Origin of the sequence: Enterobacter sp. BNK-34, from assembly GCF_048684445.1 — a bacterium.
Lineage (GTDB): Bacteria > Pseudomonadota > Gammaproteobacteria > Enterobacterales > Enterobacteriaceae > Enterobacter > Enterobacter pseudoroggenkampii.
The window spans coordinates 2,051,620-2,166,021 of the sequence record NZ_JBLQUA010000001.1; the positions used below are offsets into that span (position 1 = coordinate 2,051,620).

The 114,402-nt window shown below is 54.4% G+C and carries 104 protein-coding genes, 5 tRNA genes, 3 rRNA genes and 1 pseudogene (2 of these 113 cut by a window edge); 76 read left to right on the plus strand and 37 right to left on the minus strand.

Annotated features, from left to right (window positions below):
• The 13 genes from rseP to tilS form a co-directional block, all read left to right on the plus strand.
• On the plus strand, positions 1-703 hold the 3' portion of the coding sequence (gene rseP, locus ACMGG5_RS09900) for a sigma E protease regulator RseP (protein ID WP_024907524.1). Its footprint begins 650 nt before the window's first position; only the last 703 of its 1,353 coding nucleotides appear in the window; its start codon lies beyond the left edge, outside the window; its stop codon occupies positions 701-703.
• A 29-nt stretch (positions 704-732) separates the two neighbouring features.
• Positions 733-3,150: an outer membrane protein assembly factor BamA gene (bamA, locus tag ACMGG5_RS09905; protein ID WP_024907525.1), complete on the plus strand. Its 2,418-nt coding sequence runs from the start codon at positions 733-735 to the stop codon at positions 3,148-3,150.
• Between the two features lie 122 nt (positions 3,151-3,272).
• Positions 3,273-3,767, plus strand: a complete 495-nt coding sequence (gene skp, locus ACMGG5_RS09910; RefSeq protein ID WP_008501902.1) for a molecular chaperone Skp — start codon at positions 3,273-3,275, stop codon at positions 3,765-3,767.
• 3 nt (positions 3,768-3,770) lie between these two features.
• Complete coding sequence (gene lpxD / locus ACMGG5_RS09915) at positions 3,771-4,796, plus strand: UDP-3-O-(3-hydroxymyristoyl)glucosamine N-acyltransferase (protein ID WP_023345460.1); 1,026 nt, start codon at positions 3,771-3,773, stop codon at positions 4,794-4,796.
• A gap of 102 nt (positions 4,797-4,898) precedes the next feature.
• The gene (gene fabZ, locus ACMGG5_RS09920) at positions 4,899-5,354 is read left to right on the plus strand and encodes a 3-hydroxyacyl-ACP dehydratase FabZ (protein WP_010426706.1); all 456 of its coding nucleotides are present in this window, start codon (positions 4,899-4,901) and stop codon (positions 5,352-5,354) included.
• 3 nt (positions 5,355-5,357) lie between these two features.
• Positions 5,358-6,146: an acyl-ACP--UDP-N-acetylglucosamine O-acyltransferase gene (gene lpxA / locus ACMGG5_RS09925; RefSeq protein ID WP_023310462.1), complete on the plus strand. Its 789-nt coding sequence runs from the start codon at positions 5,358-5,360 to the stop codon at positions 6,144-6,146.
• The gene (lpxB, locus tag ACMGG5_RS09930; protein WP_024907527.1) at positions 6,146-7,294 is read left to right on the plus strand and encodes a lipid-A-disaccharide synthase; all 1,149 of its coding nucleotides are present in this window, start codon (positions 6,146-6,148) and stop codon (positions 7,292-7,294) included. Before lpxA ends, lpxB begins: the two co-directional genes overlap by 1 nt.
• On the plus strand, positions 7,291-7,887 hold the full coding sequence (gene rnhB, locus ACMGG5_RS09935) for a ribonuclease HII (RefSeq protein ID WP_420277805.1): 597 nt from the start codon (positions 7,291-7,293) through the stop codon (positions 7,885-7,887). The genes lpxB and rnhB overlap by 4 nt, the downstream gene beginning before the upstream one ends.
• A gap of 38 nt (positions 7,888-7,925) precedes the next feature.
• Positions 7,926-11,408 carry a DNA polymerase III subunit alpha gene (gene dnaE, locus ACMGG5_RS09940; RefSeq protein ID WP_024907529.1) on the plus strand — a complete coding sequence of 1,161 codons (3,483 nt, stop codon included), beginning with the start codon at positions 7,926-7,928 and terminating at the stop codon, positions 11,406-11,408.
• Between the two features lie 12 nt (positions 11,409-11,420).
• Complete coding sequence (gene accA / locus ACMGG5_RS09945) at positions 11,421-12,380, plus strand: acetyl-CoA carboxylase carboxyl transferase subunit alpha (protein ID WP_008501895.1); 960 nt, start codon at positions 11,421-11,423, stop codon at positions 12,378-12,380.
• Between the two features lie 100 nt (positions 12,381-12,480).
• Positions 12,481-14,613, plus strand: coding sequence for a lysine decarboxylase LdcC (locus ACMGG5_RS09950; RefSeq protein WP_290095292.1), 2,133 nt, complete (start codon positions 12,481-12,483; stop codon positions 14,611-14,613).
• 65 nt (positions 14,614-14,678) lie between these two features.
• Positions 14,679-15,068, plus strand: coding sequence for a VOC family protein (locus ACMGG5_RS09955; RefSeq protein ID WP_023334583.1), 390 nt, complete (start codon positions 14,679-14,681; stop codon positions 15,066-15,068).
• Between the two features lie 58 nt (positions 15,069-15,126).
• Positions 15,127-16,416, plus strand: coding sequence for a tRNA lysidine(34) synthetase TilS (gene tilS / locus ACMGG5_RS09960; RefSeq protein WP_061715940.1), 1,290 nt, complete (start codon positions 15,127-15,129; stop codon positions 16,414-16,416).
• 28 nt (positions 16,417-16,444) lie between these two features.
• Here the strand turns inward: tilS and rof are convergent, their stop codons facing one another.
• Positions 16,445-16,705, minus strand: coding sequence for a Rho-binding antiterminator (gene rof, locus ACMGG5_RS09965; RefSeq protein ID WP_024907532.1), 261 nt, complete (start codon positions 16,703-16,705; stop codon positions 16,445-16,447).
• The gene (locus ACMGG5_RS09970; protein ID WP_008501889.1) at positions 16,692-16,892 is read right to left on the minus strand and encodes a YaeP family protein; all 201 of its coding nucleotides are present in this window, start codon (positions 16,890-16,892) and stop codon (positions 16,692-16,694) included. The genes rof and ACMGG5_RS09970 overlap by 14 nt, the downstream gene beginning before the upstream one ends.
• Before the next feature lie 196 nt (positions 16,893-17,088).
• Between ACMGG5_RS09970 and ACMGG5_RS09975 the strand changes: the two genes are divergently transcribed.
• The 3 genes from ACMGG5_RS09975 to nlpE are packed head-to-tail and all read left to right on the plus strand — an operon-like array spanning position 17,089 to position 18,786.
• On the plus strand, positions 17,089-17,634 hold the full coding sequence (locus tag ACMGG5_RS09975) for a YaeQ family protein (protein WP_061715939.1): 546 nt from the start codon (positions 17,089-17,091) through the stop codon (positions 17,632-17,634).
• Positions 17,631-18,053: an alternative ribosome rescue aminoacyl-tRNA hydrolase ArfB gene (arfB, locus tag ACMGG5_RS09980; RefSeq protein WP_032649720.1), complete on the plus strand. Its 423-nt coding sequence runs from the start codon at positions 17,631-17,633 to the stop codon at positions 18,051-18,053. Before ACMGG5_RS09975 ends, arfB begins: the two co-directional genes overlap by 4 nt.
• Before the next feature lie 34 nt (positions 18,054-18,087).
• Positions 18,088-18,786, plus strand: a complete 699-nt coding sequence (nlpE, locus tag ACMGG5_RS09985) for an envelope stress response activation lipoprotein NlpE (protein ID WP_032649717.1) — start codon at positions 18,088-18,090, stop codon at positions 18,784-18,786.
• A gap of 47 nt (positions 18,787-18,833) precedes the next feature.
• Here nlpE and proS read toward each other — a convergent pair whose 3' ends face one another.
• The 6 genes from proS to metN form a co-directional block, all read right to left on the minus strand.
• Positions 18,834-20,552 carry a proline--tRNA ligase gene (gene proS / locus ACMGG5_RS09990; protein WP_090418973.1) on the minus strand — a complete coding sequence of 573 codons (1,719 nt, stop codon included), beginning with the start codon at positions 20,550-20,552 and terminating at the stop codon, positions 18,834-18,836.
• 112 nt (positions 20,553-20,664) lie between these two features.
• Complete coding sequence (tsaA, locus tag ACMGG5_RS09995) at positions 20,665-21,372, minus strand: tRNA (N6-threonylcarbamoyladenosine(37)-N6)-methyltransferase TrmO (protein ID WP_420277806.1); 708 nt, start codon at positions 21,370-21,372, stop codon at positions 20,665-20,667.
• The gene (rcsF, locus tag ACMGG5_RS10000; protein WP_157188634.1) at positions 21,369-21,773 is read right to left on the minus strand and encodes an Rcs stress response system protein RcsF; all 405 of its coding nucleotides are present in this window, start codon (positions 21,771-21,773) and stop codon (positions 21,369-21,371) included. The genes tsaA and rcsF overlap by 4 nt, the downstream gene beginning before the upstream one ends.
• 106 nt (positions 21,774-21,879) lie before the next feature.
• Positions 21,880-22,695, minus strand: coding sequence for a methionine ABC transporter substrate-binding lipoprotein MetQ (gene metQ, locus ACMGG5_RS10005; protein ID WP_014168729.1), 816 nt, complete (start codon positions 22,693-22,695; stop codon positions 21,880-21,882).
• 40 nt (positions 22,696-22,735) lie between these two features.
• Positions 22,736-23,389, minus strand: a complete 654-nt coding sequence (locus tag ACMGG5_RS10010) for a methionine ABC transporter permease MetI (RefSeq protein WP_014168730.1) — start codon at positions 23,387-23,389, stop codon at positions 22,736-22,738.
• The gene (gene metN, locus ACMGG5_RS10015; RefSeq protein ID WP_023334590.1) at positions 23,382-24,413 is read right to left on the minus strand and encodes a methionine ABC transporter ATP-binding protein MetN; all 1,032 of its coding nucleotides are present in this window, start codon (positions 24,411-24,413) and stop codon (positions 23,382-23,384) included. The genes ACMGG5_RS10010 and metN overlap by 8 nt, the downstream gene beginning before the upstream one ends.
• 188 nt (positions 24,414-24,601) lie before the next feature.
• Here metN and gmhB point away from each other — a divergent pair, with 188 nt between their 5' ends.
• The 8 genes from gmhB (at position 24,602) to dkgB (ending at position 31,703) form a co-directional block, all read left to right on the plus strand.
• Positions 24,602-25,168: a D-glycero-beta-D-manno-heptose 1,7-bisphosphate 7-phosphatase gene (gene gmhB, locus ACMGG5_RS10020; protein WP_090418968.1), complete on the plus strand. Its 567-nt coding sequence runs from the start codon at positions 24,602-24,604 to the stop codon at positions 25,166-25,168.
• Between the two features lie 368 nt (positions 25,169-25,536).
• Positions 25,537-27,076 (plus strand): 16S ribosomal RNA (locus tag ACMGG5_RS10025).
• Positions 27,077-27,145: 69 nt separating this feature from the next.
• Positions 27,146-27,222 (plus strand) — tRNA-Ile (locus ACMGG5_RS10030).
• Between the two features lie 43 nt (positions 27,223-27,265).
• Positions 27,266-27,341 (plus strand) — tRNA-Ala (locus ACMGG5_RS10035).
• Between the two features lie 172 nt (positions 27,342-27,513).
• Positions 27,514-30,417, plus strand: a 23S ribosomal RNA gene (locus tag ACMGG5_RS10040).
• 73 nt (positions 30,418-30,490) lie between these two features.
• A 5S ribosomal RNA gene (rrf, locus tag ACMGG5_RS10045) occupies positions 30,491-30,606 on the plus strand.
• The 16S, 23S and 5S rRNA genes sit together here with 3 tRNA genes alongside, the layout of an rRNA operon.
• Positions 30,607-30,662: 56 nt before the next feature.
• A tRNA-Asp gene (locus ACMGG5_RS10050) sits at positions 30,663-30,739 on the plus strand.
• A gap of 160 nt (positions 30,740-30,899) precedes the next feature.
• A complete protein-coding gene (gene dkgB / locus ACMGG5_RS10055; protein WP_032646936.1) occupies positions 30,900-31,703 on the plus strand; it encodes a 2,5-didehydrogluconate reductase DkgB in 804 nt (267 codons plus the stop codon).
• 28 nt (positions 31,704-31,731) lie between these two features.
• Here dkgB and yafC read toward each other — a convergent pair whose 3' ends face one another.
• Complete coding sequence (gene yafC, locus ACMGG5_RS10060) at positions 31,732-32,637, minus strand: DNA-binding transcriptional regulator YafC (protein ID WP_032646938.1); 906 nt, start codon at positions 32,635-32,637, stop codon at positions 31,732-31,734.
• Between the two features lie 104 nt (positions 32,638-32,741).
• Between yafC and ACMGG5_RS10065 the strand changes: the two genes are divergently transcribed.
• From ACMGG5_RS10065 to ACMGG5_RS10075, 3 genes are all read left to right on the plus strand, one after another.
• A complete protein-coding gene (locus tag ACMGG5_RS10065; protein WP_420277807.1) occupies positions 32,742-33,917 on the plus strand; it encodes an MFS transporter in 1,176 nt (391 codons plus the stop codon).
• Between the two features lie 136 nt (positions 33,918-34,053).
• Positions 34,054-34,854: an endonuclease/exonuclease/phosphatase family protein gene (locus ACMGG5_RS10070; protein ID WP_024909448.1), complete on the plus strand. Its 801-nt coding sequence runs from the start codon at positions 34,054-34,056 to the stop codon at positions 34,852-34,854.
• 75 nt (positions 34,855-34,929) lie between these two features.
• Positions 34,930-35,703 (plus strand): class I SAM-dependent methyltransferase, encoded by a 774-nt coding sequence (locus ACMGG5_RS10075; protein WP_420277808.1) that lies wholly within the window; start codon positions 34,930-34,932, stop codon positions 35,701-35,703.
• A gap of 52 nt (positions 35,704-35,755) precedes the next feature.
• On the opposite strand, the gene mltD is transcribed toward ACMGG5_RS10075, so the two are convergent.
• Both mltD and gloB read right to left on the minus strand, forming a co-directional pair.
• Positions 35,756-37,120, minus strand: coding sequence for a murein transglycosylase D (gene mltD, locus ACMGG5_RS10080; protein WP_032645479.1), 1,365 nt, complete (start codon positions 37,118-37,120; stop codon positions 35,756-35,758).
• A gap of 68 nt (positions 37,121-37,188) precedes the next feature.
• Positions 37,189-37,947 carry a hydroxyacylglutathione hydrolase gene (gene gloB, locus ACMGG5_RS10085; protein WP_024909451.1) on the minus strand — a complete coding sequence of 253 codons (759 nt, stop codon included), beginning with the start codon at positions 37,945-37,947 and terminating at the stop codon, positions 37,189-37,191.
• Positions 37,948-37,979: 32 nt separating this feature from the next.
• On the opposite strand from gloB, the gene ACMGG5_RS10090 reads away from it, so the two are divergent.
• On the plus strand, positions 37,980-38,699 hold the full coding sequence (locus tag ACMGG5_RS10090) for a class I SAM-dependent methyltransferase (protein WP_420277809.1): 720 nt from the start codon (positions 37,980-37,982) through the stop codon (positions 38,697-38,699).
• Here the strand turns inward: ACMGG5_RS10090 and rnhA are convergent.
• A complete protein-coding gene (rnhA, locus tag ACMGG5_RS10095) occupies positions 38,696-39,274 on the minus strand; it encodes a ribonuclease HI (protein ID WP_175557791.1) in 579 nt (192 codons plus the stop codon). The genes ACMGG5_RS10090 and rnhA overlap by 4 nt on opposite strands.
• Here rnhA and dnaQ point away from each other — a divergent pair.
• From dnaQ to ACMGG5_RS10140, 9 genes are all read left to right on the plus strand, one after another.
• Positions 39,228-39,959 (plus strand): DNA polymerase III subunit epsilon, encoded by a 732-nt coding sequence (gene dnaQ, locus ACMGG5_RS10100; RefSeq protein WP_055726119.1) that lies wholly within the window; start codon positions 39,228-39,230, stop codon positions 39,957-39,959. The genes rnhA and dnaQ overlap by 47 nt on opposite strands.
• 132 nt (positions 39,960-40,091) lie before the next feature.
• Positions 40,092-40,168 (plus strand) — tRNA-Asp (locus ACMGG5_RS10105).
• Between the two features lie 379 nt (positions 40,169-40,547).
• Positions 40,548-41,267, plus strand: a complete 720-nt coding sequence (locus ACMGG5_RS10110; RefSeq protein WP_024909454.1) for a FadR/GntR family transcriptional regulator — start codon at positions 40,548-40,550, stop codon at positions 41,265-41,267.
• Positions 41,264-42,277, plus strand: coding sequence for an ABC transporter ATP-binding protein (locus ACMGG5_RS10115; RefSeq protein WP_420277810.1), 1,014 nt, complete (start codon positions 41,264-41,266; stop codon positions 42,275-42,277). The genes ACMGG5_RS10110 and ACMGG5_RS10115 overlap by 4 nt, the downstream gene beginning before the upstream one ends.
• The gene (locus ACMGG5_RS10120; protein WP_032646950.1) at positions 42,274-43,356 is read left to right on the plus strand and encodes an ABC transporter ATP-binding protein; all 1,083 of its coding nucleotides are present in this window, start codon (positions 42,274-42,276) and stop codon (positions 43,354-43,356) included. Before ACMGG5_RS10115 ends, ACMGG5_RS10120 begins: the two co-directional genes overlap by 4 nt.
• 2 nt (positions 43,357-43,358) lie before the next feature.
• Positions 43,359-44,873, plus strand: a complete 1,515-nt coding sequence (locus tag ACMGG5_RS10125; RefSeq protein ID WP_024909457.1) for an ABC transporter substrate-binding protein — start codon at positions 43,359-43,361, stop codon at positions 44,871-44,873.
• Positions 44,874-44,891: 18 nt separating this feature from the next.
• A complete protein-coding gene (locus ACMGG5_RS10130; RefSeq protein ID WP_015571382.1) occupies positions 44,892-45,833 on the plus strand; it encodes an ABC transporter permease in 942 nt (313 codons plus the stop codon).
• Between the two features lie 2 nt (positions 45,834-45,835).
• A complete protein-coding gene (locus ACMGG5_RS10135) occupies positions 45,836-46,711 on the plus strand; it encodes an ABC transporter permease (protein ID WP_024909458.1) in 876 nt (291 codons plus the stop codon).
• A gap of 9 nt (positions 46,712-46,720) precedes the next feature.
• Positions 46,721-48,322, plus strand: coding sequence for a gamma-glutamyltransferase family protein (locus ACMGG5_RS10140; protein WP_420278615.1), 1,602 nt, complete (start codon positions 46,721-46,723; stop codon positions 48,320-48,322).
• Between the two features lie 475 nt (positions 48,323-48,797).
• On the opposite strand, the gene ACMGG5_RS10145 is transcribed toward ACMGG5_RS10140, so the two are convergent.
• Both ACMGG5_RS10145 and fadE read right to left on the minus strand, forming a co-directional pair.
• Positions 48,798-49,568 (minus strand): amidohydrolase, encoded by a 771-nt coding sequence (locus ACMGG5_RS10145; RefSeq protein ID WP_061771816.1) that lies wholly within the window; start codon positions 49,566-49,568, stop codon positions 48,798-48,800.
• Between the two features lie 108 nt (positions 49,569-49,676).
• On the minus strand, positions 49,677-52,121 hold the full coding sequence (gene fadE / locus ACMGG5_RS10150; RefSeq protein WP_248163438.1) for an acyl-CoA dehydrogenase FadE: 2,445 nt from the start codon (positions 52,119-52,121) through the stop codon (positions 49,677-49,679).
• A 239-nt stretch (positions 52,122-52,360) separates the two neighbouring features.
• Between fadE and lpcA the strand changes: the two genes are divergently transcribed.
• Positions 52,361-52,939, plus strand: a complete 579-nt coding sequence (lpcA, locus tag ACMGG5_RS10155; RefSeq protein ID WP_010427884.1) for a D-sedoheptulose 7-phosphate isomerase — start codon at positions 52,361-52,363, stop codon at positions 52,937-52,939.
• Positions 52,940-52,985: 46 nt separating this feature from the next.
• Positions 52,986-53,753 carry a class II glutamine amidotransferase gene (locus ACMGG5_RS10160; protein ID WP_008500262.1) on the plus strand — a complete coding sequence of 256 codons (768 nt, stop codon included), beginning with the start codon at positions 52,986-52,988 and terminating at the stop codon, positions 53,751-53,753.
• Here ACMGG5_RS10160 and dpaA read toward each other — a convergent pair.
• Positions 53,724-54,464, minus strand: coding sequence for a peptidoglycan meso-diaminopimelic acid protein amidase (gene dpaA / locus ACMGG5_RS10165; RefSeq protein WP_024909462.1), 741 nt, complete (start codon positions 54,462-54,464; stop codon positions 53,724-53,726). The two genes, ACMGG5_RS10160 and dpaA, sit on opposite strands and share 30 nt — an antisense overlap.
• 298 nt (positions 54,465-54,762) lie before the next feature.
• Between dpaA and ACMGG5_RS10170 the strand changes: the two genes are divergently transcribed.
• The 8 genes from ACMGG5_RS10170 to dinB all read left to right on the plus strand — a co-directional run bounded on the left by ACMGG5_RS10170 (position 54,763) and on the right by dinB (position 61,970).
• Positions 54,763-56,106: a Na(+)-translocating NADH-quinone reductase subunit A gene (locus ACMGG5_RS10170; protein WP_420277811.1), complete on the plus strand. Its 1,344-nt coding sequence runs from the start codon at positions 54,763-54,765 to the stop codon at positions 56,104-56,106.
• Between the two features lie 3 nt (positions 56,107-56,109).
• Positions 56,110-57,345 carry an NADH:ubiquinone reductase (Na(+)-transporting) subunit B gene (locus ACMGG5_RS10175; RefSeq protein WP_407859470.1) on the plus strand — a complete coding sequence of 412 codons (1,236 nt, stop codon included), beginning with the start codon at positions 56,110-56,112 and terminating at the stop codon, positions 57,343-57,345.
• A complete protein-coding gene (locus ACMGG5_RS10180) occupies positions 57,338-58,132 on the plus strand; it encodes a Na(+)-translocating NADH-quinone reductase subunit C (RefSeq protein ID WP_024909465.1) in 795 nt (264 codons plus the stop codon). The genes ACMGG5_RS10175 and ACMGG5_RS10180 overlap by 8 nt, the downstream gene beginning before the upstream one ends.
• Complete coding sequence (locus ACMGG5_RS10185; RefSeq protein ID WP_024909466.1) at positions 58,125-58,763, plus strand: NADH:ubiquinone reductase (Na(+)-transporting) subunit D; 639 nt, start codon at positions 58,125-58,127, stop codon at positions 58,761-58,763. The genes ACMGG5_RS10180 and ACMGG5_RS10185 overlap by 8 nt, the downstream gene beginning before the upstream one ends.
• A gap of 6 nt (positions 58,764-58,769) precedes the next feature.
• A complete protein-coding gene (gene nqrE, locus ACMGG5_RS10190) occupies positions 58,770-59,366 on the plus strand; it encodes an NADH:ubiquinone reductase (Na(+)-transporting) subunit E (protein WP_023334613.1) in 597 nt (198 codons plus the stop codon).
• Between the two features lie 10 nt (positions 59,367-59,376).
• Positions 59,377-60,600 (plus strand): NADH:ubiquinone reductase (Na(+)-transporting) subunit F, encoded by a 1,224-nt coding sequence (nqrF, locus tag ACMGG5_RS10195; RefSeq protein WP_420277812.1) that lies wholly within the window; start codon positions 59,377-59,379, stop codon positions 60,598-60,600.
• On the plus strand, positions 60,600-60,803 hold the full coding sequence (nqrM, locus tag ACMGG5_RS10200; protein WP_023615899.1) for a (Na+)-NQR maturation NqrM: 204 nt from the start codon (positions 60,600-60,602) through the stop codon (positions 60,801-60,803). Before nqrF ends, nqrM begins: the two co-directional genes overlap by 1 nt.
• Positions 60,804-60,911: 108 nt before the next feature.
• Positions 60,912-61,970 (plus strand): DNA polymerase IV, encoded by a 1,059-nt coding sequence (gene dinB / locus ACMGG5_RS10205; RefSeq protein WP_008500252.1) that lies wholly within the window; start codon positions 60,912-60,914, stop codon positions 61,968-61,970.
• A gap of 76 nt (positions 61,971-62,046) precedes the next feature.
• On the opposite strand, the gene pepD is transcribed toward dinB, so the two are convergent.
• Entirely contained in the window at positions 62,047-63,504 is a 1,458-nt protein-coding gene (gene pepD, locus ACMGG5_RS10210; RefSeq protein WP_148769532.1) for a cytosol nonspecific dipeptidase, read from the minus strand.
• Between the two features lie 260 nt (positions 63,505-63,764).
• Here pepD and gpt point away from each other — a divergent pair, with 260 nt between their 5' ends.
• The 3 genes from gpt (at position 63,765) to crl (ending at position 66,031) form a co-directional block, all read left to right on the plus strand.
• The gene (gpt, locus tag ACMGG5_RS10215) at positions 63,765-64,223 is read left to right on the plus strand and encodes a xanthine phosphoribosyltransferase (RefSeq protein ID WP_010427903.1); all 459 of its coding nucleotides are present in this window, start codon (positions 63,765-63,767) and stop codon (positions 64,221-64,223) included.
• 104 nt (positions 64,224-64,327) lie between these two features.
• Positions 64,328-65,572 (plus strand): esterase FrsA, encoded by a 1,245-nt coding sequence (gene frsA / locus ACMGG5_RS10220; RefSeq protein ID WP_157188646.1) that lies wholly within the window; start codon positions 64,328-64,330, stop codon positions 65,570-65,572.
• 57 nt (positions 65,573-65,629) lie between these two features.
• Positions 65,630-66,031, plus strand: a complete 402-nt coding sequence (crl, locus tag ACMGG5_RS10225; protein WP_024909470.1) for a sigma factor-binding protein Crl — start codon at positions 65,630-65,632, stop codon at positions 66,029-66,031.
• Positions 66,032-66,191: 160 nt separating this feature from the next.
• Here crl and phoE read toward each other — a convergent pair whose 3' ends face one another.
• A complete protein-coding gene (gene phoE / locus ACMGG5_RS10230) occupies positions 66,192-67,244 on the minus strand; it encodes a phosphoporin PhoE (RefSeq protein ID WP_032646978.1) in 1,053 nt (350 codons plus the stop codon).
• 304 nt (positions 67,245-67,548) lie between these two features.
• Between phoE and proB the strand changes: the two genes are divergently transcribed.
• From proB to ACMGG5_RS10255, 5 genes are all read left to right on the plus strand, one after another.
• Positions 67,549-68,652: a glutamate 5-kinase gene (gene proB, locus ACMGG5_RS10235; RefSeq protein WP_008501877.1), complete on the plus strand. Its 1,104-nt coding sequence runs from the start codon at positions 67,549-67,551 to the stop codon at positions 68,650-68,652.
• 11 nt (positions 68,653-68,663) lie between these two features.
• Positions 68,664-69,917, plus strand: a complete 1,254-nt coding sequence (proA, locus tag ACMGG5_RS10240; protein WP_032646979.1) for a glutamate-5-semialdehyde dehydrogenase — start codon at positions 68,664-68,666, stop codon at positions 69,915-69,917.
• A 111-nt stretch (positions 69,918-70,028) separates the two neighbouring features.
• Positions 70,029-70,104 (plus strand) — tRNA-Thr (locus ACMGG5_RS10245).
• Positions 70,105-70,665: 561 nt separating this feature from the next.
• Complete coding sequence (locus ACMGG5_RS10250) at positions 70,666-70,824, plus strand: hypothetical protein (protein ID WP_198313987.1); 159 nt, start codon at positions 70,666-70,668, stop codon at positions 70,822-70,824.
• Between the two features lie 234 nt (positions 70,825-71,058).
• The gene (locus tag ACMGG5_RS10255; protein WP_032678921.1) at positions 71,059-71,373 is read left to right on the plus strand and encodes a hypothetical protein; all 315 of its coding nucleotides are present in this window, start codon (positions 71,059-71,061) and stop codon (positions 71,371-71,373) included.
• On the opposite strand, the gene ACMGG5_RS10260 is transcribed toward ACMGG5_RS10255, so the two are convergent.
• The 3 genes and pseudogenes from ACMGG5_RS10260 to ACMGG5_RS10270 all read right to left on the minus strand — a co-directional run bounded on the left by ACMGG5_RS10260 (position 71,370) and on the right by ACMGG5_RS10270 (position 72,951).
• A complete protein-coding gene (locus ACMGG5_RS10260; protein WP_157188651.1) occupies positions 71,370-72,176 on the minus strand; it encodes a DUF4225 domain-containing protein in 807 nt (268 codons plus the stop codon). The two genes, ACMGG5_RS10255 and ACMGG5_RS10260, sit on opposite strands and share 4 nt — an antisense overlap.
• A 135-nt stretch (positions 72,177-72,311) precedes the next feature.
• Positions 72,312-72,518, minus strand: a pseudogene (locus ACMGG5_RS10265) (hypothetical protein).
• 217 nt (positions 72,519-72,735) lie between these two features.
• Complete coding sequence (locus ACMGG5_RS10270; RefSeq protein ID WP_232473038.1) at positions 72,736-72,951, minus strand: hypothetical protein; 216 nt, start codon at positions 72,949-72,951, stop codon at positions 72,736-72,738.
• A 69-nt stretch (positions 72,952-73,020) separates the two neighbouring features.
• Here ACMGG5_RS10270 and ACMGG5_RS10275 point away from each other — a divergent pair, with 69 nt between their 5' ends.
• The 4 genes from ACMGG5_RS10275 to ACMGG5_RS10290 all read left to right on the plus strand — a co-directional run bounded on the left by ACMGG5_RS10275 (position 73,021) and on the right by ACMGG5_RS10290 (position 76,022).
• On the plus strand, positions 73,021-73,614 hold the full coding sequence (locus ACMGG5_RS10275) for a hypothetical protein (protein WP_232473039.1): 594 nt from the start codon (positions 73,021-73,023) through the stop codon (positions 73,612-73,614).
• A 197-nt stretch (positions 73,615-73,811) separates the two neighbouring features.
• Positions 73,812-74,138 (plus strand): hypothetical protein, encoded by a 327-nt coding sequence (locus tag ACMGG5_RS10280; protein ID WP_157188653.1) that lies wholly within the window; start codon positions 73,812-73,814, stop codon positions 74,136-74,138.
• Between the two features lie 636 nt (positions 74,139-74,774).
• Entirely contained in the window at positions 74,775-75,326 is a 552-nt protein-coding gene (locus ACMGG5_RS10285) for a biosynthetic peptidoglycan transglycosylase (RefSeq protein WP_157188654.1), read from the plus strand.
• Positions 75,327-75,365: 39 nt separating this feature from the next.
• On the plus strand, positions 75,366-76,022 hold the full coding sequence (locus ACMGG5_RS10290) for a hypothetical protein (protein WP_198313989.1): 657 nt from the start codon (positions 75,366-75,368) through the stop codon (positions 76,020-76,022).
• A 608-nt stretch (positions 76,023-76,630) separates the two neighbouring features.
• Here the strand turns inward: ACMGG5_RS10290 and ACMGG5_RS10295 are convergent.
• The 9 genes from ACMGG5_RS10295 to ACMGG5_RS10335 form a co-directional block, all read right to left on the minus strand.
• Positions 76,631-76,978 carry a hypothetical protein gene (locus tag ACMGG5_RS10295; protein ID WP_157188655.1) on the minus strand — a complete coding sequence of 116 codons (348 nt, stop codon included), beginning with the start codon at positions 76,976-76,978 and terminating at the stop codon, positions 76,631-76,633.
• Between the two features lie 362 nt (positions 76,979-77,340).
• Entirely contained in the window at positions 77,341-78,018 is a 678-nt protein-coding gene (gene catA / locus ACMGG5_RS10300; protein ID WP_420277813.1) for a type A chloramphenicol O-acetyltransferase, read from the minus strand.
• Between the two features lie 63 nt (positions 78,019-78,081).
• Positions 78,082-80,013, minus strand: coding sequence for a putative bifunctional diguanylate cyclase/phosphodiesterase (locus tag ACMGG5_RS10305; protein ID WP_032646104.1), 1,932 nt, complete (start codon positions 80,011-80,013; stop codon positions 78,082-78,084).
• Between the two features lie 17 nt (positions 80,014-80,030).
• A complete protein-coding gene (locus ACMGG5_RS10310) occupies positions 80,031-80,525 on the minus strand; it encodes a molybdopterin-dependent oxidoreductase (protein WP_024909477.1) in 495 nt (164 codons plus the stop codon).
• Positions 80,526-80,922: 397 nt separating this feature from the next.
• Positions 80,923-81,510, minus strand: a complete 588-nt coding sequence (locus ACMGG5_RS10315; protein WP_420277814.1) for a cytochrome b — start codon at positions 81,508-81,510, stop codon at positions 80,923-80,925.
• Positions 81,507-82,580 carry a catalase family peroxidase gene (locus ACMGG5_RS10320; protein ID WP_420277815.1) on the minus strand — a complete coding sequence of 358 codons (1,074 nt, stop codon included), beginning with the start codon at positions 82,578-82,580 and terminating at the stop codon, positions 81,507-81,509. Before ACMGG5_RS10320 ends, ACMGG5_RS10315 begins: the two co-directional genes overlap by 4 nt.
• A 489-nt stretch (positions 82,581-83,069) precedes the next feature.
• Positions 83,070-84,614 carry a DHA2 family efflux MFS transporter permease subunit gene (locus tag ACMGG5_RS10325; RefSeq protein ID WP_420277816.1) on the minus strand — a complete coding sequence of 515 codons (1,545 nt, stop codon included), beginning with the start codon at positions 84,612-84,614 and terminating at the stop codon, positions 83,070-83,072.
• A 13-nt stretch (positions 84,615-84,627) separates the two neighbouring features.
• Entirely contained in the window at positions 84,628-85,770 is a 1,143-nt protein-coding gene (locus ACMGG5_RS10330; protein ID WP_032646109.1) for an HlyD family efflux transporter periplasmic adaptor subunit, read from the minus strand.
• A gap of 48 nt (positions 85,771-85,818) precedes the next feature.
• Positions 85,819-87,315 (minus strand): efflux transporter outer membrane subunit, encoded by a 1,497-nt coding sequence (locus ACMGG5_RS10335; RefSeq protein ID WP_157188659.1) that lies wholly within the window; start codon positions 87,313-87,315, stop codon positions 85,819-85,821.
• A gap of 179 nt (positions 87,316-87,494) precedes the next feature.
• Between ACMGG5_RS10335 and ACMGG5_RS10340 the strand changes: the two genes are divergently transcribed.
• On the plus strand, positions 87,495-88,139 hold the full coding sequence (locus ACMGG5_RS10340) for a TetR/AcrR family transcriptional regulator (RefSeq protein ID WP_157188660.1): 645 nt from the start codon (positions 87,495-87,497) through the stop codon (positions 88,137-88,139).
• Between the two features lie 123 nt (positions 88,140-88,262).
• Positions 88,263-88,667, plus strand: coding sequence for a helix-turn-helix domain-containing protein (locus tag ACMGG5_RS10345; RefSeq protein WP_048990412.1), 405 nt, complete (start codon positions 88,263-88,265; stop codon positions 88,665-88,667).
• On the opposite strand, the gene ACMGG5_RS10350 is transcribed toward ACMGG5_RS10345, so the two are convergent.
• Positions 88,664-89,869, minus strand: a complete 1,206-nt coding sequence (locus ACMGG5_RS10350; protein ID WP_420277817.1) for an L-dopachrome tautomerase-related protein — start codon at positions 89,867-89,869, stop codon at positions 88,664-88,666. The genes ACMGG5_RS10345 and ACMGG5_RS10350 overlap by 4 nt on opposite strands.
• Positions 89,870-89,978: 109 nt before the next feature.
• On the opposite strand from ACMGG5_RS10350, the gene ACMGG5_RS10355 reads away from it, so the two are divergent.
• Together ACMGG5_RS10355 and ACMGG5_RS10360 are read left to right on the plus strand one after the other, a co-directional pair.
• The gene (locus ACMGG5_RS10355; RefSeq protein ID WP_370884091.1) at positions 89,979-90,878 is read left to right on the plus strand and encodes a LysR family transcriptional regulator; all 900 of its coding nucleotides are present in this window, start codon (positions 89,979-89,981) and stop codon (positions 90,876-90,878) included.
• 16 nt (positions 90,879-90,894) lie between these two features.
• Positions 90,895-91,404, plus strand: a complete 510-nt coding sequence (locus ACMGG5_RS10360; protein ID WP_024906765.1) for a hypothetical protein — start codon at positions 90,895-90,897, stop codon at positions 91,402-91,404.
• A gap of 31 nt (positions 91,405-91,435) precedes the next feature.
• On the opposite strand, the gene ACMGG5_RS10365 is transcribed toward ACMGG5_RS10360, so the two are convergent.
• Together ACMGG5_RS10365 and ACMGG5_RS10370 are read right to left on the minus strand one after the other, a co-directional pair.
• On the minus strand, positions 91,436-93,220 hold the full coding sequence (locus tag ACMGG5_RS10365; RefSeq protein WP_290094513.1) for a diguanylate cyclase: 1,785 nt from the start codon (positions 93,218-93,220) through the stop codon (positions 91,436-91,438).
• 119 nt (positions 93,221-93,339) lie between these two features.
• Positions 93,340-94,449 (minus strand): AI-2E family transporter, encoded by a 1,110-nt coding sequence (locus ACMGG5_RS10370; RefSeq protein WP_024906767.1) that lies wholly within the window; start codon positions 94,447-94,449, stop codon positions 93,340-93,342.
• Between the two features lie 352 nt (positions 94,450-94,801).
• On the opposite strand from ACMGG5_RS10370, the gene mmuP reads away from it, so the two are divergent.
• The 6 genes from mmuP to tauD all read left to right on the plus strand — a co-directional run bounded on the left by mmuP (position 94,802) and on the right by tauD (position 100,742).
• A complete protein-coding gene (gene mmuP / locus ACMGG5_RS10375; protein WP_008503244.1) occupies positions 94,802-96,202 on the plus strand; it encodes an S-methylmethionine permease in 1,401 nt (466 codons plus the stop codon).
• Entirely contained in the window at positions 96,189-97,121 is a 933-nt protein-coding gene (gene mmuM, locus ACMGG5_RS10380; protein WP_420277818.1) for a homocysteine S-methyltransferase, read from the plus strand. The genes mmuP and mmuM overlap by 14 nt, the downstream gene beginning before the upstream one ends.
• A gap of 211 nt (positions 97,122-97,332) precedes the next feature.
• Positions 97,333-98,295 carry a taurine ABC transporter substrate-binding protein gene (tauA, locus tag ACMGG5_RS10385; RefSeq protein WP_023293188.1) on the plus strand — a complete coding sequence of 321 codons (963 nt, stop codon included), beginning with the start codon at positions 97,333-97,335 and terminating at the stop codon, positions 98,293-98,295.
• A 10-nt stretch (positions 98,296-98,305) separates the two neighbouring features.
• Positions 98,306-99,073: a taurine ABC transporter ATP-binding subunit gene (gene tauB / locus ACMGG5_RS10390; RefSeq protein WP_032646117.1), complete on the plus strand. Its 768-nt coding sequence runs from the start codon at positions 98,306-98,308 to the stop codon at positions 99,071-99,073.
• Positions 99,070-99,897, plus strand: coding sequence for a taurine ABC transporter permease TauC (gene tauC, locus ACMGG5_RS10395; protein ID WP_048225831.1), 828 nt, complete (start codon positions 99,070-99,072; stop codon positions 99,895-99,897). Before tauB ends, tauC begins: the two co-directional genes overlap by 4 nt.
• Positions 99,894-100,742: a taurine dioxygenase gene (gene tauD / locus ACMGG5_RS10400; protein WP_090418087.1), complete on the plus strand. Its 849-nt coding sequence runs from the start codon at positions 99,894-99,896 to the stop codon at positions 100,740-100,742. Before tauC ends, tauD begins: the two co-directional genes overlap by 4 nt.
• 105 nt (positions 100,743-100,847) lie before the next feature.
• On the opposite strand, the gene ACMGG5_RS10405 is transcribed toward tauD, so the two are convergent.
• Both ACMGG5_RS10405 and hemB read right to left on the minus strand, forming a co-directional pair.
• Positions 100,848-102,548, minus strand: coding sequence for a lysophospholipid acyltransferase family protein (locus ACMGG5_RS10405; protein WP_420277819.1), 1,701 nt, complete (start codon positions 102,546-102,548; stop codon positions 100,848-100,850).
• Between the two features lie 72 nt (positions 102,549-102,620).
• Positions 102,621-103,595, minus strand: a complete 975-nt coding sequence (hemB, locus tag ACMGG5_RS10410; protein ID WP_024906774.1) for a porphobilinogen synthase — start codon at positions 103,593-103,595, stop codon at positions 102,621-102,623.
• Positions 103,596-104,046: 451 nt separating this feature from the next.
• Between hemB and ACMGG5_RS10415 the strand changes: the two genes are divergently transcribed.
• Both ACMGG5_RS10415 and ACMGG5_RS10420 read left to right on the plus strand, forming a co-directional pair.
• Positions 104,047-106,821, plus strand: a complete 2,775-nt coding sequence (locus ACMGG5_RS10415; RefSeq protein ID WP_420277820.1) for an autotransporter outer membrane beta-barrel domain-containing protein — start codon at positions 104,047-104,049, stop codon at positions 106,819-106,821.
• 94 nt (positions 106,822-106,915) lie between these two features.
• The gene (locus ACMGG5_RS10420; RefSeq protein WP_024906777.1) at positions 106,916-107,539 is read left to right on the plus strand and encodes a helix-turn-helix domain-containing protein; all 624 of its coding nucleotides are present in this window, start codon (positions 106,916-106,918) and stop codon (positions 107,537-107,539) included.
• 2 nt (positions 107,540-107,541) lie between these two features.
• Here ACMGG5_RS10420 and ampH read toward each other — a convergent pair whose 3' ends face one another.
• A complete protein-coding gene (gene ampH, locus ACMGG5_RS10425; RefSeq protein ID WP_024906778.1) occupies positions 107,542-108,702 on the minus strand; it encodes a D-alanyl-D-alanine-carboxypeptidase/endopeptidase AmpH in 1,161 nt (386 codons plus the stop codon).
• 204 nt (positions 108,703-108,906) lie between these two features.
• On the opposite strand from ampH, the gene ACMGG5_RS10430 reads away from it, so the two are divergent.
• The 3 genes from ACMGG5_RS10430 to ACMGG5_RS10440 all read left to right on the plus strand — a co-directional run bounded on the left by ACMGG5_RS10430 (position 108,907) and on the right by ACMGG5_RS10440 (position 111,887).
• A complete protein-coding gene (locus ACMGG5_RS10430; RefSeq protein ID WP_048990428.1) occupies positions 108,907-109,440 on the plus strand; it encodes an isochorismatase family protein in 534 nt (177 codons plus the stop codon).
• Between the two features lie 114 nt (positions 109,441-109,554).
• Entirely contained in the window at positions 109,555-110,775 is a 1,221-nt protein-coding gene (sbmA, locus tag ACMGG5_RS10435; RefSeq protein WP_148768968.1) for a peptide antibiotic transporter SbmA, read from the plus strand.
• Positions 110,776-110,789: 14 nt separating this feature from the next.
• Positions 110,790-111,887, plus strand: coding sequence for a DUF1615 domain-containing protein (locus ACMGG5_RS10440; protein ID WP_032674238.1), 1,098 nt, complete (start codon positions 110,790-110,792; stop codon positions 111,885-111,887).
• On the opposite strand, the gene ACMGG5_RS10445 is transcribed toward ACMGG5_RS10440, so the two are convergent.
• Positions 111,884-112,183, minus strand: coding sequence for a DUF2755 family protein (locus ACMGG5_RS10445; protein ID WP_024906782.1), 300 nt, complete (start codon positions 112,181-112,183; stop codon positions 111,884-111,886). The genes ACMGG5_RS10440 and ACMGG5_RS10445 overlap by 4 nt on opposite strands.
• A gap of 247 nt (positions 112,184-112,430) precedes the next feature.
• On the opposite strand from ACMGG5_RS10445, the gene ACMGG5_RS10450 reads away from it, so the two are divergent.
• Positions 112,431-112,667: a DUF2754 domain-containing protein gene (locus ACMGG5_RS10450; protein WP_023334666.1), complete on the plus strand. Its 237-nt coding sequence runs from the start codon at positions 112,431-112,433 to the stop codon at positions 112,665-112,667.
• Here ACMGG5_RS10450 and ddlA read toward each other — a convergent pair.
• Positions 112,664-113,764 carry a D-alanine--D-alanine ligase gene (gene ddlA / locus ACMGG5_RS10455; RefSeq protein WP_420277821.1) on the minus strand — a complete coding sequence of 367 codons (1,101 nt, stop codon included), beginning with the start codon at positions 113,762-113,764 and terminating at the stop codon, positions 112,664-112,666. The genes ACMGG5_RS10450 and ddlA overlap by 4 nt on opposite strands.
• A 103-nt stretch (positions 113,765-113,867) precedes the next feature.
• Between ddlA and ACMGG5_RS10460 the strand changes: the two genes are divergently transcribed.
• A protein-coding gene (locus ACMGG5_RS10460) for an extensin family protein (protein WP_148768967.1) crosses the window boundary here: on the plus strand, positions 113,868-114,402 show its 5' portion. 149 nt of this gene lie beyond the right edge of the window; only the first 535 of its 684 coding nucleotides appear in the window; it begins with the start codon at positions 113,868-113,870; its stop codon lies beyond the right edge, outside the window.

Here is a 114,402-nt window from a genome sequence, read left to right on the forward strand (position 1 = left end):
ACGCGGTGCGCAGATCGAGCCGGTATTAGCCGAAGTACAGGCAAATTCGGCGGCGAGCAAAGCGGGTTTGCAAGCGGGCGACAGGATCGTTAAAGTCGATGGTCAACCATTAACAGAGTGGATGACCTTTGTTACTCTGGTGCGCGATAATCCGGGAACGTCTCTCGCGCTGGAAGTTGAAAGGCAGGGCAGTCCACTTTCGCTGACGCTGATCCCGGATACGAAGTCGGTCGGCAAAAAGGCAGAAGGGTTTGCAGGCGTTGTGCCAAAAGTGATCCCGCTGCCAGATGAGTACAAGACAATACGCCAGTATGGGCCGTTCAGCGCCATCCTTGAAGCCACGGATAAAACATGGCAACTGATGAAGCTGACGGTCAACATGTTGGGGAAATTGATAACCGGTGATGTGAAACTGAACAACCTCAGTGGGCCAATTTCGATTGCCCAGGGGGCTGGGATGTCAGCGGAGTTCGGGGTGATTTACTATCTCATGTTCCTCGCGCTCATTAGCGTGAACCTTGGGATAATCAACCTGTTCCCGCTTCCCGTTTTAGACGGGGGTCATCTGCTGTTTTTAGCGATTGAAAAGCTAAAAGGCGGACCGGTATCCGAGCGAGTTCAAGACTTTAGTTATCGCATTGGCTCGATTTTGCTGGTGCTGTTAATGGGGCTTGCACTTTTCAATGATTTCTCTCGGTTGTAAGAGAGTGTTAGGAAGAACGCATAATAACGATGGCGATGAAAAAGTTGCTCATAGCGTCGCTGCTGTTTAGCAGCGCCACCGTATACGGTGCTGACGGGTTCGTAGTGAAAGACATTCATTTCGAAGGCCTCCAGCGTGTCGCCGTTGGTGCGGCCCTCCTCAGTATGCCTGTACGCCCCGGCGATACGGTTAATGATGATGATATCAGTAACACCATCCGTGCTCTGTTTGCCACCGGCAACTTTGAGGATGTCCGCGTCCTGCGCGATGGTGATACGCTGCTGGTACAGGTAAAAGAACGTCCAACGATCGCCAGTATCACTTTCTCCGGTAACAAGTCGGTGAAAGATGACATGCTCAAGCAAAACCTTGAAGCATCCGGTGTTCGTGTGGGTGAATCCCTGGACCGCACAACCCTTTCAGACATTGAAAAAGGTCTGGAAGACTTCTACTACAGCGTCGGTAAATACAGTGCCAGCGTGAAAGCGGTTGTCACTCCGCTGCCGCGTAACCGTGTTGACCTGAAGCTGGTCTTCCAGGAAGGTGTTTCTGCGAAGATCCAGCAGATCAACATTGTCGGCAACCACGCGTTCAGCACCGACGAACTGATCTCCACCTTCCAGCTGCGCGATGAAGTGCCATGGTGGAACGTGGTAGGCGATCGCAAATACCAGAAACAGAAACTGGCGGGCGACCTTGAAACTCTGCGCAGCTACTATCTCGATCGTGGCTATGCGCGTTTCAACATCGACTCGACTCAGGTAAGCCTGACGCCGGACAAGAAAGGGATCTACATCACGGTCAACATCACTGAAGGCGAGCAGTACAAGCTTTCGGGTGTTGAGGTGAGTGGTAACCTGGCCGGGCATTCTGCTGAAATCGAATCGCTGACCAAAATTCAGCCAGGCGACCTGTATAGCGGTTCCAAGGTAACCAAAATGGAAGACAGCATTAAGAAGCTGCTCGGCCGCTATGGTTATGCCTATCCGCGCGTACAGACTCAGCCTGAAATCAATGACGCGGATAAAACCGTTAAGCTGCACGTGAATGTTGACGCGGGCAACCGTTTCTACGTGCGTAAGATCCGCTTCGTCGGTAACGACACCTCCAAAGATTCTGTTCTGCGTCGCGAAATGCGTCAGATGGAAGGCGCATGGTTGGGTAGCGACCTCGTTGATCAGGGTAAAGAGCGTCTGAACCGTCTGGGCTATTTTGAAACGGTGGATACCGATACCCAGCGCGTACCGGGCAGCCCGGATCAGGTTGATGTCGTTTATAAAGTGAAAGAGCGCAACACCGGTAGCTTCAACTTCGGTGTGGGCTACGGTACCGAGAGCGGCGTCAGCTTCCAGGTCGGCGTGCAGCAGGATAACTGGCTGGGTACGGGTTACTCTGTCGGGATTAACGGCACCAAAAACGACTACCAGACCTACTCTGAGTTCTCTGTAACGAACCCATACTTCACCGTTGACGGTGTGAGCCTGGGCGGTCGTATCTTCTATAACGACTTTAAAGCAGACGATGCGGATCTGTCTTCTTACACCAACAAGAGTTACGGTGTGGACGGTACGCTTGGCTTCCCGGTTAACGAATACAACACCCTGCGTGCGGGCTTAGGTTACGTGCATAACGACCTGTCCAATATGCAACCGCAGGTGGCGATGTGGCGTTACCTGGACTCCATTGGTCAGTCAACCAGCAAAACTGGTCATGACAATGGCTTCGCTGCGGATGACTTCACCTTTAACTACGGCTGGACCTACAACCGTCTTGACCGTGGTTACTTCCCAACGGAAGGTTCTCGCGTCAACCTGAACGGTAAAGTGACCGTGCCGGGCTCCGATAACGAGTTCTATAAGGTCACGCTGGATACCGCGTCCTACTTCCCGATCGATGACGATCATAAGTGGGTGGTTCTGGGTCGTACCCGCTGGGGCTACGGCGACGGTTTAGGCGGCAAAGAACTGCCGTTCTATGAAAACTTCTATGCCGGTGGTTCCAGTACCGTTCGTGGCTTCCAGTCCAACAACATTGGTCCGAAAGCGGTTTACTACGGCGGGAACGACAAAGATAACTGTGATAAGTCTTCCTCTTCGGAAGTCTGTAGCTCTAATGATGCGGTGGGCGGTAACGCCATGGCCGTTGCCAGCCTGGAGTTCATCACGCCAACGCCGTTTATCAGCGATAAATATGCGAACTCGGTCCGTACGTCCTTCTTCTGGGATGCCGGTACCGTATGGGATACCAACTGGCAGAATACTGCCCAGATGCGCGCAGAAGGCATTCCTGACTACAGCGATCCGAGCAATATTCGCATGTCTGCCGGTATCGCATTACAATGGATGTCACCGCTGGGACCGTTGGTCTTCTCTTACGCCCAGCCGTTTAAGAAATATGATGGAGATAAGTCGGAGCAATTCCAGTTTAACATTGGTAAAACCTGGTAATAATCCGCTGCAAAGGAATGCGTTGGCAGTGTAGCGCTGACAACTGGCGATCGGTAACACGGTCGCCTTGCCACGCAAAGAACGGTACCTTCTGGTGCCAATGGGATGGTAAGGAGTTAATTGTGAAAAAGTGGTTATTAGCTGCAGGTCTCGGTTTAGCGATGGCAACTTCTGCTCAGGCAGCAGACAAAATTGCAATCGTCAACATGGGTAATTTGTTCCAGCAGGTTGCACAGAAAACAGGTGTTTCTGCGACTCTGGAAAACGAATTCAAAGGCCGTGCAAGCGAACTGCAGGGTATGGAAAACGATCTTCAGTCCAAAATGCAGCGTCTGCAGCGTGATGGTTCTACCATGAAGGCAAGCGACCGCAGCAAGCTGGAAAAAGACGTAATGGCTCAGCGCCAGGCGTTCTCTCAGAAAGCGCAGGCTTTCGAGCAGGATCGTCAGCGTCGTTCTAACGAAGAACGCGGCAAGCTGGTGACTCGCATTCAGACCGCTGTTAAAGCAGTGGCTGCCGATCAGAGCATCGATCTGGTTGTTGATGCGAACGCCGTCGCTTTCAACAGCAAAGATGTTAAAGACATCACTGCTGATGTTCTGAAACAGGTTAAATAAGTAATGCCTTCAATTCGACTGGCTGATTTAGCTCAGCAGTTGGATGCAGAATTACACGGTGATGGCGATATCGTCATCACCGCTGTTGCGTCCATGCAATCTGCTAAAGCTGGCACGATTACCTTCATGGTAAGCCCTAAGTACCGTGAGCAACTGGCTCAATGCCAGGCGTCAGCTGTTGTACTGACGCAGGACGACCTTCCATTTGCCACTGTAAGCGCGCTGGTAGTGAAAAACCCCTACCTGACGTATGCACGCATGGCTCAAATTCTTGATACCACGCCGCAACCGGCCCAGAACATTGCTGCCAGCGCAGCGATTGATGAGACGGCCAGACTGGGTAACAACGTCGCCGTTGGGGCGAATGCGGTTATCGAATCCGGCGTTGTGCTGGGCGATAACGTCGTCATTGGCCCAGGCTGCTTCGTTGGGAAAAATACGAAAATCGGCGCAGGGACCCGTTTGTGGGCCAATGTGTCCGTTTATCATGACGTTGAAATTGGCGAAAACTGCCTCGTCCAGTCCAGCACCGTGATTGGTTCTGATGGCTTTGGTTACGCTAACGATCGCGGTAACTGGGTGAAGATCCCACAGCTTGGTCGCGTTATTATTGGCGATCGCGTGGAGATCGGCGCCTGTACCACCATTGACCGTGGCGCGCTTGACGACACGATCATTGGCAATGGTGTTATCATCGATAACCAGTGCCAGATTGCGCATAACGTTGTGATTGGCGACAATACCGCGGTTGCGGGTGGCGTCATCATGGCGGGCAGCCTGAAAATTGGCCGTTATTGCATGATTGGCGGTGCGAGCGTGATTAATGGCCATATGGAAATCTGCGACAAGGTGACCGTGACGGGAATGGGCATGGTAATGCGTCCTATCACTGAACCTGGCGTTTATTCCTCAGGCATTCCGCTACAGCCCAACAAGGTATGGCGTAAAACAGCAGCTCTGGTGATGAACATTGATGATATGAGCAAGCGCCTCAAGTCTCTTGAGCGTAAGATCGATCAACAAGACTAAGCGTCATCCGTTTAACGCTATTTTTCCCGGCCTGTCGGCTTTCTAATAAACCGGCAGGCCGTGTTATTATTGTTATCAGTACATTTTGACAGGAAGAGTATTTTGACTACTGACACTCATACTCTGCATATTGAAGAGATTTTAGAACTTCTGCCGCACCGCTACCCGTTTCTGCTGGTAGACCGCGTGCTGGATTTTGAAGAAGGTCGTTTTCTGCGCGCAGTGAAAAATGTTTCCGTGAACGAGCCGTTCTTCCAGGGGCACTTCCCTGGTAAGCCTATCTTCCCGGGTGTGTTGATTCTGGAAGCGATGGCTCAGGCTACCGGTATTCTGGCGTTTAAAAGCGTCGGTAAACTGGAGCCAGGTGAGCTGTATTACTTCGCGGGTATTGATGAAGCGCGCTTTAAGCGCCCTGTCGTGCCTGGTGATCAGATGATCATGGAAGTCACTTTTGAAAAAACGCGTCGCGGCCTGACTCGCTTCAAAGGCGTAGCACTGGTTGACGGCAAAGTTGTTTGCGAAGCGACGATGATGTGTGCTCGTAGCCGGGAGTCCTGATACGTGATTGATAAATCCGCCTTTATTCATCCTACCGCGATTGTGGAAACCGGTGCCATCATTGGTGCTAACGTCCACATTGGCCCGTTTTGTATTGTTGGACCCCATGTCGAAATTGGTGAGGGTACAGTACTGAAATCTCACGTTGTCGTGAATGGTCATACGACCATTGGCTGCAATAACGAGATCTATCAGTTCGCCTCCATCGGCGAAGTTAACCAGGATCTGAAATATGCTGGTGAGTCGACCCGTCTGGAAATTGGCGATCGTAACCGTATTCGCGAAAGCGTCACCATTCATCGTGGAACAGTACAGGGTGGTGGGTTGACGAAGGTGGGCAGCGATAACCTGTTTATGGTTAATGCGCATATCGCGCACGACTGTACCGTGGGTGACCGCTGTATTCTTGCCAACAATGCAACGCTGGCAGGACACGTATCGGTTGACGACTTCGCGATTATTGGCGGTATGACCGCAGTCCATCAGTTCTGCATCATTGGTGCGCACGTGATGGTTGGCGGCTGCTCCGGTGTGGCGCAGGACGTCCCACCGTATGTGATTGCGCAGGGCAACCATGCCACGCCGTTTGGCGTGAACATCGAAGGCCTCAAGCGTCGTGGTTTTAGCCGCGAAGCGATTACTGCCATCCGCAACGCGTACAAACTGCTGTACCGTAGCGGTAAAACGCTGGAAGAGGCGAAGCCGGAAATTGCCGAGCTGGCGAATAAGCACCCGGAAGTGAACGCGTTCATGGAATTCTTTGACCGTTCAACAAGGGGTCTGATTCGTTAATGGTCGACAGTCGTCCGCTTACGATAGCCCTGGTCGCCGGAGAAACCTCCGGCGATATTCTTGGTGCAGGTCTCATCCGCGCGCTTAAGGCGCGTGTACCCAACGCTCGCTTTGTCGGTGTTGCTGGCCCGCTGATGCAGGCCGAAGGCTGTGAAGCCTGGTATGAAATGGAAGAGCTGGCCGTGATGGGCATCGTTGAGGTGCTGGGACGGCTCCGCCGTTTGCTGCACATTCGTGCCGATCTCACCCGCCGTTTTACCGAACTCAAACCCGATGTGTTTGTCGGTATCGATGCACCTGATTTCAACATTACCCTCGAAGGGAATCTGAAAAAGCAGGGCATAAAAACCATTCACTACGTCAGTCCGTCCGTCTGGGCGTGGCGACAGAAACGCGTTTTCAAAATTGGACGGTCCACCAACCTGGTGCTGGCTTTTCTGCCTTTCGAAAAAGCGTTTTACGACAGATTTAATGTTCCGTGCCGTTTTATCGGTCATACCATGGCGGATGCGATGCCATTGGATCCGGATAAAAACGCGGCGCGCGACGTGCTGGGCATCCCCCATGATGTGCATTGTCTGGCACTGCTGCCAGGCAGCCGTGGTGCAGAAGTTGAGATGCTGAGCGCCGATTTCCTCAAAACAGCGCAAATTCTTCGCCAGAGCTATCCCGACCTTGAAGTGGTTGTTCCGCTGGTGAATGCCAAACGCCGCGAGCAGTTTGAGCGCATCAAAGCGGAAGTCGCCCCGGATCTCCACGTCCGTCTTCTGGACGGCAAAGGGCGAGAAGCGATGTATGCGAGCGATGCCGCACTGCTGGCTTCCGGCACGGCGGCCCTGGAATGTATGCTGGCGAAATGCCCGATGGTGGTCGGTTACCGCATGAAGCCGTTCACCTTCTGGCTGGCAAAACGTCTGGTGAAAACGGATTATGTCTCCCTGCCAAACCTGCTTGCCGGGCGCGAGCTGGTGAAAGAGCTATTGCAGGATGAGTGCCAGCCGCAGGCGCTCGCGGATGCACTGCTGCCGCTGCTGGCAAACGGCAAGACCAGCCACCAGATGCACGACACCTTCCGCGAACTGCATCAACTGATCCGCTGTAATGCTGATGAGCAAGCGGCTGATGCGGTGCTGGAGCTAGCAAAATGATGGAATTTGTTTATCCTCACACTCGCCTTGTGGCGGGCGTGGACGAAGTGGGTCGTGGTCCGTTAGTGGGGGCTGTGGTGACCGCCGCGGTGATCCTCGATCCGGCTCGCCCGATTATCGGGCTGAACGACTCAAAAAAATTGTCTGAAAAGCGCCGGCTGGCGCTGTTTAGTGAGATTCAGGAGAAGGCGCTGGCCTGGAGCCTGGGGCGCGCTGAACCGCATGAAATAGACGAACTGAATATTTTGCATGCCACGATGCTGGCGATGCAGCGTGCGGTAGCGGGTTTGAAAATTTCCCCGGAATATGTCCTGATTGACGGCAACCGCTGTCCCGCATTGCCCATGCCTGCAATGGCGGTTGTCAAAGGCGATAGCCGGGTCGCAGAAATCAGCGCAGCTTCTATTATTGCCAAAGTGACGCGCGACGCTGAAATGGCCGCGCTGGACCTCACTTACCCTCAGTATGGTTTCGCCCAGCATAAGGGGTATCCCACACCTTTCCATCTGGAAAGGCTGGCTGAACATGGCGCAACCGAACATCACCGGCGCAGCTTTGGCCCGGTGAAACGCGCGCTGGGACGGGTGTCCTGAATCAATACGCAAGCAATTAAGTAACGCGGAATCTGAAGATGGCTGAACCACGTTTCGTACACCTGCGGGTGCATAGCGACTACTCCATGATCGATGGGCTGGCGAAGACCGGGCCGCTGGTAAAAAAGGCGGCCTCCCTTGGCATGCCCGCGCTGGCGATCACCGATTTTACCAACCTGTGTGGCCTGGTGAAGTTCTACGGAACGGCGCATGGCGCGGGGATGAAGCCTATCGTTGGCGCAGATTTTCATGTGCAGAGCGATCTTATCGGCGATGAAATGACGCAAATCTCCGTGCTGGCGATGAACAACACGGGCTATCAAAACCTCACTCTGCTTATTTCAAAAGCCTACCAGCGCGGATACGGTGCGCTGGGGCCGTGGATCGACCGTGACTGGCTGGCTGAGCTGAACGAAGGGCTGCTGCTGATCTCCGGTGGCCGTATGGGCGATGTCGGCAAATGCCTGCTGCGCGGCAATAGCGCGCTGGTGGATCAATGCCTCTCGTTCTATGAAGAGTATTTCCCGGATCGTTATTATCTGGAGCTGATCCGCACCGGCCGTCAGGACGAAGAGAACTATCTTCATGCCGCTGTGGCACTTGCAGAAGAGCGTGGGTTGCCCGTGGTGGCTACCAACGATGTGCGGTTCCTTGAGCCGGGAGATTTTGACGCGCACGAAATTCGCGTGGCGATCCACGATGGCTTCACGCTGGACGATCCTAAACGACCGCGCAACTACTCATCGCAGCAGTACATGCGCAGCGAAGAGGAGATGTGTGAGCTCTTCTCCGATATCCCGGAAGCGCTGGAAAACAGCGTAGAGATTGCCAAGCGCTGTAACGTTACCGTCCGCCTTGGCGAGTACTTCCTGCCACAGTTCCCGACAGGAGACATGACCACGGAAGATTTCCTGGTCGCAAAATCAAAAGAAGGTCTGGAAGAGCGTCTGGAGTTCCTGTTCCCGGATGAGGCCGTTCGCAAAGAGAAGCGGCCGCCGTACGATGAACGCCTGGATATTGAGCTCCAGGTGATCAACCAGATGGGCTTCCCGGGCTACTTCCTGATCGTCATGGAGTTTATCCAGTGGTCGAAGGATAATGGCGTTCCGGTCGGACCGGGGCGAGGCTCCGGTGCAGGGTCGCTTGTGGCCTATGCGCTTAAAATTACCGATCTCGATCCGCTGGAATTCGACCTGCTGTTCGAACGTTTCCTTAACCCGGAACGTGTTTCCATGCCCGACTTTGACGTCGACTTCTGCATGGAGAAACGTGACCAGGTGATCGAGCACGTCGCCGATATGTACGGCCGTGATGCGGTATCGCAGATTATTACGTTCGGTACGATGGCGGCGAAAGCGGTTATCCGTGACGTCGGCCGCGTGCTGGGCCACCCGTACGGGTTTGTCGATCGCATCTCAAAACTGGTACCGCCCGATCCGGGCATGACGCTGGCAAAAGCCTTTGAGGCCGAACCGCAGCTGCCGGAAATCTACGAAGCGGACGAAGAAGTCAAAGCGCTGATCGACATGGCGCGCAAGCTGGAAGGCGTCACGCGTAACGCCGGTAAGCATGCGGGTGGCGTAGTTATCGCTCCGACCAAAATTACCGACTTTGCGCCGCTCTACTGCGACGAAGCGGGCCAGCACCCGGTTACCCAGTTCGATAAGAACGACGTAGAATACGCCGGGCTGGTGAAGTTCGACTTCCTTGGTCTGCGTACGTTGACCATCATTAACTGGGCGCTGGAGATGATCAACGCCCGCCGCGAGAAGAACGGCGAGCCGCCGTTGGATATCGCGGCCATCCCGCTGGATGACAAGAAAAGTTTCGACATGCTGCAGCGCTCGGAGACCACCGCCGTCTTCCAGCTTGAATCGCGCGGCATGAAAGATCTGATTAAGCGCCTGCAGCCCGACTGCTTCGAAGATATGATCGCGCTGGTAGCCCTGTTCCGTCCGGGCCCGCTGCAGTCAGGGATGGTAGATAACTTTATCGACCGTAAGCACGGGCGCGAAGAGATTTCCTACCCGGACGTTCAGTGGCAGCATGAAAGCCTGAAGCCGGTGCTGGAGCCCACCTACGGCATCATCCTGTACCAGGAACAGGTTATGCAGATTGCCCAGGTGCTTTCCGGCTATACCCTCGGCGGCGCTGACATGCTGCGTCGTGCGATGGGTAAGAAAAAGCCGGAAGAGATGGCCAAGCAGCGAGGCACTTTCGAAGAAGGCGCGAGAAAAAACGGCGTTGATGGTGAACTGGCGATTAAGATCTTTGACCTGGTGGAGAAATTCGCTGGGTACGGATTTAACAAATCCCACTCCGCCGCCTATGCTTTGGTGTCGTACCAAACGCTGTGGCTGAAAGCGCACTATCCTGCTGAATTTATGGCGGCGGTAATGACGGCCGATATGGACAACACCGAGAAGGTGGTGGGCCTGGTGGACGAGTGCTGGCGCATGGGGCTTAAGATCCTGCCGCCGGACATTAACTCGGGTCTCTACCACTTCCACGTCAACGACGACGGAGAGATCGTTTACGGGATCGGCGCAATCAAAGGCGTGGGTGAAGGTCCGATCGAGGCGATCATCGAAGCGCGTAACAACGGCGGGTATTTCCGCGAGCTGTTCGATCTTTGCGCCCGCACCGATACCAAAAAACTGAACCGTCGCGTGCTGGAAAAACTGATCATGTCCGGCGCGTTTGACCGGCTGGGGCCGCACCGCGCCGCGCTGATGAATTCCCTCGGCGATGCGCTGAAAGCGGCGGATCAGCATGCAAAAGCGGAAGCCATTGGTCAGGCGGATATGTTCGGGGTGCTGGCGGAAGAGCCGGAGCAGATCGAGCAATCTTACTCCAACTGCCAGCCGTGGCCAGAACAGGTGGTACTGGATGGCGAGCGTGAGACGTTAGGCTTGTACCTGACGGGGCACCCGATCAACCAGTACATCAAAGAAATTGAGCGCTATGTCGGCGGCCACAGGCTTAAAGACATGCATCCGACAGAACGTGGTAAAATCACCACGGCTGCGGGGCTCGTGATTGCTGCAAGGGTTATGGTCACCAAGCGCGGCAATCGTATCGGCATCTGTACGTTGGATGACCGTTCCGGGCGTCTGGAGGTGATGTTGTTCACCGACGCGCTGGATAAATACCAGCAATTGCTGGAAAAAGACCGCATACTTATCGTCAGCGGACAGGTCAGCTTTGATGACTTCAGTGGGGGGCTTAAAATGACCGCCCGCGAAGTGATGGACATTGACGAAGCCCGGGAAAAATATGCTCGCGGGCTTGCTATCTCGCTGACGGACAGGCAAATTGATGACCAGCTTTTAAACCGACTCCGTCAGTCTCTGGAACCCCACCGCTCGGGGACAATTCCAGTACATCTCTACTATCAGAGGGCGGATGCACGCGCGCGGTTGCGCTTTGGTGCAACGTGGCGTGTCTCTCCGAGCGATCGTTTACTGAACGATCTCCGTGGCCTCATTGGTTCGGAGCAGGTGGAACTGGAGTTTGACTAATACAGGAATACTATGAGTCTGAATTTCCTTGATTTCGAACAGCCGATTGCTGAGCTGGAAGCGAAAATCGATTCTCTGACAGCGGTAAGCCGTCAGGATGAAAAACTGGATATTAACATCGACGAAGAAGTGCATCGTCTGCGCGAGAAAAGCGTAGAGCTGACGCGCAAAATCTTTGCCGATCTCGGCGCATGGCAGGTGGCCCAGCTGGCTCGCCATCCACAGCGTCCGTACACCCTGGATTATGTCCGCCTGGCGTTTGACGAATTTGACGAACTGGCAGGCGATCGCGCATACGCTGACGATAAAGCTATCGTTGGCGGTATCGCGCGTCTGGACGGACGCCCGGTGATGATCATTGGTCATCAGAAAGGCCGTGAAACCAAAGAGAAAATCCGTCGTAACTTTGGTATGCCAGCACCAGAAGGCTACCGTAAAGCCCTGCGTCTGATGGAGATGGCTGAGCGTTTCAACATGCCAATCATCACCTTCATCGATACCCCGGGTGCATACCCTGGCGTGGGCGCGGAAGAGCGCGGTCAGTCTGAAGCCATCGCGCGCAACCTGCGCGAGATGTCTCGTCTGAAGGTGCCGGTCATCTGTACCGTTATTGGCGAGGGTGGTTCCGGCGGTGCGCTGGCGATTGGCGTGGGCGATAAAGTGAATATGCTGCAGTACAGCACCTATTCCGTTATCTCCCCTGAAGGCTGCGCGTCCATTCTGTGGAAAAGCGCCGACAAAGCGCCGCTGGCTGCAGAAGCAATGGGTATCATTGCGCCACGCCTGAAAGAGCTTAAGCTGATCGATTCCATCATCCCGGAACCGCTGGGTGGTGCACATCGTAAGCCGGAAGTGATGGCGGCTTCTCTGAAAGCGCAGCTGCTGGCTGACCTGGCGGATCTGGACGTGCTGAGCAAAGAGGATCTGCTCAACCGCCGTTACCAGCGTCTGATGACCTACGGTTACGCGTAAGCTTCACAATTATCTGAAAAGCCGCACACTGTTGCGGCTTTTTTTATACCTGCGGTTTAGCCGGACTATGCTTAGCTAATGTTTTTTAAGGAGGAAGCCCATGAATATCATTGCCATTATGGGGCCGCACGGCGTCTTTTATAAAGATGAGCCGATTAAGGAGCTGGAGCAATCCCTGCAGTCGCGCGGGTATCAGCTAATCTGGCCGCACAACAGCGCCGACCTGCTGAAGTTCATCGAGCATAACCCGCGTATCTGCGGCGTGATCTTCGACTGGGATGAATATGATCTCGAACTGTGCAGCGACATCAACAAGCTGAACGAATACCTCCCGCTGTATGCGTTTATTAATACCCACTCCACCATGGACGTCAGCGCCAATGATATGCGTATGGCGCTGTGGTTCTTTGAATATTCCCTCGGCGTGGCGGACGATATTGCGACCCGCATTCAACAATACACGAATGAATATCTCGATAACATTACGCCACCGTTTACCCGGGCGCTTTTCACCTACGTAAAGGAGGGGAAATATACCTTCTGTACGCCGGGTCATATGGCGGGTACGGCTTATCAAAAAAGCCCGGTGGGCTGCCTGTTCTATGATTTCTTTGGTGGCAACACGCTGAAAGCGGACGTGTCGATTTCAGTCACCGAATTAGGCTCTCTGCTGGATCACACCGGCCCGCATCTGGAAGCCGAAGAGTATATCGCCCGCACCTTTGGCGCAGAGCAGAGCTATATGGTGACCAACGGCACCTCGACCTCGAACAAAATCGTCGGTATGTACGCCGCGCCGGCGGGGAGCACCCTGCTGATTGACCGTAACTGCCATAAATCGCTGGCTCACCTGCTGATGATGAGCGACGTCGTACCGCTTTGGCTATCACCCACGCGTAACGCGCTCGGTATACTTGGCGGTATTCCGCGCCGGGAGTTCACCCATGAAGCCATTGAAAGCAAGATCGCGGCACTGCCAGGCGCAAGCTGGCCTGTCCATGCGGTGATCACCAACTCGACCTATGACGGTCTGCTGTACAATACAGACTGGATCAAAAAGGCGCTGGACGTGCCGTCTATCCACTTTGATTCCGCATGGGTACCGTACACCAACTTCCACCCGATATACGCGGGTAAAAGCGGCATGAGTGGTGAACGCGTGCCGGGTAAAGTATTCTTTGAAACGCAGTCGACGCACAAAATGCTGGCAGCATTTTCCCAGGCTTCGCTTATCCACATCAAAGGTGAGTACGACGAAGACACGTTCAACGAAGCCTTTATGATGCACACTACCACTTCACCGAGCTATCCGCTGGTGGCCTCTATTGAAACGGCCGCGGCGATGCTGCGCGGCAACCCGGGCAAACGTCTCATCAACCGTTCGGTGGAGCGCGCGCTGCATTTCCGCAAAGAGGTTCAGCGGCTGAAAGATGAAGCCGACGGCTGGTTCTTTGATATCTGGCAGCCTGAAGAGATTGATGAGGCGGAGTGCTGGCCCGTCTCGCCCGGCGAAGACTGGCATGGTTTCCGGGATGCCGATAGCGACCATATGTTTCTCGACCCGGTAAAAGTAACAATCCTGACGCCGGGCATGGATGAGCAGGGCAAGATGAGTGAAGAAGGTATTCCGGCCGCGCTGGTGGCGAAATTCCTTGATGAACGGGGTGTGGTGGTGGAAAAAACCGGCCCCTATAACCTGCTGTTCCTGTTCAGTATTGGTATTGATAAAACGCGGGCGATGGGGTTGTTGCGCGGTCTGATGGAGTTTAAGCGCGCCTACGATCTTAACCTGCGGGTGAAGAACATGCTGCCGGATCTCTACGCGGAGGATCCTGACTTCTATCGCAATATGCGTATTCAGGATCTGGCCCAGGGGATCCACAGATTGATCCGCCAGCACGATCTGCCGCGTCTGATGCTTCAGGCGTTCGATGTCTTACCGGAGATGAAATTAACCCCGCACAAGGCTTGGCAGCGCCAGGTGAAAGGGGAGGTCGAAACCGTTGAGCTGGAAAATCTGGTCGGGCGCGTATCGGCCAACATGATCCTGCCTTACCCGCCGGGCGTTCCGCTCCTGATGCCAGGAGAGATGATTACCGAGGAGAGTCGGGCCGTGCTCGATTTCCTGCTGATGCTCTGTTCGGTAGGGCGTCACTATCCCGGTTTTGAGACGGATATTCACGGTGCGAAGCGCGATGAGAACGGCGTTTACTGGGTGCGAGTCCTAAAATAAGGGTGACCGCTTGCAAGGTGCGGGTTTTCGGTTGTAACGTTCAGGCATCATAAAAAGGAGAAGCTATGCTGGGTTTAAAAGCTGTTCATCATATTGCGATCATTGCGACCGATTACGCGAAAAGTAAGGCCTTCTACTGCGACATCCTGGGCTTTACGCTCATGAGCGAGGCCTACCGCGAAGAGCGCGACTCCTGGAAGGGCGATCTGGCGTTAAACGGGCAATATGTGATTGAACTGTTCTCTTTCCCTTTTCCGCCTGCGCGTCCGTCCCGCCCGGAAGCCTGTGGCCTGCGCCATCTTGCCTTCAGCGTCGATGATCTGGATAGCGCAGTAAAACACCTGGAAGCGCACGGCGTGACGTGTGAAGCGATCCGCGTCGATCCGTTCACCGACAAGCGCTTTACCTTTTTCAACGACCCGGACGGCCTGCCGCTGGAGCTTTATCAGCAGTAATCTTTGTCCTGTGTGATAATGCCCGCTCAGTTCGGGCATTTTTTATGTGTAATTCCCTATGACCTTACCCGCTATCGCACACGCCGTTTCACCGTACCGCCAGCTGCTGGTGGGGTTTAGCGGTGGCCTGGATTCCACCGTTCTGCTCCATCGTCTTAAACGCTGGCGCGATCGGGAGCCTGACGTCCAGCTTCGGGCGATGCATATTCACCACGGATTAAGTCCTCACGCAGAGGAGTGGGTGGCGCACTGTGAAGCCTTGTGTGCGGCGTGGGCGATCCCGCTCATCGTCGAGCGCGTCACGCTTGCGGAGGAAGGGCTGGGCATCGAGGCGCAGGCGCGTAAAGCCCGCTATGCCGCGTTTGCCGGGGCATTACGTCCTGGAGAAGCGCTGGTCACGGCTCAGCATCTGGACGATCAGTGTGAAACCTTTCTGCTGGCGCTTAAGCGGGGCAGCGGACCGGCGGGGCTGTCAGCCATGCCGGCGCGTTCTGCATTTGCCGGCACAACGTTACTGCGTCCGCTGCTTGGCGAGACGCGCGCCTCGCTTGAAGCCTGGGCGCGAGAACATCAGCTGAGCTGGATCGAAGATGAGAGTAACCAGGAGGACGGCTATGATCGTAACTTTCTGCGTCTGCGCGTCCTCCCGCTATTGAGCGAGCGCTGGCCGCATTTTGCCGACGCGACGGCAAGAAGCGCTATGCTGTGCGCCGAACAGGAATCGCTGCTGGACGAGCTATTGAGTGACGAGCTGGCTGAACTGATTTCTGAGGACGGTGCGCTGGCCATTGCACCGCTGACAGCGATGAGCCCGGTACGTCGCGCCGCGCTGCTACGACGCTGGCTGGCCTCTCATCACGCTGCGATGCCGTCGCGGGCGATGCTGAGCCGTATCTGGGACGAGGTTGCCCTGGCGCGGGATGATGCTTCCCCGCGCGTCCATCTGAACGGGTTTGACGTAAGACGCTATAAAGGGGAACTCTGGTGGATAAAATCCATGCCCTCACTGACCGATGTGGTGCTCGACTGGCTTTCACCTGACGCACCGCTGGTATTGCCCTGTGAGGCAGGACGCGTCTCTCTCCTGCCGTCTGGTCATGTGAGGTTGCCGAAGCCCGGTGAACCGGTCACCGTGCGCTTTAAGGCTGGTGGCATGCTGCACATCGTCGGGCGCAACGGGGGGCGGAAGCTGAAGAAAATATGGCAGGAGTGTAACGTGCCGCCGTGGCTGCGCGACACCACGCCACTGCTGTTCTACGGTGAAACGCTTATCGCTGCGGCAGGAGTTTTCATCACGGAAGAGGGGTGGTCAGAAGAGGGTGCCAGGTTTGAGTGGCAGAAAGCGTAACGGGCAGCCTGGCTGCCCGTTAATGTCATCAGGATTCGCTCACCACGACGGTGCCGATTTGCGGGTGGCTGAAGCTGGCTATTTTATCCAGACGCAGCTCACGCGTCGCACCGGCATCTTCCACTATCAGGTATTCCACGTTCTTACGTGAAACCAGATCGTTGGCTTTCGCCTTCAACACTTCGCCATCTTTTAGCTCCAGCGTCAGTAATAAATGATGCTGGCAGGCGAGTTCGAGGTTGTCATAGTCATCACAATTGATGGGTTGATAAGTATCATTCATCGACATAATCGCTCACCAGTAAATTCGCCGCAGCATACGCTGCTTTTTCCCTGACCGACTCCGAAAGGCTCTCATCAGAGGCCACTTCATTAAGCACTTTCAATACACAGCCCAACGCGTCCGGGACATACCCCAGATCTCCGCTGGCGATTTCCGCATACCGTTTGCGAATTAACTCACAATAATTATTCACATCCCCTCCCGCCAGCGCACTGACTTACTGTGAGATATCATTAAGCCTACGAAGATAAACTCGGTTTAGCAAGGTGACTATACCATACTCATTTAAGCAATATCAGCGCCTTGATAGCGGTGTATTTATTACCCCGTAACAGCCTTTTGCCGCGGTTTTCGCTACAATGGGCGCCTGATTCGAATGGAGTTCTCTCATGGCGCTGAAAGCGACAATTTATAAAGCAGTGGTCAATGTGGCCGATCTGGATCGCAACCAGTTCCTGGACGCCTCGCTGACGCTGGCACGCCACCCCTCCGAAACCCAGGAGCGTATGATGCTGCGCCTGCTGGCGTGGATGAAGTATGCCGACGAGCGTCTGCAGTTTACCCGTGGGTTAAGCGCAGAAGACGAGCCTGAAGCCTGGCTGCGCAACGATCATCTGGGTATCGATTTGTGGATCGAACTCGGACTGCCGGACGAGCGCCGAATTAAGAAGGCCTGCACCCAGTCCGCTGAAGTGGCCTTATTCGCGTATAATCAGCGCGCTGCGGAGATCTGGTGGCAGCAAAACAAGAGCAAGTGCGGACAGTTTAAAAATCTTACGGTCTGGTATCTGGATGATGAGCAGCTGGCGCAGCTGAGCGAGTTTGCCAGCCGGACCATGGTATTGCAGGCGACGATTCAGGACGGTGCAATCTGGCTTTCTGATTCTCAGAATAATCTGGAAATTCATTTGACGGCGTGGCAACCGGCCTCATGATCGTCTTGTCCCGAAACGTCAGCATTCCGGACAACGAGCTGGAGATCACCGCTATCCGTGCACAGGGGGCCGGTGGGCAGCACGTGAACAAGGCGTCGACGGCTATCCATTTGCGTTTTGACATTCGGGCCTCAAGCCTGCCAGAGTATTATAAAGAAAGTCTGCTTGCCGCCAGCCACCACCTGATCACCAGCGATGGTGTGATTGTGATTAAAGCCCAGGAGTACCGTAGCCAGGAGCTCAACCGGGAAGCGGCGATAGCCAGGCTGGTGGCGGTCATCAAAGAGTTAACGGCAGTACAAAAAAGCCGCCGGGCAACGCGGCCAACCCGCGCATCGAAAGAGCGTCGTTTGTCCTCGAAGGCCCAAAAATCCACAGTGAAAGCACTACGCGGTAAAGTTCGTCGCCCGACAGAGTGACGAAAGGGAACACACTTTTCATAAGGAATTCATTGTGAAAAAAGCATTATGGTCAGCGCTGGCAGTGAGTACGCTGTTTGCGCTTTTCGGGTGTAACAACCGCTCCGAAACGCAGGTTTTACAACCCACGCAAACGGAAGAATTAAAACCGATGCAGCAGAGCTGGCGTGGCGTATTGCCTTGCGCGGACTGTGAAGGCATTGAAACGTCCCTGTTCCTGCAAAAAGACGGCACCTGGGTAATGAACCAGCGCTATCAGGGTGCGAAAGAACCTTCTTCTTTTGCGACTTATGGAACATGGGCACGTACGGCGGAGAAGCTGGTCCTGACCGATACCACCGGTGAGAAAACCTGGTTCCGCCCTAAAGGTGACAGCATGGAGATGCTCGACCGCGAAGGTAACCCAATTCAATCCCAGTTAAACTACACGCTGGCCCCGGTGAAAGCGGCTCTGCCCGCGACGCCGATGGCAATGCGCGGGATGTACTTCTATATGGCGGATGCGGCGATCTTTACCGACTGCGCAACCGGCAAGAAGGTCAGCGTGGCAAACAATGCGCAGCTTGAACGCGATTACGCTGTGGCGCGCGGCAATGACAGCAAACCGGTATTGCTGACGGTGGACGGTCACTTTACGCTGGAGCCAAACCCGGATAGCGGAGAGATGGTGAAAACGCTGGTGGCGGATAAAGACGCGAAGTTTATTGCGGGCAAAGACTGTAACAGCAAGTAAGCTGACGTAGCGCCATTAAAAAACCCCGCCTGAGCGGGGTTTTTTGTTTAGCCTTTGATGGCCTTCACCAGGTAATCAAGAATGTCGCCGGTCTTGATCATCTGTTTTTCGCCGCTGCGACGGTATTTGTATTCAATCTCGTCGCTGTCGAGGTTACGGTCGCCGATAACGACGGTGTGTGGGATGCCGATCAGTTCCATATCGGCAAACATCACGCCCGGACGCTCTTTACGGTCATCCATCAGCACTTCGATACCCTGAGCGCGCAGCTCGGCATACAGCTTCTCGGCCAGCTCCTGCACGCGGTAAGACTTGTGCATGTTCATTGGCAGAATAGCGACCTGGAACGGCGCGATATTGTCCGGCCAGACGATGCCGCGCTCGTCGTAGTTCTGCTCAATGGCGGCAGCTACCACGCGCGTCACTCCGATACCGTAGCAACCCATGGTCAGGATCTGGTTACGGCCATCTTCACCCTGAACGGCGGCGTTCAGCGCGCGCGAGTATTTATCGCCCAGCTGGAAGATGTGACCCACTTCGATACCGCGCTTGATCATCAGGGTACCCTGGCCGTCCGGGCTTGGGTCGCCTGCGACCACGTTACGGATGTCAGCTACTTCCGGCGTCGCCACATCGCGATCCCAGTTGATGCCGAAGTAGTGTTTACCGTCGATGTTCGCACCGGCGGAGAAGTCGCTCATCGCGGCTACCGTACGGTCAATAACAACCGGAACCGGCAGATTGACTGGACCCAGTGAACCTGGACCCGCATTCACCACGGCGCGGATTTCCGCTTCCGTTGCGAACGTCAGCGGGCTGGCGACCTGCGGCAGCTTCTCGGCTTTCACTTCGTTCAGCTCGTGATCGCCACGCACCAGCAGGGCAACCAGCGGGTAAGCGCTCCCTTCGGTGGATTTCACCAGCAGGGTCTTAACGGTTTTTTCAACTGGCAGGTTGAACTGCTCAACCAGCTCGGCGATGGTTTTCGCGTTTGGCGTATCAACCAGCGTCATCTCTTGCGTTGCAGCAGCACGTGGTTCTTTTGGTGCCAGCGCTTCTGCAAATTCGATGTTCGCCGCGTAGTCTGAAGAGTCAGAGAAGATCACATCGTCTTCACCGCTCTGCGCCAGTACCTGGAACTCATGGGATGCGCTACCGCCGATGGAGCCGGTATCAGCCTGCACAGCACGGAAATCCAGACCCATGCGGGAGAAGATTTTGCTGTATGCCGCGTACATTGCGTCGTACGTCTCTTGCAGGGATTCCTGAGAGGTATGGAAAGAGTAGGCATCTTTCATCAGGAATTCGCGAGAGCGCATGACGCCGAAGCGTGGGCGAACTTCGTCACGGAACTTGGTCTGGATCTGGAAGAAGTTCAGTGGCAGCTGTTTGTAAGAGCTCAGCTCATTACGAATCAGGTCGGTAATGACTTCTTCATGCGTTGGGCCGAGAACGAACGGACGCTCGCCGCGATCGACGAAGCGCAGCAGTTCAGGGCCATATTGTTCCCAACGGCCACTCTCCTGCCACAGGTCAGCGGGCTGAACCACAGGCATGGACACCTCGATAGCACCGGCGTTGTTCATCTCTTCACGCACGATGTTTTCGACTTTTTTCAGGACGCGCACGCCGGTCGGCAGCCAGGTGTATAACCCGGAGGCCAGCTTGCGGATCATCCCGGCGCGCAGCATCAGCTGATGGCTGATCACTTCGGCGTCGGCAGGCGTCTCCTTCAGAGTGGAGAGCAGATATTGGCTAGTACGCATGTTGTTACGGTTCCATTTCGACGATTGGAACAGGCTGAAACACCAGCCTGACACAAAAAAAGTGGTTTAGTTTACCAGTGTGGCAAAGATGCCAAAAGAGAGGAGAACAAAATTACCTGGGTTCAAGGGCAAACACTTCAAAACCTGCCCCGGTGGCGCGCCAGCGAACGTTAAAATCAAGCAGCCAGACGGCGTATGATTTTCCTGCTTCCTCTTCTTTACGGTAGGCCGGCCGCGGGTCCTGTGCCAGAACTTCGGTGATGAAATCCCGTAAGCGAGGATAGCGTTTCTCCAGTTGACCGAGCTGCGCGGTTATCTCAGGCGTAAAATAAACAGGCATGTCCGCCTGCGGTGCGTCCTGAGCATAACTTGCACGCGCGTCCGGGAGGGCTTCGGCGAAGGGCAAATAGGGTTTGATGTCGATAACCGGCGTGCCGTCGACCAGATCCAGGCTACCTAACTCCAGTATCACCCGATCTTTCTGGCAGCGTATGCCTTTCAGTTCAACCAGCGACATGCCAACCGGATTTGGGCGGAAGGTCGAGCGCGTTGCAAACACGCCCATTCTCGCATTTCCACCAAGACGAGGAGGGCGCACGGTAGGACGCCAGCCGCCTTCCATCGTCTGGTGAAACACGAATACCACCCATAAATGGCTGAAAGCCTCGAGCCCGCGTACCGCATCGGCCTGATTGTAAGGCGCAATCAGGTGAAGCTCACCGCGTCCGCTGGTGACAAGACCGGGCTGGCGGGGGACGGCGAACTTCTCTTTATAGGGAGAGTGGATAACGCCTATCTGCTCGAACTGAAATGCACTCATTTCGCCGTGATGTTCAACGCAGAACCGATGCAAACCGCCTGACGGTAGCAACCCGGAGTGCCGCTGGTGACTTCGCAGCTGTGCAGCAGGACCGCGTTAGCTTTCATTTTTGCGGCATTGATCTGCATGCGTTTACGCGCTGTCGGAATATTCGGTGGTGAGTCCTGATTGGACGCCTGACAGGAATCGCCGCTTACTTCGCCCAGTTCACGGAACGGTTTACCGACGAGTTCGTCCGCTTTCGTGATAATGCGAACTGGCGCAGGGCGAAGCACTTTTGGTTTCGCAGGCTCTGTTTTTGGCGGGGTTGCCGTGCTTTGAACGGGTTCAACGGGAGATCTGCTTAGCATTGAACAGCCGCTCAGCATGAGTGCTAAAAGACAGATCGGTAAAGCACGCATAATATTTCCTCAATGGATAATCAAAACGTCAGATATTGAATCAGTTGACTGCACAAATGACAAGACGGGCATAAGCCCGTCCTGATGATATTACACTGAGGTGAGATTACCAGCCTTTAACAGCGCCACCGTTAAACACTTTGTTGGCTTCCTGGTAAACTTCATCAGACTGATAAGCCTGAACGAATTTCTTCACGTTTTCCGCGTCTTTATTGTCTTCGCGAGTCACGATCAGGTTAACGTACGGGGAATCTTTATCTTCAACGAAGATACCGTCTTTGGCTGGCGTCAGGCCAATCTGGCTGGCGTAAGTGGTGTTGATAACGGCCAGGGCAATTTGGGCATCGTCCAGAGAACGTGGCAGCTGAGGCGCTTCCAGTTCAACAATTTTCAGATTTTTCGGGTTCTCGGTGACATCCAGAACGGTTGGCAGCAGGCCAACACCGTCTTTCAGTTTGATCAGACCCACTTTCTGCAGCAGCAGCAGGGAACGACCAAGGTTGGTTGGGTCGTTAGGCACGGCTACCTGAGAGCCCGGTTGCAGTTCGTCCAGCGATTTAATTTTCTTAGAGTAACCGGCAATTGGATAAACGAAGGTGTTACCGACACCCACCAGTTTATAGCCACGATCTTTGATCTGCTGGTCCAGGTATGGCTTATGCTGGAAGGCGTTCGCGTCGATATCGCCTTTGCTCAGCGCTTCGTTCGGCAGAACGTAATCGTTGAAGGTCACCAGCTCAACGTCCAGGCCATACTTCTCTTTTGCCACTTTCTGAGCAACTTCCGCAACCTGCTGTTCTGCACCCACGATAACACCCACTTTAATGTGGTTTGGATCCTTTTCGTCCTGACCGCAACCCACCAGTGCCAGAGAGCCGATCAGCGCGCCTACTGCTGCAAAGGTCTTTAATTTAAACGCCATGTTTTATCCTTAACTCGTAGAGTTTGTGTTGTGTGTAACGTTATTTGTGAGTAACGGTCCGGACGATGCGATCGCCAGAGAACTGGATTAAGTAAACCAGAACAACCAGCAATACCAGAACGGTATTCATCACGGTAGCGTTATATCCAATATAGCCGTACTGGTAACCAATCTGACCTAAACCGCCCGCGCCAACTGCACCACCCATTGCCGAATAACCGACCAGGGTGATGAGCGTGATGGTTGCCGCATTCACCAGGCCTGGCAGTGCTTCCGGGAGCAGGACTTTGCGCACGATCTGCATCGGTGTTGCGCCCATCGCGCGGGAAGCTTCGATCAAACCGGTTGGAATTTCCAGCAGGGCGTTTTCCACCATACGGGCGATAAACGGCGCAGCCCCCACGGTCAGCGGAACGATCGCTGCCTGCAGACCGATAGACGTTCCGACGATCACGCGGGTAAACGGAATCATCCACACCAGCAGAATAATGAAGGGGATAGAACGGAAGATGTTCACCAGCGCAGAGAGCGTACGGTACAGTTTCGCGTTCTCAATGATTTGACCCGGACGCGTTACGTACAGCAATACGCCGACCGGCAGGCCAATCACAAAACCAAAGAAGCCAGAGACAAAGGTCATTGCCAGCGTTTCCCAAACGCCGCGAACCAGCAGCCACATCATCGGCTCAGACATAACCCAGTACCTCTACTTTTACATGGTGTTCTTGCAGCCAGGCAATCGCGGCCTGGGTTTCTTCTTGTGTGCCGTGCATTTCTGTCAGCATGATGCCGAACTTCACGCCACCGGCGTAATCCATCTGCGCGCTGATGATGTTGTTGTTCACGTTAAAGCGACGCGCGGTTTCGGAAAGCAGGGGGGCATCAACGGACTGACCGGTGAACTCCATGCGCAGCATCGGGACGCTGTCTGCGGTGGGTTCGGTTTTCAAACGCTCCAGATAGTCTTCCGGAATATCCAGATGCAGGGTGGACTGGATGAACTGCTGTGCCAGCGGCGTCTTCGGATGCGAGAACACTTCACTTACCGTGTCCTGCTCGATCAGTTCACCGTTGCTGATGACCGCCACGCAGTCGCAGATGCGTTTCACCACGTCCATCTCGTGCGTAATAAGGAGGATCGTCAGGCCCAGGCGACGGTTAATGTCTTTCAGCAGTTCCAGAATCGAACGCGTGGTGGCCGGATCCAGTGCGCTGGTGGCTTCATCACACAGCAGTACCTTAGGATTGCTTGCCAGCGCGCGGGCAATGGCCACACGCTGTTTTTGCCCACCGGACAGATTTGCCGGGTAGCTATCATGTTTATCGCCCAGACCCACGAGGTCGAGCAGCTCGGTGACGCGACGCTTCACTTCTTCTTTCGGCGTGTTATCCAGCTCAAGCGGTAAGGCAACGTTGCCGAACACGGTGCGGGAGGCCAGCAGGTTAAAGTGCTGGAAAATCATGCCAATCTGACGACGCGCTTTGGTGAGTTCTTTTTCTGAAAGGGCGGTAAGTTCCTGGCCGCCAACTTCTACGCTGCCCTGGGTTGGGCGCTCAAGCAGGTTAACACAACGGATCAGCGTGCTTTTACCTGCACCCGATGCGCCAATGACGCCATAAATTTGACCAGCAGGAACATGCAGACTGACGTTGTTCAGCGCCTGAATGGTTCGGTTCCCCTGCTGGAACACTTTGGTGATATTGGAAAGTTTAATCATTAGATTATTTTTATCGTATGTAAGTTAGCCGTGGCATTTTCTTCTGCCAGATACGGGTGATGACCGTAAACAAAACGGATGTTAAGGCATCCAGACGTCTAAATCAATCCAACTCTGTACGATGAGCACTTTATTGCGCTGCGATTCATGAGATACTAGTCGAACATGCCTTTTTCAGGAGCAAACCGGTGGCAAAATCAGTACCCGCAATTTTTCTCGATCGTGACGGCACTATTAATGTGGATCACGGTTATGTCCATGAGATTGATGAGTTCGAGTTTATCGAGGGCGTAATAGATGCCATGCGCCAGCTGAAAGAGATGGGCTATGCGCTGGTAGTTGTAACGAACCAGTCCGGTATTGCACGCGGTAAATTCACCGAAGCGCAGTTCGAGACGCTGACGGAATGGATGGACTGGTCGCTGGCCGACCGCGGCGTGGATCTCGACGGCATCTATTATTGTCCGCACCACCCGCAGGGAACGGTAGAAGCGTATCGACAGACCTGCGACTGCCGTAAGCCGCATCCGGGGATGTTCATCTCTGCGCAGGAGTTCCTGCACATTGATATGTCTGCTTCTTATATGGTGGGCGATAAACTGGAAGATATGCAGGCAGCAGCAGCAGCAGGTGTAGGGACCAAAATATTAGTCCGCACCGGTAAGCCAGTAACGCCAGAAGCAGAAAATGCAGCGGATTGGGTGATTAATAGTCTGGCCGATCTGCCAAAAGAGATTAAAAAGCACCATAAATAGCCTTTTTGGCGAAAAGATGAGCGGTTGAAATAAAAATGCATTTTTCCGCTTGTCATTCCTCGGCGGCCCCCTATAATGCGCCTCCATCGACACGGCGGATGTGAATCACTTCACAAACAACCCGGTCGGTTGAAGAGAAAAAATCCTGAAATAACGGGTTGACTCTGAAAGAGGAAAGCGTAATATACGCCACCTCGCAACGGTGAGCGAAAGCCGCGTTGCACTGCTCTTTAACAATTTATCAGACAATCTGTGTGGGCACTCAAAGTGACATGGATTCTTAATGTCTTCGGACAATAAATGAATACCAAGTCTCTGAGTGAACATACGTAATTCATTACGAAGTTTAATTCACGAGCATCAAACTTAAATTGAAGAGTTTGATCATGGCTCAGATTGAACGCTGGCGGCAGGCCTAACACATGCAAGTCGAGCGGTAGCACAGAGAGCTTGCTCTCGGGTGACGAGCGGCGGACGGGTGAGTAATGTCTGGGAAACTGCCTGATGGAGGGGGATAACTACTGGAAACGGTAGCTAATACCGCATAACGTCGCAAGACCAAAGAGGGGGACCTTCGGGCCTCTTGCCATCAGATGTGCCCAGATGGGATTAGCTAGTAGGTGGGGTAACGGCTCACCTAGGCGACGATCCCTAGCTGGTCTGAGAGGATGACCAGCCACACTGGAACTGAGACACGGTCCAGACTCCTACGGGAGGCAGCAGTGGGGAATATTGCACAATGGGCGCAAGCCTGATGCAGCCATGCCGCGTGTATGAAGAAGGCCTTCGGGTTGTAAAGTACTTTCAGCGGGGAGGAAGGCGGTGAGGTTAATAACCTCATCGATTGACGTTACCCGCAGAAGAAGCACCGGCTAACTCCGTGCCAGCAGCCGCGGTAATACGGAGGGTGCAAGCGTTAATCGGAATTACTGGGCGTAAAGCGCACGCAGGCGGTCTGTCAAGTCGGATGTGAAATCCCCGGGCTCAACCTGGGAACTGCATTCGAAACTGGCAGGCTAGAGTCTTGTAGAGGGGGGTAGAATTCCAGGTGTAGCGGTGAAATGCGTAGAGATCTGGAGGAATACCGGTGGCGAAGGCGGCCCCCTGGACAAAGACTGACGCTCAGGTGCGAAAGCGTGGGGAGCAAACAGGATTAGATACCCTGGTAGTCCACGCCGTAAACGATGTCGACTTGGAGGTTGTGCCCTTGAGGCGTGGCTTCCGGAGCTAACGCGTTAAGTCGACCGCCTGGGGAGTACGGCCGCAAGGTTAAAACTCAAATGAATTGACGGGGGCCCGCACAAGCGGTGGAGCATGTGGTTTAATTCGATGCAACGCGAAGAACCTTACCTACTCTTGACATCCAGAGAACTTTCCAGAGATGGATTGGTGCCTTCGGGAACTCTGAGACAGGTGCTGCATGGCTGTCGTCAGCTCGTGTTGTGAAATGTTGGGTTAAGTCCCGCAACGAGCGCAACCCTTATCCTTTGTTGCCAGCGGTTCGGCCGGGAACTCAAAGGAGACTGCCAGTGATAAACTGGAGGAAGGTGGGGATGACGTCAAGTCATCATGGCCCTTACGAGTAGGGCTACACACGTGCTACAATGGCGCATACAAAGAGAAGCGACCTCGCGAGAGCAAGCGGACCTCATAAAGTGCGTCGTAGTCCGGATTGGAGTCTGCAACTCGACTCCATGAAGTCGGAATCGCTAGTAATCGTAGATCAGAATGCTACGGTGAATACGTTCCCGGGCCTTGTACACACCGCCCGTCACACCATGGGAGTGGGTTGCAAAAGAAGTAGGTAGCTTAACCTTCGGGAGGGCGCTTACCACTTTGTGATTCATGACTGGGGTGAAGTCGTAACAAGGTAACCGTAGGGGAACCTGCGGTTGGATCACCTCCTTACCTTAAAGAACCTGCCTTTGCAGTGCTCACACAGATTGTCTGATGAAAAACAGCAGTAAAAATCTCTGCAGGCTTGTAGCTCAGGTGGTTAGAGCGCACCCCTGATAAGGGTGAGGTCGGTGGTTCAAGTCCACTCAGGCCTACCAAACTCCTTTTAAAGGATGAGCGGTACAGAGATTGCAAAACGATGGGGCTATAGCTCAGCTGGGAGAGCGCCTGCTTTGCACGCAGGAGGTCTGCGGTTCGATCCCGCATAGCTCCACCATCTTTTACTGCGAACACAAGAAAACTTCAGAGTGAACCTGAAAAGGTGCACTGCGAAGTTTTGCTCTTTAAAAATCTGGATCAAGCTGAAAATTGAAACGACACATCTTAAATGGTGTGTTCGAGTCTCTCAAATTTTCGCAATCATGAAGTGAAACATCTTCGGGTTGTGAGGTTAAGCGACTAAGCGTACACGGTGGATGCCCTGGCAGTCAGAGGCGATGAAGGACGTGCTAATCTGCGAAAAGCGCCGGCGAGGTGATATGAACCTTTGACCCGGCGATGTCCGAATGGGGAAACCCAGTGCAATTCGTTGCACTATCGTTAACTGAATACATAGGTTAACGAGGCGAACCGGGGGAACTGAAACATCTAAGTACCCCGAGGAAAAGAAATCAACCGAGATTCCCCCAGTAGCGGCGAGCGAACGGGGAGCAGCCCAGAGTCTGAATCAGCTTGTGTGTTAGTGGAAGCGTCTGGAAAGTCGCAGGGTACAGGGTGATACTCCCGTACACGAAAATGCACAGGTTGTGAACTCGAAGAGTAGGGCGGGACACGTGGTATCCTGTCTGAATATGGGGGGACCATCCTCCAAGGCTAAATACTCCTGACTGACCGATAGTGAACCAGTACCGTGAGGGAAAGGCGAAAAGAACCCCGGCGAGGGGAGTGAAAAAGAACCTGAAACCGTGTACGTACAAGCAGTGGGAGCACCTTCGTGGTGTGACTGCGTACCTTTTGTATAATGGGTCAGCGACTTATATTCTGTAGCAAGGTTAACCGTATAGGGGAGCCGAAGGGAAACCGAGTCTTAACTGGGCGTTAAGTTGCAGGGTATAGACCCGAAACCCGGTGATCTAGCCATGGGCAGGTTGAAGGTTGGGTAACACTAACTGGAGGACCGAACCGACTAATGTTGAAAAATTAGCGGATGACTTGTGGCTGGGGGTGAAAGGCCAATCAAACCGGGAGATAGCTGGTTCTCCCCGAAAGCTATTTAGGTAGCGCCTCGTGAACTCATCTTCGGGGGTAGAGCACTGTTTCGGCTAGGGGGCCATCCCGGCTTACCAACCCGATGCAAACTACGAATACCGAAGAATGTTATCACGGGAGACACACGGCGGGTGCTAACGTCCGTCGTGAAGAGGGAAACAACCCAGACCGCCAGCTAAGGTCCCAAAGTCATGGTTAAGTGGGAAACGATGTGGGAAGGCACAGACAGCCAGGATGTTGGCTTAGAAGCAGCCATCATTTAAAGAAAGCGTAATAGCTCACTGGTCGAGTCGGCCTGCGCGGAAGATGTAACGGGGCTAAACCATGCACCGAAGCTGCGGCAGCGACACTATGTGTTGTTGGGTAGGGGAGCGTTCTGTAAGCCGTTGAAGGTGTGCTGTGAGGCATGCTGGAGGTATCAGAAGTGCGAATGCTGACATAAGTAACGATAAAGCGGGTGAAAAGCCCGCTCGCCGGAAGACCAAGGGTTCCTGTCCAACGTTAATCGGGGCAGGGTGAGTCGACCCCTAAGGCGAGGCCGAAAGGCGTAGTCGATGGGAAACAGGTTAATATTCCTGTACTTGGTGTTACTGCGAAGGGGGGACGGAGAAGGCTATGTTAGCCGGGCGACGGTTGTCCCGGTTTAAGCATGTAGGCGGAGGTTCCAGGTAAATCCGGTACCTTTTAACGCTGAGGTGTGATGACGAGGCACTACGGTGCTGAAGTAACAAATGCCCTGCTTCCAGGAAAAGCCTCTAAGCATCAGGTAACATCAAATCGTACCCCAAACCGACACAGGTGGTCAGGTAGAGAATACCAAGGCGCTTGAGAGAACTCGGGTGAAGGAACTAGGCAAAATGGTGCCGTAACTTCGGGAGAAGGCACGCTGATATGTAGGTGAAGCCCCTGCGGGTGGAGCTGAAATCAGTCGAAGATACCAGCTGGCTGCAACTGTTTATTAAAAACACAGCACTGTGCAAACACGAAAGTGGACGTATACGGTGTGACGCCTGCCCGGTGCCGGAAGGTTAATTGATGGGGTTAGCGGCAACGCGAAGCTCTTGATCGAAGCCCCGGTAAACGGCGGCCGTAACTATAACGGTCCTAAGGTAGCGAAATTCCTTGTCGGGTAAGTTCCGACCTGCACGAATGGCGTAATGATGGCCAGGCTGTCTCCACCCGAGACTCAGTGAAATTGAACTCGCTGTGAAGATGCAGTGTACCCGCGGCAAGACGGAAAGACCCCGTGAACCTTTACTATAGCTTGACACTGAACACTGGTCCTTGATGTGTAGGATAGGTGGGAGGCTTTGAAGCGTGGACGCCAGTCTGCGTGGAGCCATCCTTGAAATACCACCCTTTAATGGCTGGTGTTCTAACGTAGACCCGTGATCCGGGTTGCGGACAGTGTCTGGTGGGTAGTTTGACTGGGGCGGTCTCCTCCCAAAGAGTAACGGAGGAGCACGAAGGTTAGCTAATCCTGGTCGGACATCAGGAGGTTAGTGCAATGGCATAAGCTAGCTTGACTGCGAGAGTGACGGCTCGAGCAGGTGCGAAAGCAGGTCATAGTGATCCGGTGGTTCTGAATGGAAGGGCCATCGCTCAACGGATAAAAGGTACTCCGGGGATAACAGGCTGATACCGCCCAAGAGTTCATATCGACGGCGGTGTTTGGCACCTCGATGTCGGCTCATCACATCCTGGGGCTGAAGTAGGTCCCAAGGGTATGGCTGTTCGCCATTTAAAGTGGTACGCGAGCTGGGTTTAGAACGTCGTGAGACAGTTCGGTCCCTATCTGCCGTGGGCGCTGGAGAATTGAGGGGGGCTGCTCCTAGTACGAGAGGACCGGAGTGGACGCATCACTGGTGTTCGGGTTGTCATGCCAATGGCACTGCCCGGTAGCTAAATGCGGAAAAGATAAGTGCTGAAAGCATCTAAGCACGAAACTTGCCCCGAGATGAGTTCTCCCTGACTCCCTGAGAGTCCTGAAGGAACGTTGAAGACGACGACGTTGATAGGTCGGGTGTGTAAGCGCAGCGATGCGTTGAGCTAACCGATACTAATGAACCGTGAGGCTTAACCTTACAACGCCGAAGATGTTTTGGCGAAGAGACGAAAAATCAAAATTCAGCCTTGATACAGATTAAACAGAATTTGCCTGGCGGCTTTAGCGCGGTGGTCCCACCTGACCCCATGCCGAACTCAGAAGTGAAACGCCGTAGCGCCGATGGTAGTGTGGGGTCTCCCCATGTGAGAGTAGGGAACTGCCAGGCATCAAATTAAGTAGTAAGCCGGTGCATAAATCCGGTGGTTACAAGCAGTCTTCGGTGGAGCGGTAGTTCAGTCGGTTAGAATACCTGCCTGTCACGCAGGGGGTCGCGGGTTCGAGTCCCGTCCGTTCCGCCACTTATTAAAAGCCCTGAGCTAACGCTCAGGGCTTTTTTCTTATCTGACGCTTAATTATTGCGAAATTAGCAAAAATCCTCTGCGTTTTGCGATCTTTTTCTCTATAACACCGCCAGCGATAATCGTCCTCAGTTTACGAACATAACGATTGAGGAATATTATGACTCTCCCTGCATTTGGTCTGGGCACTTTCCGCCTGAAAGACGACGTTGTTATCGCATCAGTTAAAACCGCACTCGAACTGGGCTATCGCGCAGTTGATACGGCGCAGATTTATGAAAACGAAGCTGCCGTTGGACAAGCTCTCGAAGAGAGCGGTGTACCGCGTAATGAGTTGTTTATTACCACGAAAATCTGGATTGAGAATCTCAGCAAAGACAAGCTTATCCCTAGCCTGAAAGAGAGCCTGAAAAAACTGCGTACTGACTACGTCGATCTGACGCTGATCCACTGGCCATCACCAAACGATGCCGTCTCCGTAGAAGAATTCATGCAGGCGCTGCTGGAAGCGAAAAAGCAGGGCTTAACCCGCGAAATTGGGATCTCCAACTTCACCATTCCGCTGATGGAAAAAGCCATTGCTGCTGTTGGTGCAGAAAATATTGCGACCAACCAGATTGAACTGTCTCCATACCTGCAGAACCGCAAAGTCGTAGACTGGGCAAAACAGCACGGGATCCACATCACCTCATACATGACGCTGGCCTACGGTAAAGCGCTGAAAGATGAAGTGATTACGCGTATCGCTGAGAAACATAACGCGACTGCTGCGCAGGTGATTCTGGCATGGGCAATGGGGGAAGGTTATGCCGTGATCCCATCATCAACTAAGCGTGAAAACCTGGCCAGCAACCTGTTAGCAACGGATCTTCAGCTGGATGCTGACGATAAAAAAGCGATCGCAGCCCTGGAGTGCAACGATCGTCTGGTTAGCCCGGAAGGCTTAGCGCCTGACTGGGACTGATATTAACCCCCCTCTGTACTCTAAACCCTCACACAGCTCCTCCGGGAGCTGTTTTTATATGTTCACTCAGGAAGTCAATAAAGGCCCGTATGCGCGTGCTTACCGCTCTGTCACTGTAATACACCGCGCTAAAAGGCATCTCTACCGGCAGACGCTTATCGGCCATTAACTCCACAAGTTCACCGCGCGCAATTTCTTTATCAATCATGTAATCCGATAAACAGGCGATGCCATTCCCGGTAAGGCACAGCTGCTTCAACGTTTCCCCGCTGTTTGAGGATAATCCGCAGGTAATTTCATGAAGTTGACCATCATGACAGGCGACAGGCCAGGTGTTCAGCGACACCGGCTCCGTAAAGCCCAGGCACAGATGCTGCTTCAGTTCTTCAACCGTCTCCGGTTTACCATGTTCAGCAATATACTCTGGTGATGCGATAATTTTGCGGTAGCTGGCAAACAGAGGGCGGGCACGCAAGCTTGAATCGGTCAGGGTTCCTGCCCGGATAGCCACATCCACTTTACGCTCGATGAGGTTGATAAACGTCTCTGAGGAGACCAGCGAGAGCGTCATCTCCGGATAACGTTCGCGGAAAGGTTTAATCAGCGGCATCAGAAAGTGAAGCACCACCGGCGTGGCCGCATCAATGCGCAGTAACCCACGCGGCGTGCTGCGGGTCTCCATAATCTCCGTCTCCGCTGCAGCCATCTCCTGCAGTACCGACTGCACGCGGCGAAAATAACGCTCTCCTTCTTCCGTCAGGCTCAGCTGCCGCGTCGTTCGATTGAGCAGACTCACCCCAAGCTTCATCTCCAGCTTTTTTACCGAGCGGCTGATGGCTGAGTTAGCCTGTCCCAGCTGTTCGGCCGCGCGGCTAAAGCTGCCGCTTTCAACGACGGCGACAAAAATTGTCAGCTCTTCTGACGTTGCTTTCATTGTTGCACCACCCGCAAAATTCTATTGATATTTTGACCATTTTTGTTATTTAAGCACTGGCGCATACTGCCTGTCATCTTAATCCTGATGATACGGAGTATTTTATGCCACTGGCGCTTCTTGCCCTGACGATCAGTGCCTTTGCAATTGGCACGACCGAATTTGTTATCGTGGGGCTGGTTCCCACCATTGCTAACCAGCTTGCGATCTCGTTGCCTTCCGCCGGGCTGCTGGTGTCCATCTATGCCCTGGGCGTCGCCGTCGGTGCACCCGTGCTGACGGCCCTGACAGGACGTTTTCCGCTTAAGCAGCTGTTAGTCGCGCTGATGGTGCTGTTCACCGCTGGCAACGTGTTGGCCTGGCAGGCACCGGACTACACCACGCTGGTCATCGCTCGTCTGTTGACCGGCCTTGCACACGGGGTGTTCTTCTCGATTGGTTCCACTATTGCAACCAGCCTGGTACCCAAGGAGAAAGCGGCGTCTGCCATTGCGATCATGTTCGGTGGGCTGACCGTCGCTCTTGTTACGGGCGTACCGCTGGGCACGTTTATCGGACAGCACTTCGGCTGGCGTGAAACGTTCCTGGCCGTCTCCTTACTGGGCGTCATTGCCCTGGTGACCAGCCTGCTGCTGGTACCGTCGAATATTCCTGGCCGGGCCAGCGCCAGTCTGCGCGATCAGCTGAAGGTGCTCACGCATCCGCGTTTGCTGATCATCTACGCGGTCACGGCACTGGGCTATGGCGGCGTATTCACCGCCTTCACCTTCCTTGCACCGATGATGCAGGACCTGGCAGGATTCTCCCCCAATGCCGTGAGCTGGATTTTGCTGGGATACGGTATTTCCGTTGCGATTGGCAATATTTGGGGCGGCAAGCTTGCGGATAAGCATGGTGCGGTACCGGCGCTGAAATTCATCTTCGCCGCCCTGGTTGTCCTGCTGATGATTTTCCAGTTCGCGGCTTCGCTACACTACGCCGCGCTGGTCACGGTGCTGGTCATGGGGATCTTTGCCTTTGGTAATGTGCCCGGGCTTCAGGTTTACGTTGTCCAGAAAGCCGAGCTCTATACGCCCAATGCGGTGGATGTGGCATCGGGTCTGAACATTGCCGCATTTAATATCGGCATCGCGCTGGGCTCTATCATTGGCGGACAAACCGTAGCGCATGTTGGATTAACCCAGACCCCGTGGATTGGTGCGGTGATTGTCCTGGTCGCCTTCCTGTTGATTGGCCAGAGTGGACGTCTTGATAAACCCGCTCGTGTCGCGCTGGGATAAAATCAGTAAGTGCTTGCTTACAAAACTGGAAAGCGGTTTCTCAGAAATTGCGTTGAAAGTATGACCTAAAGTCCCTATAACATTAGAACCAGTCCGTTTTCCGGGCTGGTTCATGTTACAGAGGCTGTTTCCAAAAGTGCGAAAAAATACCTATGCCATGCGTTATGTTGCCGGAATGCCCGCGGAGAGGATCTTGCCTCCGGGGTCATTTGCGAGCATAAGCCAGGCATTACCCGCCGGCACTCCGTTAAGCAGCGATGAAAAAATCCGTGTACTGGTGTGGAATATCTTTAAGCAGCAGCGTGCAGAGTGGTTATCGGTCCTCAAGAATTTTGGCAAAGATGCCCATCTGGTTCTGCTCCAGGAGGCGCAAACCACCCCTGAGCTGGTCCGGTTTGCCACCACGAACTATCTTGCCGCCGACCAGGTGCCTGCATTTGTTCTGCCACAACACCCCTCAGGCGTGATGACGCTTTCAGCAGCACATCCCGTCTATTGCTGTCCTCTGCGCGAACGTGAACCTATTCTGCGTCTGGCAAAATCGGCGCTGGTGACGGTCTATCCGCTGCCGGATACCCGTATGTTGATGGTCGTGAATATCCACGCGGTAAACTTCAGCCTGGGCGTGGATGTCTACAGTAAGCAGTTACTTCCCATTGGCGATCAGATAGCGCATCACAGCGGACCCATTATTATGGCAGGCGATTTCAATGCCTGGAGCCGTCCACGCATGAATGCGCTGTATCGCTTTGCGCGCGAAATGTCGCTGCGTGAAGTTCGTTTTAGCGATGACCAGCGCAAAAAAGCCTTTGGTCGTCCTCTCGACTTTGTCTTCTATCGTGGTTTGAGCGTGCATGACGCCTCTGTTCTGGTGACGCGCGCCTCGGATCATAACCCTCTACTAGTCGAATTCAGTCCCGGCAAACCTGATAAATAATGGTGTGTCAGGTCTGCCGTGGGGCAGGCCTGCGCGGGTGCTGCCCTTTATTTTTCACTCACAAAGGACAGTACGATGACAACAACACACTCCCAACATGACAACGTAGAAAAACAGTTTGGTTCTCAGGCAAGTGCCTATCTGAGCAGCGCCGTACATGCTTCTGGCCGCGATCTGGTGCGTCTCGGTGAACGTCTGGCGGCATTCCCGCAGGCCCACGTGCTGGATTTAGGCTGCGGGGCAGGGCATGCCAGCTTTACGGCTGCACAGCATGTCGCGCACGTTACCGCGTATGACTTATCCAGCCAGATGCTGGACGTCGTTGCCGAGGCGGCGAAAGCGAAGGGGCTGGACAACATTGATACGCGCCAGGGCTATGCCGAATCCTTACCTTTCGATGATGCGTCGTTTGAGGTGGTTATCAGCCGTTACTCCGCGCACCACTGGCATGATGTCGGCCAGGCATTACGCGAAGTCAAACGTGTTCTGAAGCCGGGTGGCATCTTCATTATTATGGATGTGATGTCCCCTGGACATCCGGTGCGCAATATCTGGCTGCAGACGGTCGAAGCGCTGCGCGATACCTCGCACGTGCAAAACTACGCCGGCGGAGAGTGGTTGTCATTCATCACTGAAGCGGGACTGATCGCGCGTGCGTTGATTACAGACCGCTTACCGCTTGAGTTCAGCTCGTGGATCGCGCGTATGCGCACCCCGGAAGCATTAAGCCAGGCAATCAGGCTGTATCAGGAGAGTGCGTCCGCAGAGGTAAAGGCATACTTTGAACTGCAGGACGATGGCTCGTTTACCAGCGATACCATCATGGCTGAAGCGCAAAAAGCGGGATAAACAAAAAAGGCACCGAGGGGAATCGGTGCCTTTTTATCTTTCGATCGTGCTATCAGGAGTCTGGCGTCGCGCTGTTCTTCACAAACAGCGTCAGCTGGTCGCCAGGTTTCAGATTGTCAGTATCATTGTTCCAGCGCATCACATCCTTGATGTTCACGCCGTGTCGTTTTGCGATACTGGACAGTGAATCGCCCTTGCGCACGCGATAGGTAATGCTATCGCTGTTGCTGGCGAGACGCTGTGCGCTGCTACCTGCACCTACCGTCAGAGTCTGACCCACTTTCAGGCCGGAGCTGCGCAGGTTATTCCACTGCTGCAGATCTTTCGCATTCACGCCAAGACGTGACGCAATGCCCGAAAGCGTATCACCTGAACGAACCTTATAACTGCGGCTGTTAACTGATGAGACATCCGCGATCAGCGTTGACTGAACGGCGGCGATTTCACCCGAAGCTAAAGACTCACGTAACTGCTCAGCATGTTTCTGCGGAACCATTACATACTGCGGGCCACTTGCCCCCAGGGTTGAGCCTTTAACGCCAGCATTAAAGGTTTTCAATTTACTTACCGACATACCCGTCATATCAGCAACCTGTTGAATATCAACCGGATTGCTGAGGCGAACACGCGCCAGTGCACGACTTTCGTCTGGTGTTGGCAGTTGTACACCGTAACGCTTGCTGTTCTTGAGAATATCGCTCAATGCCAGCATTTTCGGTACGTAAATCTTTGTTTCCTGTGGCAGTGAGAGCGACCAAAAATCGGTGGATTTACCCCGTGCTTTATTCGCTTTCATTGCCTTCAGTACACGACCTTCGCCACTATTGTACGCTGCGACCGTTAACAGCCAGTCACCGTCAAACATCTTGTTCAGACGTTGCATCATGTCGAGAGCGGCTGTCGTTGAAGCGACAACATCGCGACGCGCATCATAGTTGCGGGTCTGTTTCAGACCATAGTTTCGCCCGGTGCTCGGAATGATCTGCCAAATGCCTGCGGCATTGGCGCCAGACGTCGCGTGTGGGTCAAAAGCGCTCTCCACTATGGGTAGGAGTACCAGCTCCATAGGCATGTTACGTTTCTTAACTTGCCCGGCTATCCAGTACATATACGGCTCTGCCCGTAACGTTACATCGTGGAGATAGCTCTTATTACTTAAATACTTCTGTTTCTGTTCGCGAATCCGGGTATTTTCCGGAATTCCCATCTTTAGCTCGTCGCCAATAGAGGTCCACAAGTCTTGATCCTGCGCGAAAGATGTTCCATCGTCCATCCAGCGCGCCGAACTTGCAAACTTCCCTGCTTCCCCTTGACCAGCTGCAGAAAGGCTCTGTGCGTGCTGTTGTACGTTGCTGCCGTTCTGCGACTGGCAACCTACAAGCAGGACAGAGGCGAGTAATATCGCTTTTGCCTTCATGTGTGTGTCAATAGTTGCTTAAAAGACGAGCGATAATAACGGCGAAATTTTGAAAAGGCAACCCGCAATTATCTGAAGTTATCTTTCTTTGACCTTAACCATGCAAATCGCTGTTCTGGTTGTTGCAAATTTGTTTCTTGGTTAATTTTATTAATTAAATCAATATCATCTGTTCGTAAAAATAAATTAATTTGGCGCTCATTTTTCAGAATTACGGGTAGTGTTTTTTGGTCTTTTGCACGTAACTCCTTCACTTTGTGATAATAATCCTGAATCGCCCGATCCTCGGGTAAGAGGCTCACGGCAAACTTCATATTTCCTAATGTATACTCATGGGCGCAACAAATAATGGTGTCATCGGGTAACGCATTAATCTTCTGTAAAGACTGGTGCATTTGAGCTGGCGTGCCTTCAAACAGTCTTCCGCAGCCTCCGGAGAACAACGTGTCGCCGCAAAAAAGATAAGGTTTACTGTAGAAACACAGATGTCCCAAAGTGTGACCTGGTGTAGCAAATACGGAAAACTCCCACTCGCGTATGAGGATAGTTTCGCCTTCTTCGACTACTTGCGTGACGCCCTTATCTTGTGCCTCCGCCGGTCCGTAAACCACCAGATGCGGAAAATGAGCGCGCAGTTCAGGCACGCCGCCAGTATGATCGTGATGGTGATGCGTCAACAGAATGGCTTCCGGCTGCCAGCCGTTCTCTTTTATTGCGCGCAGAACGGGGGCGGATTCTCCGGGATCGACAATGACGCATCGGCGATCGTCGTCAACCAAAACCCAGATGTAATTGTCCTCAAAGGCTGGAATACTGATAAGATTCATACATTACCTCTTATAGCGTGGCGGGTGTTTTGATGAAACCGGCAAGGATACCTCAGACTGTCGCAGCACCGGAACGTTGGGCGGAATTGCCCTGGGGTGAATACTATCGCGAAGCGTTAGAACAACAGCTGAAGCCCTGGCTGGCGAAAATGTATGGCTTTCACCTGCTTAAGATTGGCAATCTCAGCGCGGAAATCAATACCGAAAGCTGCGCTATCTCGCATCAGGTCAACGTCTCTCTCGGCGGAGCGCCGGTTCAGGTGAAAGCAGACCCGTTGCATCTGCCGTTTGCGGAAAAATCCGTTGATGCCTGTTTGCTCGCCCACATGCTGCCCTGGTGCAGCGATCCGCATCGTCTGCTTCGCGAAGCCGATCGCGTGCTGATTGATGACGGCTGGCTGGTACTGAGCGGGTTTAATCCGCTAAGCCTGATGGGCCTGCGTAAGCTGGTACCGGTACTACGCCGGGCCCCACCTTACAACAGCCGGATGTTCACCATGATGCGCCAGCTCGACTGGCTTTCGCTGCTGAACTTTGAAGTGCTCTGCTACGGTGGTTTTCAGGTGCTGCCCTGGGCGCGGCAGGGGGGCGTTGTACTGAGTACCCACCTCCCCGCGTTGGGCTGTTTGCAGTTTATCGTCGCGCGTAAGCGAACCATTCCCCTTACGCTTAACCCCATGAAGCAGAGCAAGTCGAAAACGCCCATCCGCCAGACTGTCGGCGCTACGCGGCAGTACAAAAAAACCGATTAAACGTCGGGCTGATAGCCCGCATCTTCATGAGCGGGATTGGATGCCGCAGCACGCGCCAGTTCGTCGCAGCGTTCGTTTTCCGGGTGGCCTGCGTGGCCTTTAACCCACTCCCACTTAATCTGGTGCTGGCCCAGCGCAGCATCCAGACGTTTCCAGAGATCGACGTTCTTGACCGGTTTCTTATCGGCGGTTTTCCAGCCGCGTTTTTTCCAGTTGTGGATCCACTGGGTAATCCCCTGGCGCACGTACTGACTGTCGGTGCTTAACACCACGTCACAATGTTCTTTTAACGCCTCCAGCGCCACGATGGCCGCCATCAACTCCATCCGGTTGTTGGTGGTCAGAAAATAGCCTTCGCTAAAAGTTTTTTCGTGCTGGCGATATCGCATAATCGCGCCGTAACCGCCGGGTCCTGGGTTACCGAGACAAGATCCATCGGTGAAAATTTCTACCTGTTTACGCATCTCTGGTAGACTTCCTGTATTCGAAACGTTCAGTAAAACGATAAGTCTGACATAAATGACCGCTATGAGCACTGCAATTACTCGCCAGATTGTCCTCGATACCGAAACCACCGGTATGAACCAGATCGGCGCGCACTACGAAGGGCATAAGATCATCGAGATCGGCGCCGTTGAAGTGGTGAACCGTCGTCTTACGGGGAACAACTTCCACGTCTACCTCAAACCCGATCGGCTGGTGGATCCGGAAGCGTTCGGCGTTCACGGGATTGCCGATGAGTTCTTGCTGGATAAGCCGACGTTTGCGGATGTCGCTGACGAGTTCCTGGAATATATCAAGGGTGCCGAGCTTGTCATCCATAACGCCTCATTCGATATCGGCTTTATGGATTATGAATTCAGCAAGCTTAATCGTGATATCCCTAAGACGAACACCTTCTGTAAGGTGACGGACAGCCTGGCGCTGGCAAGGAAGATGTTTCCCGGCAAGCGTAACAGCCTGGATGCGCTCTGCTCGCGCTACGAGATAGACAATACCAAACGAACGCTCCACGGGGCGTTGCTCGATGCCCAGATCCTGGCGGATGTCTATCTGACGATGACCGGCGGGCAGACCTCAATGAAGTTCAGTATGGAAAATGAATCCCAGCAGACGCAAGGCGAAGCGGGCATTCAGCGTGTTGTCCGTCAGGCAAGTCGGTTGCGGGTTGTTTTAGCCAGTGATGAAGAGCTTCATAACCACGAATCCCGGCTTGATCTGGTCCAGAAGAAGGGCGGTAGCTGTATGTGGCGCGCCTGAAAAAACGCCGGAATGCCTGTAAAATCATCGTTTGGGCGATTTTTGCAGCAAACGATTCAAAACGCGAGAAAAAGCGTTGACGAGATCGGAGGCGCACCGTAATATGCGCCTCGTTCCCCAAACGGGAACAGTGGAGCGGTAGTTCAGTCGGTTAGAATACCTGCCTGTCACGCAGGGGGTCGCGGGTTCGAGTCCCGTCCGTTCCGCCACTATTCAGAAGGCCTGAATCAGAAATGATTCAGGCCTTCGTCGTTTCAGCATTCTGTAATCTCATCCCCTCAATTATCGTTAACAAAAAGTTAATATATATGGTGCAATTAATTAACAATTGCACAAATATAGTGCGTTATCTGCACTGGTATTGTGCATTTAACCACCGAACCTCCTTTCAGACCTCAGTCAGAATGTGTCTTTCTGTAAAAATAATTCACGCAGAATCATTTGGTTATCTCCCGCTTTCCAAAAAATAACCGAACCAATTGCGTATTGGTTTGGTTATTGCTTAATCATTAGCACGATAAGCTTCATTCCATATCAATAACTTATCGTTAATAAAAATAAAATTATGATGAAAGCGAGCGAACCAATATGGAAAAACCGTCACGGTTTCTGGCCAATTCCAGCACCGCGCTTGAGCAGCTGCGCGGGCTAATCAACCAGCATGAGTCAACACCAGGCATACCGCTGCCCACGGAACGTGAGCTGTCGGACACTCTCGGCGTAGGGCGACGTGAAGTGCGTCGTGCGCTGGACGTGCTGGAAGAAGAGGGGCGCATCTGGCGTAAGCAGGGCAAAGGGACCTTTATTGGTCCGGCGGCACCTGTTGAACCGCTGGCCCTTCAGGGATTGGTTCAGCAGACCAACCTTCTGGAAGTGATGGAAGCTCGTCTACAGCTCGAACCCGGCTTAGCCCGGCTTGCGGCACTGCGTGCCACCAGGGAAAACCTCGCGCTCATGCAGCGCATGCTGGAACGCATCGATAAGGTCAGCCCGGATGACCGCGATCTCAACGAACTGTGGGATAGCGCCTTTCACCGGGCGATTGCCGAGGCGGCGGGCAACCGCCTGATGCTCGGCCTGTTTGATGCCATTGATGCCGTGCGGCGTGAACCGGGCTGGCAGCATCTGCGCGAACTGGCACGCACCCCCGAACGTGTCGACAGCTATAACGACCACCACCATAAGATCATGGCTGCGATTATCCATCGCCAGCCTAATGAAGCCGCGGCCGCCATGCGCGAACACCTGCTCAGCCTGCAAACCGCCCTGATTCAGGCGATCCACCTCGAGGACGACTTCACGCCATGACGACAATACCCTTTAAGGACGCCACGCCCGTATTGCGAGTGCAAAATCTCAACGTTACGTTTGCTGGCTCGCCGGTTAGCGTGCTTGATGGTATTTCTCTGACCGTCAGGGCGGGCGAAACGCTGGCGCTGGTGGGGGAGTCCGGCTGCGGAAAAAGTATCACCTCACTGGCGCTGATGGGGTTACTGCCCGCCAGCGCGCGGATCGTCAGCGGGGAGATGCAGTTTCGCCGCCACGACCTGCTAAAGCTCTCACCGCGCGAATATGCCGATCTGCGCGGCAGCGAGTTGGCGATGATTTTTCAGGAGCCGATGACCTCGCTCAATCCGGCGTTTACGCTGGGCGATCAGCTTAGCGAAGCGGTTATGCGCCACCAGAACGTCTCGCGCGCAGAGGCGATGAAGGTCGCGCTGCAGATCCTCGAGAAGGTACAGATCCCGGCGGCAGAGATGCGTCTCAAGGCTTACCCTCACCAGCTTTCCGGCGGCATGCGCCAGCGCGTGATGATTGCGATGGCGCTGATTAACCATCCCAAACTGCTGATTGCTGACGAGCCCACCACCGCGCTCGACGTCACCATCCAGGCGCAAATCCTTGCCTTGCTCAACGCCTTAAAAGAGGAAACCGGCACGGCGGTGCTGATGATCACCCACGATTTAGGCGTGGTGGCAGAAGTCGCCCAGCAGGTCGCCGTGATGTATGCCGGGCAGGTGGTGGAGCAGGGGAGCGCGGAGGCGATATTTGCCGATCCGCAGCACCCGTACACCATCGGCCTGATGGGCTCGATCCCCTCGCTGGGCGCACGCAAGGGCCAACTCTCCACCATTCCCGGCGCGGTCCCGCTCCCGGAATCCATGCCGAAAGGCTGCCGCTTTGCCACCCGCTGCCCGTTTGCGCAGTCCCGCTGCCATGATGAAAAACCGCAGCTCGCCACGCTCGGCGCGGGCCATCAGGTCGCCTGCTTCCGCGTGCCGCTCGAACAGCACATTGCCCTGGGAGAAATCGCATGACCACGCCCATTCTTGAAGCCCGTGACCTCAGCAAGCTTTTCCCTGGCCCCAAAAAGCTCTTTACTCCGGCACGGTTTGTCACGGCGGTCGATCGCGTTTCGCTTGCCGTGATGCCGGGCGAAACGTTGGCGATCGTCGGCGAATCCGGCTCCGGAAAATCCACGCTTGGCCGTCTGCTGCTGCGCCTGCTGGCCGCCAGCGAAGGGCGCGTGTTTTACCAGGGGGAAGAGATCACGCATGCCTCGGGTGCGCGCCTCAATCAGCTCCGGCGCGAGCTGCAGATCATCTTTCAGGATCCCTTCGCCTCGCTAAACCCGCGCATGACGGTGGAGCAGATCGTCGGTGAGCCGCTGTGGCTGCATCAGAACATGAAAAAAGCGGATCGCCAGTACCGCGTTGCCGAGTTGCTCAAGACTGTAGGCCTGCCCGCCGCCTGGGCCGGCCGGTATCCGCACGAGTTTTCCGGCGGGCAGCGCCAGCGTATCGGCATTGCGCGCGCGCTGGCCTCGGGACCGAAGCTGCTGCTGGGTGATGAGCCGGTATCCGCGCTGGACGTCTCCGTTCAGGCGCAGGTGGTCAACCTGCTGGAAAGCCTGAAGCACCAGCTGGGGCTGACGATGGTGATTGTCGCCCACGGCCTGGCGGTGATCCGCCATATGAGCGACCGCGTGGCGGTCATGTATCTCGGGCAAATCGTCGAGCTTGCCACCGTGGATGAGATTTTTGACGCGCCGCTGCATCCCTATACCCAGGCGCTGATCGCCTCGGCGCCGCAGATGCAGCCGGGCATTGAGCGAGATGCGCCGCTGCTGCAGGGGGATCTGCCCAACCCAGCCAGCCCGCCGTCCGGCTGTCGTTTCCACACCCGCTGCCCGTACGTCACCGACGAATGCCGCCAGGTCGAGCCGATCAATCAGGTGCTCGACGGCGGGCGTCAGGTTGCCTGCCACCGCTGGCAGGAGATCAACCGCGATCGCAGCGTTATCCAGATTGCACCGCCATCCGCCGCTTTTCTGCGCCGCCGCGCGCTGTTTGAACACGCGGCCACTCACTCGTCCCTTCCTTCAAGGAACTCATGATAATGACAATGCGTAATTCTCTTTTGACCGTACTGGGAAGTGTTATGTTGCTTGGCGCGGCGCTGCCCGCCCATTCTGAAAGCGTGCTGCGAATCGGTCTGGGCGCTGACCCGGACATGCTCGACCCGCATCTGGCGCGCACCTACTATGGCCGCTTCGTGTTTGCCTCCCTGTGCGACAGACTGGTGGACGTGGATGAAAATCTGAAGGTCGTACCCGGTCTGGCCAAAGACTGGGCGTGGAGTGCGGACGGTAAAACCCTGACGCTCAATCTGCGCGAAGGCGTCACCTTCCACGACGGTGAGAAATTCGATGCCGCCGCGGCAAAATACAACCTCGACCGCGCCCTGACCTTAAAAGGCTCCCTGCGTAAGAGCGAGATCTCCTCCGTTGAATCGGTCGAGGTCACCGGCCCGATGCAGATTGCGCTGCACCTGAAAACGCCTGATGCGGCACTGCTGATGCAGCTCACCGACCGCGCGGGCGCGATGATGGCCCCCGAGGCGGCGAAAAAGCCTGACTTTGCCGCCCATCCCGTCTGTTCCGGCCCGTATAAATTCGACAGCCGCGTGTCCCAGGACCGTATTGTTCTGACCCGCTTCGACAACTACTGGAACAAAGACGCCTACCACTTCGACAAAATTATCTATCTGCCGATCCCGGATGCCTCTGTGCGCCTCGCGAACCTGCGTGCGGGCGATCTCGACCTGACCGAAGGCATCGCCGCCAGCGATGTGAAAACCGTCGAGGCTGACAGCAAGCTGGCGCTGGCAAAGGTAACGGGTCTGGGCTATCAGGGCATCACCTTTAACATCAACAACGGCAAGGTGCCTGCGAACGATCCGTTTAAGGATGCCCGCGTGCGCGAGGCTTTCTCGCAGGCTATCGACCGCGATGCGCTAAACCAGGTGGTCTTTGAAGGGCTCTACACCCCGGCCAACCAGGCGTTTTCACCGGTCAGCCCGTATCACGTTAACCTGCCGGTCCCGCCGCGTGACGTCGATAAAGCCAAAGCGCTGCTGAAAGCCGCCGGTGTGACCGCGCCGCTGACCGTCAACCTGCTGGTGCCGAACAACCCAACCTCGCAGCAGGTGGGGCAGGTATTGCAGGCGATGGTGGCCGAGGCGGGCTTCACCCTGAACCTGCAGATGACCGAATTCGCCACGCTGCTGGATCGCCAGCAGAGCGGAGACTATCAGCTGAGCTTCTCCGGCTGGTCGGGACGCCCGGATCCGGACGGCAGCATCTACGGCTTTATCAACAGCAAAGGCACCCTGAACGACGGCCGCTACAGTAACGCGCAGGTTGACGAATGGCTGACCCAGGCGCGCCAGAGCACCGACCAGGCCGCACGCCAGCCGCTGTACGACAAGGTGGTGAAGCAGCTGCAAACCGACATGCCGATTGCCTACCTCTACTTCGAGCCGCGTATTTTCGGCCTGAACAAAAGCGTGCAGGGCTTTAAGCCTTACCCGGACGGCATCGTGCGTCTGGCGGGTTTGACGCTGGCGAAATAACCGTCCTGAGGAGAGCCCATGCTGGAACTGATTTGCAAACGTCTGCTGCTGGCCGTCCCGACGCTACTGCTGGTGAGCATGATGGTGTTCGGGCTGCAAAAGTTGCTGCCCGGCGACCCGCTGATCGCCATGGCCGGCGAGGAGCGCGATCCGGCGGTCATCGCTCAGCTGCGTGCGGAGCTGAACCTCGATGCGCCGATCCCCGTGCAGTATTTCCACTGGCTGACGCGGGCGCTGCAGGGCGATCTGGGCGTCTCCTTACGCACGCACGAGCCGGTGACGCAGCTGATTGCCAGCAAGCTGCCGGTCACGCTGGAGCTGTCCCTGCTGGCGATGATTATCGCGCTGGTGTTTGGCATCAGCATGGGGATCCTCGCGGCGGTGAACAAAAACAGCTGGGTCGATCACGGGGCGAACTTCGTGGCGATCTCGGGGATCTCGATCCCGCACTTCTGGCTGGGGATCCTGCTGATTCTGGTTTTTTCGGTGAACCTGCAGTGGCTACCCGCCTCCGGCTACGTGCCGTTCAGTGAAGATCCGATCCAGAACCTGCGCACGCTGCTGCTGCCCGCGTCCGTTCTCGGAACGGGCCTCGCGGCAACGCTGATGCGCCATACCCGCGCCTCGATGATTGCCGTGCTGAAAGCGGATTACATCCGCACCGCGCGCGCTAAGGGGCTGCTGCCGAAGGCGGTGATCTTAAAGCACGCGTTTCGCAACGCGCTGGTGCCGGTGATTACCCTCACCACGCTGCTGTTTGGCGAGCTGCTGGGCGGTGCGGTGCTGACCGAGCAGGTTTTCACCATTCCGGGCTTCGGCAAGATGATCGTCGACTCGGTATTCAACCGTGACTACGCGGTGGTGCAGGGTGTGGTGCTGATCGTGGCAATCGGCTTCCTGATGCTCAACCTGCTGGCCGACGTGCTCTACGTCCTTATCAACCCGAAAATGCGAGGTTAACCATGGCGGAACTGACGACGCAAACCGTTACGCCCGCGCTGCCGCGCGCGCAGAACCGGGTACTGAAGAAATTCCTCGGCAATAAAAGCGCGGTGATTGGCGCGGTGGTGGTGGGGTTCTTTGTGCTGGTGGCGCTGCTGGCGCCGTGGATCGCCCCGTTCGATCCGGTGAAAGCCAACTTCCTGGCGGTGCGCAAAGCGCCGTCGGCGATGTACTGGTTCGGCACCGACGAGCTGGGGCGCGACATCTTATCCCGCATTATCTGGGGGGCTCGCACCTCGCTGATGGCGGGCTGTATGTCGGTCGTTATTGCGGTGGTTATCGGCGTGCCGCTGGGGCTGGTGGCGGGCTACTTCCAGAAGATGTGGGACGGCGTGATCTCGCGCTTTATCGAGGCGCTGCTGGCCTGTCCGTTCCTGATCATGGCGATCGCGCTGGGGGCATTTTTGGGCCCAAGCCTGACCAACGCGATGATCGCCATTGGCCTCTCCGCGATGCCGATCTTTGCCCGCCTGACGCGCGGCCAGGTGATCGCCATTCGCAACGAAGAGTATATCGACGGCGCGCGGGCGATTGGCCTGCCGGATCGCTGGATCATCATTAAATACGTCCTGCCCAACGTGATGTCGCCGATCCTGGTGCAGGCCACGCTGGCGATTGCCTCGGCGATAATCGCTGAAGCCAGCCTGTCGTTTTTAGGGCTGGGACAGCAGCCGCCCAATCCGTCCTGGGGCTCTATGCTCAACACCGCTAAAGGGTTTCTTGAGCAGGCCCCGTGGATGTCCATTTTCCCCGGCGTGGCGATTTTTCTTGCCGTGCAGGGCTTTAATTTACTCGGCGACGGGCTGCGCGATGCGCTCGATCCGCGCCATGACTAAGGAGTCATGATGACCAAAGCGCTTGATTTTACGTCCGGTTACGATTCACGCCGCCCGCCGATGCTGGGCCATAACGCCGTTGCGACGTCTCAGCCGCTGGCGGCGCAGGCGGGCATGAAGATGCTGCAGCTGGGCGGGAATGCCGTGGATGCGGCCATTGCCACCGCGATGGCGCTGACGGTGGTCGAGCCGACCGGCAACGGGATTGGCAGCGACGCCTTTGCCATCGTCTGGGACGGCGAAAAGCTGCACGGCCTGAACGCGTCCGGTCGTTCGCCTGCGAGCTGGCATGCGGATCTGTTTGCCGGTAAAACCACGGTGCCGGAAATCGGCTGGGACGCGGTGACCGTGCCGGGCGCGGTATCCGGCTGGGTCGCCCTGGCGGAACGCTTCGGCACGCTGCCGCTGACTACGCTGGCGCAACCCGCCATTGACTATGCGCGCAACGGTTTCCCGGTCTCGCCGCTGATTGGGCATCTCTGGCAGCGCGGTTATAGCAAGCTGAAAGATCAGCCGGGCTTCAGCGCCTGCTTCGCGCCGGAAGGCCGCGCCCCGCGCGTGGGGGAGATCTTCCGCAACCCGGCGCAGGCGAACTCGCTGGAGCTGATCGCCCGCACCAACGGCGAAGCCTTTTACCGCGGCGAGCTGGCGCAGAAAATCGCTGCTTTTGCCAAAGAACATGGCGCGCACCTGACGGCTGAGGATCTGGCCAACCACCGCGTGGACTGGGTCGAACTGCTGTCGCGCGACTTCGCGGGCGGTTCGGTGCAGGAGCTACCGCCTAACGGCCAGGGGATCGCCACGCTGATCGCTCTCGGCATTCTTGATCAGTGCGGCATTGAGAAGCATCATCCGGATTCCGTGCAGTCTCTGCATCTCTCCATTGAGGCGATGAAGCTGGCGTTGGCGGATCTCGACCGCTACGTGGCGGATGAAGAACACATGGCGTTCGCGGCGAAAGAGCTGCTGAGCGACCATTACCTGAAGTCGCGCGCGGCGCTGATCAACCACGACAGCGCATCTGATTTTGTCTACGGTTCCCCGACGCAGAGCGGCACGGTCTACATCAGCACCGCGGATGCCAGCGGGATGATGGTCTCGTTTATTCAGTCCAACTATATGGGCTTTGGGTCAGGCATCGTGGTGCCGGATACCGGGATCAGCCTGCAAAACCGGGGCTGCGGGTTTGTGCTGGATCCGAATCACCCGAACGCGCTGGCGGGCAGCAAGCGTCCGTTCCACACCATCATTCCGGGCTTTGCGATGGACGGCAACGGCCAGCCGCTGATGTCCTTCGGCGTGATGGGCGGCCCGATGCAGGCGCAGGGGCACATGCAGATGGCGCTGCGCATCATGCTGCACGGGCAAAACCCGCAGGCCGCAATCGACGCCCCGCGCTGGCGCGTGGTGCAGGGCAGGGAGGTGATCGTTGAATCAACGTTCGATCGCAATACGATTGCCGCGCTGCGCGAACGCGGGCATCAGATCGTGGTGGAAGATCCGCTGCAGGATTACAACTTCGGCGGTGCGCAGGTGATCTATCGCCTGCCGGAAGGGCACTACGTGGCCGCGACGGAAAGCCGCAAGGACGGGCAGGCGCTGGTGAGTTAATGTTTTATCCTCCCTCTCCCTTTGGGCTGAGGGATCCCCGGTAATTTTTTAGCCGGAAGCGATAAATATTGTTTCAGGATAATTCATGACTTACAGCGATGCCCTGATCCGGCTGTAAATCGCTGAGGCGTTTCCTGTAGGCCGGGGCGAGGCGCAGGGATGCGCCGAGAGGGCGGGCTTTACATGGACGTTGCCTCCGCCCGTCCCCGACAAGCCGGAAGGAATAAGCCGAGGGCACCGCGAAGCGGCGATTTACCGCCGGGAGCCCGGGTCGCTAGGGTGGTGGCGACTGAGCCACCCTGGCACGTTCACAGGTTGTGTCGTTACAGAGTAGCGAGGAACATAAAGTGAACGGAATAACCTCCGCAGTCGTATGTTCCCCCTCACCCCAGCCCTCTCCCTCAAGGGAGAGGGAGTCGTCTTTGCTGGCATTATTTTATGGGGATCCCTCAACCCTTTGGGTGAGGGGAAAATTTCAGCCGATGCTAAACGGATCCGCATCCTGCCACGCCGGAAACTTCTCCCGGTACTCTTTCAGCGCCGTTAACGACAGCTCCGCATCAATGCGCGTCGCCTGGTGCGGCTCGGCGGTGGCGATGATCTCGCCCTGCGGATTCACCACCCGACTGTCGCCGCGATAGTGATGCCCGTTGCCGTCCGTTCCCACGCGGTTACAGCCCACCACGTACGCCTGGTTCTCAATCGCGCGCGCCACCAGCAGCGACTGCCAGTGCAGGGAGCGCGGAGCAGGCCAGTTGGCGACATACAGCGCCAGGTCGTAATCGTTGCGGTTGCGCGACCACACCGGGAAACGCAGGTCGTAGCAGACCAGCGGCAGAATACGCCAGCCGCGCCACTCAAACACCACGCGCTCGTGACCCGCTTCATAGTGATGATGCTCATCCGCCATGCGGAACAGGTGGCGCTTATCGTAGAAATGCACTTTCCCTTCCGGCTCCACCAGCAGGAAGCGGTTCACCGGCCCGCGTTCGGTTTGCAGGGCGGCACTACCCGCGATCAGCGCGTTGGTCTGCTGAGCTTTGGCATGCATCCAGGCGACCACCTCATCCTGCGGCATTGACTGTTGCGCCGCTTCCATGGCGAAGCCGGTCGTGAACATCTCCGGCAGGACAATCACATCACGCCCGGTAATGCCTTCCAGTTGACGATCAAAGTGGCGCAGGTTGGCGGGGCCATCCATCCACACTAAAGGTTGCTGCAAAATAGAAATCTTCAGACCAGGCACAATTCAGACTCCTCAAACGACCACTTTTTGACACTGTAGCACGACATAACGAGAAAATGTGGCAATAAAAAACCCCGCGCGAGGCGGGGTTTGTATAAGCGAAACGCGTTACGCCGCTTCAGGTTTACGGTGCTTCTCCGGGAGCTTTACCGGCTGCGTCGCCAGCTCGTCCGGTTCGAAATCATCCACGTTAATACTGCGCAGACGGCTCTCTTCAGCTTTCACCAGCAGAGCGGCTTCATCTTTATTGATAATGCCACCGGCGAGCGCCTGTTTTGCCAGTTCGTCCAGACGGGTAAACGGCAGGTTTTTGCCCAGCTGTTTACAGATCTTCTGGTGAATCGGATCGGCAGCCATCACGTCCAGCAGCGCCTCTTCCAGCAGACCCACCGGGTTATGTGGCGTCGGCGTCAGATACTGACCACGACCGATACGGGAGCGGGTTGCGCTCGGTACCTGCAGGATCTTCGCCACCTTGTGGTCCAGCTTGTCGGACGGCGCCAGGTGGTGACGACCGGTCGGGAAGATCACCACGCGCAGGGCGCCCGCCACGAAGCGGTTCGGGAAGTTCGCCAGCAGATCGTCAATCGCCTGTTCAGCCTGATACATCGCATCCTGCACGCCCCAGTGCACCAGCGGCAGATCCGCTTCCTGACGGCCTTCGTCGTCGTAGCGTTTCAGGACCGCAGAGGCCAGGAAGATCTGGCTCAGCACATCGCCCAGACGGGCAGAGATACGTTCGCGACGCTTCAGGCTGCCGCCCAGCACCGCCATGGAAACGTCAGACAGCAGGGCCAGGTTGGCGCTCAGACGGTTCAGATGCTGGTAATAACGTTTGGTCGCATCGCCGGTCGGCGTGGCGCTGGTAAGGCCGCGCGTCAGGCCCAGCCAGAAGCTGCGCACCTTGTTGCTGCCCACGTGACCGATATGTTTGAACAGCAGCTTATCGAAGGCATCCACGTCGTTGTTCTGCGCGGCGGCCATCTCTTCCAGAACGTAAGGATGGCAGCGAATTGCGCCCTGACCGAAGATCATCATGCTGCGGGTCAGGATGTTTGCCCCTTCCACGGTGATGGCAATCGGTGCGCCCTGATAGCCGCGCGCCAGGAAGTTGCCTTCGCCGAGCATAATGCCTTTACCGCCTGCAATATCCATCGCGTCAATGATTGACTGCTGCGCGCGATGGGTACAGTGGTACTTCACAATGGCGGACAGTACGGCCGGTTTTTCGCCCAGCATAATGCCGTAGGTAATCAGCGTGGCGGCGGCGTCCATCACGTAGGCGTTGCCCGCGATACGCGCCAGCGGCTCTTCGATACCTTCCATCTTGCCGATGGAGATTTTGAACTGACGACGGATGTGAGCGTAAGCCCCAATCCCCATCGCGACCGACTTCAGACCGCCGGTTGAGTTCGACGGCAGGGTAATGCCGCGGCCCACCGACAGACATTCCACCAGCATACGCCAGCCCTGACCGGCCATTTTCGGGCCACCGATGATGTAGTCAATCGGCACAAAGATATCCTGACCGCGGGTCGGACCGTTCTGGAACGGCACGTTCAGCGGGAAGTGACGGCGACCAATCTCGACGCCTGGGGTAGAGGTTGGGATCAGCGCACAGGTAATGCCCAGATCTTCTTCACCACCCAGCAGTTTTTCCGGGTCAGAGAGCTTAAAGGCCAGACCCAGCACGGTGGCGATAGGCGCTAGGGTGATATAACGCTTGTTCCAGGTCAGGCGCATGCCCAGCACCTGCTCGCCCTGCCACTCACCCATGCAGACCACGCCGGTATCCGGGATCGCGCCCGCATCGGAGCCTGCTTCCGGGCTGGTCAGCGCGAAGCACGGAATTTCCTGACCGCGTGCCAGACGCGGCAGGTAATGATCTTTCTGCTCTTCCGTACCGTAATGCTGCAGCAGTTCGCCCGGCCCTAAGGAGTTAGGCACGCCAACGGTAATCGCCAGGATCCCGGAAACGCCTGCCAGCTTTTGCAGCACGCGAGCCTGAGCGTAAGCGGAGAACTCCAGACCGCCGTACTCTTTCTTGATGATCATCGCGAAGAAGCGATGCTCTTTCAGGTACGCCCACAGCTCTGGCGGCAGATCGGCCATTTCGTGGGTGATGGCAAAGTCGTTTGCCATACGGCAGGCTTCTTCTACCGGGCCGTCAATAAACGCCTGTTCTTCCGCGGTCAGGCGCGGCTGCGGGTAGTTATGCAGCTTTTTCCAGTCCGGATTGCCCTGGAACAGGTCGCCTTCCCACCAGGTAGTGCCCGCATCAATCGCTTCTTTCTCGGTACGCGACATTGGCGGCATCACTTTGCGGAAGCCCTTGAACACCGGCGAAGAGATCATGGATTTACGCATCGGCGCCAGGTTAAACGGCAGAAGAATGATGGCAAGAGGGACTAAAAGCCAGATATTCCAGAGACCTGCGACGCCAAGCGCAGCCGTCCAGGCCAGAAGAATCAGGCTGCTCAGGAATAAACTTACGCGGTGATAGAACAACACACCGAGCAGAACAACGGTTGCGAGAATGCTCAAAATCATCATAAAGAAAAGCTCCCTTGCTTGTAGGAGGTCTGACCACTTGTGATGATATGGTTGTAGTTGATGTAAATTCCTTTAGCAATGTGTTTACAAAATAATTACAACCTGGTTCACATTGTTCGTGTTTTAGCCGGCACAAAAAATCAAAACGCCGGACGATTCGCATGGCTTTAGCTTCTCGCTTTTCGCGCTATCCGGTACACTCCACTGTGTTATTTCATCAATACTGAAGGATTATCCTCATGTACCAGGATCTTATTCGTAACGAACTGAACGAAGCGGCGGAAACGCTGGCGAACTTTCTGAAAGATGATGCCAATATTCACGCTATTCAGCGCGCAGCGGTCCTGCTGGCCGACAGCTTCAAAGCCGGCGGCAAAGTGCTTTCCTGCGGTAACGGCGGTTCCCACTGCGACGCGATGCACTTCGCAGAAGAGCTGACCGGACGCTATCGCGAAAACCGCCCGGGCTACCCGGCGATTGCGATTTCAGACGTGAGCCACATCTCCTGCGTAGGCAACGACTTCGGTTACGATCACATCTTCTCCCGCTACGTTGAAGCGGTAGGCCGTGAAGGCGACGTGCTGCTGGGGATTTCTACCTCCGGCAACTCCGGCAACGTGATCAAAGCGATCGCCGCCGCGCGTGAAAAAGGGATGAAAGTCATCACCCTGACGGGTAAAGATGGCGGTAAGATGGACGGTACGGCGGATGTTGAAATTCGCGTTCCGCACTTCGGTTATGCTGACCGTATTCAGGAAATTCACATCAAAGTGATCCACATCCTGATCCAGCTGATCGAAAAAGAGATGGTTAAGTAAGACTTCGCTGGGGGCACTCTTGCCCCCGCTGTTGTGGAGGTGACGTATGTGCGAACTGCTCGGGATGAGCGCCAATGTGCCAACCGATATCTGCTTTAGTTTCACCGGGCTGGTTCAGCGCGGTGGAGGAACCGGGCCGCATAAAGACGGCTGGGGCATCACCTTCTACGAAGGCAAAGGGTGTCGCACGTTCAAAGATCCACAGCCCAGCTTTAACTCACCGATTGCCAAACTGGTGCAGGACTATCCCATCAAGTCCCGCTCGGTGATCGCCCACATCCGTCAGGCTAACCGTGGCGAAGTGGCGCTGGAAAATACCCATCCGTTTACCCGCGAGCTGTGGGGCCGTAACTGGACCTACGCGCACAACGGGCAACTCACGGGCTATAAGTCGCTGGAGACGGGCAATTTCCGCCCGGTTGGCGAAACGGATAGCGAAAAAGCCTTCTGCTGGCTGCTGCACAAGCTGACGGAGCGCTATCCCCGCACGCCAGGCAACATGGCTGCCGTGTTCAAATACATCGCGACGCTGGCGACAGAGCTTCGCGAAAAAGGCGTGTTCAACATGCTGCTCTCTGACGGCCGCTATGTGATGGCGTTCTGCTCGACGAATTTGTTCTGGATCACCCGCCGTGCGCCGTTTGGCGTGGCGACGCTGCTGGATCAGGATGTGGAGATAGACTTTCAGAAGGAGACCACACCGAACGATGTGGTCACAGTCATTGCAACGCAGCCGCTGACGGGCAACGAAACCTGGCAAAAGATTATGCCAGGCGAGTGGGTGCTATTTTGTCTCGGGGACCGTGTAATTTGACGCCAGCTGTGGATGGACGACTTCGTGGCTCAGCGGTTTGCTGACCACGTAACGGCCATCTACGATAGAGACCACCGGCGGCTTGTGGGTCTGCTCAAAGTAGTCGTAACCCGGCTTCAGCTGTTTCCAGAAATCCGCGTAGTATGAGTACTTGTGACGCGCCATGTTGGCGTCCGTCATGCGGAACGGATAGATGCTGACCTGTACGCTAGGCTGTCCAAAGACCAGCGCGCCGGTCACGAACTGGAATATCTCATCAATGCCGGAATCGGTCATCGCATAACAGCCGATAGACACGCAGGCACCGTGGATCATCAGGTATTTACCTTCATAACCGTGAGCACGGTCATAGGCATTCGGGAAGCCGATGTTAATGGCTTTATAGAAGCGGCTGTCAGGCTTGAGCTGGCTGCGCTGAACGTTGTAGAACCCTTCCGGACTTTTGAAGTCGCCCTGACGCTGTTTTGGCCCCAGCCCGCCGGAGTAGTTACAAATTTTGTAACTATCAAGCAGCTGATAGGTCTCGCCCATTTTCACAAACAGATCGAGAGTGCGTTCTTCCTTGAAGATTTGAATATAAACCGGCGATCCCATTAACTGCTGTTTATATTCCTTGCTGACCGGCGTCGTTGAGCTATTACTGCTGAGCAGTCCGGCAAACGACATGCACGGAATCAGAAGCATCGCAATGAACAATGCGATTTTACGCATACTACTAGTTCCTTGATAAAACCATGACCAACTTGCCAGGACGGCAAAAGAGACCCGAAATCAGATTATTCTGTTAGGAGCGCTCACATTAGCACCGCTATAGATTTTCGCAAGAGCCGGGCGGTGAGTTTACAAATTAGTTTTACTTTATAAACCATCAAAATCGCGATGGCTCCAGGAACTTTGCGCATTAGCTCGCAATTTGGCGCGCGCGACGGCGGATTCCCTGCCCGCAAGAAGGGGAAAATGTTACACTTCGCGGCCACTGGATTGTTGTTCATGGAAACCTGCTAACCACATGTTTAAAATAAAAAAAGGACTTGATCTGCCGATTGCAGGCGTGCCCGCGCAGCACGTTTCGACAGGCGCAAGCGTCCATCATGTCGCCATTGTGGGCGATGACTACCTGGGAATGCGACCTTCTATGTTGGTACAGGAAGGCGATCGCGTGATCAAAGGACAGGCGCTCTTTGAGGATAAAAAAAATCCCGGCGTGGTGTTCACGGCCCCCGCAAGTGGCACCGTTGTGGCGATTAACCGTGGCGAACGACGCGTTCTGCAGTCGGTGGTTATCCGTATTGAAGGCAACGAACAGCGTGAATTCGCCCATTACGATGCCGCAGACCTCGCGTCGCTGAGCCGTGACGCCGTTCAGGCTCAGCTTCTGGCGTCCGGTTTATGGACCGCGCTTCGTACGCGTCCCTTCAGCAAATCCCCTGTTCCGGGCACGGAACCGGCCGCGATTTTCGTCACGGCCATCGACACCAACCCGCTTAGCGTGGACCCGCAGCCGGTTATCCTGGCACAGCGCAAAGCCTTCGATGCCGGATTGACCGTTTTAACCCGCCTCACGTCAGGGAAAGTCCACGTTTGCCAGGCCGGCGGCGGCAAGCTTGGCGGGCATCCGCAGGGGCAGGTCACGTTTAATGAGTTTGCTGGCCCGCATCCGGCGGGTCTGGTCGGAACGCACATCCACTTTCTTGAGCCGGTAAGCCTGACGAAATGGGTCTGGCATCTGAATTATCAGGACGTCATCGCCATCGGTAAGCTTTTTACTACGGGTGAACTCTGCGCTGAACGGATCGTCGCCGTCGGCGGGCCGCAGGCTGCACACCCGCGCCTGGTGAAGACGCTGCTGGGCGCAGACATCAATGAACTGCTGGTGGGGGAAACCAAAGCGGGTGAAAACCGCCTGATTTCCGGTTCGGTCCTCAGCGGACGCCATGCTGCCAATGCACACGCGTATCTGGGACGTTTCCATTTGCAAGTCAGCATTGTGCAGGAAGGGCGTGAGAAAGAGCTGTTCGGCTGGGTGCTGCCCGGTGCGGAAAAATATTCCGTCACCCGCACCACGCTGGGCCATTTCCTGCGTAATAAGCTGTTTAGCTTCTCGACCAGTACGCACGGTGGCGAGCGCGCCATGGTCCCGATTGGTAACTACGAGCGCGTCATGCCGCTGGATATTCTGCCGACCATGCTGCTGCGCGATCTGCTCGCCGGTGATACCGACAGCGCGCAGGCGCTGGGCTGTCTGGAGCTTGACGAAGAAGATCTGGCGCTCTGTACCTATGTCTGTCCGGGCAAATACGAATATGGACCGGTATTGCGCGAGGTGTTAACCCGCATTGAGCAGGAAGGATAACCGATGGGCTTAAAACACCTCTTTGAAAAAATTGAGCCGCACTTTACCGAAGGGAAGCTCAAAAAGTACTACCCGCTGTATGAAGCAACGGCGACTATTTTCTACACGCCGGGGCTGGTGACGAAAGGCGCGGCGCACGTTCGCGACGCCATCGACCTCAAACGGATGATGATCCTGGTGTGGTTTGCGGTCTTCCCGGCGATGTTCTGGGGAATGTACAACGTTGGCCTGCAGAGCATACCGGCGCTGCACCACATGTACGATGCGCAGCAGCTGGCGCAGGTGCTCCGGTCTGACTGGCACTACCGTCTGGCCCAGTCGTTAGGGGTGAGCTTCGCTGCAGACGCGGGCTGGATCAGTATGATGACGCTGGGCGCGGTGTTCTTCCTGCCGATTTACCTCACGGTATTTATCGTGGGCGGCTTCTGGGAAGTGCTGTTTGCCATCATCCGTAAACACGAGATCAACGAAGGCTTCTTCGTGACCTCGATTCTGTTTGCCCTGATTGTCCCGCCAACCTTACCGCTCTGGCAGGCGGCGCTGGGCATCAGTTTCGGCGTGGTGATTGCCAAAGAGATCTTCGGCGGCACCGGGCGGAACTTCCTTAACCCGGCGCTGGCGGGACGTGCGTTTCTGTTCTTTGCCTATCCGGCGCAAATCTCAGGCGATCTGGTCTGGACGGCGGCAGACGGTTTTTCCGGCGCGACGCCGCTTTCACAGTGGGCGGCCCACGGTGGCGAAACGCTGGTGAACAACGCGACGGGTCAGCCAGTCACCTGGCTTGATGCCTTTATTGGCAACATTCCGGGCTCCATCGGTGAAGTCTCGACGCTGATGATTTTGCTTGGCGGGGCGATCATTCTTTTCGGACGTGTGGCCTCCTGGCGGATTGTGGCAGGCGTGATGATCGGCATGGTGCTGACCGCCACCCTGTTCAACGTTATTGGTTCTACTACCAACCCGATGTTCTCCATGCCGTGGTACTGGCATCTGGTGCTGGGGGGCTTCGCGTTCGGCATGATGTTCATGGCGACGGACCCGGTCTCGGCCTCGTTTACAGACAAAGGTAAATGGAGCTATGGCGTGCTCATTGGCGCGATGTGTGTCCTGATCCGCGTGGTCAACCCGGCGTATCCGGAAGGGATGATGCTGGCCATTCTGTTTGCCAACCTGTTTGCGCCGCTGTTCGACTACCTGGTGGTGCGGGCCAACATCAAGCGGAGGAAGGCGCGTGGCTGAGGTTAAAAATAACGACAGCATCAGCAAAACGCTGCTGGTGGTGCTGGTGCTCTGTCTGGTCTGTTCCATCGTCGTGGCCGGTTCTGCCGTCGGGTTAAAACCTCTGCAGCAGGAGCAACGCGCGCTGGATAAACAGCGCAACATTCTGGCCGTGGCCGGGCTGATGCAGGAAGGAATGAGCGCAGACGACGTTTCGGCCGTCTTTGCCGAACGTATTTCCGCGCGGCTGGTGGATTTAAAAACGGGTGAACTGCTGGATAAAGACCCGGCAACCTTCAACCAGGCGCTGGCGCTGAAAGATCCGCAGATGAGCGTGACGCTCGAGGCATCGCAAGATCCCGCCGGGATTAAGCGCCGCAGCAACCTGGCCGAAATTTACCTGGTGCGTGACCCCCAAAAACGCATCCAGGAAGTGGTACTGCCGATCTACGGCAACGGCCTGTGGTCAATGATGTATGCCTTTGTGGCCCTGGATACGGATGGCCGCACCGTTAAAGGCATTACGTATTATGACCAGGGCGAAACGCCGGGGCTGGGCGGCGAAGTGGAAAATCCGAACTGGCGGGCACAGTTTGTCGGCAAGAAAGTGCTCGACGATAACGGTCTGCCTGCGCTGAAGGTGATGAAAGGGGCGGCACGTCCCGGTGACGACTACGCGGTCGACGGGCTTTCCGGCGCCACGCTCACCTCAAACGGCGTGCAGCACAGTTTTGATTTCTGGATGGGCGAGCTGGGCTTTGGTCCTTTCCTGAAAAACGTACGTGAAGGAGCGCTGAACAATGGCTGATACCGGTGAACTGAAAGAAGTGAAAAAGGTGCTCATTGGCCCACTGCTCGCCAATAACCCGATCACGCTGCAGGTGCTGGGCGTCTGTTCAGCTCTGGCGGTAACGACCAAGCTGGAAACGGCGGTGGTGATGACGCTGGCCGTCACGCTGGTCACGGCGTTTTCGAGCATGTTTATCTCGATGATCCGCCACCACATTCCCAACAGCGTGAGGATCATCGTGCAGATGGCGATCATCGCCTCGCTGGTGATCGTGGTCGATCAGCTGCTGCGCGCCTTCGCCTATGAAACCTCCAAACAGCTCTCGGTGTTTGTCGGGCTGATTATCACCAACTGTATCGTCATGGGGCGTGCGGAAGCCTACGCCATGAAAATGCCGCCGCTGGCGAGCTTTATGGACGGTATCGGCAACGGCCTGGGCTACGGCGCGATCCTGCTGACCGTGGGGTTCCTGCGCGAGCTGATTGGCAGCGGCAAGCTGTTTGGCATCACGGTGCTGGACACGGTGCAAAACGGCGGCTGGTATCTGCCAAACGGTTTGTTCCTGCTGGCCCCTAGCGCATTCTTCATTATCGGTTTGCTGATCTGGCTGATTCGTACGCTGAAGCCAGAACAGCAGGAAAAGGAGTAACCGACGATGGCTCATTACCTGAGTTTGTTTGTGCGCGCGGTGTTTGTTGAAAACATGGCGCTCGCGTTTTTCCTCGGCATGTGCACGTTCCTTGCCGTGTCTAAAAAGGTCTCTACGGCATTTGGGCTGGGGGTGGCGGTCACCGTTGTGTTGGGGCTTTCGGTTCCGATTAACAATCTGGTGTACAACTTCGTGCTGCGGGACGGCGCGCTGGTGGAAGGGGTTGATCTCAGCTTCCTGAACTTCATCACCTTTATCGGGGTGATCGCGGCGCTGGTGCAAATCCTCGAGATGATCCTCGATAAGTACTTCCCGTCGCTGTACAACGCGCTGGGGATCTTCCTGCCGCTGATCGCGGTGAACTGCGCCATCTTTGGCGGCGTCTCGTTTATGGTTCAGCGTGATTACAACTTCAGTGAATCCGTGGTGTACGGTTTTGGTTCCGGCATCGGCTGGATGCTGGCGATTGTCACCATGGCGGGGATCCGCGAGAAAATGAAATATGCCAACGTGCCTGCGGGTCTGCGTGGCTTAGGGATCACCTTTATCACCACCGGTCTGATGGCGCTGGGCTTTATGTCCTTCTCCGGTGTGCAGCTATAAGGGCTAACAGATGGAAATTATCCTTGGCGTGGTGATGTTCACGCTGATTGTACTGGTGCTGTCAGGACTCATTCTGGCGGCGCGCGCGAAGCTGGTGAATTCCGGCGACGTGGTGATTGATATTAACGACGATCCGCAGAATCAGATCCGCACGCCGGCGGGAGATAAACTGCTCAACACGCTCTCCGGTAACGGTATTTTTGTCTCCTCAGCCTGCGGCGGTGGCGGCTCCTGCGGGCAGTGCCGCGTGACGGTAAAAGAGGGCGGTGGCGATATTCTGCCCACCGAGCTGGCGCATATCACTAAGCGTGAGGCAAAAGAGGGTTGCCGTCTGGCCTGCCAGGTCGCGGTGCGCCAGAACATGAAGATTGAGCTGCCGGAAGAGATCTTCGGCGTTAAAAAATGGGAGTGCGAGGTTATCTCTAATGATAACAAAGCCACCTTTATTAAAGAACTGAAGCTGCGGGTACCGGAAGGGGAAGATGTTCCGTTCCGCGCCGGGGGGTACATTCAGATTGAGTGTCCTGAGCATACCGTGGCGTATGCGGACTTCGACGTGCCTGAGGAGTACCGGGCCGACTGGGACAAATTCAATCTCTTCCGCTTTGTATCCGAGGTAACAGAGCCGACGCTGCGTGCCTACTCCATGGCCAACTATCCGGAAGAGAAGGGCATTATCATGCTCAACGTGCGTATCGCCACGCCGCCACCGAATGTGCCGGATGCACCGCCGGGCGTGATGTCGTCATACATCTGGTCTCTGAAGCCGGGAGATAAGGTTACCATCTCCGGTCCGTTCGGGGAGTTCTTCGCGAAAGATACCGACGCGGAAATGGTCTTTATCGGCGGCGGTGCCGGTATGGCCCCGATGCGCTCGCACATTTTTGACCAGCTCAAGCGGCTCGACAGCAAGCGTAAAATCAGCTTCTGGTACGGGGCGCGTTCGCTGCGCGAAATGTTCTATGACGACGAGTTTGAACAGCTGGCGCGTGAAAACCCGAACTTTACCTTCCATGTGGCGCTCTCCGATCCGCAGCCGGAAGATAGCTGGACGGGCTATACGGGGTTCATCCACAACGTGCTGTATGAAAACTACCTCAAACAGCACCCGGCGCCCGAGGACTGCGAGTTCTATATGTGTGGTCCGCCGATGATGAACGCCGCCGTGATTAAGATGCTGAAAGATCTCGGCGTTGAAGATGAGAACATCATGCTTGATGACTTCGGAGGCTGATGATGCTGACGTTTCTGGCAACCTTTGTGGTTTTTGTGCTTGTCATCTTCGGCATGTCGTTAGGCTGGATCGTTAAGCGGAAAAGCATTCAGGGCAGCTGCGGCGGTATTTCCTCCATTGGTATGGAGAAGGTCTGCGACTGCCCGGAACCGTGCGACGCCCGCAAAAAACGCATGGCGCGCGAGCAGCAGCGCATTATTTAAGTTTTTGTAGGCCGGGTAAGGCAACGCCGCCACCCGGCATTCTTACATCTGCTTCTCAATTCTCATTTATTTACTGTATACTTATCCAGTAATGAGTGAGGGCTTACTATGCGCAAAATAATCCATGTTGATATGGACTGCTTTTTTGCCGCAGTGGAGATGCGAGACAACCCGGCGCTGCGGGATATTCCCATCGCCATTGGCGGCAGCCGCGTGCAGCGTGGTGTCATCAGCACCGCCAACTATCCTGCGCGCAAATTTGGCGTGCGCAGCGCCATGCCGACGGCGATGGCCTTAAAGCTTTGTCCTCATCTCACGCTTCTGCCCGGGCGGTTCGACGCCTATAAAGAGGCTTCCCTTCATATTCGGGAAATCTTCTCCCGCTATACCTCTCTGATAGAGCCGCTGTCGCTGGACGAAGCCTATCTGGATGTGACCGACAGCGTGCACTGCCACGGCTCCGCCACGCTGATGGCGCAGGAGATCCGCCAGACGATTTTCAACGAGCTGAATCTGACGGCATCGGCGGGTGTCGCGCCCGTTAAATTCCTTGCCAAAATCGCTTCGGATTTAAATAAGCCCAACGGTCAGTACGTCATCACACCGGAAGAGGTGCCTGCGTTTTTGAAAACGCTACCGCTCGGTAAAATCCCCGGCGTCGGGAAAGTCTCCGCTGCAAAGCTGGAAAGCATGGGGCTACGGACCTGTGAAGACGTGCAGCGAAGTGACCTCGCCATGCTGCTGAAGCGATTTGGGAAGTTTGGCCGCGTGCTGTGGGAGCGCAGCCAGGGGATTGACGATCGCGATGTGAACAGCGAACGGCTACGGAAATCCGTCGGCGTTGAGCGCACCCTCATTGAAGATATTCATGACTGGTCCGAATGCGAAACCATAATTACGGAACAGCTTTACCCGGAGCTGGAGCGACGCTTAAGCAAGGTGAAGCCGGACCTGCTCATTGCCCGTCAGGGTATCAAATTAAAATTCAACGACTTCCAGCAGACCACGCAGGAACACGTCTGGCCGCGACTGAATAAAGACGATCTTATCGCGACGGCAAAAAAGGCATGGGAAGAACGCCGGGGCGGGCGAGGGGTGAGGCTGGTGGGGTTGCACGTCACGCTGCTGGATCCGCAGTTAGAGCGACAGCTGGTATTAGGATTGTAAAAAAGCCCGGTGCGCTACGCTTACCGGGCCTGCGTTTTTCACCCTCCCCCTTTTGGAGAGGGCTGGGGTGAGGGAATTACTTAACGGGGATCGCTTTCAGCAGTTCAGTCAGCAGCGTCCAGTAGTGACCGACGCTTTCGATATGAACCTGCTCATCCGGCGAGTGCGGACCGGTAATGGTTGGCCCGATGGACACCATATCCATATCCGGATACGGTTTCTTGAACAGACCGCATTCCAGACCGGCGTGGATCACCTGAATGTTCGGGGTGCTGTTGAACAGACGCTGATAGGTTTCACGCACCAGCGCCATCACCGGAGAGCTTGCATCCGGCTGCCAGCCCGGGTAGCTGCCTTTGGCAGACGTTTTCGCGCCCGCCAGCGTGCCCAAAGACTCCAGCATGCTCACCACGTACTCTTTACCGCTGTCGATAAGGGAGCGGATCAGGCAGATGATCTCCGCGCTGTCGTCGCTCATGGTCACCACGCCCACGTTCAGTGAGGTTTCCACCACGCCTTTCGCCACGTCAGAGTTGCGGATCACGCCGTTCGGCGTCGCGTTCAGCAGCTGAACGAAGGTGTCACGAGACTTCGCGGTCAGCGCGGCTTTATCCGTGGAGACGGATTCCAGCACCACGGTCAGGTTCTTCTCTTTCGCCGACAGTTCGTTTTTCAGGATATCCAGGTACACGGTGGAGAGTTTTTTCAGCTCGTCGGCTTTTGCCGCCGGTACTGCCACGGTGGCGAAGGCTTCGCGTGGGATCGCGTTGCGCAGGGTACCGCCGTTGAAATCAACCAGACGCAGATCCAGCTCAGCCGCATGGCCTGCCAGGAAGCGCGCCAGCAGCTTGTTGGCGTTGCCCAGACCCAGGTGAATATCGCCGCCGGAGTGGCCGCCTTTCAGACCTTTCAGCGTCAGCTTGAAGGTCTGGAAACCGGCAGGAATTGCTTCGCGTGACAGCGGCAGGGTAGAGATGAAATCAATCCCGCCCGCGCAGCCCATATAGATCTCACCTTCTTCTTCAGAGTCGGTGTTGATCAGGATATCCGCCTGCAGCCAGTTCGCCTGCAGACCGAACGCGCCGTCCATTCCTGCTTCTTCGGTCATGGTCAGCAGCACTTCCAGTGGACCGTGCTCAACGCTGTCGTCAGCCAGTACCGCCAGCGCAGAGGCCATACCGATGCCGTTATCCGCGCCCAGGGTGGTGCCGCGTGCTTTCACCCAGTCGCCGTCGATGTACGGCTGGATTGGGTCTTTGGTGAAGTCGTGAACGGTGTCGTTGTTCTTCTGTGGCACCATGTCCAGGTGCGCCTGCAGCACAACCGGTTTGCGGTTTTCCATGCCTGCGGTGGCGTGTTTGCGGATCAGAATGTTGCCAACCTGGTCACGTTCCGCATGCAGACCTTTTTCCTTCGCCCAGCCCATAATATGTTCGGCAAGCTGTTCTTCATGGTAGGAAGGGTGTGGAATGGAGCAGATTTTGGCAAAAATATCCCACAGCGGCTGCGGAGATAGTTGAGACAGTTCAGACACGATAAGTCTCCTTGTCGAGGCGCTGCAAACAGGGTTGCAGGTCACAGGGTTAGCAGGTTAATAGTTACCACAAGTCAGGCTTGCGAGATGAAACTGAGAATACCACTTTCTCTGCTGGCTGGTAGCATAAAGCATGTAAAAACACAGGCAGAGGGCGCTAAACACTGGTTTTTAGTGCGCCAGATCTCTATAATCTCGCGCAACCTATTTCCCCCTCGAACACTTTTTAAGCCGTATAAAAACAGGCTGGGACACTTCACATGAGCGAAAAATACGTCGTCACCTGGGACATGTTGCAGATTCACGCACGCAAACTGGCTGCGCGTCTGATGCCTTCCGAACAGTGGAAAGGCATTATTGCCGTCAGTCGTGGCGGTCTGGTACCGGGGGCGCTGCTGGCACGTGAGCTGGGTATTCGTCATGTCGATACCGTTTGCATCTCCAGCTATGACCATGACAACCAGCGTGAGCTGACCGTGCTGAAACGCGCGGAAGGCGACGGTGAAGGTTTCATCGTGATTGATGACCTGGTAGATACCGGCGGTACTGCGGTCGCTATCCGCGAAATGTATCCGAAAGCACATTTCGTCACTATCTTCGCAAAACCGGCGGGTCGCCCACTGGTTGACGATTACGTGATTGATATCCCGCAGGATACCTGGATTGAACAGCCATGGGATATGGGCGTGGTCTTCGTACCGCCGATTTCAGGCCGTTAATCCCAGTACGTAACTTTACACGCCCGGCAATGCCGGGCGTTGTTCTTTTTGGCCTGCCACGCGTTACAATAGTCTTCATATGACGTATTCATGGAGGCAACGCAATGACGCAGGCGAATCTCACCGAGACACTTTTCAAACCCCGTTTCAAACACCCTGAAACGTCGACGCTGGTGCGTCGCTTTAATCCGGGGACCCAGCCTGCCGTCCAGTCCGCGTTAGACGGTAAAAACGTGCCCCACTGGTATCGTATGATTAACCGCCTGATGTGGGTCTGGCGCGGTATCGATCCCCGTGAAATCCTTGATGTGCAGGCGCGTATCGTGATGAGTGAAGCCGAGCGTACCGACAGCGAACTCTATGATACGGTAGTGGGCTATCGCGGCGGAAACTGGATCTACGAGTGGTCTAAACAGGCGATGCTCTGGCAGCAAAAAGCCAGCCAGGAAGAGGATGCCACGCGCAGCGGCAAGCACTGGCTGCATGCGGCCAATCTCTACGCCATTGCCGCGTATCCACATCTGAAAGGTGATGAGTTGGCCGAGCAGGCACAGGCGCTGGCGAATCGCGCCTATGAAGAGGCGGCTCAACGCCTGCCGGGCCAGATGCGCGAACTCGAGTTTACCATTCCGGGTGGGTCATCCATTACCGGATTCCTGCATATGCCTGAAGGTGAAGGCCCGTTCCCGACCGTCCTTATGTGCGGTGGGCTGGATTCGTTGCAAATCGATTATTACAGCCTGTATGAGCGCTACTTCGCACCAAAAGGGATCGCCATGCTGACGCTGGATATGCCCTCAATCGGCTTCTCCTCCAAATGGAAACTGACTCAGGATTCCAGCCTGCTGCACCAGCATGCGCTAAAAGCGCTGGAAAACATTCCGTGGGTCGACCACACCCGCGTGGCGGCATTTGGCTTCCGCTTTGGTGCAAACGTCGCGGTGCGTCTGGCTTACCTTGAATCTTCTCGCCTGAAAGCCGTCGCCTGCCTCGGTCCGGTCGTTCACGCCCTGCTCAGCGATCCTGCACGCCAGGGGGGCGTACCTGAAATGTACCTTGATGTGCTGGCCAGCCGTCTTGGCATGCATGATGCATCAGACGAAGCGCTGCGCGTTGAGCTCAATCGCTACTCGTTAAAAACGCAAGGGTTGCTGGGACGTCGCTGCCCAACGCCGATGCTGTCGGGATTCTGGAAAAACGATCCGTTCAGTCCGGAAGAAGAGTCGCGCTTAATCACGTCGTCATCTGCGGATGGCAAATTGTTAGAAGTGCCGTTCAGCCCGGTCTATCAGAATTTCGATAAAGCGCTGAAAGAGATTACGCGCTGGATCGCTCAGAGATTGTGTTAATAGATTGCTAAATTTTGCTGGTTTGGTAAAACAGTGGCTTCACAAAAGGAGATCGCAATGACGTTACCGAGTGGACACCCGAAAAGTAGACTGATTAAGAAGTTTATGGCTCTCGGCCCGTATATTCGAGAAGAGCAGTGTGAAGAGAATCGCTTTTTTTTCGACTGCCTGGCTGTATGCGTCAACGTGAAGCCTGCACCCGAAAAACGTGAATTCTGGGGCTGGTGGATGGAAATGGAAGCAGAGGAAAAACGCTTTACGTATAGCTACCAGTTTGGCCTGTTTAATAAAGACGGCAACTGGCAGGCCACCTCTATTAAAGATCAGGAAGTCATTGACCGCCTGGAATATACGCTTAAAGAGTTCCATGATAAGGCACGCGCACTGCTGGCGACTCTGGATCTCAAGCTCGAGCCCGCAGATAACTTTTCCAGTGAAGCGGTGAAGCTGACTGCCTGATGGTGTCCCAGCGCCGGGTGGCGGCTTCGCCTTACCCGGACTACAAAAAATGATGGTTTTCTCCCTCTCCCCGAGGGAGAGGGCCGGGGGGAGGGCACCAGTCCGCATTAATCCCCGAAATAAAAAAAACCGGCACAGGCCGGTTTTTTATTTCGCATCATCAGAACTGGTAGGTCATACCCACGGCAACGATGTCATCGCTGCTCACGCCCAGTTTATTTTTGTCGTCAATCTGGTTGATTTTATAATCAACAAAGGTGGACATATTTTTGTTGAAGTAATAGGTCGCGCCAACGTCAATGTATTTCACCAGATCTTCGTCACCAATACCTTCGATATCTTTGCCTTTAGACTGGACATAACCCAGGGACGGACGCAGACCAAAGTCGAACTGATATTGTGCGACCACTTCAAAGTTCTGCGCTTTATTTGCAAATCCGCCAGAAATTGGCGTCATATTGCGGGTTTCTGAATACATCGCTGCCAGATAAATATCGTTAGCGTCATATTTCAGACCGGTTGCCCAGGCTTCGGCTTTCTGCCCCTGGCCACGCGCCAGCAGGTTCTGCGCGTTGGTGCGGTCAGAGTTGGTGTAAGCGCCGCTGACGGCGAAATCGCTGCCGCCGAAGTCATAGGTCAGAGAGGTACCAAAACCGTCACCGTTCTGTTTCTTGGCGTCACGGTTTTCGTTTTTGCCCTGGTACTGCAGGGTCATGTCCAGGCCGTCAACCGCGCCGAAGAAGTCGGTGTTACGGTAGGTAGCAAGACCGGTCGCACGCTTGGTCATGAAGTTATCGGTCTGCGCGGAAGAGTCGCCGCCGAACTCAGGGAACATGTCGGTCCATGCTTCAACGTCATACAGGGCACCCAGGTTACGACCGTAATCCAGAGAACCAAAGTTTTTCAGCTTCAGGCCCGCGAACGCCAGACGGGTTTTCTGAGAGGAGTCGCTCTCGGCTTTGTTACCCGCAAATTCAGATTCCCAACGGCCATAGCCCGTCAACTGATCGTTAATCTGGGTTTCGCCTTTAAAACCGAAACGAACGTAAGTCTGATCGCCATCTTTGGTGGCATCATCGCTGATGTAGTGCATGGCTTTCACTTTGCCGTACACGTCCAGCTTATTACCATCTTTATTATAAACTTCAGCTGCGTGAACGGATGCAGAAGCCACTACGCCCATAACCATTAATGCCAGAGTGCTCTTTTTCATTTTCGATCCTGTCTTATAAACGCGCTAAAAAATTCGCTGGACGATAAGCTCATGCTTAAGTCCCGTGAAAAAACAGGAAGGGTTTTATCGTTCTGGAATGAAACTTTTATGACAAACTAAGAATAATTTTAAAAAACTGTGATTTATTATTTCGGTAATAAAAGTGTCAAATTCTCCCGCTACGCTTCCTGATCCCGCGCAACAAAGTGTTTCGCGATGTGCTAAGGCAGTTGGCAACGGGGCTGACTCCTGCTAAAACGTTCGTTCGACATTACTTTCCCTTATCGTTGAACGGCAGAGAATCATGAGTGACAGCCAGACGCTGGTGGTAAAACTCGGTACCAGTGTTTTAACAGGCGGATCGCGCCGCCTAAATCGCGCCCACATTGTTGAGCTTGTACGTCAGTGCGCTCAGTTACATGCCGCAGGGCATCGTATTGTGATTGTGACCTCCGGGGCGATTGCCGCCGGGCGTGAACACCTGGGTTACCCCGAACTCCCCGCGACGATCGCTTCGAAACAGCTGCTGGCCGCCGTGGGGCAAAGCCGACTCATTCAACTCTGGGAACAGCTGTTCTCTATCTATGGCATCCACGTCGGGCAGATGCTGCTGACGCGTGCGGATATGGAAGACAGAGAGCGCTTCCTGAACGCCCGCGATACCCTGCGCGCGCTGCTGGACAACAATATCGTTCCGGTCATTAACGAGAACGATGCCGTTGCTACCGCTGAAATCAAAGTAGGCGATAACGATAACCTCTCTGCGCTGGCCGCCATTCTGGCCGGCGCCGATAAATTACTGCTTCTGACCGATCAGCAGGGGTTGTTCACTGCCGATCCGCGCTCCAACCCGGAAGCCGAGCTGATTACCGACGTTCATGGTATCGACGATGCGCTGCGCGCCATCGCCGGTGACAGCGTGTCCGGCCTCGGAACGGGCGGCATGGGGACCAAGCTGCAGGCCGCTGACGTGGCGTGCCGCGCCGGTATCGACACCATCATTGCGGCGGGCAGCCGCCCAGGCGTGATTGGTGACGTGATGGAAGGCATCTCGGTCGGCACCCGCTTCCACGCTCAGGAATCCCCGCTGGAAAACCGTAAACGCTGGATATTTGGCGCGCCGCCTGCGGGCGAACTCGTCGTCGATGAAGGGGCAACCGCCGCGATTCTGGAACGAGGAAGTTCATTACTTCCTAAAGGAATTAAAAGCGTGACAGGCAACTTCTCCCGTGGTGAAGTGATCCGTATCCGTAACCTCGAAGGCCGCGACATCGCCCACGGCGTAAGCCGTTATAACAGCGATGCCCTGCGCCGCATCGCGGGTCACCACTCACAGCAGATCGACGCCATTCTGGGCTATGAATATGGCCCGGTTGCCGTACATCGCGATGACATGATTATTCGTTAAGGAGCCAGAACATGCTGGAACAAATGGGCGCCGCCGCGAAGGCCGCCTCTTACAAACTGGCGCTCCTTTCCAGCCGCGAGAAAAACCGCGTGCTGGAAAAAATCGCTGATTATCTGGAATCACAGTCCCAGGAAATTTTGCTCGCCAACGAACAGGATTTACTGGAAGCGCGCCGCAACGGTCTGAGCGAAGCGATGCTCGACCGTCTGGCGCTGACGCCGGCACGCCTGAAAGGCATCGCCGACGATGTTCGTCAGGTCTGCAATCTGGCCGACCCGGTAGGGCAGGTGATCGACGGCGGGCTGCTCGACAGCGGTTTACGCCTGGAGCGCCGACGCGTGCCGCTCGGCGTTATCGGTGTTATTTATGAAGCCCGTCCAAACGTGACGGTGGATGTCGCCTCCCTGTGCCTGAAAACCGGTAACGCCGCTATTCTGCGCGGTGGGAAAGAGACCTGGCGCACCAACGCCGCGACGGTAAAAGTCATTCAGCAGGCGCTGGAGGAGTGTGGCTTACCGGCGGGTGCCGTACAGGCGATCGAGAGCCCAGACCGCGCGCTGGTCAACGAAATGCTGCGCATGGACAAATACATCGACATGCTGATCCCACGCGGCGGCGCTGGCCTGCACAAGCTGTGCCGCGAGCAGTCGACGATTCCGGTGATCACCGGCGGTATCGGCGTGTGCCATATCGTGGTCGACGATAGCGCTGAGATTGCACCGGCGCTGAAGATTATCGTTAACGCGAAGACCCAGCGTCCAAGCACCTGTAACACCGTTGAAACGCTGCTGGTGCATCAGGATATTGCGAACACCTTCCTGCCAGCCCTGAGCAAACAGATGGCAGAGAGCGGCGTGACGCTGCATGCTGACGCCAGTGCGCTCGCGCTGCTGCAGGATGGCCCGGCTAACGTGGTTCCCGTCAACGCGGAGCAGTACGACGACGAGTTCCTGTCACTGGATCTGAATGTGAAAATCGTGAGCGATCTTGACGACGCGATTGCGCACATCCGTGAGCATGGCACGCAGCATTCTGACGCCATCCTGACGCGTACGCTGCGCAATGCCGATCGCTTCGTGAACGAAGTGGATTCCTCTGCGGTGTATGTAAATGCCTCCACCCGATTCACCGACGGCGGCCAGTTCGGCCTCGGCGCTGAGGTGGCGGTCAGCACGCAGAAACTGCACGCGCGCGGTCCGATGGGGCTGGAAGCGCTGACCACGTACAAGTGGATCGGCTTCGGCGACGATACGATTCGTGCGTAAATAATAACGGGTGATGCAAAAGTAGCCGTTTGATTCAAAAGGGCATTGACGCATCACCCGGATAGATCTAACCTTTTGCCCCGTGGTTACACTCGTAACCGGCCTCTCAGGGCCGATATAGCTCAGTTGGTAGAGCAGCGCATTCGTAATGCGAAGGTCGTAGGTTCGACTCCTATTATCGGCACCATTTCAAAAAAATCAATCACTTAGCGCAAAATATCTAACGGATTGTATCTTCAATTATCATCCTTGATAACACCTGGTAAACGCCTTTGCGTTGTATCGGCTCAAGGATTGTACAACGTACTAGCGGGTAGTTACCGGGCTCAACCCCGAACAGCATTAGAAATTTTGCCATCCCTTGAAGCTGAAAGAGTTGCCGGGCTCTCTAAACACATCGCTTGAACCCTTAGCGATACGTTCCGCGCTTCGTGCGGCGCTCAATAATGCTATACCTTGTGAAAGGTCGCAGAGAATAAACAGGCGTAATGTTGGGAAGACTAACCGGATCGGGAAAGAATCCGGCTCTGCCACGGTTTCGATCACCGGAGTATAACGATCACCTGATAAGAGAACGTGCTAAGGCTTTATCCCCCCGGGATCACACCCTGCGGAAGCGCTACGCGCCGCCTTTTCTTATGTGCCCCACACGGCACGTAATGGTCATCTATTATCTGCACCATTGTAACTTTCGTTGTACTGTCTCTGATTTACGTTGAATGCTGGCATATTCAGCGGAGGGGATACTATGTCAAAAGCCAGGAATGCAGCAGCCACGAAGCGAAACAACCGTAAGATTCACGCCCGCAAATTCCTGGCAACACCAGAGGGGAAAGCCTGGCTTGCTAAAAAACAGGAAGAGCGAGAGGAAATCAAATTGGCGCGAGCGGCTAACAACATGTTTTAACCTACCGATCACGGCGCTAAATGGTTTGTATTGTTAGAAATCTAATAAATTGTACAAACATCATCTGATCGTTAACCTCAAATGGTCGAAATGCCTTGGCACCACCCAGACGACAAGAAAGGCGACAGACTCTACCGAAAAGTTTCGGCTGGATTGCTATAAAGTTCATCAGTATGATTGCTGGCACAATCAGTGATTGAGAAACAGCTTCTGAGTGATAAAGGACGATACGATATGAAAGTGACTGATGAGGCGTTGTTACGTTCAGGATTTACGCCATCAGATTTGCAGAAGATAAAAAACAACGTTGAAAGCTACGGCGGAACCTTGGGGGAAGCGATTCAGGATCTGGCTAATCGATTCAGGGTTGTTTTATGGATAACATCGGCATGTCTGATGGTTTTTATCCTTTTAGTGTTGTTTACTGCGAAAGAAACCGTCGTGGGTGGTGGGATATCAATTCTGATCGCAATAGTCATCGTTGCATTTATTCAGCCGCCAGTCCTTTCTTACAAATCCTGGCGGTTCTGGAGAAAATTCAGAGGCTAATGGTTCGATGTGTCAGTAGAAAGCAGGTCAAATATTACTTTGGCCTTAAGTCCATAACCTACTATTTTCATTGTTAATTTGGGACGGCTCATCGTGTCGACCTTGCGATAGAAATCACGGGGCATCCATTTAAATAGCCTCCATGCTTCGGGTCTTCTGGCTAATCCAAAGATGCTATATACACTCGCAGTTAACGTAATAGCGTTATAAATCGCAAGTCCTGTTTCAGGCTTGAAACCCATAAACTGGGCCGCTTCCATAGTCCCATCAGCCACAAATCCCTCTGTTTTATATTGTTTCCCATAGATTCCAGGAATGATTTCTTTTGACAGACCGTTAATGCCATCTGTTACAAGGATAGCCCCTGCCAGCATACCTAAAGGTGTCATCGTAGCGACCATCAACGCACCGCCAGCAATTGCCATTCCAGAAACCACAATATGAATAGCTGAAATCATGTAGCCGACGATTTTATTATTTTCCTTAACAAACTCGACCTTCGCGTAAAGCTGTGCGGACTTGGTTTTTAACAGACGCTCTTGTTCAAGCAGGTTGTCTGTTTCAGCACGAAGATTTTTGATGCATACAATACATTCTTCATCGGTTTTAGCTCGTCGAGCTGTTTCAAACTCTCTATCTACAACCTGTTTTATCTCTCCAACAAACTTGATACGTGTTATCCCATCTTGCAAATAGAATGCTGATAGCCGATTTGCTGTTTCGACCAGTTTCCGGGCTTCCAGATTCACCATGGTATCTGACCATGTTCTGTTCCAGCCCCTGTTGAGCAGCGCGATATCCATTAAAGACTCCTTCCCAAAATGTGTCTGGTCATTTTACGTGCAATAAGGTCGAAGACAACAGGAAATGATTTCCCAACATCTGATTTCAGCGGAACGAATACATAATCAAACCCTGAGACTCCACGCGGTAATACTCTATTTTTCATTGTTCGACGTATCAAACGTCCTGGAGTTCGGGCAGGACTGTGAGCGCGTCACTACTGTAAACAAGTAGATGCTGTTCTGATACGTGCATAGCGTTTTCCCGTTCTTCGTCTATTCCTCCTGCGGGTTGGTCATCGTAATTTGTCCGGCAATCGCCAGGGTTGGGAATAGTGCCAGCGTTAGCACAACATGTTTCATGTTGTTCACTCCCAAATGTTTGCAAGAGCAGCGCCCGCTCTTAACGTCAATCTTCAAATGGTTCATGGTGACTTAAGGGTCTGAATGGTTCAGTGCTTTCATGGCTAAAGCTAAATTCCCGTTAGACTTTTCCCACACCTGTGTGGCAGAAAACTTGCGAAAAGAATGGCAGCCTACCGTTCCTTTAATCCCGACATTCTTCGCAGCCTGTTTGATCTCACGGTTCACCTAACTCACGGCTTACGGGCGCTTTTCCTGATGCACGGTTGCTGTGTGACGTGAAAACATATTCATCTTTCGGAAATGCCTGACGGCGGCGTTCTATGATCTCCCACACTTTTGCAGGGGCGATGATCTCCTTTTTCTTGCCCGTCTTACTCTCAAGCACTTCCAGCGTGTTTCCCTCCCTGAACTGGTTGAACTTCAAATTCACCGTGTCACCGACACGCAAACATAAAGAGGCCATTGTTACCGCTACATCATCTGCGAATAGCTGTCTGTTATGACTTTCAAGCCAGCTAATCAGCTTAACCCGGACACGCTCAAAGACTTTACCCGCGGGGTGGCAGCCGTAAGCGAGCAGGCCGCAAACATTCTCGATTACCTGAAGAACAAGCTCGCTCCGGTTAATCCCCTGGCATCTGATGATGTTCAGGGATTCATGCGTGACAGTGAAATGCGCCTGGCATTCGCCCGACTGGATCGCCGCAGCCAGGAAAAAATGCTGCTGTCGATGCACAGTGGAAAGCATCAGGAGCTGGCGGACGCCTTACTAAGGGCGCATGCTGTGTGTTCGGGACTCGATACGGAACAGCTAAAACGTCTCGGCTTCTCCCGTATTGCATCAGAGAACGGGCAGGTGATTAACGCGGTTGCCGATCTGGTCGACGCGGTAAGGAAGGACGTCGCACAAATTACAACTGTCCGAACCTGGTATAACAATCTCGTTTACGGGAAGAACGACGATCCATCAGAAGTTCTGCCCCACATGACCGGCCTTGACCAGTTAAGCGAACATGTCAGCGCGATGCTCAAAGGCAGCCAGCGGCAGACACATTCAGAAGAGAAGCAGGGAGGGACACCAGAATGCTGTTAAGTAAATCAGCCTACGCCAGGCATATGGGCGTCAGCCGGCAAACTGCTTACGGCTGGATAGCCCGCGGTGAAATTTTAATTTCAGGCGATAAAGTGGATGTCGAAGCATCGCAGGCTAAACAAAATTCTGCTGGTGCTGGTGCTGGTGCTGGTGCTGGTGCTGGTGCTGGTGCTGGTGCTGGTGATCATCACAATGCAATGACGTGGGCGCAGGCCGCCGCGTGGGTATGGGGGTATGACGGCGGGAAAGAGCTGCCGGCTGATATTAATGCTGGCCAGCGAATAGAGGCCGCAGCCGCTGAGCTGGGTTTTGATGTTCAGCACGAGCCCGATGAACAATTGCTGATTCTCTTCCGGCCGGATGAAGAAACCCACAGCTTCTATGGCAAAGACCGTGCAGCAGGCGCCTTACGGTTTCTTCGTTCCGAGCTGGCTTACGTTGCCACAATGCACCCCGATACGCTGGATGACTGGAACAAAACTGGTTTAATGTCACTCTGCCTGCTGGACGGCGAAAAACTGTAAACCCCCCAGCCCCTCAAACTTGACACTTTTCGCGAGATACTGGGAAAAGTGTCAACCCAACCTAACGGATCCTTACGCCTACGAACAGCAGCTACAGCAGAAGTGTAAAGGGCTGGCGTTGAGATTTGTTGAGCCTTGGCTGTTAACTTTTGTTAATCCTGATGCGAAGCAGGGCAGGTGTCAGCCTGTTATGGTTTGTTATGCCTTACTATGGGGAACTGTCAACCGCTCCCCCTTTAGAAAACTTCAGGTGCAGATCGTGGGATGCATCTGTCAAAACTTGTCACCCGCCGGCACCGCCAGTGTGGATTTATGGCTACACGCTCTCTAAGTTACAGTTGCTTTCGACTGTCCATTACATAGTACATAATTTTAGCTAAAATAACTCCTCGATCGTTTATGTAGGAAGTCGTGCGTTGTATAGTTTTGAATCTCGCATTGTTGATAAGGCTCGTTATGGATTTAATAATGTTTTTTTTCATAAAGTAGTTTGTTCAAAATGAGAATGGTAATACTATTCCCATTTTGACTTGTTTCTAGTATGTTATTTTCAACGGTTGATCACTGAAAGGTGAAAGTAGTTTCTGAAATTAAATTTTTTTGCTTTGGTCTAGTGTTGCTAAGAATTGAGGAAAAATGAAGATCTGTGATGACTGGTTTTCGTTAAAAAGTAATTTGAAAAAGCTTCAAGTTGATATCGATAATTGGGATATATCTCCCGTGTTAATCACAATGTTGATTGTTGCTGAGGACCATAGATTTGGTAGGCACCATGGTGTTGACTTCATTTCTATATTACGTGCTGCATGGAGAACTAATTTCTGTGGCAAAAGAGAAGGTGCTTCAACAATTGCTATGCAACTTGTAAGGGTGCTGACAGGTCGTTATGAGAGAACATTGCGAAGAAAGTTATCAGAAATGTATCTAGCATGGCGTTTGACAAAGTATGTTAAGCGAAGTGATATTCCTAAAATGTACTTATTTGTTGCGTATTATGGATGGAGAATGAATGGCTTGGTTCAGGCTTCTCATCAATTAAATGTTAACTTGTTGGATGTTACGGATTTTGATGCAGCTTGTATTGTAGCTAGGCTTAAGTACCCTGAACCCCAAATTTTAGATCGGCTTCGTGATGATAAAATCAAATCCCGAGCAAAACATATAATACGCAACCTTCGGAATATTTAGAAGATAGTCTTTTTTATTATAAAGGAAGAGGTAAACGCGATGAAAGCTTTTGAAGTCTCACCACATTTGAGTCCATTAATGGATAGCTATCCAAATGCTTCTGTTGTTGCTGATGCCGCTAAAAATGGTGGGAAAGAATCTAAAGAAGCAATTGCGAGATTGTGGCTCTCAGAAGGTATTCCTTTTGCATTTAAAACAGCCCCAGCATTATATGAAGTGGTCAGAACATGGCTAGGAGCTAAACTTAAGGTAGATCCAAAAGAGATTCATTTGAGTGGAAGCGCCAGATTGGGACAGTCTTTAGCTCCATATAAAAGAGGTACCGCTTTTGGGAAACACTCGGATTTAGATTTTTTTATTGTTTCATCTGAGTTGTTTAGTCGACTTGAGACTGATTTTAACAATTGGTCATCTGATTATGAAAATGGAACGTTACGTCCTAGTGCCAGGGAAGAGGCATTTTGGGAAGATAACAATAAACGTGGTAAAATTATTTTACGCCGTGGTTTTATTGATTCTAAGATGATACCGAACAGGAACGAGTATTCCTCAAATAGAATCATTGCTCAATCAATGTGGGAGCTTAAACAAAAATTAGATGCTACTCAATGTGCACCTGCTATAAAATCCGCTTCTGTAAGGTGTTATAAGGATTGGAAAAGTTATGTTCAACAAGTGGTTCTCAGTTTGAACTAGTTTTTTGTACTAGGTGCTGTCAGCATTGTGCGGTTAACTAATTTCATGATGCTGACAAAGCGTGTTGAGTAATTATTTTTGCCTTTGTTATTAATGTTTTAGATTAATTCTATTACTTGGTATGGGTTCAATGAGGTTTGTTTTTTCTTGGTTTGTTTCTGTCTTTAAAGTGTTTTTTTATCATTATTGAGCTTGGGAGCGATATTGCGAAAGGATTGGTAAGTGTATCTAGAAATATGTTTAGAGCCATTCAGGAAACTTTTTTTCATTTTGATATGACTGGGGTTGCTGGTATTTCTATTATTCATTTTGTCGCTTGATCACCCCCCCCAAAATTTTGGAGATAATCCATTTTAATGAGTGGTTTCAGCATTTAGAATGGCTATTGGTATTAAAAAACCTCTCGTTATGGATACCTATGTTTTAGTCGAAAACCCAGCCTTTCAGCTTCTTCCATGACTTTGCTGAACTCTTTGACTAATTTTGGAGGTAGTTCAATACGTCCATGTTGATTCGCTAGGTCACCTGTATTTAAGATTTCAAAACGTTTTCTGGCAAGGTACAACCATCTGATCACATCAGGATCATTGACCAGGGCCTGACGGATATTATCTACCTGCCGGCCTTGTAAATCCTTGACCTATCTGCGAGAAAGAGAAGTTATCCATACGATAAGGGTATGGCGTGACATCCAGCATTTCTCCTGCATCATTCTCCCAAACACAGTGAAACTCGGCTTCAATATAAACACCGGGTACTTGCCATATAGCCCAGCCGTAAACAGCCCTGCCGCCGTTCTTAGCGATAGCCTGTTCGACATTGACGAAGCAGTCCATTTCTTCCGCTTCCGGTAAAGGGTCACTGTTAAGCAATAAGGGATGAACTTCAGGAACAATTTTTTGACAAAATTCTAGTGTTTCAGGAGCAGCAAGCTGCGCAGGGATCGGGCGGCGCATAGTATTCCTTATTTTAGAATCAGATGGGAAATTCATAGTAAAACGAGATACTAAGATTGTCATGCAGGTTATCTACGCGCGAAACCATTTTCCTCTTCAAAATACAGTTGGCGTTTTCTGTAACTTAGACTCTCAGGCAATTAGTTACTTCGTGAGCGTGTGATCCCCACGGTAAAGCTTTTGTGCTCTAATGGTAGAGTAGAAAATTTTACGGGGGTACTTTTGGGGGTATCAAGAAAAACACAACCTAGTAAAAGGCATATAACTCACTAACATAGTATGTTTTGTTGTATTCCTATTATCGCACCATCTTTAAACGTAGTCTTCCGACTATCAAATAAACAACATTTGTCCCTTGTGCATCAGCCATTCCTCTCCTCTGAAAGCCCCGGCAAACCATCACACATCTCCTGCAACTCATTAAACATCCTTGCCACATGGAAGCCATCGCACACCGAATGATGGACCTGCACCGCGAGCGGCAACAGCACTTTTCCATCCTGCTCGTAGTATTTTCCAAACGTGAACATTGGCGAAAAGAAGTTCTTCATATGCGCAATGTTCATATTAAAGTTTGTAAACGTTACCCACGGAATCGACGACACGAAAAAGACATTTTCCCGTGACTCTTCCTTGGGCCAGTAAGAAAGGTTATTTCCATAGCGGGCCGTATCTTCTGCATACGTGTTCTGAAAGTGATGAATATTGCCGTCATAATGGCTCCATAGCGACGAAAACGTCTCCGTTTCGGGATGGAAAATCGTATAGCTTGGATGAATTTCATTCCAGACGACGAGCTCATCATCTTTCATGGCCATACGGAACTCAGGATGCCGGTTCATGATGTTAGACAGGAGAAAAATGATCGTCGGGTAAAACTTCCAACCCACCGCTTTGATATGTTTTCGCAGCGCGGTAATGTCGATCAGAACGGTTTGGTTAATTGTGCATTCAGCAAATGACTGGAAGACTTCAAAATGCTCCTTCCTTGGCCAACGAGATAAATCAACAGGCGTATAGGCCGGGGCTGTTTTTTTCATTGTTTAACCTTTGATTATCAATCGTCTACATGATTTAGGGCCAGAACCAACCGCGCAACCATTTCAACCGTATCTAATCTTCCTGTCAATCTCAGCCTGTGGTTTTCCGAACAGGTATCCCTGCACAAGATCGCAGCCAAGCGCCTGAAGACGTTCAAGCTGCGCTTCGGTTTCAACACCCTCTGCAATGACCCGCATATTGAGGCTCTTCGCCATGCCGGTAATCAACTTAACGATATTTAGGGCATCATCCTGCGTGGATATCGGGTTCACAAAGGATTTGTCGATTTTAATTTTATCAAAATTAAGTTCACTCAGTCGTGAAAGCGAGGAATATCCGGTTCCGAAATCATCGATGGAAATTTTTACGCCCAGTGCCCGGAGCTTTTTGAGAATAGTGATCGGCATGTTGCTGTCACTGAAGAGCGAAGACTCTGTTACCTCTAACTCGAGTCGGTTGGCCGGTAGCCCCGTCTCTTTCAGAATGGACTGTACCATCGTGGTAAACGATTTAGTGCCTAGCTGAACGGGTGAGACATTCACCGAGATCCTGGCCGGCACCGCCCAGGACACCGCTTCCCGGCAGGCCATCTCAAGCACTGACTTGCCGATCTCATTGATCATCCCCGTTTTTTCAGCGACGGAAATAAAATAATCTGGCGCGAGTATCCCTTTCACCGGGTGTATCCAGCGAATAAGCGCTTCATAGCCGTAAATTTCATTGCTGAATGCATCGACAATAGGCTGGTAATACACAACGAATTCATTGTGATCGATCGCCAGAGCCATATCATGTTCAAGGGTCCTGCTTTCCTGCAGTCTTTGCAGCATCCACTGCCGGAAGACTTTGATCTGCTGCGAACCTTCTTTTTTCGCTTCGTAGAGGGCCAGATCGGCAAATTTGTAAAGATAATCAGAGCGTCGTTCATTATCAGATAATACGATGCCCACGCAGGTGGCAATTTTTATCAGCTGGTTATTAATCGTATAGGGCTGGCTGATATGATCGCTGATTTCTTTGGCGCGCGAAACGGCGGCGGTTTCCGTGAGTCCGCTGGAGAGAAGGGCGAATTCATCGCCGCCCAAACGGTAAAACGTATCCGTTGCGCTGCTCATCGAGGTCAGCCGTCGGGATACCTGATTCAACAGCAAATCTCCCGTATCATGGCCATAGGTATCGTTGACCTCTTTGAAGCGGTCTAAATCAAATAACATCACCGTGACGGGGACGTGGTTTTTATCTGCCTGAAGATTAATTTTGTTGAGATCGTCCCAGAAGAAAAGGCGGTTTTTCATGCCGGTGAGGGAGTCATGATAAACATCATATTCCAGCTTCGAGTTCTGAATTTGCAGTTTTTCTTTTGATATTTGAAGTTCGTCAGCCAGGCTTTTAACCTGCATGTGTGCTTTCAGAATGTTTTTATTCTGGTAGATCATTAAGAAGCCAAGAATAAAGCTTAAAATCACCAGAAGCAAAGAAAGTGCGGAATAAATATAATACAGGATTTGTATTTTGTTGTTGGATTCATTAACCGTGTTAATATCTTTTGTTAATGCTGTTGCAGACAGCTGGCTGAGCGGTGCGTCGAGCTCATGCATATTTGTCAGGTATGCCTGTAACTCCGGGTGGCTCATTTTTTCAAGATGACTATCCAGATAGGCCAGTATTTTTTCTAAGCGTAAAGCGAGCTCCTGATGCGTTTTATCGCTATCAATGTAGCGACCTAAATCGCCCCCTTTCATTAAATCGCCCTGACTGAGCATAATTTCGAGGCGCATACGGACCTGGTCTATCGTAACGTCATCAGTATCGGTTGCGTATAGACCAAGCCATGATTCAAAACGGTAATACTCTGATACCAGTTGTGCCACGGACCAGGACTCAGTGTATTGAGTCAGTTTTTGCAATTCCTGCTGTCGATCATAAACAAGGTATGCAATATATCCTGTCGTGATAAAAAGAGAAAAAATGATACCAACCAGTATCCTGTTCATTATGTTCTCCTGAACGACTACTCAATCTTCATTTTGCTTACCTGCCATGCTGATCGTGAGTAATAAATCTGATTATTCAACTCAGGAAGACTGTCATAGGGGTATACAATGAACGATGGGCCTTTATCGCGGATGCGCATATATTCGCCATTGACCTTTAAGGCAAGGATGGCGTTGTATTTTTTAAAGTCGCTGAGAGGGATGACGGTTGAGTAATCATTGAGCGCAATAACATTAACGTTCGTACCTTTTGCACCCACATAATCCATGAGCTTGCTCATGGGGACACCCTCAAACTTCGTACGACCGTTATACCAGGGGGAAGTCGTCTCGAAACTCACTACTCCGAGTTTTTCAAGGCTGGCGAGATCAAACACTGCTTTTCCATTTTCATTGGTATTTTCTATATTACCGTAAATCGTTAAAATGGGTTTACCAACTGGTTTTGGCAGGTCGCCAGCCCAGGTTACACTTTGTACCAGACAGCATAACAGCAGTAGGGTTAATCGCATTTTGACCTCCACCTTTTTAACAGAAGTATAAGAATTATAATTTAGATATCACACGAGTTGATATATTTTGTTGGGGAGTAGGGGGTTTTATCGTTTTTATTGATGTAAACTCATTTTAATCAATGAGTTAGGTGTCGCGGGTGTCTGGGTGTTTGATACTAGAGCGACGCTTAACTTTTTGATAAAAGCTAAAATTGCGGGCATAAATGCTCTTCTGTTTAAAAAATAATCGCTTTAATTGAGAGATATTATCTTCCACGATAATTGCGGGGTGTCCGTGGCTTTTTGGCGCGCGAATCTGGCGACGAAATACGCGCCCCGGTTGTGTGCGCTGTTTCAGGATGATGATAAGCGAGGACACGAACATTCTGATTGTGCGTGTCCCCTACCGCTTGCCTTACTTCACGTCATCCCGGATGGCTGACGCCGACTTACCCCCTTTCGCCATGCTGGCAAACACTGCGTCCCGGTAGATCCACGCATGAACGAGTGCGGCGGAGAGATGGACCAGCACCACGGCAAAAAGCAACTTTGCCAGAAGGCTATGGGCGTCGTGGCACCAGGCATAGAGTGCTGGATTGGTCGGGACAATCGCCGGCAGGTTGACGCCATCAAACATGACAATTGGCAGGCCCGCTGCCGACAGTTGCGCCCAGCCCAGCAGCGGCATTGCCAGCATTAACCCATACAGCATCCAGTGTGATGCCTTTGCGGCAAGCACCTGCCAGGCGGGCAAATCGGCAGGAAGTGGGGGCGTGCGGCTCAGGAGGCGGTTGACCAGACGAACCAGTGCCAGCAGTAAAATGGCGATCCCCAGCGGCCGGTGGAGGTCGATTAACCAAATCCGGTGATGTAACGACGTCATCATCGCGGCACCGATGAAAAGCATGGACAGGATCATCACCGCCATCAGCCAGTGCAGGCTTCGCGCCAGGGTATTGAAATGCTGCGGCGTGAGCGCTCGCATATCTTTATTTGAGCTCATTTTACCTCCTGCTTTTGCACGGCTTCGGTGGCCTTGCCGTAGCCGATTTCCCGCTCACGGCGGCTGAAAGAGTGGGAGTAGGCCGCGGAGCGGGCGTTTAAGATGGGATCATCAGACACCGCAACGCCTGCGGGAACGACAGAAGGATCAAAGTTAACGTCGCGGCACGCGCCTGTGGATTGTGCTTCGACCCGCGTCACTTCCAGCGTGCCGGCCACCACCTTTTTGCGATCGTCCGGCCACGGCTGGGATGGGTCATCCACCGGATCGCCCGGTTGTGCGAGCTGCAAAACGTAATCCCAGTAGAGTGGCTTCTGCGCCAGGCGCTGACGCAGGTTTTCGAACAGGAAGTTGTCATCGGCTTTCTGTCGTTGCTCATCGCTTATCGACAGGAAAGGCTCGTGCGGACGCATCATCCAGCGAACGGCCTGGCGATCCCCCTGCGCGTTCACAAGGTAAAAGGCGTTAATGCTGTAAAACGTCGCGCCCGCGAAGCTGCCGGGCGCAGGTTTTTGTGCCGCCCATTTAAGGTATTTCTCCGCCTCCGGGTACGCTTTCAAAAAGTCTGCCAGACGCTGCGGATCCGGTTTGCCGGTGGCCGCATCAATGGCCGTGGCTTTTCGCAAGGCCAGAAAACCTTCCGGGCTGTGCGTGGCGAAGAAAGGCTCGTTGTTCATCGCCATCCGCCATTGTTGTTTGTCATCTGTCTTCAGCAGCAGCGCCATGCTCAGGGTTTTGGTCGTACTATCCGGGGCATGCGGATCGCCAGTACCAATAGAGAATCGACCCACCACGGGCACTTCCTGCTGTGAGAAGAGGCGGGAGGTTGAAAGAGAAACCCCTGAGCCGTTTGGCGTAAAGGTGCCGGCAAAGCAGATGCCTTTTCCATGCGCGCGGCGAAAACCCGGCGGGAAGGGTTTCGGTGTTTCCCCTACCAGTGCCTGGCTGACCGTGCGTGAACCAAGCCAGCCCGCCGTCCATGCAAAAGCAGTTGCTAATGTACCGGCGACAACGGCGATTGCTGCCAGCGCGCCCCAGGTTTTTTTGGACCTCAAATCCAGTTTCGACATAGACGTTTTTCCAGAACAAAATATTTTCATCTGTCATGCACAACGTATTGCGCGTGACAGGTGTTAATACAGTGGCGAATATGGCTCGAGTATAGGAACTAAGGGGCGTAAAGAAAGAATATCACGAAAAGTTTAAACCTTTCCGCTGTCAAAAGGACCGGTTTACTCATCGTGTCGGAAGTTGCGACCGAGTCGGTGACCCAGCGAGAAAGAGTGGCGAAACAGGTAGGCGATGGCAGAAAATGTAAATAATGAACAGTAGGGAGTATGCGATATTATCGCTGAGATCGTCAGTTAGCGGTTTCAATCTGTGTCTGAATAATTGCCTGATTTAGGACGCTTCTTCCACTGGGAAGCGTCCACTTTTTTATATATTGAAAAATATATTTCTGATATTAAGCAACGCTTTTCCTGTACAGAAAGTCCTGGTATTTCTTCCATTAAATGTTCTCTTTTATTTGACGCTCACATCCCTGTGCTGAATAACGATTAATGTCCTACAGAAGCGGTATCGACCACGCGCGAAGGTTTCGGTGCTAAAGCAATAGCAAAAGCAGCGATAAAGAATATGACGCCTATCGACATCATCAGATTATTGGTTGAAAGCATCATGCTTTGGCTGTTAACCATCTTGTCAAAAAGCTCGCGCACAAATTGCCCGCTTTGCTGAGGCGCCGAGTTGATGTACTGTGAAAGATCGCCGGTAGGATCGACAACGGACGCCAGCCTGTCATGCGCAATATAGCGCTGGTCCTGCCAGGACGTCGTCACGAGCGATGTGGCAAACGCGCCTGATAACGTTCGAACAAAGTTCATTAACCCGGCCGCCGAGGGCATTTCCGCTTCATCTACAGAGCCCATTGCAAGCCCCGTAATCGGGACATAGTACAACGGCATGCCAACGCCCATGAATAACAAAGGGACACAGATGGACCAGTAATCCATATCGGTCGTCGCATAGGAGCGCCAGAAGGTATCGAGACCGAGCCAGGCACAGCCAAAGAAGATAAGAATGCGCGGATCGATTCTGTTGGAAAGGTTAGCGGCAACCGGAGAGAAGACCACCTGCAGAAGGCCGCCCCAGGCAACCACAATCCCTGCCCATGTTGTTGTATACCCTAAGTTATATTGTAGCCACAACGGCGTGAGAACATTCAGACCAAAAAAACATCCAAACGCAAGCGCGAGCACAAACATGCTGGCCGAAAAACCACGATGGCGAAAAACGCTGATATCGACAATCGGATGGTCAGCGGTCAGCTCCCATATGCAGAAACTTAAAAAGCCGATACAGGCCACAATCGCCAGAACCCAAATTTCTTCTGAGGCAAACCAGTCAAGGTCTTTCCCTTCATCCAGCATGATCTGCAGTGCGCCAACCCAGATAACCAGTAAAATAAATCCAACGATATCAATAGCGTTATTAACCAGCTCATCTTCGAAGATTTTTAATACTGACCACGCGATGACTGAAAAAGCGATAGCCATCGGAACGTTGATGATAAACACCCACGACCAGCTGTAATGATCGCAAATCCAGCCACCGAGAACCGGGCCTATAACGGGCGCCAGCAATGTCGTCATTGCCCATAATCCCGTCGCCTGCATGGATTTTTCTTTCGGGAAAATACGCAGGAGCAACGTTTGTGATAGGGCCATCAGGGGACCTCCCGCCATGCCCTGAAAAACCCTCATCATCAGCAGCATTCCCAGAGAAGTGGAAAGGCCGCAAAGCAAAGAAAAAATGCCAAACATGAACACGGAAATGCAGAAAACGCGCACGCCGCCGAACCGGGTGGTTAACCATCCTGATAGCGGCACCGTTATGGCTTCAGCCACGGCATAGGCCGTGATGATCCAGGTCCCCTGGCTGGTTCCTGCGCCCAGGGCGCCAGCCATGTTGGGCTGAGTGACGTTTGCAATGGTCATATTGAGTACGGCTAAAAAGTTTGCCATTGCAAGAACCAGGGCACCCACCCATAACATACCGCCCTTCAGCGAAGGCGGCTGGTTATCGATAACGAATGTAGACATGGCCTGGTTTCCGTTATTCACTTTTTAAATTAACTGTCGCTTTCATGGACAGCCCAACCCGCAGCGGATGTGCTGCAAGCTCATCAGCATTGAGTTTGATGCGCACGGGCAAACGCTGTACAACCTTAATCCAGTTACCCGTTGCGTTCTGTGCTGGAATAACTGAAAACGCTGCGCCGGTGCCGCCATCAAAGCCTTCTACCGTTCCATGGAAAGGAACGTTGTCGCCATACAGATCGCTCACCAGTTCCACTTTCTGCCCCACTTTCACATGCTGGAGCTGAACTTCCTTGAAGTTGGCATTGACGTGAATTTGCTGTACCGGAACCACGGACAATAACGGCGTGGAAGGCTGGACACGTTGCCCAAGCTCGACCTGGCGACGAGCAACCACGCCATCAACTGGCGAACGGATCACGGTTCTTTCCAGATCCAGTCTGGCCTGATCGCGCTTTGCTCTGGCGAGAGCGACTTCTGGGTTGGTCTCGGTATTTGCATCCTCAATCATTACGGCATTCGCCTGTCTTGCACCCACTGCCGCCTGTCTTGCTGCATCGGCTTGCGCCACGGCGGCTTTAGCGGCATTCAGGTTTGCCAGAGCGGAAGCATAAACGTTTTGAATACGCGTCAGTTCGTCGCCTGAAATCGCGCCTGTCTGCATGAGCGCCTCGCGTCGCTTGAGGTCAACCGTCGCGCGCTGGAAGTCAGCGTTTGCGGCATCAACCTGGGCCAGCAGACGTTTTTGCTCTTTTTCATTTGCCACAACTTCAGCGCCGAGTTTTGTGTCGGTGGCCTTATATCCATTGACCCGCCGAATGGACAGGTTCAGGTTTGCTTCAGCCTGATTAAGGGCTAACTCTGCATCAGTAGGGTCCAGCTGGATCAGAACATCGCCTTTTTTTACCACCTGAGAATCCGTGACGAGGATGGCACTTACCGTACCGGTGATCGCGGAAGAGAGCTGAGCGGACTCGACATCGGTATAGGCGTTATCGGTCTCAACATAGCGAGAACCCACTAATTCCCAATATGCGAACGAGCCTGCGCCAGCCAGCGCGATGCTTAATGCAAGATAAGAGAATAAACGTTTTCTTTTTTTCTTTTTGATATCGGATGATTCAATATTTTGATTTTCAATAGCTGCAGAATGACTCATTTTATTTCCTTTCTTTCCACTATTTAGTAATTAACCTGGTGTTAAAAATCACTGTTTGCTCGAGGTATATCCGCCGCCCAATGCACGCGCTAATGCGACGTCAATCGTAAAGGCACGGGAATTTACATCGGCTAATTTTCTGCGGGCCGCAACCAGCTCATCTTCCGAGGATAAAACGTCGAGATAATCAGCGACCTTTCCTTCATACCTTTGTCTGGTGAGCGAATACGCTTTTTCTGCCGACGTGACTGCACCCTGAGAATAAAGCATCTCGTCTTTCAGAGAGGCTCTGCTGGTGAGTGCATCGCTCACTTCACGAAGTGCATTCGTTAGCGTGGCGTTATAAACGTTCACCGCAATATCATATTCACCGCTGGCGTATTTCAAATCACCCTGTAGCTTTTGCGTATTAAATATTGGCAACGATATGGCCGGACCAAAACTGCCAATTGCTGAGCCACTCCGGGTAAGGTTGTTAATACCCAGTGACTGGAACCCGGCAAAGGCAACCAGATTAACGCTGGGGTAAAAACCGGCTTTTTTCTGTTTGATTTGCTCTGCTGCAGCCTCTGCGCGTAAACGTGCCGCGACAATATCAGGACGTCGACCAATCAGATCCAGCGCAATATTGGGAGGAAGTTCCTCATGCGCTAAAAGCGTTGCCTTAGGCGCGGTTATGGCCAGCGATCTGTCAGGCCCATCACCGATCAATGCAGCGAGCTCATGTTTTTTGATCGCAATCGCTTCCTCTATTGCCACCAGATTTGCTTTTGCGTTGAGTTGACGCGTCTCAACCTGTTGAAGGCTGGATAAATCTTCTAGCCCCGCATCATGTCGTTGCTGGAACAACGCGAGCGTACTGGTTCGTATAGTGAGGGTATCGTTAAGCGTTTCGCGTACGGTGTATAAATGCGCCAGCTCCGCGTAAACGGTAACAACAGACGAAGACAGCACCAGTCTTGTTTGCGCTTCTTCCGCTACAGCCGCCATTTCACCTGACGTTGCAGCCGCGAGCGCGGCGCGGTTTTTACCCCAAAAATCTATTTCCCAGCTCATATCCAGCGTGGTGCGGCCATAGCTGTTCCAGTTTTGAGGCGTTGCGCTTTCAGGCGTCACATAGTTGTAACTCATTTTGTCCCGCATAAAGCTGGCGTTTGCGGTGACCTCAGGGAAAAGCGAACCGCTCGCACTTTGCGTCATCGCCTGCGCTTGTTTCACGCGAGCTTCGGCGATGTTAAGCGTAGGGGAATTTTTAAGCGCGTCATCAATCAGCCCGTTGAGCTGCTCGTCACCGTATTTCTTCCACCAGTCATCTTTCGGCCACTGGCCGTTCTGATGTGGGAAACTTTGATCGCTTTTAAGTTGTGTGACCGTCTTCATAGGCGGTGGGGTGCCAAGGTCGGGGATCATGGCGCATCCGCTCATACTGATGGCGGAAATGACAACACAGCCCATCACTATTCTGGACCGGGTTAAACCGGAAATACGACACCCCAGTAGTGTCTCCTGAAAACCTTTCATCAGTACGCTCGTCATGCTGTTCATAGAGAAGTCCAAATACAGTACCGTACAGTACGGTACACTTTATATCTTGACTTCTGAGCGTCGTCAAATGAAAATGTACTCGTCAGTACGATTACGAACCCTACTACCAGACGTGATTCCGAAATCAGAGAACAAAAAGTGTTGGCCCCGGTCAGACACCTAAACTAACGAGGAAACATATGGATAAAAGAGCGCTTAAACGGCAACAGATTCTGGAAGTCGCATCCGGACTGTTTCGACAAAAGGGATTTGATGCCACGTCTATCTCAGAGATTAACGCGATTGTGGGTGGCTCAAAATCGACAATTTACAGTCACTTTTCTTCGAAAGAAGAGCTATTTGTAGAATGCATGTCTTCAGAAACTGAACAGTATATAAAGAGCATGACTATTGAAACTGCAGGGCAGGTGCGCCTTTTCAGAAAATCACCACAGTTGGTCATCGAGCAATTTGCCGTTGCCTTTTTACGCTATATTTGTTCACCGGATATTGTGGATTTGCAAAGATTAATGATTTCCGAAGCCGGAAGGTCGGGAATCGGAGAATTATATTATGAGCGAATGCAAAAACTGCGTTCAAACGTATCGGCGCTTTTCACCGATTTAATGAATCAAAATATCTTAAGAAAAGATGACCCTGTGCTGGCCGCTGAGTATTTTCGCTCTCTTCTCCAGGCCGGTATCCTTGAACCCTTGCTTTTAAAAGCGCGAAAGGATCAGCCGGACGAAAGTGAAATTGTCATGAAAGCGCAGGCCTCCGTTAATGCGTTTATGAAACTGTATGGTCCTGAACAAAATGAGAATGTTGCAAAGACATCTCACTAAAATACAGTAAGCATTCTCTCACCCTATTATTAGGGTGATTTTTCTTTTAGGAAATATTATTTTCAATTGTCATTGGATGACGTTGCCAGCGGCCTTCTTGTAAATAAAATTTCGTGGATACTTATGTGTATAAAGTTTACTCTCTTAAAAGATCGTGAAGCTGTAATTAAGTCCCTGACTCACTGGATTGACTCGAATTTATATAGACCTATTACCGTTCTGGATGTGGCGCGAAAATCCGGTTATTCATTGGCTTATATTCAACGAAACTTTCGCCAGGAGTGTGGCATAAGTATCGGTCTCTATATTCGAAGCCGGAAACTTGAAAAAGCCGCGCATATGCTCAGACATACGCAGCTCTCTGTTTCAGATATATTTACAATGTTAGGCTACGAAGAGCCGTCAACGTTCAGCAGAGCGTTCTCGAATCAATATGGACTCTCCCCAACCAAATACCGTGAGATGGCTAAAAAAAGTCATGACATGAATGGATTGTCGATATTGATTACTGAGGTGACGCGCGACTAATTCTTTGAAGCATCGAGACGCAAGCGCCACAAATCATAGCGTTCTTCTCCCGGTTTAACGGCTCCCTCGAAGTGGTCATTGAGGCGACTTGAGGTAAATACCATCTCCCCGTTCGGACGGATTGCCGGCGTGTCTGGCCAGCGCACCTCTTCGCTTGCCGCAATTAGCGACATGGAATGGGTTTCAGGATCGTATCTGACGATACCATTGCGTGTGACATCGGTAATGTAGAGGTTACCTTTTACATCTGTCACCATTCCGTCGGTGTTGCCCCCCACGCGACCCAGATCGCGGATCTGCCCGGCAATTTGCGTATTGGTTGACGCAGGCTGCCTCAGTATCGCAGTCGGTACCGCATAGGCGCGCGTGCCGGTTGTCACCGTCCAGTACAGCGTGCCCGCATCGGGTGAAAGCGCAATGCCATTGATACCAATCAGTAATGGTTTACCAGGCCAGACTTCAACCCCGTGCGAGACGACGTTAACGCCTGGTTCAATCTGCAGCGCAGGGTGACGATCGAGCACGCGCCGGGCTGTACCGGTAGCGAAATCGACGATAATTAGTCCCACCTGGTTTTCAGGCGCACTCCGCGAGCCGCTGTCGGAGATATAGGCGACACGGCGGTTCTCATCGACCACCACATCATTCAGAAAGCTGGCCTTGCGGTCCGCTACGCCGTCCAGGGCGATGCGTTTGATGGTGCGGCCAGAGAGGAGATCCAGTACAACCAGTTTCTGCGCCCCCGCGGGGGACTCTGTTTCGCCTGCAACAAACCCCATGTCCAGCGCCCATAGCCAGCCGTTTTTACGGTCAATATAAAAACCGAGCACGTTGCGCAGGCTCTGAGCGGGATCGGTGTTCACCGCATTCCCCTCGCGGGAGGGAAATGCGTTCAGGCGGGCAGGGCCAGACTGCGCCGTCGTATCCAGAATGCTTAACGTGGCGGGTGCTGCGGCGGAAACCAGCCGGGGCGTGCTGACAAAGGCACGGTCCATTGCATCAAAGTGGATACCTGCAATAGGGGCATTGACCGAACCGGAAAACGCCGCAGGCATCTTTCCGTCTTGAGTGGTATCCCAGCTCACGCCGGCGTAGCTTCGCCAGCGCTCCAGAGGCGGGTGGTTCGCCGCGTTGACAACACTCGTGAAAGAGAACAACGCCGCCATTGCGATGGCGGGCAGAATATGGGAACGGTTGAACATTGACAGGCTCCAGTGGAACGTTCAGGTGATGAATGCTGGCCACTTTACTCATCGCCCAACGGGAGATAAATTAGCCAAATTGAAAAACATTTGTTCCTGAGAGAGCAAAATGAGCCGGAAATTCGATTACCTCGGCGACGTTGAAGTCTTCATTGCTGTGGTTGAGCACGGCTCATTTACTGCCGCAGCGGTTGCCCTTTCAACCACCCCTTCGGTACTGAGCCGCGCGGTCACCCGTCTGGAAGCGCGTCTTGGACGGCAGCTATTACAGCGCACGACCCGCCGGGTGGGGCTGACTGAAGCCGGACGCGTCTATCTTGAGCAGGCGCGCTCAGCGTTTTCTCTGCTCGATGACGCCGAACGCGTTGGCCGGGGTCAGGAGGGCGATCTGACCGGTCGCGTGAGAATGAGTGTCCCGACCACCTATGCCCACTACCGCCTGCCGCCGCTGCTGGCGCACTATAATCAACGTTACCCGCGCGTACAGGTGGAGCTGAACATTACCAATCGCAACGTTGACCTGATCGCAGAAGGGTTCGATCTGGCGATCCGTCTGGGACAGTTGCCTGACAGTGGACTTGTGGCGCGTAAGCTGGAAGACGCGGCATTGCTTCTGGTCGCCTCTCCGGACTACCTGCATCGGAGAGGAAAGCCTCAGACGCTGGAAGACCTGCAGCGCCATCAGTGCCTGCCGTTTATCATGCCGCGCACCGGTCGTATCGCCCCCTGGGTATTTCATGATGAAGGGCGCGATATTGACTGGTTGCCGGGTTCAACCATCGAAATATCAGACGATGTACTCGGCGTGGTTTCGCTGGCGGAGCAGGGGATGGGGATCTGCCAGAGCTATGAATTCATCGTCCGCGACAGAATACAGGGCGGCCAGTTAGTTGAGGTGCTGCCGCACCTCCGGGGACGATCGCGACCTTTCTCCGTGCTGTTTGCCCCGCACCGGCGTCAGTCAGCAGCCACCCGGGCAATGATTGACCTTCTGACCCGACAAGAATGACAAGGACGAGTCCACCATGAAAAAAGCGCGTTTTTCCTTTTGGATCCCACTCATCGTGAGCGGGATAGCACTGATATCGGGTTTTGTGGTCTGGTCAGTCAACATTTACCGCGTGACATACCTTTCGATCCGCGGGGAGCAGTACCTTGCCTGTGGGGCGTTGCTGCTGGCGCTGGTGCCGATGGTCTATTTCATCAGAAAGGGGAGACTGAAAGGTAAGCGCCTTGCTGGCGCGGTAAAAATCTACCTCGGCTTCTTTATTTGCAGTCTGCCGGTTGCCATGTTCGTGGTCTTTACAACGGCCTGGCTGCTGGAGGGGGACTATTCGGCCTGGAGCAAACCTTACCGGTATGAGTCCAGTACCCGCCACAGCTGCTCGGGTGCGGAAGTCTACGAGCCGGAATTAAAGAAGGAGATCCGCATCTGTAACCCGCAGGGTGACGTTTATTCCGATACCACCCTGTATGTGGAAAAGCGGAGCAATGCCCTGGGGATTGTGGTGCTTTGGGCTATCACGCGCGCCTGAACCGGGGAAAGTCAGGGCGCGAGAATTAGCGTCAGCCCGCCTCCAGCATCCCAAAACTCACAATCCGCGCGCGGCCCAGCTCTTTCGCCCGGTACAAGGCCACATCCGCGGCGCGCAACAGGTTGTCGGTCTGGGCATGCTGTGGGTAGCTGGCAATCCCAATCGACACGTCCACCGGCCCAATCTCGGTCAGCCCGTAGCGAAGCGACAGCTCATGCACGCCGGTGTAAATCTTCTGCGCGCAGGCGTACGCTTCTGCTTCATCGGCACCGGAAAGCAGCACCAGAAACTCCTCGCCGCCGTAGCGGAATGCCAGTCCGTTGTCATGCGCGGCCCGCTGAACAATTGACGCCACGCTTTTGATCACCAGATCGCCCGCTTCATGACCGAACCGATCGTTAATGCTCTTGAAGTGGTCGATATCAATCATCATGCAGCTTAACGGTACGCCAGTGCGTATCGCCTGTGCCGTTTGGGTTTGCAGGGTATCTTCCAGATGATGACGGTTACGCAGGCCGGTGAGCGGGTCAAACAACGCTTTTTCCAGCAACGCGTCGCGCAGACGCTGGTTGGCCAGCGCCAGCCCGAGCGCCTCGGCCATCAGCTCCAGATACGCGCGGGAAGGGGCATTGTCCGCCGTGATATTCTGGAAGGAGAGCAGGCCAATGGCCTCGCCCTGAGCGATAAGCGGCACGCAAAGCGCGCTTTCCGCCTGGGATGCCGGAAGATGGTAGCAGGCAATATCCGGCTCACCGTTCACCGGCGGGTGACTTTGCCCGCGTCGCACGGCCCAGCACTCGTCCGGATGGAATGTCGTCTCTTCACCAACCGGCGAAAGCCACTGCGCGACGCAGCGCATCTGCCACGGCTCGCGGTCAAGGACGTAGAGCCGGCCCGCGATCCCTGGCGCGATATTGGGGGCAAACAGCTCCGCCACGTTAATCACATCGTTAAAGTTCTCACACCCCTGCAGCCGCTGGGTCATGCGCGCCAGCAGCTCGCGGATGGCCCAGTCGGCATCGCGCTCTTTTTCCAGACGCTGTCGTGCCAGGCCGTTTTCACGGAAGATGCTGATGGCCTGGGCCATATCGCCTATCTCATCGATCTGGTTGAAATTGGGCGTTTCAACCGCGTAATCCTGGGATGCCAGACGGTGCACCACGTCGCTCAGGCGCACCACGGGACGCAGCACGCGGCGTTTCAATATAAAGCCGAGCACAAACAGGAACAGCAGGGCGGTCAGGCCGACCGTCAGCTCAGAGGCGGTACGCAGCGCTTTCGATTTTTTTGTCGCATCTTTTACGGAGCCGATAACACGCTTGTCCAGTATCTGGCGAAAGTGATCGATCTGATTTTGCGCGCGATCCAGCTCCTGCTCATAGGGCTGACCATAGAGTAAGGCAACGGCCTGGGCGTCTTCTCCGCCTTCAAGGCTGGCGAGGGCGGTTTGCTGTTCGTCCTGCAGCTCATCGATGATTTTTATGCCTTCGCGCAGCAGGGACAGCTCATCATCCGATGCGCCGTTGTCCCGCAGTTTTTCCAGACGAAGCTCGATGCGCTTCAGGCTGTTTTCTGCCTGGTTATATTCCTTGAGCACCTGAGGATCTTTTTTAATGACGTACAGCCGCGCTAAATCAGACTGCGCCCAGATATCGGTTTCAATATCTTCCGTCAGCTGATCAAATTTCTGCCGTTGTTCCACGGCCTGACGCTCGAGGGTATCTGCACTGGACGCCATCAGCATGATGATGCCGGAGGCGATGGTGAGGCAGACCGTGGCCCCATAGGCCCAGTTGGTTATCGTCGCGATTCGCACCAGATGATCCTTTTACGACATGAGTAGGATGGCGTTCTTCAAATTATAGAAAACGTCTGATTTAAGGCGAAAAAAAAGGCGGCACAGCGCCGCCTGGTGTGGTCTTTATCGTCACGTCCTTACAAATCTGGAGGATTTTTTCCTTCTTCGATGAAATCGGGGTCCAGCTCTTCGGCGTTACCTTCGTGATCGCGCCCTGAGAAGAGGTTCCAGCAGGCGATAAACAGCGCGGCGATGAGTGGCCCAATCACAAAGCCGTTAATGCCGTACAGCTCCATGCCGCCGAGGGTGGAGATCAGAATCAGGTAGTCCGGCATTTTGGTGTCTTTCCCCACCAGCAGCGGGCGCAGAATATTGTCCACCAGCCCGACGACGATCACGAAGAAGCCGACAATAAACAGCCCCTGCCAGATCTGGTGCGTGGCGAACAGGAAGATGGCGGCGGGCACCCAGACAATCGCCGAGCCGATGGCGGGCACCAGAGAGAGGAACGCCATCAATGCGCCCCAGAGTACGCTGCCGTCAATACCGGCAATAGCAAACGCAATCCCGCCGAGTATGCCCTGAACCACGGCCACTGCCGCCGTCCCTTTTACCGTGGCGCGCGATACGCCAACGAATTTGGCGAACAGGTGCTGCTTGGCGAAATCAGACAGCGGTAAGGAGTCGAGGATCTGGCGCACCAGATACGGGCCGTCTTTCAGCAGGAAGAACAGCAGATACAGCATGATGCCGAAGCTAATCGCAAAGCCAAACGTTCCTTTGCCAATCAGAAACGCGCTGCCGGCGAGATACTGTCCGCCCTGCAGAGCGACATCGGAGAGTTTTTTCTGGATCTGCGCCGCGTTGGTCAGGTTGTGATCCGCGAGGAAGCCGCTGGCCCAGTCAGGCAGGTGGTTGAAGATGCTTGCCACCACCTCCGGGAACTGGGTGTTGTTCTCCTGCAGTTTGGTGTAAACCACGTTCAGCTCAATGGCGAGCGAGGAGAGGATCACCATCAGCGGAATAAAGACGATCAGGCAGATAATACCGATGGTCAACAGCGAGGCCAGCCCGTTGCGATCCCCCAGCGCGGCGCGCAGCTTGTTTTTTACCGGGTTGAAGATGACGGTCAGAATGGCGGCCCACAGTATCGCGGAGAAGTAGGGCGACAGCACGTCGAAGAAGGCCCAGGTCACAAGGGCGAGAATGAAAATAAAGAAACCTTTAGTCAGTCCGTTAAAGCGCATCAGTCAGTCCTGGTTACTCATAAACTGTGTCGACTATAGAACTGATTGTGAGAATTACCAACCTTGCATCGGGTGGCACCCGTCCTGCGGGCAGTGTTACGGTATGACTTCGCGCTTCACGGATACCACTTTCGACTGACCGAAGATCGCCTTCTCCCGCACCATGCTGTAAGTATCTGCTTGCGGAGGTGCTTATGGCCTGGCGTCCGATTCTCTATGTGATCCTCACAACCCATCCCAGACTCAGCGCGCGGCGCGCCCGTTTGCGTCTGGTCATCTAGCTTTTTATTAACAATCGCGGTATAACACACCTTCTTTGGATGTTTAGATGTCCATACGTATAGAAGGTAATATGCAAACACAACAAGAAAATGGGCAGCTCAAGCGCACCATGAAAACACGCCACCTGATCATGCTCTCGCTGGGTGGCGTGATTGGGACAGGGTTATTCTTCAATACTGGCTACATCATTTCTACGACCGGGGCGGCGGGCACGCTGCTGGCGTACCTGATAGGCGCGCTGGTGGTCTGGCTGGTGATGCAGTGTCTGGGCGAGCTTTCCGTGGCGATGCCGGAAACCGGCGCGTTCCACGTCTATGCCGCCCGCTATCTTGGCCCGGCGACGGGCTACACCGTGGCGTGGCTCTACTGGCTCACCTGGACGGTGGCGCTCGGGTCGAGCTTTACCGCCGCCGGGTTCTGCATGCAGTACTGGTTCCCGCAGGTGCCCGTCTGGGCGTGGTGCGTGGTCTTCTGCGTGGTGATTTTTGGCCTGAACGTCATCTCAACGCGCTTCTTTGCGGAAGGCGAGTTCTGGTTCTCCCTGGTGAAAGTCATCACCATCATCGCCTTTATTATCCTTGGCGGTGCGGCGGTCTTTGGCTTTATCCCGATGCAGGACGGTTCACCCGCGCCGGGCTTAAGCAACATCACCGCCGAAGGCTGGTTCCCGCACGGCGGACTGCCGATCCTGATGACCATGGTGGCGGTGAACTTTGCCTTCTCCGGGACCGAACTTATCGGCATCGCGGCGGGAGAAACGGAAAATCCGCACAAGGTGATTCCGGTCGCGATCCGCACCACCATTGCGCGCCTGATTATCTTCTTTATCGGCACCGTGTTTGTGCTGGCGGCGCTGATCCCGATGCAGCAGGCGGGCGTGGAAAAGAGCCCGTTCGTGCTGGTATTTGAAAAGGTCGGTATTCCTTACGCGGCGGATATCTTTAACTTTGTGATTTTGACGGCGATCCTCTCGGCGGCGAACTCCGGGCTGTACGCCTCCGGGCGCATGCTGTGGTCGCTCTCTAATGAGAAAACGCTCCCGCGCTGCTTTGCCCGCGTGAACAAAAACGGCGTGCCGCTGACGGCGCTCTCGGTCTCTATGCTCGGTGGTGTGCTGGCGCTGTTCTCAAGCGTCGTGGCACCGGACACGGTGTTTGTCGCGCTCTCGGCGATTTCTGGCTTTGCGGTGGTGGCCGTCTGGATCAGCATCTGCGCGTCGCACTTCGTTTTCCGTCGTCGTCATCTGCAGTCCGGTCAGCCGCTCTCTGCGCTGCAGTACCGCGCGCCGTGGTATCCGCTGGTGCCGGTGCTCGGTTTTATCCTCTGCGTGGTGGCCTGTGTCGGCCTGTGGTTTGACCCAAGCCAGCGCATTGCCCTTTATTGCGGGATTCCGTTTGTCGCCCTGTGTTATGGTGCCTACTATCTGACCCGAAATATGACATCGCAGGAGCCCGAACATGTCGCAGAATAATCCGCTTAACGCCCTCCTTGAAAAGCAGCCGTTTGTGGTGCTGGATGGCGCGATGGCGACGGAGCTGGAAGCGCGCGGCTGTAACCTGGCAGACAGCCTCTGGTCTGCCAAAGTGCTGATGGAAAACCCTGAGCTTATCCGCGAAGTGCATCTTGATTATTACCGCGCGGGCGCGCAGGTGGCGATCACCGCCAGCTATCAGGCCACGCCTGCGGGTTTTGCGGCGCGCGGCCTGGACGAGGCGCAGTCCCGGGCGCTGATTGGCAGAAGCGTGGAGCTGGCGCGTAAGGCGCGCGAAGCGTATCTGGCTGAAAATCCGCATGCGGGCACGCTGCTGGTGGCGGGCTCCGTTGGGCCGTACGGCGCCTATCTGGCGGATGGCTCGGAGTATCGCGGCGACTACGTGCGCAGTGCTGAAGCATTCACCGACTTCCACCGCCCGCGCGTGGAAGCGCTGCTGGATGCGGGCGCTGACCTGCTGGCCTGCGAAACCCTACCGTCCTTTGAGGAGATTAAGGCGCTGGCGGCGTTGCTGTCTGAATATCCCCGCGCCCGGGCGTGGTTCTCCTTTACCCTGCGGGACAGCGAGCACCTGAGCGACGGTACGCCCCTGCGTGACGTAGTCAGCGTGCTGGCCGACTCTCCGCATATCGTCGCGCTGGGCATTAACTGTATCGCACTGGAAAACACCACGGCGGCGCTGAAGCACCTGCAAAGCCTGACGTCGCTGCCGCTGGTGGTTTACCCGAACTCGGGCGAGCATTATGACGCGGTAACCAAAACCTGGCACCACCACGGTGAAGCGTGCGCGACGCTGGCAGGGTATCTGCCCCAGTGGCTGGCTGCCGGGGCTAAGCTGATTGGCGGATGCTGTCGGACCACGCCGAAGGATATTGCTGAGCTTAACGCGAAGCGCTGAGTGCTTTGCCGGGTGGCGGCTATGCCTTACCCGGCCTACGGATCGCTGACCCTCTCCCACGGGGAGAGGGAAAAAACAACCGCACAAAACCAACTATCCTTTCCCGCTTTTTATCTAAAAACGAATCGTTATGAGCGATTCATTTTTATTCCTTTATCAAAATTCCCGCGTTGGAAATACTGCCCTCATAACAACAAGGGGAGCAGGCACTATGGCAATTTCATCGCGAATCACACTTCTCGGCGCACTGGCGCTGTGGGCATTTCAGGCGCAGGCGGTGGACGTCACCGTCGCATATCAAACTTCTGCGGAACCGGCGAAAGTCGCGCAGGCGGACAACACCTTTGCCAAAGAGAGCGGCGCGAAAGTCGACTGGCGCAAGTTCGACAGCGGGGCCTCCGTCGTGCGTGCGTTAGCCTCCGGCGACGTGCAGATCGGTAATATCGGCTCCAGCCCGCTGGCGGTCGCGGCCAGCCAGCAGGTGCCGATCGAGGTGTTCCTGCTCGCTTCGCAACTCGGTAACTCTGAAGCGCTGGTGGTGAAGAAAAACATCACCAAACCGGAAGATCTGATCGGCAAACGCATCGCCGTGCCGTTTATCTCTACCACCCACTACAGCCTGCTGGCGGCGCTCAAACACTGGGGCATCAAGCCGGGGCAGGTACAAATTATCAACCTTCAGCCGCCGGCGATTATCGCGGCCTGGCAGCGCGGCGATATAGACGGGGCCTATGTGTGGGCACCGGCCGTGAACGAGCTGGAAAAAGACGGTACCGTGCTGACCGACTCCGAAAAGGTGGGCCAGTGGGGCGCGCCAACGCTCGACGTGTGGGTCGTGCGTAAAGACTTCGCCGAGAAACATCCTGAGGTGGTGAAAGCCTTCGCGAAAAGCGCGATTGACGCCCAGCAGCCGTACATCAGTAACCCGGATGAATGGCTGAAGCAGCCCGCCAACCTGGAAAAACTCTCCCGCCTGAGCGGCGTGCCGGAAGCGGACGTGCCGGGACTGGTGAAGGGCAATACCTATCTGACCCCCGCGCAGCAGGTGCAGCAGCTGACCGGGCCGGTAAACAAAGCGATTGTTGATACCGCCACCTTCCTGAAAGAGCAGGGCAAAGTGCCTGCGGTGGCAGCGGATTACAGCCAGTACGTGACCGATCGTTTTGTGAAATAAGGAGTCCGCCATGCTGAATATTACAAATCTGTCTGCTGATTACGGTGGCAAACCCGCGCTGGAGGAGATCAACCTGACGCTGGACAGCGGTGAACTGCTGGTGGTGCTGGGTCCGTCCGGGTGCGGAAAAACCACGCTGCTGAATCTGATCGCCGGGTTTGTCCCTTATCAGCATGGCACCATTCAACTGGAAGGCAAAAAGGTGGAAGGCCCCGGCGCCGAGCGCGGCGTGGTCTTCCAGAATGAAGGCCTGCTCCCGTGGCGCAACGTGCAGGAAAACGTGGCGTTTGGGCTGCAGCTTGCGGGCGTCAATCGTGAACAGCGGCTGGAAACCGCGCGGGCGATGCTTAAAAAAGTGGGGCTGGAAGGCGCGGAAAAACGCTATATCTGGCAGCTTTCCGGCGGCCAGCGACAGCGTGTCGGGATTGCCCGCGCGCTGGCAGCGAATCCGCAGCTGTTGCTGCTGGACGAGCCGTTCGGGGCGCTCGATGCCTTCACCCGCGAGCAGATGCAAACCCTGCTCCTGCGCCTGTGGCATGAGACCGGCAAGCAGGTGCTGTTGATTACCCACGATATCGAAGAGGCGGTGTTTATGGCCACCGAGCTGGTGCTGCTCTCGCCGGGGCCGGGCCGCGTGCTGGAGCGCTTGCCGCTGGATTTCGCCCGCCGCTACGTCGCGGGGGAACCCGTGCGCAGCATCAAATCCGATCCGCTGTTTATCGAACAGCGTGAATACGTTTTAAGCCGCGTGTTTGAACAGCGGGAGGCCTTCTCATGAGCATCGTCTTCAGTGAAAAAACGCGCCGCACGCGTCTGGCGCTGCGCTGGCCTTTCTCACGTCAAATCACGTTGAGCGTCGGTACGCTGCTGGTGTTGCTGGCGGTGTGGTGGGCAGTTGCTGCCCTGCAGTGGGTCAGCCCGCTGTTTCTGCCGCCGCCGGGACAGGTGCTGGCCAAACTCATTACCATCGCCGGGCCGCAGGGCTTTATGGATGCCACGCTCTGGCAGCACTTAGGTGCCAGCCTGGCGCGCATTCTGGTGGCGCTGCTGGCGGCGGTGATTATCGGGATACCGGTCGGGATCGCGATGGGCTTAAGCCCGACGGTGCGCGGCATCCTTGACCCGCTGATTGAGCTTTACCGCCCGGTGCCGCCGCTGGCCTATCTGCCGCTGATGGTGATCTGGTTCGGCATCGGGGAAACGTCAAAAATCCTGCTGATCTATCTGGCGATTTTCGCCCCGGTTGCCATGTCGGCGCTGGCGGGCGTGAAGAGCGCCCAGCAGGTGCGGATCCGCGCGGCGCAGTCGCTGGGAGCCAGCCGTACGCAGGTGCTGCTGTTCGTGATTTTACCGGGCGCACTGCCGGAGATTTTAACCGGGCTGCGCATCGGCCTTGGCGTGGGCTGGTCCACGCTGGTGGCGGCGGAGCTGATTGCGGCCACGCGCGGACTTGGGTTTATGGTGCAGTCGGCGGGAGAGTTCCTGGCGACTGACGTGGTGCTGGCAGGAATCGCGGTGATCGCCGCGATCGCCTTCGGATTAGAACTGGGGCTGCGCGCGTTACAACGCCGTCTGACGCCCTGGCATGGAGAAATACAATGAGTGAACGTCTGACCATCACCCCGCTGGGGCCGTACATTGGTGCACAGGTGTCGGGCCTGGATGTGACCCGTCCGCTGAGCGATAACCAGTTCGAGCAGCTGTACCACGCGGTGCTGCGCCATCAGGTGGTGTTCCTGCGCGAGCAGGCGATCACCCCGCAGCAGCAGCGCGCGCTGGCCCTGCGCTTTGGCGATCTGCATATCCACCCGGTCTATCCGCATGCGGAAGGGGTGGAGGAGATTATCGTCCTCGACACCCACAACGATAACCCGCCGGATAACGATAACTGGCACACCGACGTGACCTTTATCGAGACGCCGCCTGCCGGAGCCATTCTGGCGGCGAAGCTGCTGCCGGAAACCGGCGGCGATACGCTGTGGACCAGCGGGATTGCGGCGTATGAGGCGCTCTCCGCGCCGCTCCGGACGCTGCTGAGCGGGCTGCGGGCGGAGCACGACTTCAAAAAATCGTTCCCGGAGTACAAGTACCGTAAAACGGAAGAGGAACATCAGCGCTGGCAGGAGGCTGTGGCGAAACATCCTCCGCTGCTGCACCCGGTGGTGCGGACCCATCCGGTGACGGGCAAACAGGCGCTGTTTGTGAACGAAGGGTTCACCACGCGCATTGTGGACGTGACGGAAAAAGAGAGTGAGGCGCTGTTAGGTTTCCTGTTTGCGCATATCACCAAGCCGGAGTTCCAGGTGCGCTGGCGCTGGCAGGAGAACGACCTGGCGATCTGGGATAACCGCGTAACGCAGCATTATGCCAATGCGGACTATCTGCCGCAGCGCCGGATTATGCAGCGGGCGACGATTTTGGGCGATAAGCCGTTTTATCGTCCTTAACCCGTCGCTCCCGTAGGCCGGGTAAGCGCAGCGCCACCCGGCGAAAACGGTGCACAATTGCCGGGTGGCGGCTACGCCTTACCCGGCCTACAAAATACCGCACATTTAAAGGTGCGCCTCAATATACCGCTGATAGCGGTTCGCCTTCAGGTAACACAAATCCACCAGCACCAGCCCGTCAACGCAGTTGTTGAACGCCGGGTCGCTGCCAAAATCAATAAACTGCACGCCGCCGGGCTCGCACAGCTCGGAATATTGCTTGTAGAGCGGTGGAATACCGCAGCCAAGATTGCCGAGCAGGGACTTCAGTTTCGTCAGATCGTCCACGTAATCCACGCCGCCAAACTGTGCCAGCACGTCCGGCAGGGAGGCGGGATACGGCTGGCGCGAGGCGGCAAGCGGATGCGTCGCCGGGAACCACAGGCGGTAAAAGGCGACCAGCAGATCCCGCGCAGCAGGCGGTAAGCCACCGGAAATGGAGACCGGGCCAAACAGGTAGCGGTAGTGCGGATAACGCGCCAGATAGGCCCCAATACCGGACCATAAATAGTCCAGGCCGCGGCGCCCCCAGTAGCGCGGCTGAATAAAGCTGCGCCCCAGCTCAATGCCGTGCTCCAGCACGTCCTGCATTTTGTCGTCGTAGTGGAAGAGGCTATAGCTGTACAACCCCTCAACGCCGCGCTTTTCGATCTGCATGGCCGTCGGTATAAAGCGATACGCCCCGACGATCTCCAGATCGTCCTCATCCCACAGGATCAGGTGCAGATAATCATCGTCGTAGCTGTCGGTATCCCGGCGTTTGCCGCTCCCTTCCTCCACCGCGCGAAAGGCAATCTCGCGCAGGCGGCCCAGCTCGCGCAGCAGCGGGACGTCTTCCTGACCGTTACGCTGCCAGAGATAGATGGTTTTACCGTCGCTGGTTTTGCCCAGACATTCGGCCTGCGCCAGCGCACGTTTCAGGGTAGCCCGATCTTCCGGACGGGCAATCGCGCACTGGGTTTTAAAGACGCCGGGCACTCCCTTGCCAAGACGCATCACGTGCTGACGGCACTGCTCGGCCATCTCACGCGACGAAAGGGTGGCGCTGTGCCAGTGATGCCACGCAATCTGCTGGCCGATTTTGATCGGCAGCTGGCTGTGACGGCGGCGGAACATCTGCTGCATGAGCAACAGCATCGACAGCGTCGGGGAGACCAGCGTGCTGGCATAAAAGAGCAGGCTGTTATGCGCCTGAATATGCACCGGCAGCAACGGGGCGCGCAGCTTGCCGGCGAGTTTAATAAAGCCGGAGTGCCACTTTTTGTCGCGAATGCCTTTGCGCGTGGGGCGGGACACTTCTCCGGCCGGGAAGAAGATCAGCACGCCTGCATTTTGCAGATGCTGTTCCATCTGCACCAGGGATGTTTTCGCCGTCCTGCCGCCCATATTGTCCACCGGAATAAACAGCGAGCTGAGGGGCTCAAGGTGGGTCAGCATCCGGTTGGTCACGACTTTCACATCGCGCCGGACGCGGGAGACGGCATACAGCAGCGCCAGTCCGTCCAGCGTACCCGTCGGGTGGTTGGCAATAATGACCAGCGGGCCATGTTCGGGGATTTGTTCAAGATCGCGGGCGGAAACGGTGCAGAGAATATCCAGGTGTTCCAGAACTTGCTCCACCATATCCAGGCCTTTCAGGTGGCGGTGGGTTGCAGAAAATTGCTGAAATTCGTCTTCGTAAAACAGTCTTTTTAACAGACTTTTTTGCCAGGGTGCAGGCCTCGCCTGAGGCCAAAGATCGTCGAGAACGCTATCGAGGCTAAACATGATTACTCCTCCTGCCGTCTTGCGAAGACAGTAGAAGGAGCAGATGTCGGTTGTATTGCAGTTTGGTGAAGATTAGCGGAGGATTTTTTTCTCGGCCAGATCCAGCGCGAAGTAGCTGAAGATCAGGTCCGCGCCTGCGCGTTTGATGGCGCCGAGGCTTTCGAGGACCACTTTCTCTTCGTCAATGGCACCCGCCAGCGCGGCGAATTTGATCATCGCGTACTCGCCGCTCACCTGATAAGCGCCCAGCGGCAGCTCGGTGCGCTCGCGGATGTCGCGCAGGATATCAAGGTACGCGCCAGCCGGTTTCACCATCAGGCAGTCTGCGCCCTGGGCTTCATCAAGCAGGGATTCACGAATCGCTTCCCGACGGTTCAGCGGGTTCATCTGATAGGTTTTACGATCGCCTTTCAGCGCCGTGCCCGCCGCTTCACGGAACGGGCCGTAGAAGGAGGAGGCGAATTTGGTGGAGTAAGACATGATGGCGGTGTCGGTAAAGCCCGCCGCGTCCAGCGCCTGACGAATCGCCTGAACCTGTCCGTCCATTGCCGCAGATGGGGCGATGAAGTCCGCACCTGCCGCGGCCGCGACGACAGCCTGCTTGCCAAGGTTCAGCAGGGTGGCATCGTTATCCACGCCGTGATCGCACAGCACGCCGCAGTGGCCGTGTGAGGTGTATTCGCAGAAACAGGTATCGGACATGACGATCATTTCCGGCACGGTCTCTTTGCAGATGCGGGACATGCGAGCGACGAGGCCATCTTCTTTCCACGCGTCGCTGCCGGTGGCATCGGTATGGTGTGAGATGCCGAAGGTCATCACCGAGCGGATCCCCGCGTTGGCGATGCGTTCAATCTCACGCGCCAGATATTTCTCCGGAATGCGCATGACGCCCGGCATGGCTTCGATGGCTTTGTAGTCATCGATCTCTTCTTCGACAAAAATCGGCAACACCAGATCGTTTAAGGTCAGGGTTGTCTCTTCAAACATAGCGCGCAGTGCAGGTGACTTGCGCAGGCGGCGTGGGCGTGCAATTAAATCGGTCATGGTATGCCTGATGTTTGTGGAACAAAGAAGGCTAGTGTACCTCAAAGTGAAGACGGGTGTTTTACTAAAGTGGGCATTTTGCTTTTTGCGAAATGCGGCAGGTCAGGTTTCATTTCATCAATATTTAATACAGGTTAGTATATTACTGATTGGGGGTGAGATATTCGTATTGTTTCTATATTAAGTGGGATGCATCATTAAAAGTGATTTATTATTTGTTGTTATATATTTCTCCTTCGCCTGTCTGTATTTTAACGTTTTGTTTTTATAATATTTATCTTGAGTGACCCCTGCGTTTGTTGTTTTTGATGTGTTATTGGTCTGGATACGGACTTAATGGAAACATTCATTGAACCTTTTCGAAATGAAACTGCATAATTCCCTCCGCAATTAAATGTTGCAAATTCATTGATGGACAAACTTGCTTACGTCCCTGAGGAGGGATGACCCAATGCAAACATGGAAAAAGAAACTCGTTGTATCTCAACTTGCATTAGCCTGCACCCTGGCTATCGCTTCTCAGGCCAATGCGAAGGATATTTCCGGTACAACTTATAATACCTTCGGATACGATAATACAGCGTCCACCCCCTGGTATTATGGCTATGCCGACTGGGATTACTCAGACGTTACCCACGACGGTGATATTTATCCGGTGATTAATAAATCCACCGTGAATGGTATTATTTCAACATACTATCTGGATGATGGTATCAATGGTCGGGCTAATGCATTAAGCATTTCCAACAGTACCATTAATGGCATGATTACCTCTGAGTGTATGACCACCTCGTGTGCTGATGGTATAGATACCGACGGCACGACCCATTCTCAGTACGATCGTTTTAGCCTGACCGTTGATCACTCCACCATTAACGACACCTATGAGCATTATGCTTACAATGTGGTAAATGGCGATAACACCGAAACCCACTATCTTGATACCTATGGGTTGGGCAATGCAATTACCCTGGATGTTGAATCGGATATTGTTATCCAGAATAATTCTCACGTCGCGGGAATTACCCTGACGCAGGGGTATCAGGAGCTGGATAATACCCCGTACGACGGCGTTGAAGGCGTAGCCAACAGCAGCAACGTCTTTACCGACACGCTACTGGTGAAAGATTCGGTACTGACTTCTGGTGCGTACAGCGATTTAGGTACCAGCGGATTCTACGGTCAAACCGCGAAGCCGAGCGACTATGGTGAAACCAACGCGACAGCGGCAGATGATGCGGCGCTGATTGTGGCCGCCAGCGCGTCTGATAACGCGATGCAGACCAGCGCCACGTTCGATCACTCTACCGTGACTGGCGACATTCTTTTCTCCAGTACCTTCGACAACAACTTCTATCCGAACGGCGATCCGGCAACGGATACCAGTGCAGACGGTGTCTATAACCCAACTACCAACGGCTGGGACGGTACCGATAAGCTGGACGTTACTCTGACCAATGGCAGCAAATGGGTTGGTGCAGCGCAGTCGAGCGTCGAGGCTATCGGCACGGCGCAGATGTATGGCCTGGGCTACAGCAACGTAGACTGGAGCGCTCTGTCCCCAAACAGCATTTGGCCAGACTCCACCTATGACAGCAACGGACATGTTGCGGGCGAAGCGGTGTATCAGAGCGGTCTCTTTAACATCACGCTGGATAACGGCTCCGAGTGGGATACCCGCAAGGTGTCTAACATCGACACGCTGACGGTCAACAACCAGTCTCAGGTCAATGTTGAAAACTCAGGTCTGCTGGCGGATACCATCACCCTGACCAATGCTTCCTCATTGAATATCGGCGACAGCGGCGGCGTGGCCACCGACCATCTGTATCTGGACAGCTATAGCCGTGCGGCACTGACGGAAGAAACGGCCGATCTGTATGCCAACACCATCACCGTGGATAACGGTGCAGAGCTGGCGCTGGGGCTGGGACAGGTTGATACGCACAATATGGTACTGACCGATGGTGGTGTGCTGAACGTTGCCAGCCGTGATTACGTGCTGAACAGCGATCTGAACAACGCACGCTATATCACCAACGATAAGCACAATGCCGATTACGACTACGGCGTTGTGGCGATTAATTCTGATGGTCATCTGTCAGTGAACGGTGACGTCGCCGGTAACTACAAGGTCCGTATCGACAACGCGACCGGAGCCGGTTCCGTCGCCGATTACAAAAACAAAGAGATTATTCGCGTCTATGACAATAACGCGGATACTGCAGCCAGCTTTACTGCTGCAAACAAAGCCGATTTAGGTGCCTACACCTACCAGGCGCAGCAGCAGGGTGACGCCGTTGTCCTCCAGCAGAAAGCGCTGACCGACTACGCCAATATGGCGCTGAGCATCCCATCTGCCAACACCAACATCTGGAATCTGCAGCAGGATACCGTTGGTAAGCGTCTGACCAACAGCCGTCACGGCCTGGCGGATAACGGCGGGGCGTGGGTGAGTTACTTCGGCGGTAACTTCGACGGCGACAATGGCGTTCTTAGCTACGATCAGGACGTGAGCGGTATTATGGTCGGTCTGGATACCCAGATTGACGGTAATAATGCGAAGTGGATCGTCGGTGGTGCGGCAGGTTTCGCGAAGGGGGATATCAGCGATCGTACCGGTCAGGTCGATCAGGACAGCCAGACGGCGATGATCTACGCGTCTGCGAAGTTCATGAACGATCTTTTCCTCGACAGCTCCCTGAGCTACACCCGTTTCAACAGCGATCTCTCTGCTAACATGAGCAACGGCCAGTATGTTGACGGCAACACCACCAATGACGCGGTTGGTTTTGGGCTGAAACTGGGCTATGACTGGAAACCAAACCTGTCCGGCTACGTCACACCATACGCAGCCGTGTCTGGCCTGTTCCAGTCTGGCGATGATTATCGCCTCAGCAATGACATGCGCATGGATGGGCAATCTTACGATAGCCTGCGTTATGAACTCGGTGTTGATGCGGGTTACACCTTTAACTACGGTGGCGATCAGGCTCTGACGCCTTACTTCAAACTGGCCTGGGTCTATGACGATGCTGATAACAATGCCGACATTAACGGTGACAGCATTGATAACGGCGTTAAAGGCTCCGCTGTGCGCGTAGGGCTGGGCACCCAGTTCAGCTTCACGAAGAACTTCAGTGCTTACACTGATGCCACTTATCTGGGCGGCGGCGACGTTGATCAGAACTGGGGGGCAAACCTGGGTGTGAAATATACCTGGTAATAAATAAAAGCGGGGGAGGCGTTACCTCCCCCGCTTTTTACAGAAGTAATAAAAATAATATTGAACCGACAAATACGGATGCCTTGAGGTCTGCATGAAGGTTAATGCGAAACCACTTTCTGAATTACGCCGGCTCGAACAGTGTTTGAAATCAGCCAGTACCCCTTTTAAATCTGCTCCAAAACAATTAATTATATCCGGTGAATGTAATGAGCGCCGCACCATCGTATTCCAAACCGGTGTTATCGAAATCTATCGACATTCAGATGAACTGCTTGTGGGCATCGCGACAGCGCCGTTTATTATGGGTTTGTCCACAGTGATGATTAATCACTGCCAGGAATATAGAGTGATAGCCAAAACATCCTGCACGGGTTTTTATTTGCCCACTGAAACCACCCGTCAACTTATACAACAGAACGCGCTATGGAAAGAGGCCTTCGGTTGGTTATCCTGGATAAACTACATTCTTGAGAAACGCGATATGCAGCTGGTGGGAAATAATTCCTATCATCAGATCCGCGCCATGCTGTTGAATATGGCCGAGTGGGATGAAACGTTGCGTTCAAAAATCGGTGTGATGAATCATATTCAACAAAGTACGCGTATTTCACGTTCAGTGGTTGCTGAGGTTCTCGCTGCCCTGCGGCAAGGTAATTACATCAATATGAGCCGGGGCAAGCTGGTCAGCATCAACCGCTTGCCCACGGAATATTAAGATCAGTTAGACGCGGTGAGCACCTGGGCTTTATTGGCGCTCAGTTCTGCCACCAGGTTATTAATCCCGTCACTCATATTGACGAAACGCGTATGCGGGGAGCGGGTGACCACCACAAACGCGCCCACGTTTGACTGCGGGATCATGGCCATATAGGTGATGAATCCACCGCCGCCGCCGGTTTTCTGAATAATACCCGGACGCCCATTTTTCGGCGCCATATAGACCCACCCCATGCCGAGAGCATCGGCTTTACCCGGCACGTCCATCCCGATGACGCGGTGCAGCTGAGTACGCTGATAAATCAGAGTCTGCATGCGATCGGCCTGGCTGGTGCGAGCGTAGAAATCTGAAGAAAGGAACTGCTGCATCCAGCGCATCATGTCGCCAGGCGTGGAGTAAACCCCGCCGCTGCCCACAGCCGCGAGCGTGTTATTACAGGGGCTGGCGCCTTTCTCTGCCACCATCAGGCGACGGCACTGATCCGGGGACGGAGTAAACGTGGTGTCTTTCATGCCGAGCGGACGGGTGATCTGCTCTTCAAACAGCTGCGTATAGGGTTTGCCAGCCGCCGTTGAGAGGGCATCCGCCAGCAGGTCGAACGCCAGGTTTGAATAAGAGGCCTGCGAGCCCGGTGCCGCTTTCAGCGTGGCGGTACTCAGATAGCTCCAGCGCTGGTCGCGCGTTGGCCAGACAAATACGTCACGATGCGCCGCTCCGCCTGGCTGCTCACGCGGCAGGGCGCTGGTGTGGGTTGCAAGGTTCACAAGCCGGATCGGCGTCCCCTGATACGTGGGGACCCGGGCACCTGGCGGCGCGTATTTGCTGAGCGGATCGTCAAGCTTCACCACGCCCTGGTCGAGCAGTTTCACCAGCATTTCGCTGGTCATCAGCTTGGTTAAGGACGCGATGCGGATAACGGAATCCAGCTGCGGGTGAACGTTATTTCCCGGACGCGTTTCGCCAAAGCTGCGGAACACACGCTGGTTGCCGTCGATGACGACCATCGCCATCCCGGTCGCGCCGCTGCCGTAATAGATAAGGTTCGCGTAGCGATCGGCAATATCTGAAGCTAAAACGGGTGCCGTCAGCGGTTGGGCTGCCTGGGCGGTAGAAAAGCTCACCGCACACAGCGCGGCAAAAGAGAGCAGACAACGTTTCAACGAAAAGCATCCATGAAGTGAATGAAGAAAGTAATGGGTATTTATACTACTAATCGGAACCGCGCAATGCCCCGAATTGCATAACGATAGCGAGAAAAACGTAACCATGGGTAAATATGAACAATTTACTTACGAGCCATCTCCCATTTTGTGACATCGGGCTTATGATAGGCACCAGTTTCACTCAATCTTACGGAGAACGGTATGTCTGAGAAGCGTGTGGTTATGGTTGTCGATATGCAGAACGGGGTATTTGAAACCCCTCGTCATCAGCGTGAAAAGTGTGTCTCTCTGATCAACCAGCTTACGCAGGCAGCCGACACGGTGATTTTTATTCAGCATACTGAGGCTGGTGGCCTGGAAGAGGGGAGTGAGGGGTTTGCACTACTGCCTGAACTCCATCAGCCTGCTGACGCGCTTTACGTGACCAAAACCGCCTGTGATGCCTTCTACAACACCGCGCTTGAGGCGCTGCTGCGTGAGCAGGGTATTCGCGAGTTTGTCATCTGCGGCTGCGCCACCGATTACTGCGTCGATGCGACGGTTAAGAACGGCGTCAGCCGGGGTTATCACATCACCGTGGCGGAAGATGCCCATACTACAGCCAATCGCCCGGCTGCTGAAGCACAGATCCTGATTAACCATCACAACGACGTCTGGCGTAACTTCATTGCGCCGGCGAATCCTCTCGCGGTGAAACGCACCGAAACAATTCTTGAAAACTGGAAAGCGAACTAATAATTAACGCTCGGGTCTGACCTTTTTGCCGGAGCCGGGAGGCTGGCTCGGGCAGGTTTTCGTGTGGTGACGTGTTGTACACAGCAACAGCCATAACAACAAGAAGGAAGCATTATGTTTAAGTCTTTTTTCCCAAAGCCGGGGCCTTTTTTCCTGTCGGCATTTATTTGGGCACTGATCGCTGTCATTTTCTGGCAGGCGGGCGGCGGCGCATGGCTGACGCGCATCACGGGGGCGACAGGCGAGGTGCCGATTAGCGCGGCGCGCTTCTGGTCGCTGAGCTACCTGCTGTTTTACGCCTACTACACGGTGTGCGTAGGGCTGTTTGCACTGTTCTGGTTTGTCTATTCTCCGCACCGCTGGCAGTACTGGTCGATCCTCGGCACATCGCTGATTATCTTTGTGACCTGGTTCCTCGTGGAGGTGGGCGTGGCGGTTAACGCCTGGTATGCGCCGTTCTACGATCTGATCCAGACCGCGCTCAGCTCGCCGCATAAGGTGACCATCAACCAGTTCTACCATGAAGTTGGCATCTTCCTCGGCATTGCCCTGATTGCGGTTATCATCGGCGTGATGAACAACTTCTTCGTCAGCCACTACGTTTTCCGCTGGCGTACCGCGATGAACGAACATTATATGGCGCACTGGCAGCATCTGCGCCATATCGAAGGCGCCGCGCAGCGTGTGCAGGAAGACACCATGCGTTTTGCCTCCACCCTTGAAGACATGGGCGTCAGCTTTATCAACGCCATCATGACGCTGATTGCCTTCCTGCCGGTGCTGGTGACGCTCTCTGCGCACGTGCCGGATCTGCCTATTGTCGGTCATCTTCCGTATGGTCTGGTGATTGCCGCGATCGTCTGGTCGCTGATGGGAACGGGCCTGCTGGCGGTGGTGGGGATCAAACTGCCGGGGCTGGAGTTTAAAAATCAACGCGTCGAAGCCGCTTACCGTAAAGAGCTGGTTTACGGCGAAGATGATGCCAACCGCGCCTCGCCGCCGACCGTCCGCGAGCTGTTTGGCGCCGTACGCCGTAACTACTTCCGACTCTACTTCCACTATATGTATTTCAACATTGCCCGTATTTTGTATCTGCAGGTGGATAACGTTTTCGGTTTGTTCCTGCTGTTCCCGTCGATTGTTGCGGGTACGATTACGCTCGGTCTGATGACGCAGATCACTAACGTTTTCGGTCAGGTTCGTGGGTCGTTCCAGTACCTGATCAGCTCCTGGACCACGCTGGTAGAACTGATGTCTATCTACAAACGTCTGCGCAGCTTTGAACGCGAGCTGGACGATCGTGACCTGCAGGAAGTCACCAACACATTTAGCTAATACAGGACGTTGCTATGCCTTTTGCCGTACCGCGCGCGTTACCGTTGACCATACTGGCCGCTTTTGTGCTGGCAGGCTGTGCCGAAAAGGGAGCCGCTCCGCTCAAAAAGGGCGAGAAGCCCGTTGATGTGGCGAGCGTTGTGCGGCAGAAAATGCCCGCCAGCGTGAAAGATCGCAATGCGTGGGCAGACGCGCTGGCAAAAACCTTTGAAAGCCAAAAGATCGCGCCGACCGAGGAGAACATCTGTTCGGTGCTGGCGGTGGCACAGCAGGAGTCGATGTACCAGTCAGATCCGGCTGTGCCGGGGCTGAATAAAATCGCCTGGAAAGAGATCGACCGCCGCGCGGAGTCCATGCACATCCCGGTGTTCCTCGTGCATACCGCGCTTAAAATCACCTCGCCGAACGGCAAAAGTTACAGCGAGCGGCTGGATACGGTGAAAACCGAAAAACAGCTTAGCGCCATCTTTGATGATTTCATCAGCATGGTCCCAATGGGGCAGAAGCTGTTTGGCTCACTGAACCCGGTCCACACCGGTGGCCCAATGCAGGTAAGCATCGCGTTCGCGGAGAAGCATACCGACGGCTACCCGTGGAAAATCGACGGCACGGTGCGTCAGGAGGTCTTCTCCCTGCGCGGTGGGCTGTGGTTCGGCACATATCACCTGCTGAACTACCCGGCGAACTACGATGAGCCGCTGTACCGCTTTGCCGACTTTAACGCCGGCTGGTATGCCAGCCGTAATGCGGCATTCCAGAGTGCGGTCAGCCGCGCAAGCGGCGTTAAGCTCGCGCTGGACGGCGATCTCATCGCTTACGGCAGCAGCGAGGCGGGAAGCACTGAGCTTGCCGTACGGAAATTATCGACAACGCTTGGCTTGAGCAACAGCGACATTCGCCGTCAGCTTGAGAAAGGCGATAGCCTGGCCTTTGAGAAAACGGATCTGTACAAGAAGGTGTTTGCGCTCGCAGAGCAGAAAAGCGGGAAAACGTTACCGAGGGCTATCCTGCCGGGCATTCAGCTGGAAAGCCCGAAGATCACGCGTAACCTGACCACCGCGTGGTTCGCAAAACGCGTGGACGATCGCCGGGCTCGCTGTATGGGGCTTTAACGGCGACGGCGAAAGCGCAGCGCTAATGCCACCACGCCCAGAATCATACATCCCGCGAGGAAGGGAATCAGGCCGAACAGGGTGCTGACGCCAAAGCCAATCTCAACTCGCGGGCGTCCGTTATCCTGTACCTGCATCAGGTGTTCATAAACGCCTGGCGCATGGACCAGCATATTGAGCAGCTGTGAGCCAGCCCAGAAGCAGAACAGGACAAACAGGGCATACGCGATATTACCCGCCGTGGAGGTTTTTGGTTTTCCGCCAAAAATCGGTTTCGACAATGTAAAGTCAGCCATGATGACCTCCGGATAAATCGCTCTGTTAATACGCTTCGTACAGGGTGAGTTTGACAGGTCATCGCATTTGTCAATATCAGAATCGTGGTAATTTACGCGCCGGAATCCTCCTAGATTGTTGATTTCTGCAGCACATCACAATTTCATGACTTAACTGAAATTGCGTCGCGCTTCAGAATTTCCGTATCTGCCACAGACCTGGCCGTAAATCTGTGAGAGGATGTCTTTTTTTCCTGCCGGAGTTGTTATGAAGCTCACGTCCAAACTACGCCGAGACTGGCACTACTACGCCTTCGCTATCGGGCTGATCTTTATTCTTAACGGTGTTGTGGGCCTGTTGGGGTTTGAGGCAAAAGGCTGGCAAACGTATGCCGTTGGGCTGGTGACCTGGGTGATCAGTTTCTGGCTGGCGGGGTTGATTATCCGCCGTCGTCCTGAAGAGACGACAGCGGATGAGGCGGAGTCGGCGAAGCGCGCCGATTAGCCGTTTACGGAACTTTTAAGCGCGCTGTCGGCGGCGTGACGCTCCAGCGCCAGTTCGATCAGGCGGGTGATCAATTCCGGGTAGCTCAGGCCACTTGCCTGCCACAGTTTCGGATACATGCTGATGTTAGTGAACCCCGGAAGCGTATTGATTTCATTGATCACCACCTCGTTTTCCGCCGTCAGGAACACATCCACGCGCGCCATGCCGCAGCAGCCGAGCGTCTGATAAGCGCGAATGGCGATCGCCCGGATCTTATCGTTAACCGCCGGATCGAGATCCGCAGGCACGACAACCTGGGCGCCTTTGTCATCAATGTATTTAGTGTCGTACGAGTAGAAGTCGCTGTTTAACACCACCTCTCCGCAGGTGCTCGCCTGTGGAAAATCGTTGCCCAGCACGGCGCACTCAATTTCACGGCCTTTAATACCCTGCTCAACCACCACTTTATGGTCGAACTCAAACGCCAGGCGGACGGCCTGCGTGAACTCAGCTTCGCTGGTCACTTTGCTGACGCCCACGGAGGAGCCCTGGTTTGCAGGCTTCACAAACAGCGGCAGACCCAGCTCTCCGCTAATTTGCGCGAAGCTGTGTTTGTCGCGGTTGGCGCGTGTGAGGGTCACGAATGGTGCAATGTTCAGCCCGGCATCGCGCAGCAGGCGTTTGGTGACGTCTTTGTCCATGCATGCGGCAGAGCCGAGGACGTCCGAGCCGACGAACGGCAGGTTGGCCATGCGCAGCATTCCCTGCAGGGAACCATCTTCCCCCAGTGTGCCGTGAACGATAGGGAAGACAACGTCGATCTGGGCGAGAGCCTGAGCATTGCCGGCGTCGATAAGCTGCCCCTTCACGACGCCGGGTACGGTGGCGACGCTCACTTCCGAAGGATTAAGGGCGATGTGTGCCGGATCGTGAGCATTCAGCAGATACTGGCTGGCATCGTTAACGTGCCACTGGCCCTGTTTATCAATGCCCAGCAGCACCACGTCGAAGCGGCTTTTATCGATCGCATCAACGATATTTTTGGCCGATTGCAATGACACTTCGTGCTCCGCTGATTTTCCCCCAAAGACAATACCTACGCGCTGCTTAGCCATCTCACTCTCTTCCAGTCTGACGAAAAGCCAATAACATACCACGATGCCCGGCGGGTTTCGCGGCCTTCTGCCATAATGTTTTGGGGAATGTTGAGGGGGGTGAGTGAAAGGAAAAACGCTGCTGACCGTATTTATCATTTTGGCCATCGCAACGGTGGGTTACCGCTGGTTGCCGCCTTACTACAACCCTTTCATGCCGCTGACGCTTGACGACCCGCCGGGCCGAATCACCCAGTATAAGCTTCGGCGCTTAACCCCCGAGGCGTGCGCGAGCCTGCTTTCGCAGGCTAACCAAAGAGATCTCATCCGCACCCAGCCGGTGGCTGACAGCGGCGGCGCGTGTCCGCTTAATAACGTTGTACGCGTGCGTGACTTCGGTCCGGTCGGCCTGAACAGCAGTTTTCTCGCCAGCTGTCCGCTGGCGCTCAGCTCAGCCCTCTTTATCAGCCAGCAGGCCCGGCCGCTGACAAAACGCTATACGGGCAGCGACCTGGCGCGTATCGATCATCTCGGCAGCTTTGCCTGCCGCAATATTTACCACCGCCCTGACGCGCGACGCAGTGAACATGCTACGGCTGAGGCGCTGGATATTGCCGCTTTTCGTCTGGCGAACGGTGAACGCGTCACGGTGATGAACG

What these genes read in the sequence shown, in the direction of transcription:
- lpcA (WP_010427884.1), top strand. Translation starts at nt 52,361, where the DNA reads ATGTACCAGGATCTTATTCGTAACGAACTGAACGAAGCGGCGGAAACG.
- ACMGG5_RS10320 (WP_420277815.1), bottom strand. Translation starts at nt 82,580, where the DNA reads ATGTCGAAACTGGATTTGAGGTCCAAAAAAACCTGGGGCGCGCTGGCA.
- ACMGG5_RS10175 (WP_407859470.1), top strand. Translation starts at nt 56,110, where the DNA reads ATGGGCTTAAAACACCTCTTTGAAAAAATTGAGCCGCACTTTACCGAA.
- ACMGG5_RS10260 (WP_157188651.1), bottom strand. Translation starts at nt 72,176, where the DNA reads ATGGATATCGCGCTGCTCAACAGGGGCTGGAACAGAACATGGTCAGAT.
- tsaA (WP_420277806.1), bottom strand. Translation starts at nt 21,372, where the DNA reads ATGAGTGCATTTCAGTTCGAGCAGATAGGCGTTATCCACTCTCCCTAT.
- frsA (WP_157188646.1), top strand. Translation starts at nt 64,328, where the DNA reads ATGACGCAGGCGAATCTCACCGAGACACTTTTCAAACCCCGTTTCAAA.
- proA (WP_032646979.1), top strand. Translation starts at nt 68,664, where the DNA reads ATGCTGGAACAAATGGGCGCCGCCGCGAAGGCCGCCTCTTACAAACTG.
- ACMGG5_RS10250 (WP_198313987.1), top strand. Translation starts at nt 70,666, where the DNA reads ATGTCAAAAGCCAGGAATGCAGCAGCCACGAAGCGAAACAACCGTAAG.
- proS (WP_090418973.1), bottom strand. Translation starts at nt 20,552, where the DNA reads ATGCGTACTAGCCAATATCTGCTCTCCACTCTGAAGGAGACGCCTGCC.
- ACMGG5_RS10120 (WP_032646950.1), top strand. Translation starts at nt 42,274, where the DNA reads ATGACCACGCCCATTCTTGAAGCCCGTGACCTCAGCAAGCTTTTCCCT.
- ACMGG5_RS10350 (WP_420277817.1), bottom strand. Translation starts at nt 89,869, where the DNA reads ATGTTCAACCGTTCCCATATTCTGCCCGCCATCGCAATGGCGGCGTTG.
- ACMGG5_RS10170 (WP_420277811.1), top strand. Translation starts at nt 54,763, where the DNA reads ATGTTTAAAATAAAAAAAGGACTTGATCTGCCGATTGCAGGCGTGCCC.
- ACMGG5_RS10330 (WP_032646109.1), bottom strand. Translation starts at nt 85,770, where the DNA reads ATGAGTCATTCTGCAGCTATTGAAAATCAAAATATTGAATCATCCGAT.
- ACMGG5_RS10310 (WP_024909477.1), bottom strand. Translation starts at nt 80,525, where the DNA reads ATGCGATTAACCCTACTGCTGTTATGCTGTCTGGTACAAAGTGTAACC.
- ACMGG5_RS10135 (WP_024909458.1), top strand. Translation starts at nt 45,836, where the DNA reads ATGGCGGAACTGACGACGCAAACCGTTACGCCCGCGCTGCCGCGCGCG.
- ACMGG5_RS10355 (WP_370884091.1), top strand. Translation starts at nt 89,979, where the DNA reads ATGAGCCGGAAATTCGATTACCTCGGCGACGTTGAAGTCTTCATTGCT.
- ACMGG5_RS10325 (WP_420277816.1), bottom strand. Translation starts at nt 84,614, where the DNA reads ATGTCTACATTCGTTATCGATAACCAGCCGCCTTCGCTGAAGGGCGGT.
- mmuP (WP_008503244.1), top strand. Translation starts at nt 94,802, where the DNA reads ATGCAAACACAACAAGAAAATGGGCAGCTCAAGCGCACCATGAAAACA.
- ACMGG5_RS10295 (WP_157188655.1), bottom strand. Translation starts at nt 76,978, where the DNA reads ATGCGCCGCCCGATCCCTGCGCAGCTTGCTGCTCCTGAAACACTAGAA.
- nqrM (WP_023615899.1), top strand. Translation starts at nt 60,600, where the DNA reads ATGATGCTGACGTTTCTGGCAACCTTTGTGGTTTTTGTGCTTGTCATC.
- ACMGG5_RS10185 (WP_024909466.1), top strand. Translation starts at nt 58,125, where the DNA reads ATGGCTGATACCGGTGAACTGAAAGAAGTGAAAAAGGTGCTCATTGGC.
- yafC (WP_032646938.1), bottom strand. Translation starts at nt 32,637, where the DNA reads ATGAAAGCAACGTCAGAAGAGCTGACAATTTTTGTCGCCGTCGTTGAA.
- proB (WP_008501877.1), top strand. Translation starts at nt 67,549, where the DNA reads ATGAGTGACAGCCAGACGCTGGTGGTAAAACTCGGTACCAGTGTTTTA.
- ACMGG5_RS10115 (WP_420277810.1), top strand. Translation starts at nt 41,264, where the DNA reads ATGACGACAATACCCTTTAAGGACGCCACGCCCGTATTGCGAGTGCAA.
- ACMGG5_RS10340 (WP_157188660.1), top strand. Translation starts at nt 87,495, where the DNA reads ATGGATAAAAGAGCGCTTAAACGGCAACAGATTCTGGAAGTCGCATCC.
- dnaE (WP_024907529.1), top strand. Translation starts at nt 7,926, where the DNA reads ATGGCTGAACCACGTTTCGTACACCTGCGGGTGCATAGCGACTACTCC.
- ACMGG5_RS10110 (WP_024909454.1), top strand. Translation starts at nt 40,548, where the DNA reads ATGGAAAAACCGTCACGGTTTCTGGCCAATTCCAGCACCGCGCTTGAG.
- rof (WP_024907532.1), bottom strand. Translation starts at nt 16,705, where the DNA reads ATGTCGATGAATGATACTTATCAACCCATCAATTGTGATGACTATGAC.
- nqrF (WP_420277812.1), top strand. Translation starts at nt 59,377, where the DNA reads ATGGAAATTATCCTTGGCGTGGTGATGTTCACGCTGATTGTACTGGTG.
- ACMGG5_RS09955 (WP_023334583.1), top strand. Translation starts at nt 14,679, where the DNA reads ATGCTGGGTTTAAAAGCTGTTCATCATATTGCGATCATTGCGACCGAT.
- ACMGG5_RS09950 (WP_290095292.1), top strand. Translation starts at nt 12,481, where the DNA reads ATGAATATCATTGCCATTATGGGGCCGCACGGCGTCTTTTATAAAGAT.
- ACMGG5_RS10130 (WP_015571382.1), top strand. Translation starts at nt 44,892, where the DNA reads ATGCTGGAACTGATTTGCAAACGTCTGCTGCTGGCCGTCCCGACGCTA.
- fadE (WP_248163438.1), bottom strand. Translation starts at nt 52,121, where the DNA reads ATGATGATTTTGAGCATTCTCGCAACCGTTGTTCTGCTCGGTGTGTTG.
- hemB (WP_024906774.1), bottom strand. Translation starts at nt 103,595, where the DNA reads ATGACCGATTTAATTGCACGCCCACGCCGCCTGCGCAAGTCACCTGCA.
- crl (WP_024909470.1), top strand. Translation starts at nt 65,630, where the DNA reads ATGACGTTACCGAGTGGACACCCGAAAAGTAGACTGATTAAGAAGTTT.
- ACMGG5_RS10140 (WP_420278615.1), top strand. Translation starts at nt 46,721, where the DNA reads ATGACCAAAGCGCTTGATTTTACGTCCGGTTACGATTCACGCCGCCCG.
- ACMGG5_RS10345 (WP_048990412.1), top strand. Translation starts at nt 88,263, where the DNA reads ATGTGTATAAAGTTTACTCTCTTAAAAGATCGTGAAGCTGTAATTAAG.
- mmuM (WP_420277818.1), top strand. Translation starts at nt 96,189, where the DNA reads ATGTCGCAGAATAATCCGCTTAACGCCCTCCTTGAAAAGCAGCCGTTT.
- dinB (WP_008500252.1), top strand. Translation starts at nt 60,912, where the DNA reads ATGCGCAAAATAATCCATGTTGATATGGACTGCTTTTTTGCCGCAGTG.
- gloB (WP_024909451.1), bottom strand. Translation starts at nt 37,947, where the DNA reads ATGAATCTTATCAGTATTCCAGCCTTTGAGGACAATTACATCTGGGTT.
- phoE (WP_032646978.1), bottom strand. Translation starts at nt 67,244, where the DNA reads ATGAAAAAGAGCACTCTGGCATTAATGGTTATGGGCGTAGTGGCTTCT.
- catA (WP_420277813.1), bottom strand. Translation starts at nt 78,018, where the DNA reads ATGAAAAAAACAGCCCCGGCCTATACGCCTGTTGATTTATCTCGTTGG.
- ACMGG5_RS10415 (WP_420277820.1), top strand. Translation starts at nt 104,047, where the DNA reads ATGCAAACATGGAAAAAGAAACTCGTTGTATCTCAACTTGCATTAGCC.
- bamA (WP_024907525.1), top strand. Translation starts at nt 733, where the DNA reads ATGGCGATGAAAAAGTTGCTCATAGCGTCGCTGCTGTTTAGCAGCGCC.
- ACMGG5_RS10275 (WP_232473039.1), top strand. Translation starts at nt 73,021, where the DNA reads ATGACTTTCAAGCCAGCTAATCAGCTTAACCCGGACACGCTCAAAGAC.
- sbmA (WP_148768968.1), top strand. Translation starts at nt 109,555, where the DNA reads ATGTTTAAGTCTTTTTTCCCAAAGCCGGGGCCTTTTTTCCTGTCGGCA.
- ACMGG5_RS10315 (WP_420277814.1), bottom strand. Translation starts at nt 81,510, where the DNA reads ATGAGCTCAAATAAAGATATGCGAGCGCTCACGCCGCAGCATTTCAAT.
- ACMGG5_RS10125 (WP_024909457.1), top strand. Translation starts at nt 43,359, where the DNA reads ATGACAATGCGTAATTCTCTTTTGACCGTACTGGGAAGTGTTATGTTG.
- nqrE (WP_023334613.1), top strand. Translation starts at nt 58,770, where the DNA reads ATGGCTCATTACCTGAGTTTGTTTGTGCGCGCGGTGTTTGTTGAAAAC.
- tauA (WP_023293188.1), top strand. Translation starts at nt 97,333, where the DNA reads ATGGCAATTTCATCGCGAATCACACTTCTCGGCGCACTGGCGCTGTGG.
- ACMGG5_RS10445 (WP_024906782.1), bottom strand. Translation starts at nt 112,183, where the DNA reads ATGGCTGACTTTACATTGTCGAAACCGATTTTTGGCGGAAAACCAAAA.
- gpt (WP_010427903.1), top strand. Translation starts at nt 63,765, where the DNA reads ATGAGCGAAAAATACGTCGTCACCTGGGACATGTTGCAGATTCACGCA.
- ACMGG5_RS10090 (WP_420277809.1), top strand. Translation starts at nt 37,980, where the DNA reads ATGAAACCGGCAAGGATACCTCAGACTGTCGCAGCACCGGAACGTTGG.
- tauD (WP_090418087.1), top strand. Translation starts at nt 99,894, where the DNA reads ATGAGTGAACGTCTGACCATCACCCCGCTGGGGCCGTACATTGGTGCA.
- ACMGG5_RS10075 (WP_420277808.1), top strand. Translation starts at nt 34,930, where the DNA reads ATGACAACAACACACTCCCAACATGACAACGTAGAAAAACAGTTTGGT.
- lpxD (WP_023345460.1), top strand. Translation starts at nt 3,771, where the DNA reads ATGCCTTCAATTCGACTGGCTGATTTAGCTCAGCAGTTGGATGCAGAA.
- mltD (WP_032645479.1), bottom strand. Translation starts at nt 37,120, where the DNA reads ATGAAGGCAAAAGCGATATTACTCGCCTCTGTCCTGCTTGTAGGTTGC.
- ACMGG5_RS10285 (WP_157188654.1), top strand. Translation starts at nt 74,775, where the DNA reads ATGAAGATCTGTGATGACTGGTTTTCGTTAAAAAGTAATTTGAAAAAG.
- ACMGG5_RS10420 (WP_024906777.1), top strand. Translation starts at nt 106,916, where the DNA reads ATGAAGGTTAATGCGAAACCACTTTCTGAATTACGCCGGCTCGAACAG.
- ACMGG5_RS10280 (WP_157188653.1), top strand. Translation starts at nt 73,812, where the DNA reads ATGACGTGGGCGCAGGCCGCCGCGTGGGTATGGGGGTATGACGGCGGG.
- ACMGG5_RS10430 (WP_048990428.1), top strand. Translation starts at nt 108,907, where the DNA reads ATGTCTGAGAAGCGTGTGGTTATGGTTGTCGATATGCAGAACGGGGTA.
- ACMGG5_RS10305 (WP_032646104.1), bottom strand. Translation starts at nt 80,013, where the DNA reads ATGAACAGGATACTGGTTGGTATCATTTTTTCTCTTTTTATCACGACA.
- accA (WP_008501895.1), top strand. Translation starts at nt 11,421, where the DNA reads ATGAGTCTGAATTTCCTTGATTTCGAACAGCCGATTGCTGAGCTGGAA.
- dkgB (WP_032646936.1), top strand. Translation starts at nt 30,900, where the DNA reads ATGACTCTCCCTGCATTTGGTCTGGGCACTTTCCGCCTGAAAGACGAC.
- ACMGG5_RS10255 (WP_032678921.1), top strand. Translation starts at nt 71,059, where the DNA reads ATGAAAGTGACTGATGAGGCGTTGTTACGTTCAGGATTTACGCCATCA.
- metQ (WP_014168729.1), bottom strand. Translation starts at nt 22,695, where the DNA reads ATGGCGTTTAAATTAAAGACCTTTGCAGCAGTAGGCGCGCTGATCGGC.
- ACMGG5_RS10010 (WP_014168730.1), bottom strand. Translation starts at nt 23,389, where the DNA reads ATGTCTGAGCCGATGATGTGGCTGCTGGTTCGCGGCGTTTGGGAAACG.
- lpxB (WP_024907527.1), top strand. Translation starts at nt 6,146, where the DNA reads ATGGTCGACAGTCGTCCGCTTACGATAGCCCTGGTCGCCGGAGAAACC.
- arfB (WP_032649720.1), top strand. Translation starts at nt 17,631, where the DNA reads ATGATCGTCTTGTCCCGAAACGTCAGCATTCCGGACAACGAGCTGGAG.
- ACMGG5_RS10160 (WP_008500262.1), top strand. Translation starts at nt 52,986, where the DNA reads ATGTGCGAACTGCTCGGGATGAGCGCCAATGTGCCAACCGATATCTGC.
- rnhB (WP_420277805.1), top strand. Translation starts at nt 7,291, where the DNA reads ATGATGGAATTTGTTTATCCTCACACTCGCCTTGTGGCGGGCGTGGAC.
- ACMGG5_RS10360 (WP_024906765.1), top strand. Translation starts at nt 90,895, where the DNA reads ATGAAAAAAGCGCGTTTTTCCTTTTGGATCCCACTCATCGTGAGCGGG.
- ACMGG5_RS09975 (WP_061715939.1), top strand. Translation starts at nt 17,089, where the DNA reads ATGGCGCTGAAAGCGACAATTTATAAAGCAGTGGTCAATGTGGCCGAT.
- dnaQ (WP_055726119.1), top strand. Translation starts at nt 39,228, where the DNA reads ATGAGCACTGCAATTACTCGCCAGATTGTCCTCGATACCGAAACCACC.
- ACMGG5_RS10450 (WP_023334666.1), top strand. Translation starts at nt 112,431, where the DNA reads ATGAAGCTCACGTCCAAACTACGCCGAGACTGGCACTACTACGCCTTC.
- tauC (WP_048225831.1), top strand. Translation starts at nt 99,070, where the DNA reads ATGAGCATCGTCTTCAGTGAAAAAACGCGCCGCACGCGTCTGGCGCTG.
- ACMGG5_RS10440 (WP_032674238.1), top strand. Translation starts at nt 110,790, where the DNA reads ATGCCTTTTGCCGTACCGCGCGCGTTACCGTTGACCATACTGGCCGCT.
- dpaA (WP_024909462.1), bottom strand. Translation starts at nt 54,464, where the DNA reads ATGCGTAAAATCGCATTGTTCATTGCGATGCTTCTGATTCCGTGCATG.
- tauB (WP_032646117.1), top strand. Translation starts at nt 98,306, where the DNA reads ATGCTGAATATTACAAATCTGTCTGCTGATTACGGTGGCAAACCCGCG.
- tilS (WP_061715940.1), top strand. Translation starts at nt 15,127, where the DNA reads ATGACCTTACCCGCTATCGCACACGCCGTTTCACCGTACCGCCAGCTG.
- ACMGG5_RS10370 (WP_024906767.1), bottom strand. Translation starts at nt 94,449, where the DNA reads ATGCGCTTTAACGGACTGACTAAAGGTTTCTTTATTTTCATTCTCGCC.
- rcsF (WP_157188634.1), bottom strand. Translation starts at nt 21,773, where the DNA reads ATGCGTGCTTTACCGATCTGTCTTTTAGCACTCATGCTGAGCGGCTGT.
- ACMGG5_RS10405 (WP_420277819.1), bottom strand. Translation starts at nt 102,548, where the DNA reads ATGTTTAGCCTCGATAGCGTTCTCGACGATCTTTGGCCTCAGGCGAGG.
- ACMGG5_RS10335 (WP_157188659.1), bottom strand. Translation starts at nt 87,315, where the DNA reads ATGAACAGCATGACGAGCGTACTGATGAAAGGTTTTCAGGAGACACTA.
- metN (WP_023334590.1), bottom strand. Translation starts at nt 24,413, where the DNA reads ATGATTAAACTTTCCAATATCACCAAAGTGTTCCAGCAGGGGAACCGA.
- ACMGG5_RS10065 (WP_420277807.1), top strand. Translation starts at nt 32,742, where the DNA reads ATGCCACTGGCGCTTCTTGCCCTGACGATCAGTGCCTTTGCAATTGGC.
- ddlA (WP_420277821.1), bottom strand. Translation starts at nt 113,764, where the DNA reads ATGGCTAAGCAGCGCGTAGGTATTGTCTTTGGGGGAAAATCAGCGGAG.
- ACMGG5_RS10290 (WP_198313989.1), top strand. Translation starts at nt 75,366, where the DNA reads ATGAAAGCTTTTGAAGTCTCACCACATTTGAGTCCATTAATGGATAGC.